Source organism: Pseudomonas asuensis, assembly GCF_014646755.1.
Lineage (GTDB): Bacteria > Pseudomonadota > Gammaproteobacteria > Pseudomonadales > Pseudomonadaceae > Chryseomonas > Chryseomonas asuensis.
In genome coordinates this window covers 56,317-171,659 of the sequence record NZ_BMNW01000001.1, presented here as the reverse complement: position 1 = coordinate 171,659, position 115,343 = coordinate 56,317, and the positions used below count along the sequence as shown (strand labels likewise).

General features: G+C 55.0%; 100 protein-coding genes, 1 tRNA gene, 4 pseudogenes and 1 riboswitch (2 of these 106 only partly in view). Of the genes and pseudogenes, 45 read left to right on the top strand and 60 right to left on the bottom strand.

The features are described 5' to 3' along the window. Positions 1–1,146, bottom strand: the 5' portion of a protein-coding gene (locus IEX86_RS00800; protein ID WP_188864174.1) for a histidine kinase famiy protein. It extends 471 nt beyond the left edge of the window; the window shows 1,146 of its 1,617 coding nt (coding positions 1–1,146); its start codon is at positions 1,144–1,146; the stop codon falls past the left edge of the window. Positions 1,147–1,431: 285 nt separating this feature from the next. On the opposite strand from IEX86_RS00800, the gene IEX86_RS00795 reads away from it, so the two are divergent. The 5 genes from IEX86_RS00795 to IEX86_RS00775 all read left to right on the top strand — a co-directional run bounded on the left by IEX86_RS00795 (position 1,432) and on the right by IEX86_RS00775 (position 5,433). Next, positions 1,432–2,028: a GNAT family N-acetyltransferase gene (locus tag IEX86_RS00795; protein WP_188864173.1), complete on the top strand. Its 597-nt coding sequence runs from the start codon at positions 1,432–1,434 to the stop codon at positions 2,026–2,028. Next, positions 2,018–3,652, top strand: a complete 1,635-nt coding sequence (locus IEX86_RS00790) for a SagB/ThcOx family dehydrogenase (RefSeq protein ID WP_229685224.1) — start codon at positions 2,018–2,020, stop codon at positions 3,650–3,652. The genes IEX86_RS00795 and IEX86_RS00790 overlap by 11 nt, the downstream gene beginning before the upstream one ends. 116 nt (positions 3,653–3,768) lie before the next feature. Beyond that, entirely contained in the window at positions 3,769–4,629 is an 861-nt protein-coding gene (gene tesB, locus IEX86_RS00785) for an acyl-CoA thioesterase II (protein ID WP_188864172.1), read from the top strand. A 160-nt stretch (positions 4,630–4,789) separates the two neighbouring features. Further along, on the top strand, positions 4,790–4,984 hold the full coding sequence (locus tag IEX86_RS00780; RefSeq protein ID WP_188864171.1) for a hypothetical protein: 195 nt from the start codon (positions 4,790–4,792) through the stop codon (positions 4,982–4,984). Then, positions 4,981–5,433, top strand: a complete 453-nt coding sequence (locus tag IEX86_RS00775; protein ID WP_188864170.1) for an NUDIX hydrolase — start codon at positions 4,981–4,983, stop codon at positions 5,431–5,433. The genes IEX86_RS00780 and IEX86_RS00775 overlap by 4 nt, the downstream gene beginning before the upstream one ends. A 47-nt stretch (positions 5,434–5,480) precedes the next feature. Here the strand turns inward: IEX86_RS00775 and IEX86_RS25550 are convergent, their stop codons facing one another. Both IEX86_RS25550 and IEX86_RS25545 read right to left on the bottom strand, forming a co-directional pair. Then, positions 5,481–6,251, bottom strand: coding sequence for a methyl-accepting chemotaxis protein (locus tag IEX86_RS25550; protein WP_373290389.1), 771 nt, complete (start codon positions 6,249–6,251; stop codon positions 5,481–5,483). Between the two features lie 84 nt (positions 6,252–6,335). Continuing rightward, positions 6,336–7,286: pseudogene (locus tag IEX86_RS25545) on the bottom strand (HAMP domain-containing protein); the annotation flags it as partial. A gap of 368 nt (positions 7,287–7,654) precedes the next feature. Here IEX86_RS25545 and IEX86_RS25540 point away from each other — a divergent pair. Together IEX86_RS25540 and IEX86_RS00760 are read left to right on the top strand one after the other, a co-directional pair. Then, positions 7,655–7,762: pseudogene (locus IEX86_RS25540) on the top strand (hypothetical protein); the annotation flags it as partial. 88 nt (positions 7,763–7,850) lie between these two features. Continuing rightward, positions 7,851–8,240, top strand: coding sequence for a hypothetical protein (locus tag IEX86_RS00760; RefSeq protein WP_188864168.1), 390 nt, complete (start codon positions 7,851–7,853; stop codon positions 8,238–8,240). Between the two features lie 655 nt (positions 8,241–8,895). On the opposite strand, the gene IEX86_RS00755 is transcribed toward IEX86_RS00760, so the two are convergent. The 11 genes and pseudogenes from IEX86_RS00755 to IEX86_RS25530 form a co-directional block, all read right to left on the bottom strand. Further along, positions 8,896–9,768: a DMT family transporter gene (locus IEX86_RS00755; protein ID WP_188864167.1), complete on the bottom strand. Its 873-nt coding sequence runs from the start codon at positions 9,766–9,768 to the stop codon at positions 8,896–8,898. A 106-nt stretch (positions 9,769–9,874) separates the two neighbouring features. Next, positions 9,875–10,003, bottom strand: coding sequence for a hypothetical protein (locus IEX86_RS25375; protein ID WP_268239846.1), 129 nt, complete (start codon positions 10,001–10,003; stop codon positions 9,875–9,877). A 72-nt stretch (positions 10,004–10,075) separates the two neighbouring features. Beyond that, positions 10,076–12,010, bottom strand: a complete 1,935-nt coding sequence (locus IEX86_RS00750) for an ATP-binding protein (RefSeq protein ID WP_229685223.1) — start codon at positions 12,008–12,010, stop codon at positions 10,076–10,078. Positions 12,011–12,294: 284 nt separating this feature from the next. Continuing rightward, positions 12,295–15,495: a PAS domain S-box protein gene (locus IEX86_RS00745; RefSeq protein WP_188864166.1), complete on the bottom strand. Its 3,201-nt coding sequence runs from the start codon at positions 15,493–15,495 to the stop codon at positions 12,295–12,297. Between the two features lie 304 nt (positions 15,496–15,799). Beyond that, entirely contained in the window at positions 15,800–16,459 is a 660-nt protein-coding gene (locus IEX86_RS00740; RefSeq protein WP_188864165.1) for a potassium channel family protein, read from the bottom strand. Positions 16,460–16,548: 89 nt separating this feature from the next. Continuing rightward, entirely contained in the window at positions 16,549–17,472 is a 924-nt protein-coding gene (locus IEX86_RS00735) for an SdiA-regulated domain-containing protein (protein ID WP_188864164.1), read from the bottom strand. 113 nt (positions 17,473–17,585) lie between these two features. Continuing rightward, positions 17,586–18,464 (bottom strand): lipid kinase, encoded by an 879-nt coding sequence (locus tag IEX86_RS00730; RefSeq protein ID WP_188864163.1) that lies wholly within the window; start codon positions 18,462–18,464, stop codon positions 17,586–17,588. 258 nt (positions 18,465–18,722) lie between these two features. Next, positions 18,723–19,142 carry a hypothetical protein gene (locus IEX86_RS00725; RefSeq protein ID WP_188864162.1) on the bottom strand — a complete coding sequence of 140 codons (420 nt, stop codon included), beginning with the start codon at positions 19,140–19,142 and terminating at the stop codon, positions 18,723–18,725. Positions 19,143–19,217: 75 nt separating this feature from the next. Next, a complete protein-coding gene (locus tag IEX86_RS00720; RefSeq protein WP_188864161.1) occupies positions 19,218–20,222 on the bottom strand; it encodes an alpha/beta fold hydrolase in 1,005 nt (334 codons plus the stop codon). Positions 20,223–20,360: 138 nt separating this feature from the next. Further along, entirely contained in the window at positions 20,361–21,071 is a 711-nt protein-coding gene (locus IEX86_RS25535; protein WP_373290388.1) for a methyl-accepting chemotaxis protein, read from the bottom strand. 171 nt (positions 21,072–21,242) lie between these two features. After that, a pseudogene (locus IEX86_RS25530) lies at positions 21,243–21,407 on the bottom strand (HAMP domain-containing protein); the annotation flags it as partial. 764 nt (positions 21,408–22,171) lie between these two features. Here IEX86_RS25530 and IEX86_RS00710 point away from each other — a divergent pair. After that, a complete protein-coding gene (locus IEX86_RS00710; protein ID WP_188864159.1) occupies positions 22,172–22,354 on the top strand; it encodes a hypothetical protein in 183 nt (60 codons plus the stop codon). A 55-nt stretch (positions 22,355–22,409) separates the two neighbouring features. Here the strand turns inward: IEX86_RS00710 and IEX86_RS00705 are convergent, their stop codons facing one another. From IEX86_RS00705 to IEX86_RS00660, 10 genes are all read right to left on the bottom strand, one after another. Next, positions 22,410–23,117 (bottom strand): DUF3053 family protein, encoded by a 708-nt coding sequence (locus IEX86_RS00705; protein ID WP_188864158.1) that lies wholly within the window; start codon positions 23,115–23,117, stop codon positions 22,410–22,412. 156 nt (positions 23,118–23,273) lie between these two features. Continuing rightward, the gene (locus IEX86_RS00700) at positions 23,274–24,029 is read right to left on the bottom strand and encodes a hypothetical protein (RefSeq protein WP_188864157.1); all 756 of its coding nucleotides are present in this window, start codon (positions 24,027–24,029) and stop codon (positions 23,274–23,276) included. Positions 24,030–24,227: 198 nt separating this feature from the next. After that, entirely contained in the window at positions 24,228–25,469 is a 1,242-nt protein-coding gene (gene fucP / locus IEX86_RS00695; RefSeq protein WP_188864156.1) for an L-fucose:H+ symporter permease, read from the bottom strand. 40 nt (positions 25,470–25,509) lie between these two features. Then, positions 25,510–26,823, bottom strand: coding sequence for an MFS transporter (locus IEX86_RS00690; protein ID WP_188864155.1), 1,314 nt, complete (start codon positions 26,821–26,823; stop codon positions 25,510–25,512). A 56-nt stretch (positions 26,824–26,879) separates the two neighbouring features. After that, positions 26,880–27,233 carry an L-rhamnose mutarotase gene (locus tag IEX86_RS00685; RefSeq protein WP_188864154.1) on the bottom strand — a complete coding sequence of 118 codons (354 nt, stop codon included), beginning with the start codon at positions 27,231–27,233 and terminating at the stop codon, positions 26,880–26,882. Continuing rightward, complete coding sequence (locus IEX86_RS00680) at positions 27,230–28,006, bottom strand: L-fucose dehydrogenase (protein WP_188864153.1); 777 nt, start codon at positions 28,004–28,006, stop codon at positions 27,230–27,232. Before IEX86_RS00680 ends, IEX86_RS00685 begins: the two co-directional genes overlap by 4 nt. Continuing rightward, positions 28,003–28,878: an amidohydrolase family protein gene (locus IEX86_RS00675; protein ID WP_188864152.1), complete on the bottom strand. Its 876-nt coding sequence runs from the start codon at positions 28,876–28,878 to the stop codon at positions 28,003–28,005. Before IEX86_RS00675 ends, IEX86_RS00680 begins: the two co-directional genes overlap by 4 nt. A 57-nt stretch (positions 28,879–28,935) precedes the next feature. Beyond that, positions 28,936–30,228 carry an L-fuconate dehydratase gene (locus IEX86_RS00670; protein ID WP_188864151.1) on the bottom strand — a complete coding sequence of 431 codons (1,293 nt, stop codon included), beginning with the start codon at positions 30,226–30,228 and terminating at the stop codon, positions 28,936–28,938. A 150-nt stretch (positions 30,229–30,378) separates the two neighbouring features. Continuing rightward, on the bottom strand, positions 30,379–31,227 hold the full coding sequence (locus IEX86_RS00665; RefSeq protein ID WP_188864150.1) for an ureidoglycolate lyase: 849 nt from the start codon (positions 31,225–31,227) through the stop codon (positions 30,379–30,381). Positions 31,228–31,266: 39 nt separating this feature from the next. After that, positions 31,267–32,007 (bottom strand): SDR family oxidoreductase, encoded by a 741-nt coding sequence (locus IEX86_RS00660; protein ID WP_188864149.1) that lies wholly within the window; start codon positions 32,005–32,007, stop codon positions 31,267–31,269. A gap of 179 nt (positions 32,008–32,186) precedes the next feature. Here IEX86_RS00660 and IEX86_RS00655 point away from each other — a divergent pair, with 179 nt between their 5' ends. After that, positions 32,187–32,954, top strand: coding sequence for a FadR/GntR family transcriptional regulator (locus IEX86_RS00655; RefSeq protein ID WP_188864748.1), 768 nt, complete (start codon positions 32,187–32,189; stop codon positions 32,952–32,954). A 6-nt stretch (positions 32,955–32,960) separates the two neighbouring features. Here IEX86_RS00655 and IEX86_RS00650 read toward each other — a convergent pair whose 3' ends face one another. Next, positions 32,961–33,701 (bottom strand): SDR family oxidoreductase, encoded by a 741-nt coding sequence (locus tag IEX86_RS00650; protein ID WP_188864148.1) that lies wholly within the window; start codon positions 33,699–33,701, stop codon positions 32,961–32,963. A 306-nt stretch (positions 33,702–34,007) separates the two neighbouring features. On the opposite strand from IEX86_RS00650, the gene recC reads away from it, so the two are divergent. The 4 genes from recC to shdA all read left to right on the top strand — a co-directional run bounded on the left by recC (position 34,008) and on the right by shdA (position 45,156). Beyond that, positions 34,008–37,499 carry an exodeoxyribonuclease V subunit gamma gene (gene recC, locus IEX86_RS00645; RefSeq protein ID WP_188864147.1) on the top strand — a complete coding sequence of 1,164 codons (3,492 nt, stop codon included), beginning with the start codon at positions 34,008–34,010 and terminating at the stop codon, positions 37,497–37,499. Continuing rightward, positions 37,499–41,197: an exodeoxyribonuclease V subunit beta gene (gene recB, locus IEX86_RS00640; RefSeq protein ID WP_373290387.1), complete on the top strand. Its 3,699-nt coding sequence runs from the start codon at positions 37,499–37,501 to the stop codon at positions 41,195–41,197. The genes recC and recB overlap by 1 nt, the downstream gene beginning before the upstream one ends. 131 nt (positions 41,198–41,328) lie before the next feature. After that, a complete protein-coding gene (gene recD, locus IEX86_RS00635; RefSeq protein ID WP_229685237.1) occupies positions 41,329–43,323 on the top strand; it encodes an exodeoxyribonuclease V subunit alpha in 1,995 nt (664 codons plus the stop codon). A gap of 246 nt (positions 43,324–43,569) precedes the next feature. Next, the gene (gene shdA / locus IEX86_RS00630) at positions 43,570–45,156 is read left to right on the top strand and encodes a DNA recombination protein RmuC (RefSeq protein ID WP_188864144.1); all 1,587 of its coding nucleotides are present in this window, start codon (positions 43,570–43,572) and stop codon (positions 45,154–45,156) included. Between the two features lie 42 nt (positions 45,157–45,198). Here the strand turns inward: shdA and IEX86_RS00625 are convergent, their stop codons facing one another. After that, complete coding sequence (locus IEX86_RS00625; protein ID WP_229685222.1) at positions 45,199–46,512, bottom strand: MFS transporter; 1,314 nt, start codon at positions 46,510–46,512, stop codon at positions 45,199–45,201. Between the two features lie 622 nt (positions 46,513–47,134). After that, positions 47,135–49,054 (bottom strand): AAA family ATPase, encoded by a 1,920-nt coding sequence (locus IEX86_RS00620; RefSeq protein ID WP_188864143.1) that lies wholly within the window; start codon positions 49,052–49,054, stop codon positions 47,135–47,137. A 459-nt stretch (positions 49,055–49,513) separates the two neighbouring features. Between IEX86_RS00620 and IEX86_RS00615 the strand changes: the two genes are divergently transcribed. The 5 genes from IEX86_RS00615 to IEX86_RS00595 all read left to right on the top strand — a co-directional run bounded on the left by IEX86_RS00615 (position 49,514) and on the right by IEX86_RS00595 (position 52,865). Beyond that, entirely contained in the window at positions 49,514–50,269 is a 756-nt protein-coding gene (locus IEX86_RS00615; RefSeq protein WP_373290386.1) for an SIR2 family NAD-dependent protein deacylase, read from the top strand. Positions 50,270–50,538: 269 nt separating this feature from the next. After that, positions 50,539–51,168, top strand: a complete 630-nt coding sequence (locus IEX86_RS00610) for a helix-turn-helix transcriptional regulator (RefSeq protein WP_188864746.1) — start codon at positions 50,539–50,541, stop codon at positions 51,166–51,168. 4 nt (positions 51,169–51,172) lie between these two features. Next, on the top strand, positions 51,173–51,565 hold the full coding sequence (gene csgE / locus IEX86_RS00605) for a curli production assembly/transport protein CsgE (protein WP_188864141.1): 393 nt from the start codon (positions 51,173–51,175) through the stop codon (positions 51,563–51,565). Beyond that, on the top strand, positions 51,562–51,984 hold the full coding sequence (locus tag IEX86_RS00600) for a curli assembly protein CsgF (RefSeq protein WP_188864140.1): 423 nt from the start codon (positions 51,562–51,564) through the stop codon (positions 51,982–51,984). Before csgE ends, IEX86_RS00600 begins: the two co-directional genes overlap by 4 nt. Before the next feature lie 29 nt (positions 51,985–52,013). Beyond that, positions 52,014–52,865 (top strand): CsgG/HfaB family protein, encoded by an 852-nt coding sequence (locus IEX86_RS00595; protein ID WP_188864139.1) that lies wholly within the window; start codon positions 52,014–52,016, stop codon positions 52,863–52,865. Between the two features lie 35 nt (positions 52,866–52,900). Here the strand turns inward: IEX86_RS00595 and IEX86_RS00590 are convergent, their stop codons facing one another. From IEX86_RS00590 to pobA, 4 genes are all read right to left on the bottom strand, one after another. Continuing rightward, positions 52,901–53,974, bottom strand: coding sequence for a glycoside hydrolase family 5 protein (locus tag IEX86_RS00590; protein WP_188864138.1), 1,074 nt, complete (start codon positions 53,972–53,974; stop codon positions 52,901–52,903). 493 nt (positions 53,975–54,467) lie between these two features. Then, a complete protein-coding gene (locus tag IEX86_RS00585; protein WP_188864137.1) occupies positions 54,468–55,265 on the bottom strand; it encodes a hypothetical protein in 798 nt (265 codons plus the stop codon). A gap of 67 nt (positions 55,266–55,332) precedes the next feature. Next, on the bottom strand, positions 55,333–56,181 hold the full coding sequence (gene nadC, locus IEX86_RS00580) for a carboxylating nicotinate-nucleotide diphosphorylase (RefSeq protein WP_188864136.1): 849 nt from the start codon (positions 56,179–56,181) through the stop codon (positions 55,333–55,335). A gap of 98 nt (positions 56,182–56,279) precedes the next feature. Then, positions 56,280–57,464 (bottom strand): 4-hydroxybenzoate 3-monooxygenase, encoded by a 1,185-nt coding sequence (gene pobA, locus IEX86_RS00575; protein WP_188864135.1) that lies wholly within the window; start codon positions 57,462–57,464, stop codon positions 56,280–56,282. Positions 57,465–57,634: 170 nt separating this feature from the next. Here pobA and IEX86_RS00570 point away from each other — a divergent pair, with 170 nt between their 5' ends. Both IEX86_RS00570 and IEX86_RS00565 read left to right on the top strand, forming a co-directional pair. Further along, entirely contained in the window at positions 57,635–58,531 is an 897-nt protein-coding gene (locus IEX86_RS00570) for a helix-turn-helix domain-containing protein (RefSeq protein WP_188864134.1), read from the top strand. A gap of 46 nt (positions 58,532–58,577) precedes the next feature. Further along, positions 58,578–59,435, top strand: a complete 858-nt coding sequence (locus tag IEX86_RS00565; RefSeq protein WP_188864133.1) for a LysR family transcriptional regulator — start codon at positions 58,578–58,580, stop codon at positions 59,433–59,435. Between the two features lie 38 nt (positions 59,436–59,473). Here IEX86_RS00565 and IEX86_RS00560 read toward each other — a convergent pair whose 3' ends face one another. Further along, positions 59,474–60,652, bottom strand: coding sequence for an HPP family protein (locus IEX86_RS00560; protein WP_188864132.1), 1,179 nt, complete (start codon positions 60,650–60,652; stop codon positions 59,474–59,476). Positions 60,653–60,795: 143 nt separating this feature from the next. After that, positions 60,796–61,977: an NO-inducible flavohemoprotein gene (hmpA, locus tag IEX86_RS00555; RefSeq protein WP_188864131.1), complete on the bottom strand. Its 1,182-nt coding sequence runs from the start codon at positions 61,975–61,977 to the stop codon at positions 60,796–60,798. Positions 61,978–62,119: 142 nt separating this feature from the next. On the opposite strand from hmpA, the gene norR reads away from it, so the two are divergent. Both norR and IEX86_RS00545 read left to right on the top strand, forming a co-directional pair. Further along, positions 62,120–63,670 (top strand): nitric oxide reductase transcriptional regulator NorR, encoded by a 1,551-nt coding sequence (norR, locus tag IEX86_RS00550; protein WP_188864130.1) that lies wholly within the window; start codon positions 62,120–62,122, stop codon positions 63,668–63,670. Positions 63,671–63,756: 86 nt separating this feature from the next. Beyond that, on the top strand, positions 63,757–64,152 hold the full coding sequence (locus IEX86_RS00545) for a hypothetical protein (RefSeq protein ID WP_188864129.1): 396 nt from the start codon (positions 63,757–63,759) through the stop codon (positions 64,150–64,152). 53 nt (positions 64,153–64,205) lie between these two features. Here the strand turns inward: IEX86_RS00545 and IEX86_RS00540 are convergent, their stop codons facing one another. The 7 genes from IEX86_RS00540 to IEX86_RS00510 form a co-directional block, all read right to left on the bottom strand. Continuing rightward, entirely contained in the window at positions 64,206–65,321 is a 1,116-nt protein-coding gene (locus IEX86_RS00540; RefSeq protein ID WP_188864128.1) for a hybrid sensor histidine kinase/response regulator, read from the bottom strand. Continuing rightward, entirely contained in the window at positions 65,314–67,074 is a 1,761-nt protein-coding gene (locus IEX86_RS00535; RefSeq protein WP_188864127.1) for an ATP-binding protein, read from the bottom strand. The genes IEX86_RS00540 and IEX86_RS00535 overlap by 8 nt, the downstream gene beginning before the upstream one ends. Continuing rightward, positions 67,067–68,053, bottom strand: coding sequence for a SpoIIE family protein phosphatase (locus tag IEX86_RS00530; RefSeq protein ID WP_188864126.1), 987 nt, complete (start codon positions 68,051–68,053; stop codon positions 67,067–67,069). The genes IEX86_RS00535 and IEX86_RS00530 overlap by 8 nt, the downstream gene beginning before the upstream one ends. Next, positions 68,044–68,442 carry an anti-sigma regulatory factor gene (locus IEX86_RS00525; RefSeq protein WP_188864125.1) on the bottom strand — a complete coding sequence of 133 codons (399 nt, stop codon included), beginning with the start codon at positions 68,440–68,442 and terminating at the stop codon, positions 68,044–68,046. The genes IEX86_RS00530 and IEX86_RS00525 overlap by 10 nt, the downstream gene beginning before the upstream one ends. Then, entirely contained in the window at positions 68,402–68,824 is a 423-nt protein-coding gene (locus IEX86_RS00520) for an STAS domain-containing protein (RefSeq protein ID WP_188864124.1), read from the bottom strand. Before IEX86_RS00520 ends, IEX86_RS00525 begins: the two co-directional genes overlap by 41 nt. Before the next feature lie 12 nt (positions 68,825–68,836). Next, positions 68,837–69,676 carry an STAS domain-containing protein gene (locus tag IEX86_RS00515; RefSeq protein WP_188864123.1) on the bottom strand — a complete coding sequence of 280 codons (840 nt, stop codon included), beginning with the start codon at positions 69,674–69,676 and terminating at the stop codon, positions 68,837–68,839. A 275-nt stretch (positions 69,677–69,951) separates the two neighbouring features. Beyond that, complete coding sequence (locus IEX86_RS00510) at positions 69,952–71,241, bottom strand: MFS transporter (RefSeq protein WP_188864122.1); 1,290 nt, start codon at positions 71,239–71,241, stop codon at positions 69,952–69,954. Between the two features lie 607 nt (positions 71,242–71,848). On the opposite strand from IEX86_RS00510, the gene IEX86_RS00505 reads away from it, so the two are divergent. Continuing rightward, a complete protein-coding gene (locus tag IEX86_RS00505) occupies positions 71,849–73,210 on the top strand; it encodes an OprD family porin (RefSeq protein ID WP_188864121.1) in 1,362 nt (453 codons plus the stop codon). 37 nt (positions 73,211–73,247) lie between these two features. On the opposite strand, the gene IEX86_RS00500 is transcribed toward IEX86_RS00505, so the two are convergent. Next, positions 73,248–73,970: an SOS response-associated peptidase family protein gene (locus IEX86_RS00500; RefSeq protein WP_188864120.1), complete on the bottom strand. Its 723-nt coding sequence runs from the start codon at positions 73,968–73,970 to the stop codon at positions 73,248–73,250. A 202-nt stretch (positions 73,971–74,172) separates the two neighbouring features. On the opposite strand from IEX86_RS00500, the gene IEX86_RS00495 reads away from it, so the two are divergent. Next, positions 74,173–76,398 carry an ATP-binding protein gene (locus IEX86_RS00495; protein WP_188864119.1) on the top strand — a complete coding sequence of 742 codons (2,226 nt, stop codon included), beginning with the start codon at positions 74,173–74,175 and terminating at the stop codon, positions 76,396–76,398. Between the two features lie 249 nt (positions 76,399–76,647). Here IEX86_RS00495 and IEX86_RS00490 read toward each other — a convergent pair whose 3' ends face one another. The 6 genes from IEX86_RS00490 to IEX86_RS00465 all read right to left on the bottom strand — a co-directional run bounded on the left by IEX86_RS00490 (position 76,648) and on the right by IEX86_RS00465 (position 80,512). After that, entirely contained in the window at positions 76,648–76,944 is a 297-nt protein-coding gene (locus IEX86_RS00490) for a cyd operon YbgE family protein (protein ID WP_188864118.1), read from the bottom strand. Further along, the gene (cydX, locus tag IEX86_RS00485) at positions 76,941–77,051 is read right to left on the bottom strand and encodes a cytochrome bd-I oxidase subunit CydX (RefSeq protein WP_188864117.1); all 111 of its coding nucleotides are present in this window, start codon (positions 77,049–77,051) and stop codon (positions 76,941–76,943) included. The genes IEX86_RS00490 and cydX overlap by 4 nt, the downstream gene beginning before the upstream one ends. 92 nt (positions 77,052–77,143) lie before the next feature. Beyond that, entirely contained in the window at positions 77,144–78,286 is a 1,143-nt protein-coding gene (gene cydB / locus IEX86_RS00480) for a cytochrome d ubiquinol oxidase subunit II (protein ID WP_188864116.1), read from the bottom strand. A 10-nt stretch (positions 78,287–78,296) separates the two neighbouring features. Then, on the bottom strand, positions 78,297–79,901 hold the full coding sequence (locus IEX86_RS00475; protein WP_188864115.1) for a cytochrome ubiquinol oxidase subunit I: 1,605 nt from the start codon (positions 79,899–79,901) through the stop codon (positions 78,297–78,299). Next, the gene (cydP, locus tag IEX86_RS00470; RefSeq protein ID WP_188864114.1) at positions 79,898–80,101 is read right to left on the bottom strand and encodes a cytochrome oxidase putative small subunit CydP; all 204 of its coding nucleotides are present in this window, start codon (positions 80,099–80,101) and stop codon (positions 79,898–79,900) included. Before cydP ends, IEX86_RS00475 begins: the two co-directional genes overlap by 4 nt. A 117-nt stretch (positions 80,102–80,218) precedes the next feature. After that, positions 80,219–80,512, bottom strand: coding sequence for a metal-sensing transcriptional repressor (locus tag IEX86_RS00465; RefSeq protein WP_188864113.1), 294 nt, complete (start codon positions 80,510–80,512; stop codon positions 80,219–80,221). 1,022 nt (positions 80,513–81,534) lie between these two features. On the opposite strand from IEX86_RS00465, the gene IEX86_RS00460 reads away from it, so the two are divergent. After that, positions 81,535–82,764, top strand: a complete 1,230-nt coding sequence (locus IEX86_RS00460; RefSeq protein WP_373290385.1) for a GGDEF domain-containing protein — start codon at positions 81,535–81,537, stop codon at positions 82,762–82,764. On the opposite strand, the gene IEX86_RS00455 is transcribed toward IEX86_RS00460, so the two are convergent. Further along, the gene (locus tag IEX86_RS00455) at positions 82,751–83,368 is read right to left on the bottom strand and encodes a TetR/AcrR family transcriptional regulator (RefSeq protein ID WP_188864111.1); all 618 of its coding nucleotides are present in this window, start codon (positions 83,366–83,368) and stop codon (positions 82,751–82,753) included. The two genes, IEX86_RS00460 and IEX86_RS00455, sit on opposite strands and share 14 nt — an antisense overlap. A 242-nt stretch (positions 83,369–83,610) precedes the next feature. Between IEX86_RS00455 and IEX86_RS00450 the strand changes: the two genes are divergently transcribed. The 11 genes and pseudogenes from IEX86_RS00450 (at position 83,611) to IEX86_RS00400 (ending at position 94,313) form a co-directional block, all read left to right on the top strand. Next, entirely contained in the window at positions 83,611–85,836 is a 2,226-nt protein-coding gene (locus tag IEX86_RS00450) for a beta-glucosidase family protein (protein WP_188864110.1), read from the top strand. Positions 85,837–85,960: 124 nt separating this feature from the next. Then, complete coding sequence (locus tag IEX86_RS00445) at positions 85,961–86,461, top strand: UPF0158 family protein (protein ID WP_188864109.1); 501 nt, start codon at positions 85,961–85,963, stop codon at positions 86,459–86,461. Positions 86,462–86,717: 256 nt separating this feature from the next. Then, positions 86,718–86,993 (top strand): hypothetical protein, encoded by a 276-nt coding sequence (locus IEX86_RS00440; protein WP_188864108.1) that lies wholly within the window; start codon positions 86,718–86,720, stop codon positions 86,991–86,993. 104 nt (positions 86,994–87,097) lie between these two features. Beyond that, entirely contained in the window at positions 87,098–87,463 is a 366-nt protein-coding gene (locus tag IEX86_RS00435; RefSeq protein ID WP_188864107.1) for a DUF1475 family protein, read from the top strand. A 328-nt stretch (positions 87,464–87,791) separates the two neighbouring features. After that, a complete protein-coding gene (locus tag IEX86_RS00430; protein WP_188864106.1) occupies positions 87,792–87,989 on the top strand; it encodes a hypothetical protein in 198 nt (65 codons plus the stop codon). A 29-nt stretch (positions 87,990–88,018) separates the two neighbouring features. Beyond that, positions 88,019–88,228, top strand: a complete 210-nt coding sequence (locus tag IEX86_RS00425; protein ID WP_188864105.1) for a hypothetical protein — start codon at positions 88,019–88,021, stop codon at positions 88,226–88,228. Continuing rightward, entirely contained in the window at positions 88,228–88,605 is a 378-nt protein-coding gene (locus IEX86_RS00420) for a hypothetical protein (protein WP_188864104.1), read from the top strand. Before IEX86_RS00425 ends, IEX86_RS00420 begins: the two co-directional genes overlap by 1 nt. A gap of 971 nt (positions 88,606–89,576) precedes the next feature. Next, positions 89,577–91,649, top strand: a complete 2,073-nt coding sequence (locus IEX86_RS00415; protein WP_229685235.1) for a DUF8426 domain-containing protein — start codon at positions 89,577–89,579, stop codon at positions 91,647–91,649. Then, entirely contained in the window at positions 91,646–92,959 is a 1,314-nt protein-coding gene (locus tag IEX86_RS00410) for an McrC family protein (RefSeq protein ID WP_188864103.1), read from the top strand. The genes IEX86_RS00415 and IEX86_RS00410 overlap by 4 nt, the downstream gene beginning before the upstream one ends. After that, a pseudogene (locus tag IEX86_RS00405) lies at positions 92,956–93,108 on the top strand (Fic family protein); the annotation flags it as partial. The gene IEX86_RS00410 and the pseudogene IEX86_RS00405, both read left to right, overlap by 4 nt. A gap of 251 nt (positions 93,109–93,359) precedes the next feature. Then, entirely contained in the window at positions 93,360–94,313 is a 954-nt protein-coding gene (locus IEX86_RS00400; RefSeq protein WP_188864102.1) for a hypothetical protein, read from the top strand. 132 nt (positions 94,314–94,445) lie between these two features. Here IEX86_RS00400 and IEX86_RS00395 read toward each other — a convergent pair. Next, a tRNA-Gly gene (locus IEX86_RS00395) sits at positions 94,446–94,519 on the bottom strand. 174 nt (positions 94,520–94,693) lie between these two features. On the opposite strand from IEX86_RS00395, the gene IEX86_RS00390 reads away from it, so the two are divergent. Together IEX86_RS00390 and IEX86_RS00385 are read left to right on the top strand one after the other, a co-directional pair. Further along, positions 94,694–95,752, top strand: a complete 1,059-nt coding sequence (locus tag IEX86_RS00390; RefSeq protein WP_188864744.1) for a M4 family metallopeptidase — start codon at positions 94,694–94,696, stop codon at positions 95,750–95,752. 10 nt (positions 95,753–95,762) lie between these two features. Then, a complete protein-coding gene (locus IEX86_RS00385) occupies positions 95,763–96,086 on the top strand; it encodes a protealysin inhibitor emfourin (RefSeq protein ID WP_188864101.1) in 324 nt (107 codons plus the stop codon). 10 nt (positions 96,087–96,096) lie between these two features. Here the strand turns inward: IEX86_RS00385 and IEX86_RS00380 are convergent, their stop codons facing one another. From IEX86_RS00380 to IEX86_RS00370, 3 genes are all read right to left on the bottom strand, one after another. Beyond that, a complete protein-coding gene (locus IEX86_RS00380) occupies positions 96,097–97,083 on the bottom strand; it encodes an aldo/keto reductase (protein WP_188864100.1) in 987 nt (328 codons plus the stop codon). 79 nt (positions 97,084–97,162) lie between these two features. Beyond that, entirely contained in the window at positions 97,163–97,864 is a 702-nt protein-coding gene (locus IEX86_RS00375; RefSeq protein ID WP_188864099.1) for a pseudouridine synthase, read from the bottom strand. Next, positions 97,864–98,076, bottom strand: a complete 213-nt coding sequence (locus IEX86_RS00370; RefSeq protein WP_188864743.1) for a cysteine-rich CWC family protein — start codon at positions 98,074–98,076, stop codon at positions 97,864–97,866. The genes IEX86_RS00375 and IEX86_RS00370 overlap by 1 nt, the downstream gene beginning before the upstream one ends. 246 nt (positions 98,077–98,322) lie before the next feature. Here IEX86_RS00370 and IEX86_RS00365 point away from each other — a divergent pair, with 246 nt between their 5' ends. The 3 genes from IEX86_RS00365 (at position 98,323) to ung (ending at position 101,696) form a co-directional block, all read left to right on the top strand. After that, entirely contained in the window at positions 98,323–99,462 is a 1,140-nt protein-coding gene (locus tag IEX86_RS00365; protein ID WP_188864098.1) for a glycerophosphodiester phosphodiesterase, read from the top strand. A gap of 179 nt (positions 99,463–99,641) precedes the next feature. Then, entirely contained in the window at positions 99,642–100,052 is a 411-nt protein-coding gene (locus IEX86_RS00360; protein ID WP_188864097.1) for an NUDIX hydrolase, read from the top strand. A 580-nt stretch (positions 100,053–100,632) separates the two neighbouring features. Continuing rightward, positions 100,633–100,732: riboswitch (guanidine-I (ykkC/yxkD leader) on the bottom strand. Positions 100,733–101,006: 274 nt separating this feature from the next. Beyond that, the gene (gene ung, locus IEX86_RS00355) at positions 101,007–101,696 is read left to right on the top strand and encodes a uracil-DNA glycosylase (RefSeq protein ID WP_188864096.1); all 690 of its coding nucleotides are present in this window, start codon (positions 101,007–101,009) and stop codon (positions 101,694–101,696) included. Between the two features lie 41 nt (positions 101,697–101,737). On the opposite strand, the gene IEX86_RS00350 is transcribed toward ung, so the two are convergent. The 4 genes from IEX86_RS00350 to IEX86_RS00335 are packed head-to-tail and all read right to left on the bottom strand — an operon-like array spanning position 101,738 to position 105,767. After that, positions 101,738–102,415: a DUF4197 domain-containing protein gene (locus tag IEX86_RS00350; protein ID WP_188864095.1), complete on the bottom strand. Its 678-nt coding sequence runs from the start codon at positions 102,413–102,415 to the stop codon at positions 101,738–101,740. 14 nt (positions 102,416–102,429) lie between these two features. Beyond that, the gene (locus tag IEX86_RS00345) at positions 102,430–102,915 is read right to left on the bottom strand and encodes a YbaY family lipoprotein (protein WP_188864094.1); all 486 of its coding nucleotides are present in this window, start codon (positions 102,913–102,915) and stop codon (positions 102,430–102,432) included. 25 nt (positions 102,916–102,940) lie between these two features. Further along, the gene (gene plsB, locus IEX86_RS00340; protein ID WP_188864093.1) at positions 102,941–105,442 is read right to left on the bottom strand and encodes a glycerol-3-phosphate 1-O-acyltransferase PlsB; all 2,502 of its coding nucleotides are present in this window, start codon (positions 105,440–105,442) and stop codon (positions 102,941–102,943) included. A 16-nt stretch (positions 105,443–105,458) separates the two neighbouring features. After that, entirely contained in the window at positions 105,459–105,767 is a 309-nt protein-coding gene (locus tag IEX86_RS00335; protein WP_188864092.1) for a hypothetical protein, read from the bottom strand. A gap of 74 nt (positions 105,768–105,841) precedes the next feature. Here IEX86_RS00335 and IEX86_RS00330 point away from each other — a divergent pair, with 74 nt between their 5' ends. Further along, positions 105,842–106,051, top strand: a complete 210-nt coding sequence (locus tag IEX86_RS00330) for a cold-shock protein (protein WP_188864091.1) — start codon at positions 105,842–105,844, stop codon at positions 106,049–106,051. A gap of 51 nt (positions 106,052–106,102) precedes the next feature. Here the strand turns inward: IEX86_RS00330 and IEX86_RS00325 are convergent, their stop codons facing one another. The 3 genes from IEX86_RS00325 to dapE are packed head-to-tail and all read right to left on the bottom strand — an operon-like array spanning position 106,103 to position 108,443. After that, positions 106,103–106,483 carry a hypothetical protein gene (locus IEX86_RS00325; protein WP_188864090.1) on the bottom strand — a complete coding sequence of 127 codons (381 nt, stop codon included), beginning with the start codon at positions 106,481–106,483 and terminating at the stop codon, positions 106,103–106,105. A gap of 20 nt (positions 106,484–106,503) precedes the next feature. Beyond that, positions 106,504–107,307 carry a putative RNA methyltransferase gene (locus IEX86_RS00320; protein ID WP_188864742.1) on the bottom strand — a complete coding sequence of 268 codons (804 nt, stop codon included), beginning with the start codon at positions 107,305–107,307 and terminating at the stop codon, positions 106,504–106,506. Next, the gene (gene dapE, locus IEX86_RS00315) at positions 107,307–108,443 is read right to left on the bottom strand and encodes a succinyl-diaminopimelate desuccinylase (protein WP_188864089.1); all 1,137 of its coding nucleotides are present in this window, start codon (positions 108,441–108,443) and stop codon (positions 107,307–107,309) included. The genes IEX86_RS00320 and dapE overlap by 1 nt, the downstream gene beginning before the upstream one ends. 135 nt (positions 108,444–108,578) lie before the next feature. Between dapE and tcdA the strand changes: the two genes are divergently transcribed. Further along, positions 108,579–109,376 (top strand): tRNA cyclic N6-threonylcarbamoyladenosine(37) synthase TcdA, encoded by a 798-nt coding sequence (tcdA, locus tag IEX86_RS00310; RefSeq protein WP_188864088.1) that lies wholly within the window; start codon positions 108,579–108,581, stop codon positions 109,374–109,376. Between the two features lie 9 nt (positions 109,377–109,385). Here the strand turns inward: tcdA and mltF are convergent, their stop codons facing one another. After that, the gene (gene mltF, locus IEX86_RS00305; protein WP_188864741.1) at positions 109,386–110,858 is read right to left on the bottom strand and encodes a membrane-bound lytic murein transglycosylase MltF; all 1,473 of its coding nucleotides are present in this window, start codon (positions 110,856–110,858) and stop codon (positions 109,386–109,388) included. 335 nt (positions 110,859–111,193) lie between these two features. Between mltF and purL the strand changes: the two genes are divergently transcribed. Together purL and IEX86_RS00295 are read left to right on the top strand one after the other, a co-directional pair. Further along, positions 111,194–115,093, top strand: a complete 3,900-nt coding sequence (gene purL, locus IEX86_RS00300) for a phosphoribosylformylglycinamidine synthase (RefSeq protein ID WP_188864087.1) — start codon at positions 111,194–111,196, stop codon at positions 115,091–115,093. A gap of 64 nt (positions 115,094–115,157) precedes the next feature. Continuing rightward, positions 115,158–115,343 carry the 5' portion of a YqfO family protein gene (locus IEX86_RS00295; protein WP_188864086.1) on the top strand. Its footprint extends 126 nt past the window's final position, so the window shows 186 of its 312 coding nt (coding positions 1–186); it begins with the start codon at positions 115,158–115,160; the stop codon falls past the right edge of the window.

Sequence of the window (115,343 nt, the reverse complement as noted above, 5' to 3'; positions counted from 1 at the left end):
AGAGTAAAGGCGAACCATTCCACCAGACTGCTTCATGAAGCCGTACACCATGGACAGGCCAAGCCCGGTCCCTTTGCCTTCTTCCTTTGTAGTGAAGAAGGGGTCGAGTACCCGCCCAAGCACTTCAGCTGGAATACCTTCACCGGTATCGGTAATACAGATGTTGGCGTAGCGGCCAGGGGTAAGACCACCGTAGGACAGATCCTCCGGCGTTACTTCAATATTACGCGTCTCGATGGTAACGCGACCTTCACCGCGTGCTTCCATGGCGTCACGCGCATTGGCCAGGATATTGATAAGCGCCATCTCGGCCTGGGTTGGGTCGATCTTGCAGTTCCACAAGTCTGGAGCCAGCCGCGTGGTGAGCTGATATGGGTCACCTAGCGTTCTGGACAAAAGATCAAGCCGGTCTTCGATCAGATCGTTGATGTTCAGGGTACGGCCGGTCAACCGTTGCTTGCGGGCAAACGCCAACAGCTGCTGCGTCAGCGTAGCCGCACGATTAACCGCTTCACGAGTGTTATCGACATGACGCTTGGCCTTTTCCCGGTCCATTTCCGGGCGATCCAGATTGATTCGCAGGATGTCCAGATAACCCACCATGACCTGAAGAAGATTATTGAAGTCATGGGCAATACCGCCGGTAAGCTGGCCAAGCGCTTCCATCTTCTGGGACTGCCGTAGGGCTTCTTCAGCATCGTGGCGACGGCTGACGTCCAATTGCGAAGCGAAGAAATACACCAGCTCACCCGCTTGGTTATAGACGGGAGAAATATACAGAGCATTCCAGAAGGTTGAGCCGTCCTTTCGATAGTTCAGCAGCTCGGTGCTGCACTCATGACGGGCTTCAATGCTTTCACGAAGTTGCCGGACGGTTTCCTGATCCGTTTCCGGGCCCTGTAAAAAACGACAGTTGCGGCCAAGAACTTCATGCTCTTCATAGCCGGTCGTTTTTAGGAAGGCGTCGTTGACAAAAATGATGGGATTATCATGTTGCCGCGGGTCGGTTACGACCATAGGCATACGAGTCATTTTCACCGCAGCGAAAAAAATATCGCCATGTTGGCTACGGACTTCATCTGGCATCCCCTTTACCACCTTATTATGCTCAGGGACGGTGAAATTATCCGAATTCTTGGAAGTCATGTGTGCAGCAGCCTGAAAAGAACGCATTAATGTCCTAGGACCATTCGCCGGCCATATTGCTCAGTGAAGGTCGATACATTGGTCTAATTTAGAGACGCAGTCGGTAGGAAGCAGCTAAATGCCGGTTTGAGAGGATACAGGCGATGCTGCCGACTGGGCGCTCATAATGACGATTCCTGCCAATCTCGCCAAGCGGTCGTCATTATCAAAAAACCGAACCGGCGCTATGGAATGCTCTGGTCTCATGACAGTCCGAATATCAAAGGACCTTAGAAGAGGGCGGAGATGAGCCAGGCCTATCCCAAGGTATTGCATACCGAACGTTTGATTTTGCGACCGTGGCGCAAGGAAGACTATGCACCTTTCGCCGCGCAAAGTGCCGATCCCAAGGTAATGGAATTTTTCCCCAAGTGCCTGGACGAGGCCGAAACCCAGGTGCTGACCGAGCGCATTCAAGCGCATTTCCATGATTATGGCTATGGCTGGTGGGCCGTAGAAGTCAAGAACGGTCCGCCTTTCATTGGCTATGTCGGGCTTGAGAACTCGAATTTCGATGCACCTTTCACCCCAGCTGTAGAAATTGGCTGGCGGCTTGGGGCTGATTATTGGGATGAAGGGTATGCTCACGAGGCCGCAGAGGCAGCACTGGCTTTTGGTTTCGAGCAGGTAGGCCTTGAGGAAATCGTAGCGTTTACCGTGCCTGAAAACGAGCGCTCCCGGGGCCTTATGACGCGGCTAGGCATGCAATACGATCCAGCGGATGATTTTGAACACCCTGGTCTGCCAGAGGGGCATCCTTTGCGCCACCATGTGCTGTATCGACTCAGCCGACATCAATGGATCAGTAAGCTGGAAACAGGTGACAACGTGAATGCCTGTTAATGACAAAGAGGACTGCATGACGCCAGAAGACATCGTCAGAGCTTATCATTCGCTCAGTATGCACCGCCGCGACGGTTACGCGCGTGGGCCTGATTCACTCGATTGGGCCAACCAGCCTGCACCCTTCCGTCGCTATAGGGGATGCGAGGTTATTCCGTTGCTGCATCGCGTGCTGGAAGATTCGCCTCTGTATGATGAAGTCTTTGCTGGCCCTATAGGTGAGCCGTCTCCGCTTGATCCTGCCAATATCTCCCGGTTGTTTTACGACAGCCTGGCTATTTCCGCCTGGAAAGAGTCAGGCAGTAGCCGCTGGGCCCTACGGGTAAATCCGTCCTCCGGTAATCTGCATCCAACCGAAGCTTATGCCTTGCTGCCACCTGGCGTATTGAGCAGCCGTGCCTTGTTGACACACTACACGTCGGATTTGCATGCGCTAGAGGTACGGGCTGAACTGCCTGAAGTGTTGGATGAAGACATCATCGGTGCCTTACCACCGGGAAGCTTTCTGGTGGCCCTGTCCAGTATTCACTGGCGTGAAGCCTGGAAGTACGGCGAGCGCGCCTGGCGTTATTGCCAGCATGATCTGGGGCATGCCATGGCGGCCATTACCATCGCTGCCGCCGCACAGGGTTGGGAGACCCGGCTGATCCACGACGTAGCGGATGAAACGCTCGATGCTGCTTTTGGAGTAAATCGCGAGGGCTTTGACGAGCGCGAGCAAATGGATGCGCTGCTCTGGGTTGGTCCGCCCCAGTCGGCCGAGCCTTCTTTGCCTGAGAGCCTTTTCGAGCTGCTCAGTCAGTTAGCACTCACCGGTACGCCAAACCGTCTCTCGCGTGAGTATGTGGACTGGCCTGAGCTCGAACGGATTGCCAACGCGTGCCGGGCACCCAAGCGCCTGCCCTATGATATGCCTATCTCCCGCGGTGTAATAACCCATGAAAACGAACAGTTACTGCTGCGTCCGCTGCTTCATCAACGGCGCAGTGCCCAATCCATGGATGGCCGGACCGGCATTCTGGCTGATCTGTTCTTTGCCTGGTTAAGGCGCACACTACCAGAGCATGCACCTGTACCCTTTGCAACGTTAGGCAAGCCTGCTCAGGTTGACTTGCTGATTTTTGTAAATCGCGTCGTAGGCCTTGAGCCAGGGTTGTACTGGCTGGCGCGTGGTGAAGGGGAGCTTAATATCGCAGCACGGGCAGATTTACTCTGGGAGCGGGTGGAAGAAGCAGAGGACCTTCGTTTATTCCGTCTGCTTAAAGGGGATGCCAGCGAGTTGGCTAGCCTGCTGTCTTGCGGTCAGGATATTGCCGCCGATGGCTGTATCAGTGTCAGCATGATGGCCCGTTTTGATGAGGCACTGGCCCAAGGTGCATGGCAATACTCTCAACTGTTCTGGGAGACGGGGCAGATTGGGCAAGTCCTTTACCTGGAGGCTGAGGCGGCAGGGCTCTCGGGTACCGGCATTGGTTGTTATTTCGATCCGCTAGTACACGACTTGCTAGGGCTTGAGGATACACGCTGGCAGAGCCTTTACCACTTCACCATGGGGCGGGCGACCGTAGATATGCGGCTTACCTCGCTACCCGCTTACCCCGCACCTGAAAACGATTTTGCCTGATAGGTGTGCCGGGCTCGGAGCTCATCCCCGCGAGTGGTTTCCATCCTGCAGGGCTACGGCTTCACGATTGACTTGCGTATGATTTGGCTATTATCAAAACGACCACGGAAAACGTGATGAGCACAGTGCTGGATGATCTTGTTGCCTTGTTAAGCCTTGAGTCCATCGAGGAAAACCTCTATCGCGGTCGCAGTCAGGACCTAGGCTTTCCACAGCTGTTTGGTGGCCATGTGCTTGGTCAGGCCCTGTCGGCGGCCAGCCAGACTGTAGACGCGTCGCGTCAGGTTCATTCGCTGCACGGTTATTTCCTGCGCCCTGGCGACGTTACGATTCCAGTGGTGTATGAGGTGGATCGCGTTCGGGATGGCGGTAGTTTCACAACGCGTCGCGTTACAGCCATCCAGAAGGGCAAGCCGATCTTTTTCTGCAGTGCTTCATTCCAGGGCCTTGAGACTGGTTTCGAACACCAGAGCGATATGCCGGACGTGCCCGATCCGGATTCGCTGGCTTCCGAGCTGGACTACATTCAGCAGTTTGCCCAGTTTATCCCTGAGCCCACCCGGGAAAAGCTACTGGCACCAAAGCCCATCGAGATTCGTCCGGTCAAAGTGACTCATCCCTTTAACCCTGATCCCACAGCACCGGCACGCCAGGTCTGGTTCCGGGCCAATGGCGAGCTGCCGGATAATCCTGCATTACATCGGTATCTGCTGGCCTATGCCTCGGATTTTAACCTGCTCCCAACATCGCTATTGCCTCACGGCATCAGCTATTGGAACAAGGACATGCAGGTCGCCAGCCTTGACCATGCGATCTGGTTCCATCAGCCGCTACGGGTGGACGAGTGGCTGCTGTATTCCATGGACAGCCCGTGGGCTGGCGGTGCGCGTGGACTGTGCCGTGGCAGCATTTACAACCGTGCCGGCCAACTTGTCGCCTCGGTTGCTCAAGAAGGCTTAATCCGCAAGCGCGACTAAAATGGGTACACCTTGAAGGGCGGATGAGATTCCGCCCTTTTTTATGACATATCAATGAATTTTTCCGAATAGACTACCTTTTGACGCCAAAGTAGTTGTCAATTTGCGCTCCGCTGACTACTGTATAAATAAACAGTAATTACAAGAGGAGGGCGTACCGATGTCTCCAGCAGACGATCTTTTCCAAATCCCTGATATAAAAGAACCAGAAACCTTGGTCCAGCATTATCGAGCACTTGAGCTTGAGCATCGCTATCACCTGACGGTCATCAAGGATCTGCGCTATCACATCACAGCGTTGAAGAGGGAAAACGATCGGCTGAGGCATCAGCTGGGTCAGGTTGATGTGCGATGATCAAGCAATCCTTACTGAGCAGTGATGCCCTTGTAGGTCCGCATAAGGCCTGTCCGGTCGTATTGCGCCGTAAGGGTGAGCTGCAAATCCTGGCGTTCGAGCATCCTCTGGCAGGGCTTCAGTTGATCAAAGGAGCTATCGAGCCGGGCGAACTGCCTGCTGAGGCTGCGTTGCGGGAGCTATGGGAGGAGTCGGGTATCCAGGCGCCCGAATGGCCAGTGGATCTGGGAACATGGGTGTCCGGCTATCAGGAGCAGGTCTGGTCGATGCACCTATGCCAGAGCGCATACGAGTTGCCTGAAGGTTGGATACATCGCACCACAGACGGAGGTGGGCTGGAGTTTCGCTTTTTCTGGTATCCGCTCGGCCGGCTGGCGTCCTCTCAATGGCATTGGGTATTTCGAGAAGCCTTGAAGGTCATTCACGAACGTGTTCGACGGATGAGTTGAGAAGAGGGTCCACTCCCTGATTAAGGGGAGTGGACAGCAAGGCAGGGTTACAGAATAAAGCGGGAGACGCGCTCGTTCAGGTCACTGGCATGGCTCTGAAGTGAACGGGATTGATGCTCTGCCTGTACTGAGCCTTCAGCCAGGGTGTCACCTAGAGATTTGATAGTCACTACATTGCGTGTGATCTCTTCCGTGACGGACGTTTGCTCTTCAGCCGCCGCCGCGATCTGCATCGACATGTCGGAGATGAGAGAAGCGGCCTGGGTTATCTGTTCTAGCGCCACATAGGCCTGGTCTGCATCTGCCACGCTGCGTTCAGCCAGATGGCGGCTGTTGTCCATTCGGCTGACAGCATCCTGAGTAACACGCAGCAGATTGCCAATAGTTGTCTGGATTTCCTGGGTAGACGCCTGGGTGCGCTGCGAAAGTGTTCGTACCTCGTCAGCTACTACGGCAAAACCCCGTCCTTGTTCGCCAGCCCGGGCTGCTTCGATAGCCGCGTTCAAGGCCAGGAGATTGGTCTGCTCGGCAATGCTCTGAATGCTGGTCAGCACGCTGGAAATGGACTGGGAGTGCTGACTAAGCTCAGTGATAACCTGCGTCGTTGCAGCCACCTCTTGAGCCAGATCGGTAATGGAGGTCTGGGTCTTTCGAACCAGATCCAGACCCTGCTGGCTGCTTTCGGTCGACTGCTGCGCTGATTGCGCAGTGCGCTCTGCATTCCCTGCGATTTCCTGAGTGGCTGAGGCCATTTCGGTCACGGCCGTGGCTACTAAGGTCAGCTCCTGCTGAAGACGCCCCAGATCCTCCACTGACATCGTGCTGTTGTTTAGAACAGTCGTGGACTCCTGACCAATCTCTACCGCCTGATGACGGATGTGTGTCACCAGTTCATGCAGGCTAGCTACGAATTGATTGAAGTGCAGGGCCAGATCGCCCACTTCATCCTGGCTTTGCTGAGGAATGCGCTTGGTCAGGTCACCATTACCCTGGGCAATCACCTGGAGCCCTTGGGAGACTACGCCAAGAGGGCGCAGCAGCCAGACGCATAGCATATTGATCGCGATCAACGAAAGCACCAGGATGACACCAAATGCACCCAGGCTGATCCAGAGTTGCTGGTAGAGCGGGGCTGTCAGAACTGCATCGTCCAGGGTCATGATAAGGATTTCGCCATCATGATCAATCGGGACGGCATACAGTCGTTCGCCATTATGGTCCAGCAGGTATTCGGTACCTTTGCTCGCAGCGAGCGATGCCAGGGTGGTGGGGGTAAGCTCTTTCACCAAGTCGTTGACCTTTTTGTCGAGCTGGCTCTTATCGGTATGGCCCAGGATGGTGCCATCCTTGTCTACAAAGAAGGCCGAACCATTACCCGGCAGCCTGATCTGCTTCAACTGCTCAAGTATCTCAGTCATGCTGACATCGGCGCCCAGAACGCCGAGCGTATGTCCGCCTTGCTGCAAGGCACGGCCCAGTGACAACACATGACTGCCGGTAGCGGCTGCAATCGTAGGCGTTGAAATATAAACCTTGTTTGGTGCAATCAGCGCCTGCTGATACCACTTCCACTTGCGCGGATCGTTGTTGTCTGGTGGAAGGTTTACGCCATTGGCATTCGTCTGACTGCCATCAGCCTGCGCGAAAAATACGTTATCGAAGCCGCCGGAAATCTTGGCTTGGTTAAGGACCGATAGCATGTCGGCAGGGTTGTCGCTGGCGCTGACCGCCTGAAGAGCCACCTCCTTGCTTTGCAACCAGTAACGCACATTGGCGCTAAATGTCGTACTGGCATTGCTGACCTGTTCTGCAATATGAGTTTCCAGGCTTTTGTGGCTATTCCAGAAATTCATACCGGTCAGGCTGGCGCCTACCAGCAGTACCGCAGTGCTGGAGGACAGAGCAATCTTTTTACGCAAAGACCATTTCATAAAGGCATCAAACCGATAGAGGCAAAATACGATACGGCAAGCAGTTGCCGTAAACTGATAGGACGCTATCGGACTGGAATGATAAATCTGGAGCGTTATGCTCGTTTGAACAGAAGATTCCGATGATCGGCTGAACATCTTGTAGCGTAGAGAGATTTGTCTCTGGACAAGATGCATTGGCACTCTGAGTTAGAGGAAGCGATTGGCTCATCCTCCTGGCTCAACAACGCATTAGATCTACTTGAGGGAGCGTCTTTGTCAGACGCTTATATGACAGGGGAGCTGTCGCTCAAGTTGTCTGGAGCAGGCGTGGAGGTTTGCTGATTCACCCTGGCATCAAGGATATAGACATCGGGTACTTCGACGCTTCGGCCGACGAAGAGAATCAAGTGCAGTGACAGCTTATCTGCCAGATTCAGTCTGTTTGAAGCGGCCAGCTATGCTTTAACGGTAACGAGTACAGTACCGTTCTGATGGAGTGACAGCATGGCGCTAGAAAATGACCACGATCCGTTTGACCAACGCCAGCAGTTAACGCTGGCAGCTGAAGCCCTCGGCTGGAAAGTTATTGACTGGGCGCAGGACATCCCAATCGTCAAGGACGAAAGCGGCGAAAGCTTTCAGTGGCTTCCCCATATTGATGATGGTGAATCACGCAGGCTCCAGATAAGGCTTGGCATTCACCTGTCCTACAATCCTCACGAAAAGACCATGTGCGTCAGTTGTCCGCTCTGGGATGTGGAGGACTTAACCTTGGATTGCGAGGAGGCAGACGCTCTCGAAATGGCGCGTTATATGGTCGTGCTGTTTGCAGCGCTCTCCACTGGCGTGGAAATAAGCAGTCTGGATGCAGCTCAAGGGTTATTGAGCGATTAGTAAGGACATTCATTCGTAAGGCGTTAAAGATGCTTATCTAGACGCCTTATTCAAACAGGCATCTCCTGGCGTGAGCAGCACAGAAGCCAGTCGTATGTGCTAAGGCTGGCCATAGGGTTCCAGTCCATACGCAAGGAGAACTGTTTAAGCATCGCTGCCTCCCTATGTAAAAAATCCCGCTCTGACTAACCAGAGGAGCTGGGTATACCTGCATGCGGTGTGAAGGGTAGCTAAACGACTGCAGAGAGCAGCTTGCCCTTGCATTAGCGCAATGGCTTGGCCGTTTGGCTGCATGAGAGGGTGAAGCCGTTGACGGGCTGCTCTATATTTCCAGCTTAAGAGACGTGAGCTCATAACCTAGCTGTCCGGCCGTTTCAAAACAACGCTCGGATATCCTCATAAAAGACCCCGCTCCAAGGCTTTGTTTGCCGTAATTTATACCCTGTTGAGTATTTTGCTGATTGTCACAATCACCCAGTGCAATTGACGTGAACAGCCCTGCCGTCATCACAGAGGTCTGATAGGGATTCCTTATGCCTGTCAGGCCATTTCCGGGCGCAGGACTAAAACGACTTGTCAGCACTGATCGGCCACTGCAACCCAACGGTTGAGCTAGCGCCAGAAAAGCAATGAAAGCCTTTCTGGCGCTGCTGTATCAGTTAATACACGATTTCTTCTGACGGAACACTAATACCAGCCCTATTAAAATTGCACCCATTCCCAGCCCACTCTGAGCCTCAAGCCGGTGACCCAGAATCAGGTAATCCAGAAGAGTCGTCACTAGGGGTACCAGATAGAACAGGCTGGTGACATTCACCAGATTGCCGGTTCGTACCAGTTGATAAAACAGCAATTGGGCAAGGACAGAGATCACAATGGCCATCCATAAAACGGATGTCACAACCTCGGGCGACAACTCAAGTGCCGTGGACTGAAAGGGCGCAAAAAGCAGGCAGAGCAGCAGGCTGACACCTATTTGCAGTGGCAAGACATCTGCGGGTGCCTGATTCAGGCTTTTTTGCAGAATGGCGCCAAGCGACATGCAGAGTAGTGCAGCCAGTGCGTACAGGATGCCGCTGACTGAAAAATGTGCCATCGCCAGGCTACGGTAGACGAGCAGAGCCAAGCCACCCAAGGCCAATAGCAAGCCCACCAGCCGGCGAGGCGATAACTGCCGCTCGATCAGCACCAGTGTAAGGATAGGCTGTATTCCCAGGATGGTAGCCAGAACCCCAGGCGTCACACCTTTATCCAGCGCCAGAAGATAGCAGATGCTATAGCCGCCAATGAGCAACGCTCCCGTTAGCGCAACGTTGATTCGAGAGCCTGGCGCCGGTAGCCAGCGTCGTCGCCAGGCACCTATCAAGAGGAGTACTGCAAAGGCGATGATGAAGCGTAATAGCAGAAAAGCAAAGGCAGGAGCGTGGGTAACACCCAGATGAGCAAATAACGCGCCGCTGCTCCAGAGCAGCACAAACAATCCCGTGGCAGCATTGGCTGCAAGCAGGGCTCTTAGTGAACCTAACATTGTCATTTCACCTGTCAGTGTGAAAAACAGACTCCAGTCGCTAAGCCCGTAGGACAGCTCTGTTCAAGACTGGAGAAAGAAGACGGCTGTGGTCAGCCGAGCGTTATCAGGCAGTGGCTACTGCCAGAACAACAGGAGGTGATACGACAGGTGGGGCGAGGGAGGCGTCAGCATGCAGGCACACCACATCCGGAGCGGACGAGGAGTAGAGCAGACCTGTATGCAGAGAATTCATGATAGCGTCAGCCTAGGCATGACAAAGGGTTTGAAAACAGTAGCGCCTCAGAGGATGAGGCGCAAGTCAAATTCAGTCTTCCTGAATGATTTCCTTGATTCGGCTGGCCAGGAGTTCCATTGGGAATGGCTTGGTCATGACGTGCATACCTGCCTCAAGAGTGCCGTTGCCTAGCGCAGCATTTTCCGCATAGCCAGTGATAAACAATATCTTGAGATCCGGCCGTGCCTGGCGGGCTGCATCAGCCATTTGCCGACCATTCATGCCGCCCGGTAGGCCAACATCTGAAATCAACAGATCCAGGTGTGTATCGGACATCAATATCTTGAGGCCCGAGGCGCCATCGGCCGCTTCGACGGCAGCATAGCCCAATTCCTCCAGCACTTCGGTGATAAGCAGGCGCACCATGGGCTCGTCGTCGACAACCAGAACGGTTTCGCCGGTACTGGCGCGTGGCGCCTTTAGAAGTTCGGTTTGCTGAGGCTCTGGCTTGCTTTCTTCCAGGTGGCGAGGCAGGTAAATCCAGACTGTAGTGCCTTTGCCCGCTTCCGAGTAGATGCGCGCCTGACCTCCGGACTGCTTGGCAAATCCGTAAATCATGGACAGGCCAAGCCCGGTACCCATGCCGATAGGCTTAGTCGTGAAGAATGGATCGAATGCCCGCGCCACAATGTCGGGCGTCATACCGATTCCGCTGTCCATGACCGCAATAGCCACATATTGGCCGGACAGCATGTCCTGTTCGTAGGCATCGCGCTCATCTACCCAGATATTGGCGGTCCGAATAGTCAGCTGGCCACCTTCAGGCATGGCATCCCGTGCATTAATGCACAGGTTAAGCAGGGCGCTCTCCAGCTGGTTCGGGTCACACAGTGTTGACCATAGATCAGAGGACAGGTTGGTCGTTACGGTGATCTCGGGACCCACGGTCCGGTCGATCAGGTCCTGCATGCTTTCGATCAGGGTATTTGCCTGGGTGGGCTTGGGATCAAGCGTCTGGCGACGAGAGAATGCCAATAGGCGATGGGTCAAGGATGCCGCACGGTTGGCTGCTGTCTGGGCGGCTGTAATGTAACGGTCGATATCGGCGGCGCGACCCTGGGCCACGCGCATTTGGATCATTTCCAGACTGCCGGAAATACCCGTCAGCAGGTTATTGAAGTCGTGAGCAATGCCGCCGGTGAGCTGGCCTACCGCTTCCATCTTCTGGCTATGGCGCAACAGCTCTTCGGCGCGGTTAAGCGCCTCGCTTTGCTCTTTTTCAGCCGAAACGTCACGAACCGTCGCATAGATCTGATCGTCACGGGCAACGGTATTCCAGGACAACCAGTGATAGGTTCCATTCTTGTGCCGGTAGCGGTTCTCGAAACGAAATACCGAATCGCCCCGCTGCAACATTTGCAGGGCCTGGGATGTACGCTCCACATCGTCTGGGTGGACGAACTCGCTGAAGGGCTTGGAGTGCATCTCTTGCTCCGACCAGCCAAGCGTTTTGGTCCATGCAGGGTTGAGGCTTACGAAGTAACCGTCAGCGTTCGCAGTGCATACAAGGTCGGGCGTCGTTTCCCAGATCTGATCGCGTTCACGGGTTCGTTCTTCTACGCGGCGCTCCAGTGTTTCCATCAGATCATTAAGGCGGATCAGGTTGTTTCGAAGCGCGGCACATACCGCCACAATGCCGAAGTTGACCAAAATGAAGAGGGCATTAGCAGCCCACTGAAGCAGATTGAGATCAAACGTGAAAGGTGTTGAAACAAAGAGATAAGCGGCTGCAAGCGCTGCAACGACAGTGGCGAACAGGCCGGGCCCTAACCCTAACGTAAAGCCGATAATCATCAGAAGGGGTATGAACAACAGGTATGGCAAGCCCAGCACGGGCAAAGAGAGGCGGATGCCTGCACTTACGATAACAGCCGCTCCCGCAACAGCGTAGCGTAAAGGGGCAGGCCACTGATGGCGTAGTACCCGTTGCTGTAAGCGATCAAAAAGCGTCTCTTTCTTTTGCAAGATGCGGTACCTGATGACTGTTTTAAGCTCACGTGTATAAGCCTGGGCTTAAACGCTAAGGCTATAGAGCTGACTTTATGAGGCCTTGGGCGTATGCATAACAGTCCATAGCCACTCGGCTCTTGGACACGCTGCTCGCGATAAGGTCTCGAATCGTTCAGTTTTGTACCGTAGCCTATCCTTGGCAAGTAACGGAACGCCATAGCCTACACTGCAAAACAATTAAGCATCAGGGATATAGCGTTAGAGCCTCATATTCTTGAGGGCCTTTGATTAGTGTTGTTCTAAATAAACTCCTTCGACGTGTTGAGGATGGCTTCCAGGCGGGTCGCCAGCAGATCCATGGAAAAGGGCTTAGCCATAAGGTACATGCCTTCTTCCAGGTTGCCGTTGCCGACTACTGCATTTTCAGCATAGCCGGTAATGAAAAGCACTTTTAGGTCAGGACGTCTCTGACGGGCTGCATCCGCCATCTGCCGGCCGTTCATGCCACCGGGAAGCCCTACATCCGAAATCAGCAAGTCGATATGGGCAGAGGAGGAGAGGATCGCCAGTCCGGAAGCACCATCAGCTGCTTCGATCGCTCTGTAGCCTAGTTCTTCAAGCACCTCCGCGATCAGCATGCGTACAGTGGGCTCATCGTCGACGATAAGGACGGTCTCGCCTTTCTCCGTGCGTGGCGCCTGTAGCTGTTCAGCCTGTTCCCTGTCAGCCTCGACTACTCCCACATAGCGGGGTAGATAGACTTTCATAGTGGTGCCCTTGCCGACTTCGGATAAAACACGCACCTGTCCACCTGACTGTTTGGCAAATCCATAGATCATAGAGAGGCCAAGTCCGGTGCCCATCCCAATGGGTTTGGTCGTGAAAAACGGATCAAAGATGCGGCTTATGATTTCTGGCGGCATTCCTGTTCCTGTATCAGACACTTCTGTCACGATGTACTGACCGGGCGACATGTCCCGATCAGCCGCATCGGTTTCATCCAGATACCGATTCGTGGTTCGAATGATCAGCCTTCCGCCACCGGGCATGGCATCACGAGCATTGATACACAGGTTCAGTAAGGCATTTTCAAGCTGGTGAGGATCGCACAGGGTTAGCCACAGTACGGCTGAAAGATCCGTCTCGATACTAACAGCCGGGCCGACGGTACGGGTGATCAGCTCGTGCATGCCTTCGATCAACTGGTTTGCCTGAGTCGGCTTGGGATCAAGCGTTTGACGGCGGGAAAAGGCCAACAACCGGTGCGTCAGCGCAGCGGCCCGGCCAGCAGAGGTCTGGGCAGCCTCAATGTACTTGCTGACATCGGCCAGGCGGCCTTGCGCTAGACGCGTCTTGAGCAGGTCCAAGCTACCTGAAATGCCGGTCAACAGGTTGTTGAAGTCATGAGCCAGGCCACCGGTCAGCTGACCCACAGCCTCCATCTTTTGGCTATGGCGCAGCCGTTCTTCTGTCTGATGCAGGGCTTCAGCTTGCGCTTTTACCGTAGTGATATCTCGTGCAATGCTGTGAAACAGCCCGTCACGCCGCTGGGAATTCCAGGACAGCCAGCGGTAGCTGCCATCCTTGTGTCTATAGCGGTTCTCAAAGTTGGATAGGGCGCTGCCGTTAGCCAGTCCCAGCTTGCTTTGCACGGTACGCTCTAAATCCTCTGGATGAAGGAAATTCTTGTAAGGCTGCGTCTTGAGTTCCTCCTCCGACCATCCCAGGGTCTCGCTCCAGGCGGGGTTGAGGTTTAAAAAGTAACCATCAGGGCTCGCCGTGCAGACCAGATCTGGAGTAGTCCGCCAGATCTGGTCACGCTCACGAGTACGTTCTTCAACGCGTTGTTCAAGAGTTTCATTGAGTTCCCGTAACTGGCTCTCACTGGCCTTGAGGCGATCTTCGGCAGCTTTGCGAGCCGAAAGGTCGACGGTAACGGCAATAACCGAGTGAGCGTGGCCTTTGTCATCGTCAAGGCGCGTCAGGCTGCTGTTGGCCCACACAGCGCTGCCGTCAGGTCTGAGGTAGCGCTTGTCGAGTCGGGTTGGCTGCTTGGTGGACACGACATGCTGAAAGGCTTCCAGCGTGTCAGGCCGATCCTCTGGTTGCGTGGCCTCGGCAACTGAAAGGCCCAGGATCTCCTGGCGAGGACGGTTTAGCAGGCGACACAGCTCATCATTCACACGCAGGAAGCGGCCGTCTAGGCTGATTTCGGACAGGCCTACTGAGGCTTCGTCAAAAATGGATGCCAGTCGGGTTTCACTTTCCTTCAGCGCAAGCGCGGCACAGGTACGCTCGGTAATATCCCGGCCGATGGAAAGCAGGTTTTCAGGCTTGCCTTCAGCGCTTGGAATGCAGGAAATGGCGATGTCCCACCACTTGGGTTTGCCTGTATGAGTAGGGCAGTACCCTTGAAAACGTCCTGTTCCGCCAGCACGAGCACTGTTGATGGCCTTACGCGCAGCGTCCAGATCGGCGCCTTCCCACGCTTCAAGCCAGGGTTTGCCTAGCGTAGAGGAAAGGTCTGAGATCTCCATGGACTTGATGCCGCCAGGACTTACAAACCGCGTATGGCCTTCAAGATCCATGATCACGATGCAGTCCTGGCTGGAGCTGAGGATCAGGCTGTTCATTTGTCGGGAGATACGCAGTGCATTTTCGACGGAATGGGTGGCTGTAATATCCCGTGAAATAGAAAGCAATTTTTCAGGCTCGCCATCAGCACCCATGATGGGGGTAACTTGTACGTCCCACCACTTGGGCGTCCCTTCTACGGTGTCGGCCTGGCTGATAAAGCGACCTACTCGGCCGGCACGTGCCTGCCGTATAGCGTCAAGTGCCTGGTGGTTTCCGTTCCCCTTCCAGAAGGCAGGCCAAGGGCATCCCTGAATAGCATTGAAGTCACTGACTTCCATGGCCTTCTTGCCGTTATCGCTCATAAAAAGCAGTTTGCCTTCAAGGTCAAGTACCTTGATGCAGTCATCGGAGGACGCCAGGACACTGCGCAGGAATTCCATGTCAGCTTGCTGGGCCTTGAGCACTTTCTGCTGCCGGGTCTGGTCCTGCAGAATTTTGAGAAAGCCCAAATGAGCGCCGTCTGCTGCTCGTAGCGGCATCATCTCGCCGTTAGCCCAGAAGAGAGCACCGTCTTTTTTCTGGTGCCAACGCTCATCACTGGCACGGCCTCTTTCCAGCGCACGTTGCATCTCGCATTCGGCCCGATGCTGGAGCTGGTCTTCGACTGTAAAGAGACGGTTTATGGAGGCCCCTAAAATACTGTCGGTGGACCAGCCAAAAATCCGTTCTGCTCCAGAGCTCCAATCCGCAATACGGCCGCAACGGTCGGTTGTAATGATCGCGAAATCAACAGCACTGTCTAGAATTTCCTGATGATGCTGGTTCTTTTGGTGAGCCGTTTCGACAGTGGCCTTGAGCGCTATATTCTCGGCTTCAAGTTCAGCAATACGCAGGCGTAGGTGTTCGGTTTCGATGGTAGTCATGCCAACAGGTAGGGAGAACGCGGTACGCTAAGTACCTATGTGTAAGGATTAGTGCTTTGTCATGAGCCTGACGGTGCACAGGCACAGCTTTACTCATGACCAGGTCATGAGTGAAAAGACAGGGGAGGTAGAGATAGCGAAGGACGCAGTCTATTCAGCACCTGAAGAACTGTCTATTACGCCAGCTATCCAATCGTCAGTCAGTCCGAGCAGACAGGCTTGTGAGGCGGATACTATTGAAGAGCTATTAATGTGTCAGGTGCCAGAAGCCGGGCTGTCGTTTCCAAGGCTCGACTGGTCGGTTCTAACGCCTGATAACGGTCAGGCTGATCAGGCGGGCTACTACCAGGGTGATGTACATGACGCCCGCAAATTCTTCGAGCATTACCAGCCCACGGGCCAGTGGGGTAATGGGCAGAATATCGCCTAGTCCAACACCGGAAAGTGTGGTGAAACTCAGAAACAGCAATTCCATCCAGGTACGTGGCTGATCGGGGTTTAGCATGGCAGTGAAACTACCCGGCAGGAGCAACTGGCAAACGGTAAAGGTATAGGCAAAGGCCCAGGCCAGCAGAGTAAAGGTTGCGCCTACGGCAAATAGTTCATCGGTTGATGCTCGCTGATCTTCCATCATGTAAGCGATGAGGCTGGCAGCTGCATAAAAATAAAAGGCTCCTTCCAGCGTAGCGGACAGGATATTAATAATCGGGTTGGGTGAGATCTCGCTGAGGATAGCCAGGCACAGAATGAGCGCCGCCAGAATGAAGGCAGTCGAGTGGAGCAGCGGACTGCGACGAACCATGCGCAGGGCCGCTACCAGCACGATAACCCCAAACGCGCCGAAGACGGCTCGTCCGCCCGGCATGTCTTCCATAAATGGATAAAGCACGATGCCTAGTAGCTGGATAAGCAGCAGGCTGGCAGACGGATGGCGGGCAAGGTACGTGACGAAGGTAACTTTCATTCAAGGCACGGGCAGGGTGGAAGAGTCGTACAGCGTAACTCGGCTGTTTCAGGCTCACCAGAGCTCCAGTGACAAAGGCTCGACAAGGCTTAGGACTTCTTCTTGAAGGCGTAAAACAGGTTGGGTTCACTGATCACATAAAGGGTGCCATGATCATCCATGGTGATGCCTTCTGCCTGGGGAATATCCTCTGTAAGTCCCTGATTACCACCTCGCAGGCTGAACGAGCTGACTGGCGTGCCGTTGGCATCCATTTCCACGATCATTTTGGATTCATCGGACAAGGCCAGCAGGTGACCGGTGCTCGTGTCATAGTGAAGGCTGGACAGGTCTGTGATAAACAGCTCCCGGTCCCGCTTTGCATTTACATGCACGTCAATATTGATGGGCCGGTCGGACGAGGCTGTCAGAAAGCCGCTAATTTCAAAGATTCGGACCGGGTCCTTTTCCTTGGCGACAAAAAGACGTTGTTCGCGCGGGTCATAAGCCAGGCCTTCAAAGCCTTTGTTATTGTTATCCGCAGCGCTGAGCGAAAACTGTCTGGCATTGGCGGGGTCGGCAATGTCGATTACCTGGGTCTGATCGTCAAAATGCACTTCGATCAGGCGATGATTACGCTCTTCTGTAATCAAGAGAACACCGGGACGAATGTATTCGACTGCCTCTGGATCACCGAAACCCCGCAATGGAATGCGCCGCAGCACATCGCCTGAGAGCGAAAGCTCAATGAGGTGTGAGTCCTTGTTCGTGACGGTAAAAAGCGTTCGGCGGCTGGCATCAAAGGTCAGGGCCGACATGTCATGATCGTTACCCAGCGGCTTGGCGTCGATGGTGACATGGTAATCCGGCAGCCAGAGGGCCTGCCTTTGAGTCTCTTCGGAGCTGAAGCGTTGCTCCAGGCGAAACCAGACCTGCTCGAACAGACGCAAGTGGGCACCTGTTGTTATTGCGGCAGCCGTTAGCAAGCCGGCCAGGGCCATTGCCATCACTTTAGGTGAAAGAGCGTTCTGCATGTCTAGGGTCAGATTCAAAATTCAGGGCATCTAGCGTACGGGCGCTGTGCTTAACTAAAGCTGAATAAGGAATCTGTAATGATTTCCAATTCGTTCATTGACCATCAGGCATTTTACGGACGAAAGACTTGCAGCGCCTTGGGCTTGATGGAAAAGACAGCAGGCGTGTAGGTAGTCAGTTCGCCATCTGTATTGATGGGCATAGGCTTGCGGGTATTCAACCGGATAGCAGTTGTCTGAAAGGCTCTGACTTTGTCTGCCTTGCCGTGGGTGCCTTTGCGCAGGCTCGGCAGAAGCGCGATCAGCTCCCACCAATGTTTGACCTCGAGACTATAAAAGTCCAGACGGCCATCGTCAGCGGTCGCGGACGCCTCTACTGTCATGCCACCGCCGTAATGGCGGCCATTCCCTACTGAAGCCTGGACCGTACGGACCGTCTCGACCTGCCCATCATGTTCGATATAAAGGGTAAACCGGCGGAAGCGACGCAGTAGCCGGAAGGCCGTCAAACCGTAGCCAAGGCTCCCCCATTTTTTCTTGATGTCAGCCGTTAGCTGATTGGCAAGATCAGCACTAAAACCAATGCTGGCCACATTGAGAAAGACGTGATCGTTAACAACACCAATATCGATTGCCCGCAGTCGGCCTTGCACAATAACACTCGCTGCCTCAAGCGGATCCTGCGGGATATCCAACGTTTTGGCCAAGTCATTAGCAGTGCCTAGCGGAAGGATACCCACCGGCAGCCCCGCCTTGATCAGGGCTGGAGTCGCGGCATTTAGGGTGCCATCGCCGCCGCCGATAATGATCAAATCGCATCCTTTGGCTTGCTCGATCTTCTCATTAATAGACAGGTTCTCTGGTCCAGTAGGCTCTATAACCGTTATGCCTCCCTGGCTGAGCTTTTCAACAATAGACACATAGGATTCGCTGCCACGGCGAGCACGTTTATTGATTAGTAAAAGGGCACGGCGAATAGGGGTAGCGGTCATTGCGTCTGTGATCTCAGTCTGACTGACTCATCTTTGACACCGCGATCATGCGTCTGTCTGCTAGATGAAATGCGAAAATAGCAGTGTCTGACAGCCGCTTGCGAGAGAGGAATGGTTTCAAAAGATCAGGGAAAGCGTTGCTTTAAGTAATAAGCCGCTTATCTGAAGGCAGTATCGCGTTAAAGACCTACAAGACAGACACCGAAGACTATCGGTAATGCGTTTTTACGAGGTACCCATTGCTAAATATTAGCCGGTTCAAGTGTGGGTGCCGCTGCCGCGGGCTGTTTTGAGTAAGCGATAATCCTGCCATAACACCAGGGTGGCGGTGGCGGCATAGGCCAGACAGGGCGTCCAGTAAGCGGAGTTACCCAAGGCCTCGTTCAGGCACATGACGGCACCGATGGAAGTAAATAGCCAGGATGGAACCCGCAGCACACAGGCCATGGCACTGGCCCAGAAGCGATTCTTAAGAAAACCCAGCGGAACGCAGGCTGCGATCTGCATGACCACCAGTACAAAGGTTGCGAGGGCAACGGCCAGCACCACCTGATTATCCGCTGTTTGGGCATCGCGAATAGGAATGAGCAAGGTGCCCAGGCGGGTATGACTCAGAGTGTAATAGGCCAGGAGTAGTAGGGCGCTGGAAAAAGTGAGGCGAGCCGGGATCGAGTTCATTGAGCGTAGCGTTGCAGAAAAGGCGCCTATATTACCTGACCCGGACGCCTGTTTATGAATGCTGTTTTGATAGATTCAACCCGACGGACTTTGTTCGGCCAGGGTATGAATAGCGTCAAGTACGGCCTGCGGTGCCAGATGATGGAGCATATGCCCGGCACCCTCAATGACGCGGAAATCCATCTCCGGCAACTCGGTATGCAGCCTGCCCGAATGCACATGGGTATGAACCAGCCGATCCTCGCGTCCCGCCATGATGACCGCAGGCACTGCTAAGGTCTTGTAGCGCTCCCGTAGTTGGAGTGTTGCTGGAATGAGCAGCGCGATTTCAGCCGCGCTGGCATGCAGCTGTACAGGACGAAAGGCCATCCAGGCTGGAAACTGTTTAAAACGTGCTGGCACTCTGGCAGGTGCAAACATCCGCTTCATTATGACAGGCCACAGGCTGCGATACAGCAGCGGCGAAATAGAGTGGCACATCAGGTCGCCCAGGCCAGGAATCGCAGGCAGCGCCGCTACAGGAATATCGGGGCGATCGGTCGGATAGTAATAACCTGACAGCAAAACAAGGCCCTGCACGGATTGCGGAAACTCGAGTCCGAGGGCCATGGCCACTAATGCGCCCCAGGAGTGCCCTAATACGATAGGACGCTCGACACCCATCAATGCAAGTGCCTGATTGAACAGATGGGCCTGCTCGATCGGACCCCAGGCGATATGAGCCGGACGATCACTATAGCCGTATCCTGGACGGTCAAAGATGATGACTCGGTAGCTTTGTGCTGCCTGCTCGACAAGCTCACTTAGTTCAAAGTCTGTACCCATGGTCGTGTTGCCATGGAGGAGCACAAGGGGTTGCCCTTCGCCATACTCGACATAATGAAGGCGAATGCCCTCTACATCGACAAAGCGGCCAGCCGGTGGATGTTTGCTTTCCGCCTGCCGACTGTAATAGCGAACCAACACGGCGGAAGCCGCTATGGCGAGGGAGCCCCAAACAAGCGGGCCAGGACGAGAAGCTGAGTGAGTTGCCTTATTGAACGCCGGGGCTGGATTGTCGATGTGCCGGAGGTTTTTCATGCCAGGACTCCCGCTAAAGACATTTAGAGTGATCAGTGCGAGAGGCCGTTCGCTGAAGAGACGAATGGCCTGTTTACAGTTATCTGCCTAAACAGCTGTCCGCCCCTTTGCAAGGCGGACAGCGGTAATTACTCAAGCTTAGCCTAAGCGCTTGGTCAGCTCTGCCAGTCCTTGAGACAGCGTTTGCAAATGCAAGGCAGCATCCTGTGTTTTCTCAACCTGTGCCTGGTTAGTGCTGGCAATGGTTGTAATTTCGGTAAGGTTACGCGCAATGTCTTCGCTGACGGAGGTCTGTTCCTCGGCCGCCGCTGCAATCTGAATGTTCTTGGCGCGCATGGCGTCGACTGAGACCGAGATGGTATCCAGAATCGCACCCGCTTCTTTTACCTGAGTCACGCTGCGCTCGCTGATGCTTTGGCCATTCTGAATGGCCTTGGCAGCATTGGAGGTACCGCTCTGGACGTTGGCAATGATCTGGTTGATCTCATTAGTCGAGTCGGCTGTACGACGCGCAAGATTACGCACTTCGTCGGCCACAACCGCAAACCCACGACCGGCTTCGCCTGCGCGAGCGGCTTCAATGGCTGCGTTGAGGGCTAGAAGGTTGGTTTGCTCGGCAATTCCGTGGATGACCTCCATTACCTTGCCGATGCGCACGCTGTCTTCTTCCAGCTGGTTGATGACGGACGCCGTACCGGCAATTTCACCGCTCATGTCAACAATCGTCTTAATGGTATTTTGCATGACCAGGCTGCCACGCTGAACAGCTTGATCGGTTTCAGTGGCGGCTATGGAAGCCTCGCTGGCATGACGCGCTACTTCCTGAGCTGTAGCGGACATTTCATGCATGGCAGTGGCCACTTGATCAGTGCGGGAGAACTGCTCATTGCTGCCGTGGGCCATCTGGTTGGCGATAGCATTCAGGTCGCGGTTGGCAGAATCCAGGTCATGGGTGCTCTGCTTGAGGCGCGTGAGCGTATCGGACAGGAAGTTACGCAGGATACTGGCAGCGCCTGCCAAACGACCCAGTTCATCTTGCCGGGTGGATTGGATGTTTACGCTGAAGTTGCCATGGCTGAGCTGGTTGATGTGGCCAATGAGTTCGCCAATGGGGGTTATCAAGCGGCGATTGACCAGCCATAGGCTTAGCAACAGGATGGCGATACCACCACCGATCAAGGCCATCAGACCTGCCAGAAAAGTAGTGTCGGCACGTGCGCTGATCTGTGTTGACAACTCATTACTGCGCTTATGCAGGGACGCCACCAAACTGGCCATTTGGGCCGTAGTATCGCGGTCGATACCTGCGACGGCTTGATCTCCTGCTGCGGGATCGAAGTCAGCAGCTTTAAAGCGATCAAACCCTGTGCGATAGGCTATACCTAGACTTTTATGTTCTTTTGCGAGCGCCTCTATGGCTTGGCCTATTGAGCTCTCGGTAAAGGTCTGACTATTCAGTCGGCTCAGTAGCTCTTGGACTTTCTGTTCCTGCTCCTGGAAGCCTTGCCAATGTTTTTCGCGCCTTGCCTCATCCTTGCCGCGCAACAGTACGTTCTTCCATTCCTGAACCTGCGCCTTGAAAGTCAGATTGGTTTCATCGATCAAGAGAACATTACGGATATCAGTGTCCAGCAGGCTGCGGTAGTCATGGACGCTACCGGAAAGCACCTTGAACGAAATAATAGAGATAGCCATGAGTAACAGTAGGCTACTGCAGAGTAACGCAAGAACTTGGCCTCGCAGGGAACGGGTCAACATGAGAGTTTCTCGAAGAAGAGGGGATTACCGGTCACTGTGTCGCTAGAGCCCGCCAAAACTTGATAGAAGAAAAGCGCTATCGTCCCGATATAAATATGAATTTTTAATGACGGCTGTTTGGGCGAACATTTGCAGCGAACGGCTTTCCAATAGAGAGACTGTCACTGATAGAAAAGAACGGGAGGTGCACCATGACTGATGAACTGCTGGCACCCATTCATGCAATGGATCCGAGTCCTATTAACCCAGGCGGTGGCCAGGAGTCTCCCTGGCCTGATGAGCCGGTAGGGCCGGATGGGATCATTGATCATCCCGATGACGTTACAGACAACCCAGACGTGATTGACCCTGGTACACCACTCGTACCGAGTTGATTCATGAAAAACTGGGCAGGCTATGGCCTGTCCAGCTTTCACCGCCCCTGACGGCCTACCCCCGGCCGTAAATGATTGCTACCATCTTGCGCTGCGCCTGCATGGTCGCCTGCGCTTTAGCGTTCAGTGCCTGAAGCCGTGTATTGAGTTCTTTCTGAATAGCAGGGTCGGATACCTCAATCATGGCACCGTTAACCTTGATCACGTTCTGATGAGCATGGATGTAGTCCAGGGCTTCAAGCGTTGCTGTTAGCGTCTCGCTGGCAACGGGCATCATGCTTTTCATGGCTTCGGCTGGCTGAGTGACCACTCGATCGTAGGCTTTTGTGTAGACAGCCTTCAGGTCTTCAGGCTGCTGGAATGATTTCCGCACATCATCAGCCTTCGCTTGTTCTTCGCTGATCAGGGCGGGTAACTCATTCAGTGCTTTCTGAGCAGATTGAATGTCTTCGCGGCGCTGCATAGCCTGACCCATCGAGCTGATGTTCATCTGCTTCATTGCAGTATTGAGCGATTCTTCGGTGCGCTTGTTTAAAGACTCGTGAAAGTTTTGCATCACTGCATACTGAGCACTGTAATCACCAAAGACTTTCTTGTCCTCGTCCTTGAGAACAGGAACATGCACGCCGGGTTTATCGATAATGCGAGTTTGCAGAAATTCCATGAAGGCCTTGCGCTGAGCTTCTTCGTTGGAGCAGGCACTCAGCAAACAGGCACACACGAGAGTGAAAAACACGGCAACGGCAGGGTTACGCTTGAGCATGAGATCTCCCTATGAGCTCAAATGAAATAGGGCCGACCTACAACCGAGGTCAGCTGGCGCACCGTATATAGTGGATTGAGAGGCGTAGCGAGCGTGATTAAATGAATTGGTGAACAGGTTCTGGTAATGAGGCCAACTTCAAGCATCAGCCATACGTCATCCCACAGGGTTAAACTTGCTTTGTGCTGAGCAATACCGTTCTTCCATCCAATTGCTCTTGCTTTGCTTATCCTTGGCATACCGGGCGCGCCAGTCCTGGCACTTCTGTTTGAAGTATTCCTTGGCGCCCTTGCGACATTCGCTATAGCTGGCCGAACCCTTACGGTAGTTGCCGCAAACGCTTGTAGCATCGATGCGGTTGTTAACGATTTCCCAGGCGGCCAGATAGCTTTCGCTGCTGCCCCAGCTTACAACCCAATGCTGTTCACTCTCCCGTATGGGATCAGCAGGGTAAATGAGCGCTCGCGGCAGGTGATCATGATGTGCACGGTAGGCCCTGGGCACTACGCCCTGGCCTGAGCTGCTGATGTCTTGGTGTACAGACTTGCCTAGATGACAGCGAATAATTGCGTCATCGGGCGTATTGTCGCTCCGCATGCAGGTCAGGTCGGCGGGGGATGAGGCAACCTCGGTTTGGTCCACGGAAAGATCGAAAGGCCTCTGGACCGAAGGGTCTACGCTTATCTCTTCCCCCGATTCTATCAGCGTGACCGGTGCCTGCAGCTGCTCAATATCTTCAAGTGCATTCCAGGCGAGAAGGCTTGCAAACAGCAATACGGCAAGCCAGAGGAGTTGGGCGAGGGTTAATGTTCGGCGGCGCCTGGGGCGCTGTCGTGTAATAGAGGGATGCTCATGCGCAAGGGCGGGCTTCTGCCCATTGCCTTGCTGCCGATTGTAGTCGTGTGTGCCCATAATGCTTCCTTGCAGGACTCGAAACGACGGTACTGACTGTGGAGATGCGTGATAAATCTTACGTTATGTAAGGGTATCCAGACCCACTGGATAAATCCAGAGGGCCGGCGGGGCTTGAGCCGTTAAACCGGTTGAGTAGAGATAAATGGCACTGACGAGGCGATGAAGCGGACCAGGTATACCTGGTCCGCGTGGCGATCAAGCGCTGCGCTGCTGCGAAGCACCGTACCAGACCACCAGAACAAAGCAGAGCATTGGCAGCGAGTAGGCGTATGCCGTGCTGCTCATGTCCGCAATCAGGCCCATGAGGTAGGGCATGATCGCGCCGCCCACAATTGCCATGATCATGAAGGAGCTGGCACGCTTGGTGTGCGGACCAAGGTTTTTCACGCCCAATGCAAAGATGGTGGGGAACATGATCGACATGAAGAAAAACATGGCGATCAAACCTACTACGGCAACGCTATCAAAACCGGCAACAACCAGGCCACACAGGACAAAATTGATTACGCCATAGATCATCATCAGGCGGGCTGGCGCGATAAAGCCCATCAACCAGGTGCTGAAGAAGCGGCCTAACATGAAGCACAGCATCGCGATAGACAGCATGAAGGAGGCCGACTGACTGGAAGTGTCTCCCCAATGCTCGGTCACGTAGTTGATAAAGAAGGCACCCACGCCTACCTGGGCCGCCACATAGAAGAACTGAGTGACCACACCGCCTACAAAATGTTTATGCTGCCAGAGCGTGCGGTTGTCCTGTCGGGCCACGGCCTCTTCCTGGCTGCGAAGGTCAGGGAGAGTGGTCTTGGCAAAGAGCACGGCAATCATCAGAACCAGTGCTGCAATACCCACATAGATCATGCTGACCGAGCCGAGGCTTTCGGACGAGGCGGTGCCTGCACTATTGGTGGCAGAGAAGAACAGGGTGCCGCCCAGGATTGGACCAGTAAACTGGCCGAGTCCGTTAAAGGATTGAGCAAAGTTGAGTCGTCGCTCAGCCCCGTTTGGATCACCCAGAACGGTGGCGTAGGGGTTGGCTGCTGTTTCCAGGCAGCCCAGGCCACAGGCGATTACAAAGAGGGCAAAGAGAAACATGGCGAAGCTAGCTGAAGACGCTGCTGGAACAAACAGCAGGGCGCCCAGGGCATACAGGCACAGCCCGACCAGAATACCCGCTTTATAACCACGCTTGCCCATGAAGATACCGGCGGGCAGGGCAACAATGAAGTAGGCGCCAAAGTAAGCTGCCTGAAGCAGGCCGGATTGCGCCTTGGTGACATGCAACGTTTCCTGGAAGTGTTTGTTGAGTACGTCCAACAGCCCATATGACAGGCCCCACATGAAGAACAGACTGGTGACAAGGATGAATGCCCATTGGTAGCCCGAGCGTTCCTGGCTGGCAACGGGCGCGGCCGTTCTGGTTTGGTTGACTAACATGACAGCTCTCCGTGGTTCTTATCGTTGTGCAGCGTTGAGGTCATTTGGTGGGTACAGCAAAACCGGCGTCCTGACGTTGGGTGGTGGTTTGTCCAAAAGCGAGCAGGCCTGCTCCGAGCAGGGCAAATGTTGCCAGGGTGTACATGCCGGCATGGGGATTGGCGAACGTTTGCTCCATGTAGGTTTTCAGAGTGGGCGCCAGAAAGCCGCCCAGATTGCCCAGCGCTCCAATCAAGGCAATGGCGCTGGCAGCAGCAACGCCGCTCAGGTAGCGGGTGGGTAATGTCCAGAAGAGGGGCTGAACCGTGATAAAGCCAGCAGCTGCGAGGCAGAAGGCAAACAGCACGGGCACGATGCTCTCGATAACGGTTGAACCTGCAATTCCAACAGCAGCAAGCAGTAGCATGGCAACGGCCAATTGGCGGTGTTTGCCGGTGCGGTCCGCATAGCGAGTCACCACGAACAGTGCGCCTAAGGTGAATAGCCACGGGATGGCGGTCAGCATTCCGACTTCAAAGCCGATCTTGGTGCCAAGCAGTTGAGCGATGCGTGCTGGAAGGTAAAACAATACGCCGTACACGCTTACCTGAATGGTGAAATAGATCAGTACGAAGTACATGACCTTTGGGTTGACGAGGGCCGCCTTCCAGGAAGCGGGGCTATGTTCCCTCTTGTCGGTTTCCTCCTGCTCAATGGCCTTGTGTAGCGCTGTTTTCTCGTCCCGGGTCAGCCACCGAGCGTCCCGCGGACGGTTGGGCAGGTAGAAGAAGGCAATCACGCCGATAATAGACGCGAGCAATCCCTCTACCACAAACATCCACTGCCAGTTGCGCAGGCCGAATACACCATGCATGTCCAGCAGCCAGCCGGATACCGGGCCGCCCAGTAGCAGCGAAGCCGGTACGCCAAAGTAATACAGCCCATACGCAGCACCACGGTGTCGATGAGGGAACCAGTAAGTGAGATACAGCACGACCCCTGGCGACAGGCCCGCCTCGGCCACGCCCAGCAGAAAGCGAAGGATGTAGAAGGACATTTCACTTTGGACAAACATCATGGCCGCCGAGACGAGGCCCCAGGTCACCATTATTCGGCTTAACCAGATCCGTGCACCGATACGGTGAAGGATCAGGTTGCTGGGAACTTCGAAAAGCGCGTAGCCGATAAAGAAGATTCCCGCGCCAAGAGCAAAGGCCGCATCGCCGATCCCGGTGTCGGCCTGCAATGCGAGCTTGGCATACCCAACGTTGGAACGGTCGATAATGGCCATGGCAAACATCAAGGCCACGAATGGAATAATGCGGCGGCGGCTCTTGGTCAAGGCACTGTCGAGCGGGGCAGTAAGCGTAGACATGAATGACTCCAGTTATTGTTGTTTTCTAGAGCGTTCACACATCAAGCAGGACGTGGCTAATCCGGAGCTGGCTGCTCACCCAGCGAGAAGATTCTTTGCATCGGAATCCATTTGCTGCCTTCTGGCGTCCAGGGTGTTGGTGTCTGGTATCGCCACATCAGCGCCTCCCACTCCCGCACCTTGGGGTTGGCGGTTGCAGCAGCCTCGAAGGCTTCGAAGCTGAATTCGGAGAGGACGTCCATGAGCATGAATAACCGTGTGCCGAGACGGTAGATCTGCATGTCCTGTACGCCAGCGCTGCGAAGGTGTGCAGAAACTTCAGGCCAGATGCGCTCGTGCAACCGCTCGTATTCGGCAATGAGCGCAGGGTCATCCTTGAGATCAAGCGCCATGCAGTAGCAGGTGTTCATGTGAGCGCCCTGTCGAGATGCGTGTAGCCGCCATCGACCGTAAGCCATTGCCCGGTGGTATGGGCAGCGCGAGGTGATAGAAGGAATACGACCGTGTCCGCAATCTCCTCGGGAGTGGTCATGCGCTTGCCTAGCGGAATCTTGCTGACAATCTTATCCAGTTTGCTTTTAGGGTCGTCAAAGGTGTTCAGCCAGTTTTCGTACAGCGGCGTCATGACCTCGGCTGGGATGACTGCATTCACACGGACGCCATCAGCCAGCAGAGAGGCGGCCCACTCTCGGGTGAGGGAGAGTTGTGCACCTTTGGCGGCGGTGTAGCCACTGGTGTTGCCCTGGCCGGTGAGCGCGGTCTTGGAGCTGATATTGACGATGCTGCCCTGGCTGTCCCGAAGGGCATCGAGGCAGAGATGCGTCATGACATAGTAATGAATGAGGTTCTTTTCCAGCGATTGGATAAACGCCTCGCGCCCGGCCTCAAGGCTGACCCCATCGTTGACCCCGGCATTGTTGACCAGCCCGTCCAGACGACCGAATTGGGTCAAGGTTTGCTCGACGGCTGCGCGGCAGGAGATTTCATCGCACAGTTCAGTCTGGATAAAGAGCGCTTGAGGTTGAAGCGCGTCCAGCTTGGCGGCGAAGTCATCCTCCAACGGTGTGCGGCTTACGATGACTGGAATAGCGCCTTCTTCGGCAAGGCATAGGGAGATCGCGCCTCCAATACCCGAGCCGCCACCGGTCACGATAAAAATCTTTCCATCCAGATGCAGATTCATGCCGCATGCTCCTGGGCCTTGACCGTGAGGCCATACAGGCGAGTCGCATTACCACCCATGATGGCGGCTTGCTCGCTTGCAGAGAATGGTGCCAGAGCCAGTTCAGCCAGTGCGTATACGTGGTCGTACTCGCCCGCCAACCGACACACGGGCCAGTCCGAGCCGAACAGCACCCGTTCCGGACCGAATAATTCCAACGCCTGATTCATATAGGCGACCAGATAGTCTGGTCGCCAGGTTGTCCAGCCAGCCTCCGTAATCAGTCCGGACAACTTGCAGTGCACATGGGGGAGGGCGGCCAACGGCGCCAGCTGCTCAGCCCAGCTCTGCAGATTGCCATGTGTGATATCAGGTTTGCCCAAGTGATCAAGCACCAGGGGTTGCCGGTCATGTCGTCGGACGAATGCGTAGGCCGCGGGGAGTGAGGATGACTTGATAAGGATCTCATAGAGGTATCCACGCGCCTGCAGGATGGCCACACCCTTGTTAAACGCGGTATCGGCCAGGAAGGCATCCGGGTCGGCTTCATCTTGTATCTGATGGCGAAAGCCACGCAGGCGCTGCTGGTCTTGCCAGCGATCGAGTGTTGCGAGCAGGCTGGCATCCTGTAGATCAGCCCAGCCGACGACACCCTTAATCCACGGGTGCTCAGTGGCCAACGCGAGCAGGGCATCGGTTTCCTGCTCACATTGTCGAGCCTGAACGGCAATGCACCCGTCAAGCCGATGCGCCTTGAGGAGCGGTTCGAGATCGCTGGGCAGGTAGTCGCGCTTGAGTACCGACATGCTGTTGTCGATCCAGCGGTACTGGTCCGGCTCGTAATGCCAGAAGTGCTGGTGTGCATCGATTCGCGGTATTTCAGGGCGTGTCATTGTTATTGTCTCCTGAAAGCATTCGAGAGGAATGTCGGGGCGAGCCCTCTATTCGACCTACGATGAAGCGTTACGGGGAAACCGATACTGTTGGCGCGAGGCCGGTTTCATGGTGATTGAAAAACCTGGCGCCTGGGGCGGCATGTAGGCCGGGCCTTTCATGACGCAAGGGTCTTCAAAGTGTTCATGCAGGTGATCGACATATTCCACCACCCGGCCCTTATGTGAGCCCGCTACGCACAGGTAATCAATCATGGAGATATGCTGTACGTATTCGCAGAGCCCAACACCGCCGGCATGGGGGCAGACGGGTAGCTCGTACTTGGCGGCCATCAGCAGTACAGCAAGCACTTCGTTCAAACCGCCGAGGCGGCAGGCGTCGATCTGCACCACGTCGATGGCGCCGCGCATGATGAATTGCTTGAACAGGATGCGGTTCTGGCACATCTCGCCAGTGGCCACCTTGACCGGCGCGATACCCTCCTTGATCTTCCGGTGACCTTCCACGTCGTCCGGGCTGGTGGGTTCCTCAATGAACCAAGGTTTGGCAAAAGAGAGCTTGTTCACCCAGTCGATGGCCTCGCTGACTTCCCAGACCTGGTTGGCGTCGATCATCAAGTGCCGGTCCGGGCCGATCACGTCACGGGCAATGGTCACACGGCGGATATCATCCTCAAGGTCTCGGCCAACTTTGAGTTTTATATGGGAAAACCCTGCATCAATGGCTTCCTGGCAGAGGCGGCGGAGCTTGTCATCTGGATAGCCAAGCCAGCCGGCAGATGTGGTGTAGCAGGGATAACCATACTCCTTGAGCAGATCGGAGCGTTCTTCCTTGCCCTTGGCACGCTCCGTGAGCAGTTGTATGGCTTCATCGGGCGTGATGCAGTCGGTGATGTAGCGAAAGTCGACGCACCGTACGAACTCTTCCGGCGACATGTCGGCGACCAGTTGCCAGACCGGCTTGCCAGCCTGCTTGGCCCATAGGTCCCAGGCTGCATTCACGACGGCGCCTGTAGCCAGATGGATAGCCCCTTTGTCTGGGCCGATCCAGCGCAGTTGGCTGTCGCTGGTCATGTGGCGCCAGAAGCGGCCCATATCCGCCGTGATCCATTCTAGATCAAGCCCTTTAATCTGGCCTTCCAATGCCTGAATGGCAGCGCAGCAGATCTCGTTACCCCGACCGATGGTAAAGGTCATGCCGTGGCCTTCGAGATCAGGCTGGTTTGTTTCAAGGATCACATAGGCCGCGGAGTAGTCGGGATCGGGGTTCATGGCGTCCGACCCGTCTAGTGCCTGGGACGTAGGAAAGCGAATGTCCTCTACGCGAAGACCGGTGATTGTTATTGTCATATCGGTTCTCCGGAAGCCCTTGATACCGGGCTTGTCAACGCTGTGTTAGAGGCCCGCTCTAACGCTCTTCACATGAGAGCATATGGTGAGCGGGCGCTTCTCCGGGCCTGCGACGCGGCTAAGCGTCCCAATCACCCGAAGGGCATGGTTTCAGTCAGCCTGAACCGTGCGCTGCTTCTGCTCGCCCAGGCCCGCGATGCCCAGGCGCATTTCCTGGCCGGGCTTGAGGTAAATGGGCTCTGGCTTGATGCCCAGCCCCACTCCAGGCGGGGTGCCCGTGGAAATGATATCCCCCGGTTGCAGGCTCATGCAGCGGCTCAGGTAGGCAATCAGCTCTGGCACCTTGAACACCATGGTACGGGTGTTACCGTTCTGGTAACGCTTACCGTCTACTTCCAGCCAGAGGTCGAGCGTGTGTGGATCAGCGATTTCGTCCTTGGTTACAAGCCAGGGGCCGAGGGGGCCGAAGGTGTCGAAGCCCTTGCCCTTGTCCCAGGTGCCGCCACGCTCGATCTGCCATTCGCGCTCGGACACATCATTGATGACGCAGTAGCCCGCCACATAATCCATGGCATTGGCTTCGTCGATATAGCGACCGGCCTTGCCGATTACCACGCCCAGCTCGACTTCCCAGTCGGTCTTGGTGGAGCCACGCGGGATTTCCACGTCGTCGTTCGGGCCACAGATGGCGCTGGTCCACTTGTTGAACACGACTGGTTCTTTCGGTACATCCAACCCAGACTCGGCTGCATGGTCGGCATAGTTAAGACCGATACAGATGAACTTGCCGACACGGCCCACGCAGGGGCCAAGGCGAGGGGAACCGTTCACAACGGGCAGGCTGCTCGGATCGATATTCTTGAGCGTGGCGAGTCCTTCAGCAGTGATGGCCTGGCCCGCGATGTCATCAATATGGCCAGAGAGGTCACGAATCTGACCTTGAGCATCCAGCAGGCCCGGTTTTTCCTGACCCTTTTCCCCGTAACGCAGCAATTTCATGAGCGGTTTCCTTGTGCAATAAAGTGGTGTGCGGTGGCCTTAAGCGACCCAGCCGCCATCGATTACGTTGATGGTGCCCGTTGTGAAGCCTGAGGCATCGGAACCCAGATAGAGCGCCAGTGCGGCGATTTCCTCGGGCTTGCCGATCCGGCCCATGGGTTGGCGGGACACAAACGCAGCATAGACCTCGTCTTCGGTTCGACCTTCTTGCTGGGCTTGCGCCGCAATACGCTGGCGTAGGGAGGGTGAGTCGACCGTACCGGGGCAAATAGCGTTGCAGCGAATACCCTTGGCGACGAAATCAGCTGCTACGGATTTAGTCAGACCGATGACAGCAGCCTTGCTGGCACAGTAGGCGAAGCGATTCGGGACGCCTTTCACGCTGGACGCCACCGACGACATGTTGATGATCGAGCCGCCGCCGTTTTCGATCATGGCCGGCAGAAAGGCACGAATCATCCGGTACATGGCAGTGACGTTAAGATCGAAGGAGAATTTCCAGGCATCCTCATCACAATCGAGAATGGTGCCGCTGTGCACGTAGCCGGCGCAGTTGAAGAGGATATCGATGGTGCCCAACTCACTGGCAAGCGCTTGGATAGCGTCGGGCTGAGTGACATCAAGAACATGGGTACGAACGTTGGGAAGCTCAGCGAGGGCGGTAGCGTTGATATCGACCGCAATGACGTCAGCACCCGCTTCGGTAAAGGCCTGGACACTGGCCCGGCCAATTCCCTGAGCAGCGGCGGTGACGAGGACACGTTTTCCAGCAACGGACATGAGAGCCTCCTGTTTTTATTATTCGTATTGATGACCCGCCTGTGTTAACCGCTGTTATGCTGGGGCATATCGAGCGGCTAATGGTCAGGCCATTGGTCCTCTGGTTTAGCAGTGAGTTGGTGGCTGCGCAAGTTTTTTCTGCAAGGCGAACAACACGATGGTTGCTGGTGGGATACGTGATGCCAATACAAACAATTGAAAATCCAAGGCTTTATCGCCAGATTGCCGATCAGCTGCGTAGCCTGATCGACAGCGGTGAGTTTCCCCCTGGCAGTCGCCTTCCTGCTGAGCGAGAGCTGGCCAAGCAAATGGGGGTCAGTCGGGCCTCGGTACGTGAAGCGCTCATTGCACTTGAAGTCATTGGCCTTGTAGATGTGCGGGTTGGCAACGGCGTACTGGTTTGTGCCAGCGATCAACGTCCGGCAGACGATGCATCTGTTATGGAACTCGCCGGGCGTGGGCAGTGGGTAGGGCCTGATCCCGAACTGGATGTTCAGGTGGATTTCAATGCCGAGATTCCACCGTTCTCGCTGCTCCAGGCAAGGCAGCTGATCGAGCCGGAAGCAGCAGCCCTGGCGGCAATCAATGCTAGTGAAGATGAACTGGCAGGGATTCGCGCAGCGTATGAGCGCAATGTGCAGGATAACCGCGAAGGTTCGACCACTCACCCGGGTGATCGCCTGTTTCATATCCGCATCGCCCAAGCCAGCGGCAATCCGGCCTATGCACTGATGATCCAGCATCTGCTGGGGCATCGTTATGGCTCGATGTTTCAGCGCTTGCAGGCGCATTACACCCCGGAGGATATGCCGCATCGCTCCGAAGATGAGCACCTGCGTGTGCTGGAGGCGCTGGAAGCCCGCAATGCAGAGGGTGCTCGCTCCGCCATGCGAGCCCATCTGGATGAGGTGATTCGAATCTTCTCTCGTGGGCAGGAGCTGGAATAAGCGCGTTTATTCCATGGCTGTTGGTCTTAGCAGGATTTCATTGATATCAACAGCCGCTGGCTGGCCAATGGCAAAGGCAATGGCCTGTGCGACCGACAGGGCAGGAATGGCCATCTCATGAACATGCCGTACGCTTTTGGCCACGTCGTCATCGGTTACGCTGTTAGGGAGTTCAGTATCGACCGGGCCGGGTGAAATGATCGTGCTGCGGATGTTATAGGGCGTCATCTCCATGCGCAGCCCTTCAGCGATGGCGCGTACACCAAATTTGGTTGCTGAATACACAGCACTGGTGGGTCGCACCCGATGTCCGGACAGAGAAGAGACGTTAATGACGTGGCCGCTCTTCTGTTGCTGCATGATCGGCAATACCGCGGCAATCCCGTAAAGGGTGCCCTTGAGGTTGATGTCGATCATGCGTTCCCAGTCTTCGACCTTACGCTGATCGAGCCGTGAGTTGGGCATGATGCCCGCATTGTTGATCATGACATCGACTCGGCCAAAGGTCGTAGCGGCTGTCTGGATAAGCGCCTCGACGTCATCCCGCTTGGCCACATCCATTTGCACGACTTCAACATGGCCACCAGCGGCTCGCAGCTCTTCTGCGATGGCATTTAATTTATCCAGCCGCCGCGCGCCCAGAACAACCGTGGCGCCCTCTGTGCTTAAAAGCCGGGCGGTGGCTTCGCCAATGCCGCTGCTGGCGCCGGTAATTACGATGACTTTGCCTTCGATATTCTGGCTCATGGGATCTTCCGTATCAGGTACGTTATGAGAGAGCGTCAGAATGTGTCGAAGGTTGCAAACAGTTAATCGGACGGTACTCAGGCAAGAGTATCGGCCTACAAGGGTGAGCACCTGTGCGAGCTATCGCTCCCCCTGGATGAACAGACAAGCGGTCAATAGCCCACCAAGCCTGCATGGCGCCCGCTCAAGTAGTATCTTGTTGGAACGAAAACCTTATCTATAAAGGCATACGGGTCTGGCTCTAGCGCCTTGATCTCCGTACGCTTCGCCTTTTTTGCAGTTCTAGATTTACCCAGAGGCTTATTCATGCAGGACGCGGCTCATCTGACGCCCGGTTTTATGGTCGTTCACGGCAATCGTCTGGAAGACCTGCGCAATCTGGCCGTTACCTGGATGCGCCATCATCCCCTTGCGCCTTTGGAAAACGAGCAGGTGCTTGTGCAGAGCAACGGCATCGCCCAATGGCTCAAGCTGGCTCTAGCCGAAGACCCTAGAGAGGATGGCGAAGGCGGCTGCGGCATTGCGGCCGCTATTGATGTGCAGCTGCCATCCGCTTTCCTCTGGCGGGTATACCGGCAGGTCTTGGGCCGTGACACCGTTCCGGCGTCTTCACCGCTGGATCGTACGCCGCTGACATGGCGTCTGGTACGGCTGTTGCCTAGTCTGCTTGAGCGACCAAGCTTTGCTTCGCTGCGGCGCTTTCTCGATGAAGACAGCGACATGCGCAAGCGCTACCAGCTGGCGGAGCGTCTGGCTGATCTCTATGACCAGTATCAGGTGTACCGCGCCGACTGGCTGGAAGACTGGGCCAACGGCAAAGATCAACTGAATAAATTGCGTGACGGCGCCATACCGCTGCCGCCGGTCTGTCAGTGGCAGGCAGAACTGTGGCGTGCCCTGCTGGCAGATGTGGGCGATGACGGCATGGCAGAAAGCCGTGCCGGTGTGCATCAGCGCTTTATCAATACCATGAAGACGCTGGAGAAAGCGCCTTTACATCTGCCGCGACGTGTCATTGTCTTTGGTATCTCATCGGTTCCCGCTCAGCTGTTGGAGGCGTTGGCCGCCTTGGCGCGTTTCAGTCAGGTACTGCTGTGCGTTCACAACCCGTGCCGTCACCACTGGGGTGACATCGTGGCGGACAAGGATCTGCTACGCCATGAGTACAAGCGGCAGCTGCGCAAGCCAGGTATGCCTACCGTGCTTGATCCAGACGAACTGCACCAGCACGGCCATCCGCTATTGGCCAGCTGGGGCAAGCAGGGGCGTGACTATATCAACCTGCTGGACAGCTTTGATGAGCCGGACGGTTATCGTCGCCTGTTCCATGATGTAAATGGCGGCCGTATCGATCTGTTTGAGGATATGGAACCCCAGCACATGCTGGCCCAGTTACAGGATGACATTCTTGACCTGCGCCCCTTGAACGAGACACGTGAGCGCTGGCCTGCGGTCGATCCAGCCAAAGATCAATCTATTCGCTTCCACATTGCCCACAGCCCGCAGCGCGAGGTGGAAATTCTCCACGATCAGCTTCTGGCGCGCTTCTCGGAAGATCCCACATTGCGTCCGCGAGATGTCATCGTCATGGTGCCGGACATCGACAGCTATGCGCCGCACATTCGTGCCGTGTTCGGGCAGTTGGATAGCCATGATCCTCGGTTTATCCCGTTTACCCTGGCAGACCAGGGGCAACGCGGACGTGACCCGCTCCTGATTGCGCTTGAGCATCTCTTGCGTTTACCGGAAAGCCGCTTTTCAGTCAGCGAAATCCTGGACCTGCTGGACGTCCCGGCCCTGCGCAAGCGCTTTGGCCTTGATGACAGTGACCTGACAACCCTGCACCGCTGGATTGAAGGCGCAGGTATTCGCTGGGGGCTGGATGCGCGGCAGCGGGCGCGGCTGGACCTGCCGGACGATCTGACACAGAACACGTGGCGCTTTGGTCTACGACGCATGCTGCTGGGCTATGCCGTAGGCCGCGGTGTAGCGCGGGACGAGATCGAGCCGTTCGACGAGATTGGTGGCCTGGATGCTGCTCTGGTCGGCCCGCTGGTCACATTGATGGATGCGTTGGACAAGGCCCATGACGAGCTGGCCGAGCCTGCCGCTCCGGTGGTGTGGGGCGAGCGCCTGCAAATGGTGCTGCGCACGTTCTTCCTGTCTTCCAGCGAGCGTGACGAGTATCTGCTTGGCCAGTTGGAGCAACTTCGCGAGGACTGGCTGGATACCTGCGAGGCAGTCCAGCTGGACGAAACATTGCCGCTCACCGTCGTTCGTGAGGCATGGCTCGCCGGATTGGATGAGGGCAAGCTGTCCCAGCGTTTTCTGGCAGGCGCAGTGAATTTCTGCACCCTCATGCCCATGCGCGCCATTCCGTTCCGGGTGGTGTGCCTCCTGGGTATGAACGATGGCGATTATCCGCGTGCCCAGCCGCCGTTCGACTTTGACCTGATGGGCAAGGACTATCGCCCTGGCGACCGCTCCCGCCGTGAGGATGATCGCTACCTGCTATTGGAAGCACTGCTGTCTGCCCGCGATCAGCTCTATATCAGCTGGATTGGCCGCAGCATCCGCGACAACAGCGAGCGGCCGGCTTCTGTCCTGCTGGGGCAGCTGCGTGATCACCTGGCCGCAGGCTGGGTGTTGATAGATGAGGGTCCTGACAAGGAAAAGGGCAAGGAGGGCGAGCGCTTGCTTGAGGCGCTGACCCAGGAGCATCCGCTACAGCCCTTCAGCATCCGCTATTTTCGGGGCGATCCCGGGTTTTTCAGCTATGCCCGCGAGTGGCTGGCCCTGCACAACAGGCAGCAGACGCGAGGCGAGCAGCCTATGCTTGCGCCCCATGAGCAGGACGAGCCGCTGAGCCTGAACCAATTACAAGATTTTCTGCGCCATCCGGTGCGGCACTTCTTCTCCCAGCGGCTCAAGGTGCATTTCGAAGAAATCGCTATTCCGACCCAGGACAAGGAGCCGTTCGTGCTCGACGGTCTGACCCGGTATGCCTTGAGTGAAAGCCTGCTCGATGCCGCTTTGAAAGAGCCGGAGCACGCTGAGGAGGCGCTACGAGCCCAGGGCCAGCGGTTGCAGCGCAGTGGGTTGCTACCACTGGCAGGCTTTGGTGAGCTGATGCAGCAGGAGCTGATCCAGCCACTGCCCGATTTGCTTGAACGCCATACCGGGCTGCTGGTGGCCTGGCCAGAAGAGGTTACAGGTGCACAGCCGCTCAGCTTCGAGCACGACGGCTTGCGCTTGGAGGGCTGGCTTGAACGTCTACGGCGCCGCTCGGACGGTAGTCTGATCGCGATCACACCTGTTCCGAATGAAATCGGCTCGGCCAAGACACGTAAATGGTATCGGCTGATCCGACCGTGGATCGTGCACCTGACGGCCTCCACCTGTGGCGTGCCGCTTACAACAGCCTTGGTGGCCACTGATGAGACCCTGATGCTTGCTCCGCTGGAAACTGCTCAGGCCGCCGCTGCGCTGCGCGATCTTTTGTTGGCGTGGCAGAACGGCATGCGCTATCCGCTGCCGGTTGCGGTGAAAACCGCCTTCGCCTGGCTTAATGCAGAGCAGGACCCAGCCAAGGCGCAAGCGGCAGCTCGTAAAGCCTATGAAGGCGACGGCGTGAACAGTTTGGGCGAGCGGGCCGAAAGCCCAGCCCTGATGCGCCAATATCCAGACTTTACCGCCTTGACTGCTCGCGAGGAGTTCGAGAGTTGGTGCAATGCCTTGTATCGTCCGATGTTCGAGGCAGGTTGGTGTGAGCAGCCAGCACAAGGAGCTGCCGCATGATTGCACAACAGGACCGGCCGCTCGCGTTGCGCTTCCCCTTGCGCGGTAGCCAGCTGATCGAGGCGAGCGCAGGCACCGGCAAGACCTTTACCATCTCCGCGCTGTATGTGCGCCTGGTTCTCGGGCACGGCGACGAAGAGACCCGCTTTGGTCGCGAACTGCTGCCGCCGCAAATTCTGGTTGTGACCTTTACCGACGCCGCCACGCGTGAGCTGCGCGACCGAATCCGGGCTCGTCTATTCGAGGCTGCCCGCTATTTTCGTGGCGAGATCGATGCACCCGATGCGTTGATCGAAGCGCTACGGGCTGATTTCTCTGAAGCTCAGTGGCCTGGCTGCGCACGTAAGCTGGAGATGGCCGCGCAGTGGATGGACGAATCTGCCGTTTCCACCATCCACAGCTGGTGCCAGCGCATGCTGCGCGAGCATGCCTTTGACAGTGGCAGTTTGTTCAACCAGACCCTGGAAACGGACCACAGCGAACTCCTGGCTGAAGTGGTGCGCGATTACTGGCGGCGCTTCTGCTACACCTTAAACGGCGAGTCGCTGGCCTGGGTACGCGAGCATTGGGTTAGCCCTGATCAGCTGGCGGAATCCTTACGTGAATTAATCGTGGGCGAGACGCAAGGCATTGCGGACAAGGAGCCCGGCACGCTGATCAATGAGTGTCTGACACGCAAGCGAGGACTGCTCCGAGAGCTAAAAGCACCGTGGGCGGTCTGGGCTGAAGAGCTGCGCCTGTTGTGTGATGATGCCTGTGCCCGCAAGGTGGTGGATGGCCGCAAGCTCAAGGCGCAGTGGTATGTACCCTGGTGCGAAAAGATCACGGCTTGGGCGCAGGATGAATCCGCTGAGCTGCTTGATATCGGCAAGGGATTCGAGCGCTTTACGCCAGAGGGATTTGCCGAGGTCTGGACCAAGGCGACTGCCCCGGACCATCCCGCGCTGGCAGAAATGAGCAGGCTCAAGGCCTCGCTGGACAGCCTGCCCAAACCGGACGTTGAACTCCTGCAACATGCAGCCCATTGGATCAAGCAGCGTTTCATCCTGGAGAAGCGCCGTCGCGCGGAGATGGGATTCGATGATCTCCTGGCCCGTCTGGACGTCGCCCTCCAAAGCGATGGCGCAGGAGAGCGTCTGGCTGAGCTAATCCGTGAGCAATTCCCGGTAGCGCTGATCGATGAGTTCCAGGACACCGACCCGGTGCAGTACCGCATCTTCGAGACGATCTATCGTATTGGGGAGAACCGCCAGGATATCGGCCTGTTCCTGATTGGTGATCCCAAACAGGCCATTTACGCGTTCCGTGGTGCGGACATCTACACCTACCTGAAGGCCCGCTATTCCACTGAAGGACGCCTGCATACACTGGATACCAATTACCGCTCCAGCGAGGCCATGGTGGCAGCGGTCAATCAAGTGTTCGAGCAGGCGGAGCAACACGAGGAGGGACGCGGTGCCTTTCTGTTCCGTAAAGACGGTGAAAATCCGCTGCCGTTCCAGCCCGTCAAGGCGCAAGGCCGTAAGGAACGTTTGGTGGCCGAAGGGCAGGGTATCCCGGCGCTAACCCTATGGCATCCCAACGAGGCCGAGCCGATTTCCAAAACCGCTTACCTCGGGCAGCTGGCACAAGTGGCCGCCAGTGAAATCGTGCGCTTGCTCAATCTGGGACAACAGGACAAGGCCGGTTTCGAGCACCCGGAAAAAGGCCTGCGTGGACTGCGTCCGGCAGATATCGCCGTGCTGGTGCGTGACGGCATTGAAGCCCAGGCCATTCGTAGCCAACTGGCGGCTCGTGGTGTGCGTAGTGTTTATCTCTCCGATAAGGACTCGGTTTTCAACTCTCAGGAAGCGCACTGCCTGCTCTCCTGGCTACGCGCGTGCGCCGAGCCGGATGTCGACCGTGTGCTCCGGGCCGGGCTGGCCAGCATTACGTTGGATCTGCCGCTGGCTGAACTGGACCGGCTCAACCACGATGAGCGCGCCTGGGAGTCACGGGTCATGCAGTTTCGTCAGTACCGCACCCTCTGGCGTACACAGGGCGTACTGCCCATGCTGCGCCGCTTCCTGCATGACTTTCATCTGCCGCAGACATTGATGGCGCGGGTTGATGGTGAGCGCGTACTGACCAACCTCCTGCATCTGGCGGAGCTCCTGCAACAGGTGGCGACCGAGCTGGATGGTGAGCAGGCCCTGATTCGTTATCTGGCAGAGCACCTTACCGAAGGCCATACCGCCGAGGAGCAGATACTGCGCCTTGAAAGCGATGAGGCACTGGTCAAGGTTGTCACTATTCACAAGTCCAAGGGCCTGGAGTATCCACTGGTCTTCCTGCCGTTTATTTGCTCATTCCGCCCTGTGGATGGCAGCCATATTCCGGTGCGCTATCACGACCTCGACGGCACGCCCAAGATGACCCTGACCCCAGATGCCGAGGTTATCATGGCGGCAGATGAGGAGCGCTTGGCCGAGGATCTGCGCCTGCTGTATGTCGCCCTGACACGCGCGCAGCATGCCTGCTGGATGGGGGTGGCTGACCTTAAGCGCGGCCAGAGCAAGGAGTCGGCCTTTCACCGTTGCGCGCTGGGGTATCTCACGACTGGCGGGCATGTATTGCCTTCGTCTGGCGTATTGGCGGGTATGCTGGAAGAGATGACGCGCAAACTACCGGCTATTTCGGTAGGGCCTGTACCAGAGATTACTTCGTTACCTTTCATGCCTCGCGAAGAAGTACGGCCCGATCTCAAGGCGCGCACGCCACAGCGTACCGTGGCAGAGCACTGGTGGATCGCCTCCTACAGCGCCTTGCGTATTGGTGAGTTGAGCGAAGATGAGGAAGTTAGCGTTCTGCATACCGACCTGTCACCCGAAAGCCCGGAAGCGCAAAAGCTGTTTGACGATGACCGCCTGGATGGTGACGCTGAGTCAACCATGGCCAGTAGCGGGGTCGACCTGCACCGCTTTCCCCGCGGTCCGGGGCCGGGTACGTTTTTGCATGGCCTGTTGGAGTGGGCGGGTAGCGAAGGTTTCGCAAGCATTGCCGAGCAGCCTGCGCTGATCGAAGACACTGTAGCTCGACGTTGTAACCGTCGTGGGTGGGAGGGGTGGATCGCTACTTTGGGTGATTGGTTAAAAGAGTTACTGACGAGGCGTCTGCCACTGGGCTCCCCGAACTCGTCCGTCGCGCTGACCCAGCTTACGCACTACCAGATTGAAATGGAGTTCTGGTTCGCTACCCATCGGCTAGAGGCGGAGGCACTCGATCAGCGGGTGCGTCGCTACGTCATGCCAGGCAAGCCACGTCCCTCGGTGGAGCGAAGCCTGCTTAACGGCATGTTCAAAGGATTCGTCGACCTGACGTTCGAGCATGAGGGTCGCTATTACGTAGCCGACTACAAGTCCAACTGGCTAGGCGCCGATGATGCCGCCTATACCCAGGAAGCCATGGCGGGCGCTGTGCTGGAGCATCGCTATGACCTCCAGTACGTCATTTACCTGTTGGCGCTGCATCGCCAGCTCAAGGCGCGCCTTCCAGACTACGATTATGACCGTCACATGGGCGGTGCTCTTTATCTTTTCCTGCGGGGCAGTCGTGCTGCCAGCAAGGGCGTATTCTTTACTCGGCCACCGCGTGAGCTGATCGAAGAACTCGACCTGTGCTTTCAGGGAAGTCCTCAACTGACCGGGGAACACGCATGACTCAAGAACAGCTCTCTTTATTCGATATGCCTTTTGCCGACGAGCCTGCGCCAGCCGACACTGCCGCTGCGCCAGTCAAGACAGCTACTGCACCGGCGTCCCATACACCGGACTTCCGGCCGCTTGAGCGCATGGCGGATCTGTTTTTGCTGCTGGACCGCTGGGTTGAGAGAGGGTGGCTTAGGTCGCTGGACCGCGCCTTTGTATCCTTTCTTTATGAGCTCGACGGGGAGAGCCACCCGAGCGTGATGCTGGCAGCGGCATTGACCAGCCATCAGCTGGGCCATGGGCATGTGTGTCTGGATCTGGCGGAAACCCTGGGCAACCCAGACATGGCCCTGTCGCTGCCACCGGAAGGTGATGAAGATCGACAGCCGGTGCTGTTGCCTTCCGAGGTTTTGACTGCTCTCAACGTAACGCATTGGCTGAATGCATTAGAGAGCAGCCCCATCGTGGCCATTGGTCAAGTGGATGACTGTCCACTGGTGCTTGATGGCCAGCGGTTATATCTGCGCCGCTACTGGAGCTATGAGCGCCGTGTCAGCGAATGCCTGCGGCTGCGTTTGTCTGGCCTGGGCCATGTTCCAGACGATCTTTGCACGCGTCTGGCGGGCTTGTTTCCTGAACGTCCGCTGATTGATGGCCAAAGCGTGACTGACTGGCAAAAACTTGCCTGCGCCCTGGCCGCGCGTGGAGCATTCAGCATCATCACAGGCGGTCCTGGCACTGGCAAAACCACGACTGTTGTTCGGCTTCTCGCCCTGCTTCAGGCCCCAGCCGTCGAGAAGGGGACGCCCATGCGTATCCGCCTGGCCGCACCCACAGGTAAGGCCGCCGCACGGCTGACCGAATCCATCGGGCGGCAGGTGCAGTCGCTGGGTGTAAGCGAGACCGTTCGGCCGCATATTCCGGTAGATGTCACCACGGTGCATCGGCTGCTTGGCAGCCGCCCGGATACCCGTCATTTTCGCCATCATGTCAGTAATCCGTTGCCATTGGATGTGCTGGTAGTAGATGAGGCCTCCATGATCGACCTGGAGATGATGGCCTGTCTGCTCGATGCGCTGCCACAGCATGCGCGGCTGATCCTGCTAGGCGATAAGGACCAGTTGGCCTCGGTCGAGGCGGGCGCTGTGCTGGGCGATCTGTGCCGTGATGCCGAGCTGGGTTACTACACACCGGAAACCCGGGCATGGCTGGAGGAAATCTGTGGCGAATGCTTGAGTGAGGAGGCACTGGAGGATGGCCATCATGAACAACATGCTCTGGCACAGCAGGTGGTTATGCTACGCCATTCCCGCCGATTCAATTCCAGCAGTGGTATCGGCCAGCTGGCGCGCCGGGTAAATCTTCAGGAGGCCAGCGGTGCACGTGAGCTGCTGGTCAAAAAGACCTACGATGACCTGTTCTGCCTGCGGCTGCGCGATGCCGAAGACAGGGCGCTGGAAAAGCTGGTGCTAGAAGGTCATTCACCCCAAGGGCCTTATGGCTACCGGCATTACCTACGGGTGATGCAGGCGCTTCGCCCCAGTTACGACCTGCCTATGGATGATCCTGTATGGGAAGCCTGGGCCAAGGCTGTGCTGGATGCGTTCGATGAGTTCCAGCTACTCTGCGCGGTCCGCAAAGGACCCTGGGGAGTAGAGGGCCTTAACCAGCGGATTGCCAAGGCGTTGCTTAATGCAGAGCTTATTAGTCAGGACCAAGGCTGGTACGAGGGCCGCCCGGTACTCGTGACCAAGAATGACTACAGCCTGAACCTCATGAACGGGGATATTGGCATTGCTCTGTGTATGCCTGAACCGGCCAATCGCTCCGGCAAGGCAATTCGTGTGGCTTTTCCGCGTAACGACGGCACCGGTGGCCTGCGCTTTATCCTGCCGAGCCGACTGTCCGCTGTTGAAACCGTGTTTGCCATGACGGTACATAAATCCCAGGGCTCCGAGTTTGCTCACACGGCGCTGATACTGCCGGATACGATCAGTCCGGTGCTGACCAAGGAGCTGATCTACACCGGCATTACCCGGGCTCGGGACTGGTTCAGCTTGATCGAGTCCAAATCCAGCGTTTTTGAAGAGGCCGTGTCCCGGCGCGTCAGACGCCTGAGCGGGTTAATGCTGATGTAAGCCCGACTCGTGCGTGAACCGTGTTGGGCATCGTCGCAGAACCTTCCATCCAACCTACAGGCCTCGTAGGTTGGATAACGCGTAGAAGGTCCAACAGGATCAAATACGTATCTGGCAGCCCTGGCATTCAACCCTAAACCCATTCGTCATTTCACCTTTTCGCGCCAAAAGCGTGCCGTAGCCACTGGACGGGCTTACCCGGCGCACATAAGGTGCGAGCTTTGATGTATCTGTTGTGAGGCTGCTATGAATTCGCTGAACCTGATCTCCCTGGTATTGCCGCTGGCGGCGCTGCTGGGGTGGGGCGTAACGGCAGCGTTGCTGGTTAGACAGCAACAAGGGTTGCAGGCACGACTGCAGGAAACCCAGGAGCTGATTGAAGCGGAACGCAGCGAGGCTCAGCGGTTGGAGGTCGCCAACAGCCGGCAAGCCGTTGAGTTGAATGCTGAACGCGACCGGGCAAAGCAATTGAAAGAGCAGATTGAGCTGCTACGGCAAAGCGAGACGGAGCTTAGAGGGCAGGTTCGTCAGGCGCACCTGGAGGTGTCCGATCACCGTGCCACCGCTGAAGCTGCCCGCGCCCAGCTGGACGGCCTGCAGCAGCAACTGGCCGAGCAGCGTACCCAGCAAGCCCGCGATCAGCAGATGCTCCGAGAGATACAGGCACGTCACGCCCAGCTGGTGGAGGAACATGCCACCTTGCGGACCACGCTTGAGCAAAAGGAACAGCATTTCCTTGAGCAGACCCAGCTTCTGAAGGAAAGCCGCGAGCAACTCAAGGCGGAGTTCGAGCAGCTGGCCAGCCAGATCTTCGAGGCAAAGGGGCAGACCTTTTCTCAGCACAGCCAACAGTCGCTGGATGCATTGCTCAAGCCGTTTCGCGAGCAGATTGATGCCTTCCGCACCAAAGTTGAAGATATTCACCATAAAGATACTCAGCAGCAGGCTGCACTGGCGCAGCAGCTGTTTGACCTGAAAGAGCTCAACCGGCAGATCACCCAGGAAGCCCATGAGCTGGCAACCGCGCTGAAAGGGCAAAAGAAAACCCAAGGCAACTGGGGCGAGCTGATTCTTGAAAACGTGTTGGAGCGTTCTGGCTTGCGGCAGGGCACTGACTTTATGCGTGAGGTCAGCTTTACCACTGAGACAGGCCGTCGCCGGCCGGACGTCCTAGTCTACCTGCCACAGAACAAGCACCTCATCATTGACGCCAAGGTGTCACTCAACGCCTATACCCGTTACATAAACTGTGAAGACGAGGCCGAGCGCCGAATCGCGCTGGCGGAGCATGTGCGCGCGATAGGTGAGCGCATACGTGAGCTGTCGGACCGTGAATATTTCAAGCTGCCGGGCCTTAATGCACCGGAAATGGTCTTTATGTTCGTGCCCATCGAGTCAGCCTTTGTCGAAGCGCTCAAGGCAGACGAGACCCTGTTTCAGCGGGCTATCGAACAGAATGTGCTGGTCGCAACCCCTACTACACTGCTGACCAGCCTGAATATCGTCAGGCAGCTCTGGCGCTTCGAAGACCAGAGCCGGCACACCGCCGAACTGGCCGACCGCGCCAGCCGGGTCTACGACAAGCTGCGGACCTTTCTGGGAAGTATGGACGGTATTGGCAAGAGTCTGGAAAAAGCCCAAGAGGCCTATCACAAAGCCTGCGGACAGCTTGTTAGTGGGCAGGGCAACCTAGTCAAGCAGGTCAACGATTTCCGCGCCTTGGGCGTATCTGTCAAGGCAGAGATTGACGAGCAATGGGCGGAGCGGGCAGACCTTGAGCTGAACCTGATTACCCTGGATGGAGAATCCGCATTTCAGGAGCGGGAGGTATAAAAAAGCGCGGCACAGGCCGCGCTTTTCCATTCAGGAGCAGGCTCAGCTCTTGGCAGGCTCGGCGCCGGTAAGTGACTCGTTCGCATTAACCGGCTGCTTGTCGGTCAGATGGGAGCGGTCGGTTGCCACGTTCCAGACGATTAACGCCGCCACGATGTCGAAAATGGCCAGCACGATAAACAGTGGGCTGTAGCCTACCTTGGTCACCAGCACGCCAAAGACAAACGTGAATGCCGCGGCGCCCAGGTAGCCAAACATCCCACCCATGCCGGTCGCAGTAGCCACTTCATTCTTGCCAAATGCGTCAGCGGTCACCGAGTACAGCGCGCCCGACAGCGTCTGGTGGGCAAAGCCGCCGATACACAGTAGGGCAATCGCGGTATACGGGCTTGCCACAAGGCCAGTACAGGCTGGTGCGATCATGCAGAAGGCACCCAGCATCAGTACGATCTTGCGGGACGTAAACAGCGAGACCTTGAGGTGCTTGTGGAAGAAAGGGCTCATGTAGCCGCCCAATACGCAGCCGATGTCTGCTGCCAGGAAGGGTAGCCAGGCAAACAGGGCCACTTCCTTAATGTTCATGTGACGCTCGGTCATCATGTACAGCGGGATCCAGGCATTAAACGTCTGCCAGGCCGGCTCGGACAGAACGCGTGCCGCTCCGATGGCGAAGAAGTTACGGCTGGTCAGGATCTTCTTCCAATTGGCCTTGGCAGGGGTTTCATCCTTGTGCTGAGCTTCCTGGCCCGACAGGATGTAGTCCCGCTCGGTGTCGGACAGCAGTTGCTGCTGGCGAGGGTGCTTGTAGAATACGAGCCAGAGCGCGCTCCAGACAATACCCAGTACACCCACGATCAGAAACGCCAGTTCCCAGCCACTTTGCAAAATAGCCCAGACCACCAGCGGTGGCGCCAGTAATGCGCCCACAGACGAGCCAATATTGAACCAGCCAATGGCAACCGAACGTTCCTTGGCGGGAAACCACTCGGACGTGGCTTTTACACCTGCCGGAATACCGGCTGCTTCTGTCAGTCCCAGCAGGCCCCGGAAAAACGCAAGCCCTTGCCAGCCGTTGGCCATGGCCGCAGCCGCGCACGCTACCGACCAGGCGATAGCAAAGATCGCAAAGCCCAGCTTGGTGCCGATGGCATCCAGCAGGTAGCCGGCAATGGGCTGCATGAAGGCATAGCAGAGCTGCCAGGCGATGACGATATGGGAGTATTCCTCAGCACCAAAGTTAAGCTCTTTCATCATGGTGGGCGCTGCCACCGAGAGGGTATTGCGAGCCAGATAGTTGACGATCAGACCACCCGTGACAAGGGCGACCATCCACCAACGGATTCCTTTTATTTTCATGACACACCTTTAATTGTTTTTAATGGTTGAGCTGTGCAGCGGGGCAGGGCTAACGCAATGAGAAGCACCAGCGCGTGAGCAAGCGCTGCGCTCGAAATGAAAAGCCTAAGGCGACCAACAAGCCCGCAGCGTTCGGCGGGAGAGCAGGCGTGATAGACGCGTAGACTGCCGGCAGATGAGGTAATGATGTGAAGCAGAAGAGCGGAGCGCAGAGCGCACCATATAGGCGAGACGGATGTATGATGACTTTAGCGTGGCGCTAGATACATGCGTTGTACGTAGTACGCAGGTTGAAACTCTACCGGCCAGCAAGCCGTCAACCACGCTGATAGGCGGGTTTTCTCCCATGCCAGATATGGAGGGAGTTTCACTGTTTCGGGTAGGTGTAATCGCTGCGAAGTTCATAGCGCTACATATCCATTTGTTATGATTGTTTTCGTTATCTGTCATCATACAACTGGAAATATTATGTAACGTTCTCTTGTTACTTTGTCAATTCAGACGATAGAAGAGAGGCGTAACTGATTCTGCTTTTTGTAGAGAGGAGCACTAAACGGTTCCCATAAAAAAAGCCTATGGTTTTCACCATAGGCTTTTAGGCAGGAGAGAGGCGTGGGAGCTGTTAGTCCAGTGTCCACCCGCTCATCGCTGCGTTTTGAGCGCGCTCGGGACCGGCTTTGAGTGCACGGTTGAGTGCCTTGACCGCCTCGCTACCACCATGAGCAGCCAGAGCCTGCATGACATCCTCGCCCGGGATTGTCTCGTGCTCGAGCAGACCTTGAGTAATGCTGTCCAAGGCTGGACGCAGACGTTGCAACAAAGCCATACACTGATCATTCAGACGATGGAGGAGTTCATCCGCATCCGCGATGGAAGTATTCGCATCATATTCGATGCCGGCATCACGTAGCGCCTGGATGCTGATCAGCGAACCTTTCGGACCCATGCCCAGCGAACCTACCATCGACAAGGCCAGTTTGGAGGCTTCCTGCAGGTCCTGAGACGCACCGGAGGATACTTCATGAAAGTAGATTTGCTCGGCGCAGCGACCTGCCAGTAGCATCTGGATACGGGCCTTGAGCTCGGACTCCAGGTGCAGGCGCTTATCTTCAACGGGCGTCACCAGCGTCACACCAAGGGCCTGACCACGGGGCAGGATAGTAACTTTCTCAACGCGACCTGTATTTAGCGCTGCTGCCACCAGAGCATGTCCCGCTTCATGTACGGCGATACGGGTGCGCTCAGCATCACTTAGCGGTGTAAAGGCGGTAGGCTGCTCACCAATACGGCAGGTTTCAATAGCATCCACAAAGTGGCTCATGGTGACCTGTGTGCAGTTTTCGCGAGCCGCCAGCAGCGCAGCATGGTTGGCAATGTACGCGATGGCTGCCGGTGTCAGGCCAACGGTATTACGCGACAGGGCTTCAAGGTCCAGATCGCCTTCTACCTGAATCTTTTTGGCATACAGACGGAACAGCTCAATACGGTCTTCAAGTGTCGGTAGGCCCACTGCAATCGTACGGTCAAAGCGGCCTTCACGAACCAGAGCCGGGTCGAGCGAGTTGGCAAAGTTGGTAGCGCCCAATACAAGCACACCGCTTGAGCCATCAAAGCCATCCATTTCAGTCAGGAACTGGTTGATGATGCGGTTGGCTTCGGCATCGCTGGAGCGGGACTGCTCGGCACGTTTGCCAATGCCGTCGATTTCATCAATGAAGATGATGCATGGCGCTTTCTTGCGAGCGGTGCGGAACAGTGATTTTACCTTTTGAATGCCCACACCAAAGAACATCGATGAAAAGTCACTGCCCGTCACCTGAATAAAATGTGCGTTGCACTCAGTGGCTAGCGCCTTGGCCAACTGTGTCTTGCCTGTGCCTGGCTGGCCTGTCAGCAATACACCTTTGGGCGGGCGGGCGCCCAGTGCTGCGAAGGCTTCAGGGTTGCGCAGGCAGGTGGTGATATCTTCCAGCGCACGTTTGGCCTCATGGGCACCAACGACATCGTCAAAAGATATATTGGTACCTTTACGCTGAACCTTGAACGGGTTTGTTGCACGAAAGGCCAGTGGCACCAGCAACAGCAGAAGCAACAAATAAGTCGGCAGATTAGTCAGTAGGCTGTCCACCACCGGGCTGCGCTCTGCTGATTCAGCAAAGGTAGCTACCGGAAACAACGCTTCGCCACGGTTTGAATAGTCGCGCAATACCAAGTCACCCACGCGGCCAGAAGGGTCGGCTACGGTGTAATGGTTATTGGTGGTAGTAGTGATATACACCGCGCTTTCGCCAATGACAGCACCGGCAATGGCATTGCTGCGCATGTCGTTGACCAGAATGGACAGGTCCTGAGGATGATCTGTCCAGGTCTGTGGAGTGGCACGGACGGTGTCAAGCATCGCCTGGACTGAGCCAGGAGTCGCCTTACTGGCGGTATTGCCTGAACTCAAGCTCCAATATCCAATACTACCTGCCAATAAGGCAGTCAGTGCCAGAGCAGGGATAACAGTAAAGCGATGCTTGCTAAAAAAAGATTTCTTCATGGCGAATCCGGTGGGCGAAACGTCAGCGAGAGAAAAATGCTCTCACTCGAAGGGAACTTTTGGATTATCGGCATGTAGCGCAGCGAGTGAACCCAAACGCGTCAAAATGCGATGAGTGGCGGCACCGCCGGTCGAGTTTGAAAACGATACGGTATTAAAGATTGAGAGAAAAAATGAATTCCAGCCTTTTACCCAATCACTTGGGTTAAGTGCTCTGGAATGCACTTCCTGATAAAGGAGTAGCGGTTACTGCAAAAACTGGTTACGGTCTGAGTGGCAAACTCGTATTAATTGGCTACAACTGGATAAGCATTAATACCTAATTGAAGAACGTTTTATACACCATTAGGACAATTGGTGAAAAAGGCCGCAAAGACCTTTTTATAAAAAGCAGGATTGCCCACTCATGGAAAGATTGGAACAGACGTTATGAGTCAAGCCTCGATACCTTCACATACAGTGATAGACGAAGCGTTGAGTCAACGTATTCGCACGGCTCGACATATTGTGTTCTTTACCGGTGCCGGTGTTTCAGCCGAAAGCGGTATACCTACCTTTCGAGATGCGCAGACAGGACTCTGGGCGCAATTTGATGCCTCTGAGCTGGCAACCCCTGAGGCGTTTCAAGCCGATCCGGCGCTTGTCTGGGGATGGTATGAGTGGCGCCGCATGAAGGTGCTGCAGGCTCAACCCAACCCGGCTCATTTCGCCATAGCCCGTCTGACCCAACGGTTTCCACATGCCACCGTTATTACCCAGAACGTAGATGATCTACATGAGCGTGCAGGTCACTCGAATATCCTGCATTTGCACGGCAGCCTGCACCAGCCGCGCTGTTTTACCTGTGGCGTAGGCTATTCATTCGATAATGAAATACCCGTTGAACCTGATTACGGTCGTCGTGTCGAACCGCCACGCTGTGCCCGGTGTGATGGTTTGATCCGGCCAGGTGTGGTCTGGTTTGGCGAGTCACTTCCCGCACAGACTTTGCAGCAGGCATTTGATGCTGCGGCCCAATGCGATGTTCTTTTTTCCATTGGCACCTCTGGGGTGGTCTATCCGGCAGCTCAAATGCCCCATATTGCACGTGATGCCAATGCCGCCATTGTCCATATCAATCCACAACCCGTCTCTGGAATATATTCCGATGACTGGATGTTGATTGGTGCAGCAGGTGATCTATTACCTAAGTTGGAAAGAGAAGTCTTTTTCTGATGTATCTCGTTACTTGAATGTGACTCTGTTTCATAAAGCGTTCACGTTGACTCTTGAGAATTCCATTGCTTTAACCCGGCCTGCTGAATATTCAATCGTCATCAAGGAGTGATGCCAGAAGAATCTCACTATATCGCTGTGTTTAATTTCTCATTTGTTTGAGGCGAAATGGTTTTAAGGGCTTTTTTGTTTGTGATCGAAAGATCGTTGGATAGCCTACCGACATAAAGAATAATCGAGGCTTAAAGTTGAGTTCAGCAAACGCCATTATGGCAACAGGCCGCCCGCCGCTGACCGTGAAACTGCTCACCAAGAATCAGTTGCTGGGTCAATTGTTCCAGCACTTTTTGAATCAGCAGGCAGAATTCGAGTTATGCGTGGGTGACTTCAATGGATTGGATAAGGCCAAGGCATCTCTCTGGCTGCTTGATGTCGGTAGTGTCGCGTTCGAACAATGCTCGGCTGTACTGGATCAGTTAATCAGTCAGGCACCGGTTGCGTTGGTCAATACATCAGACGAGCAGGCGCAGCAACTTATCGAGAAGCATCCCGAGATCAAGGGAATCTTTTATACTCATACGTCCCGAGAGCTTTTGCTCAGTGGCATACAAGCCTTGCTGATGGGGCGAGACTGGTTGCCACGCGATGTCATGGAGCGTCTGATCGAGCGTTATCGACGTATGCAAACGCTGGAAGAGGAAGCGGTTGACCTGACCGGGCGCGAGCGTGAAATCCTGAGCCTGGTGGGCAAAGGGTACTCCAACGCGGAAATTGCCCGGCAGCTTTGCTTAAGCACCCACACTATCAAAAGTCATATTCATAATTTGCTTCGCAAGATTGGCGCTTCCAATCGTGCGGAGGCAGCGCTGAAGTTCTACGAAAAAAGCAAAGGACATTAAAACAATGAAGCGCTGGGGAGTCGGACTGCTGGGGATGATGATGCTGATATCGGCGCAGGCTGCCGATGATGAGGAAGATATCCAGGGGTTTATTGTCGACAACACTATTTCCCGCTTCGGTCACGACTTTTATCGTTATTTCAGCGATCGGTTGGTCGATACCAGCCAACTGGACTTCAACTTGGTAGTACGCGAGAGACCTTCTGCACGTTGGGGAAGTTTGGTCTGGGTGGAGCATAACCAGCGTGTGGTTTACCGGCAGTTCGTCCAACCCAATGTCTCGGAGCTAAAAGGCACTGCCTATGCGGCTGCGGACATGGTCAAGGACACAGTCGCCAAGGAAAAACTGGAAAATCTTTTATATGACACTTTCGACATGGACAGAGACGAGCTATGAAGAATAAGAACGTACTTTCAGCAACGACGCTAGGGCTGCTATTGCTAGGTTCCGTCTCATCGCTTCAGGCCACCGAGCTGGTCTACACACCCAAGAATCCCGCGTTTGGCGGCAGCCCCTTGAATGGCTCTTACCTGTTGGGCAATGCGCAGGCCCAAAATGATTTTGATGATCCCAATGCCAAATCATCCAGCAGCATGTCGGCCATCCAGCGATTTACCAGTCAGCTGCAATCAAGCCTGCTCTCCCAAGTGTTGACCAATGCCCGCAACGGCAAGGCCGGTAGCGTCACCACAGATGACTTCATCGTCAATATTCTCAACGACGAAACGGGACAACTGGTCATTCATATTACGGACCGGGTAACCGGTGAGATTTCTGAAATCGCCGTCAACGGATTGGCCGGATCGGCTTACTAAGCAGCACGCTAAACCAGGAACTAGCCATTATGAAACGACTCATGATGTCGTCAGCATTCCTATGCGCGATGCTGATGCAGGGATGTTCTGTGCGTGACCCCATGCCCGCCGAACAAGATGCCCAACCCACGTTGACCCCTCGGGCCTCTACTTATTACGATTTACTGAATCTTCCTGCTCCCCGGGGCAAGCTTGTTGCGGCCGTCTATGGTTTCCGCGATCAGACCGGCCAGTACAAGCCCAGCCCGGCCAGCTCGTTCTCTACAGCAGTTACCCAGGGTGGTGCCAGCATGCTGGTCGATGCGCTCCAGGCCAGTGGCTGGTTTGTGGTGCTTGAGCGTGAGGGCCTGCAGAATATTCTGACCGAACGCAAAATTATTCGGGCTACTCAGAGCAAGCCCAACACACCGCAGAATATTCAGCAGCCGCTGCCTTCCCTCCAGGCGGCCAACATCCTGCTGGAAGGTGGCATCGTTGCGTATGACACCAATATTCGCAGCGGTGGAGAAGGGGCTCGCTATCTGGGTATCGGGGCGTCCCAAGAGTATCGGGTAGATCAGGTGACGGTTAATCTGCGCGCCATCGATGTGCGCGGTGGGCAGGTGTTGGCGAACGTAATGACGTCCAAGACCATCTTCTCGATTGGCCGCTCGGCCGATGTTTACAAGTTCGTCGAGTTCAAGAAACTGCTTGAGGCAGAGTCTGGCTATACCACCAATGAGCCGGCTCAGCTTTGCGTGCTATCCGCTATTGAAGCGGCTGTGGCACATCTCATCGCCCAAGGTATCGAGCGTAAGCTGTGGGTAGCGTCTGACATCCATGCGCTTGAGGGCAATGGCGTCTTGAGCAAATACGTAACATCGAAAACAATGCCCAAGTGAGCAAAAAGGGCCTTTAGAGGCCCTCATAGGTCTGATCAGTTGGGGCCTATTTGAGCGCAATGAGCAGGGGTGTCCAGGTATTTTTTGAGCGTCGGCCATTGCGGGCGCTCCTGCCCGTTCACCGGCTCGACGGCCAGGTTGTAATTACCCCAGCCAGGACCCGCTGCCCAGTAGGTCGCCGGAATACAGTTCTGTCTAAGGTACGCCAGCATGTTATCCATCAATATCAGCCAGCGTGGATCATTATCGGGGATACCAAACTCTCCGATATAACCTTTTTTGCCATGTTTCTTCAGCCACTCTACGAAAGGCTTCACACGCGCTACGCCATACATGGGGTCCAGCGTGCTGACATCTACCGCCGCGTAAGTACCGCCCGAGTTGTTATCGAAATAGGTATGTGCTGAGAAAATCAGGTTATCGGAAGGGTCTTTCAGGTTGAGCAGCGAGTCGTTCCAGTGCGCCCAGCGAGTAGCCTCTGCCCAGCCGTTGCCCTCAACGATGATGGGTTTGACCTTGTCCACCGTGCGCACGCCATTGATGCCATGTTGTGCAGCCGTCGGCCAATAGTCGAGCGCACCGTTCGGCTCGTTCATGATGTCATAGGCATAGAGGGCAGGGTGCTTGGCCCAGCGAAAGGCGATGCGGTACATCACGTCATGATACGCCCCATAAGGCACGTTCTTGGTGCCGATCAGCTCACCGCGATAACGCGCATAGTTGTGTAGATCCAGGATCACACGCACGTTGTACTTTTGTGCGTAGTTCATAGTCTGCTGAATCAGCCCAACATAGGCAGGGTCCAGCATGTTGTAGAGCTTTGGTTGTAGACGCTCCCAAATGATGGGGAAGCGGATCAGACGAATACCTTTGGCACTCCATTCCTTGAAATGTGTTTCCGTAGGAAAAATGTAGTTGCGGTTATTCATGCCAGGCAGAACATGGGCCGCAAATCCTGCGCCCGACATGTTCAGGCCCACCAGCCCGACGCTTAGATCGTCGGCTTGGGCATGAGAGGGGAGGATTACCAGAGAGGCGGATAGTAAAAGACCCTGTGCTGCGCCACGAAGAAAGCGTGTAAGTCGGGCAACAGGTTTAAAACAGTTCATGGAAGTCTCCCCAATATTGAGTAAATCAATCACCAGCAGCCGTGATGCGCTGGAAAAGCCGTGACAATCGTTAGGCGCAAGGGTGAATTCCGTTGCACATGCTGTCGTTGTGCTCGGCGTATCGACGGTTAAGCGCTTGGCTTGAGGAGTGGAGTGGGCTTTAAAATGCCCGTAATAGAGCGCCAATTAGCCGCAGTCATAGCTATTTGAGATTAAGTTTTTAGAGCGTCAAAAGTACGGCGAAAGGGCATGTAAGAATAATTGGCGTAGCTAAGTTGTGATAGCTCAACGATTAACGCTGACTATGAACAGGCTTCGGAAGAGGCGTGTAGGCTGGGAAGGATAGGCACGAAGAGGGCAGAGCAGCGATAGATAAGCGGTTTAGAGCCTTTAGAGTGATAGCGGAGAAATGTTCTAAAGTGTGAGCCTGGTCAATTAATTGGTTGCCTTCGCTAACCTACAAAGGCAACCAATCATGGACTGGGGTTTAAGCTCAGTGCACGGACTGGGAGCCTACCTTGCTGAGCACGGCAAGGGTTTGCTTGAGCGCGGCGAAGGCATTGTTGGCCTGCTCATCGGTACTTAATAAGCCATCAAACAGGCTAGCAATCAGTACATTATCCCGCTGAGTAAAGGTTTCAATAATCACACCTGCATTTACCTTGGTAACTGCACTGGTATCCTCTATCTGTTCAACTATCAATGAGGCAAGCAGCGCCACATAACGGGCTGCCAACGGGTATGCCTTGAGAAACACACTATAGGGGGCGCCAATCAGGCTGGGTGAAAAACCCTTGGCCAAGCCGCGCTGGGCCGTAGCCGCCGCCAGGTGGATAGCCGCTTCACGGTGCTGGATGATGCCTGGATTGTCTTGCAGTGCCTTGCTCATATGAGTAATGAGCGTATTGAGGAATACCTTGCGGTTGGCCAGGTACTCATCCTCGATATCCAGCAGATTCTTATGAATATAGGCCAGTTGCCGTGCCTCTTCTTCACCTTCAGCGGTAATGGTGGCGTTAAACGCTCGCGTCAGCGGGGCGGCAAGAATGCTGGGTTTGCGTCCTTCCATCTCAGCCTGAAGAATCGGCCCGCTGGAATCTGAAAAGAAGATTCGGTCCTTGTACTGCTTGAACAGCCCATTCCGGGCCGTTACCCATTGTTCGGGCTGGAAGAGCTGTACAGCGGTGCTGTCGGGAACAATGACGCGGTTCTTGGGACGCGCAGACAGATAAGCCTCCAATTCGGAGCTGGCGAAGGCGCTGCTGTCAATAACGAGGTAGCGATGGCTCACAAAGGTTCCTTGATAAAGCCTGCTGGTCAGTGAGTCTGGCCAGCAGTGAACGACAGGAAGCGTCTGGTCAAAGAGCCAGGCGCATGGAAAGATCCAGTGCCTTGACGTCCTTGGTCAGAGTGCCTATTGAAATATAGTCGACACCGGTTTCGGCGATAGGGCGAATGGTCGTGTCGTTGATACCACCCGAGGCCTCCAGCTTGGTACGGCCTGCAGCGATTGCCACGGCCCGAGTCATGTCTTCAAGCGAAAAATTATCGAGCATGACGATTTCAGCGCCTGTAGCCAGGACCTGCTCAAGCTCGTCGAGGTTTTCTACCTCCACTTCCACCGGTTTGCCAGGGGCAATACGACGGGCCGTCTCGACAGCCTGAGCAATACCTCCGCAGGCTGCGATATGGTTTTCCTTGATGAGAAACGCGTCGTATAGACCAATACGATGATTATGACAGCCGCCACAGGTGACGGCATACTTTTGTGCCAGTCGCAGGCCAGGCAGGGTCTTGCGAGTATCCAGCAGTCGTACCGGAGTACCGCTGACCAGATCAGCATAATAGCTGCAACGGGTCGCAGTGCCTGACAGCAGTTGCAGGAAGTTGAGGGCTGTACGCTCCCCCGTCAATAGCGAGCGGGCTTTTCCTGAAAGGGTAAAGAGCGTCTTGTCGGCCATGATGCGCTCGCCGTCCTGCACATGCCACTTAACCCTTACGTCGGGGTCGATCTGGCGGAATACTTCATTCACCCAGGCCGTTCCACAGAGAGTGGCGTCTTCGCGAGTAATGACAGTGGCGCTGGCGGTACGATCAGCGGGAATAAGCTGGGCGGTAATGTCGCCAGTTCCTACATCTTCAGCCAAAGCGTTGCGAACATTGGCCTGGATTTCCTGGGGTAATTGTTCTAGGTAGGCTGAGGGCATGGGCAGTCCTGGCATGCGGTGTGAAGCGCGGCCTCATGGACGCGCTTCAGCGGGCTGGGTCAAGACCTCCAGATTACCAGAGCTTAACGGCGGCTGCCTTACTCGATAGGCTCGTAGGGCAGGCCAACGTAATTTTCAGCAATGGTCTTTCTACCCGCTTCAGAGCCCAGGAAGTAATCCAGTTCTGTCTGCTGAATGCGGCGGCCAAAGTCATCGGTATCCGGAAAACGATGCAGTAGAGACGTCATCCACCAGGAAAAGCGCTCGGCTTTCCAGACCCGGCGCAAACAGACCTCTGAGTACTTTTGCAAAAGGTCCGTACGGCCTTCGCGATAGACCTTGGTCAGGATGCGGTACAGAGTACAGACATCACTGGCCGCCAGGTTCAGCCCCTTGGCGCCTGTAGGCGGAACGATGTGTGCCGCGTCGCCCACGAGAAAGAGATGACCATACTGCATGGGCTCGACCACAAAGCTGCGCAGTGGCGCGATGCTTTTTTCAATAGAGGGGCCGGTAATCAGATTGGCCGCTGTTTCAGCCGGTAGGCGACGCTTGAGTTCATCCCAAAAGCGCTCGTCGGACCAGTCCTCAACCTTCTCGTCGCTTGAGACCTGCACGTAATAACGGGTACGCGTCTTGGAACGCATGCTGCACAGGGCAAAGCCGCGTTCATGGTTGGCGTAGATCAGCTCTTCGTTTACGGGAGGCGTGTCGGCCAGCACGCCTAGCCAGCCGAAGGGATATACCCGCTCGAACGTCTTGAGTGACTCTGCGGGAATCGACTGGCGGGAAATGCCGTGGTAACCATCACATCCAGCGATGTAATCACAATCTACGCGTACGGTTTCGCCATTCTTTTCAAAGGTTACGTAGGGTTTTTCACCCTTGAGTTCATGGAGCTGTACGTTGTGAGTGTCATAGACAGTAAGCGCACCGCAGGCTTTGCGTGCGTCCATTAAGTCGCGGGTCACTTCAGTCTGGCCGTAGATCATAACCGTCTTGCCACCGGAGAGCGTTTTGAGATTGATGCGCTCCCGGCGGCCGTCGAACGCAAGCTCGACACCCTCGTGTACTAAGCCTTCCCGATCCATGCGCTCACTGACGCCCGCCTCACGCAAGAGATCGACCATGCCTTGCTCAAGTACACCGGCGCGAATGCGACCGAGCACGTAATCGGGGCTTTGGCGTTCGAGAATAATGTTATCGATACCGGCCTTATGCAGCAGCTGGCCCAGGAGAAGGCCGGATGGACCGGCGCCGATGATGGCGACTTGTGTCTTCATTGTTAGAGTCTCTCGCTTATTGTTTCGTGACGTCCGGGGAGGGTTGCAACCGGCGTACGTTCTTATCTGCGTCACCTGTATTTTTGGTTGATCATTGCTGCGCGAGAAGGCACTTTACGTATGAAGTTCTGGACTTTTATAAACTCTATCGCATAACAATGGGGGCCATCATGAAGCCGTCCGCGCCGAGTATTCCTGTATTCATGCTTTATGGTGATCCATTGGAATGGCCCACACCGGATCTGTTGCACTGTGAGTCCATTCCCAAGCGTAGCAGTCTGCATCATTGGGAAATCCAGCTGCATCGCCACGCTGATCTGGTGCAATTGCTCTACGTACGAAAGGGCTGGGCTGAGTTGAATGTGGACGGTCAGCTAACCCGCATCGATGATTCTGCGATTCAGGTAGTGCCAGCTTTCTGTATTCACGGGTTTCGCTTCTCAGAAGACATTGATGGCTTCATTCTTACCTTGGCCATGCCACTGGTCTCGCGCCTACAAGAGCATTTAGGCGGTCAGACCCAGACCTTCAGCCAGCCTGCGCTTTATCGGGTCGGGCGAGAACGGCGCTATATCCATACACTTTTTGCTGCGATCAATAACGAGTACAGCACCTCGGCACCGGCGCGGGATCTATTGCTGCAGTCATTGGTAGGCGTGTTAGCGGTATGGTTGGGACGGCAGGTAATGGTGCGCAATGCCCAGGAACGGCCCGAGCGAGGTCAGTCTTATCTGACCGCATTTTCTCAGCTAGTAGAATCGAATTACTCCAGGCACTGGCCTATCGAGGGGTATGCCAACGAATTGGGAATCACACCGGCTTATCTCAATGGCCTCTGCCGACGGCTGCGCGGGCAGACGGCGTTGGGCGTCATTCATCAGCGACTGTTGCTCGAAGCCAAGCGAAACCTGATTTATACAGGCCTTACGGTAAACCAGATCGCCGACCTGCTTGGCTTTTCCGAGCCGGCGTACTTCACGCGCTTCTTCAAGCGGCTGGTTGGAGTCTCACCTTCGGTTTTCCGTCGGGAATCCCCTTTGCGGGAAGCTGAGCTGCATACAGCGTGAGTTCAGCGGCTACACTGACGTCTCGCTTATCTATAGTCAGACAACCATGGATCTTGAACTGGCACGTACCTTTCTGGAAATTGCACGTACCGGGAGTTTTCTGGCGGCGGCTGAACGGCTGCACGTAACTCAAACCGCCGTCACCGCACGGGTGCAGAGTCTGGAAGCGCAGCTTCAGTGTCGATTATTTGTGCGTAACCGGGCAGGTGCCCGGCTAACGGCGGACGGCCAGGTATTTGCCGGATACGCCAGCCAGCTCGTACAGACATGGGAGGCTGCACGGCGTGATCTGCCACTGCCGGAGGGGTTTCCTAATCTGATTACGGTAGGAGGTGAGGTAAGCCTCAGTAACCCACTTATTCTTAGTTGGGTAAAGCGTCTGCGTGAGGCGCTGCCCGGTTACGCGGTGCGGGCCGAAATTGCTGACAGTAGCCGCCTGCAGCAACAGGTAGAACAGGGTGTACTTGACGCGGCGCTGGTCTATCAGCCGGAATATTGGCCAGGTATGCAGGTTGAGCAGATCCTGGAAGAAAAGCTGATCCAGGTCTGCTCAGTTGCTCAACCTGGCCCCTACATCTATGTCGACTGGGGGGAGGCCTTCCGAAAACAGCACGATGCTGCCATGCCCGAAAAGGCAAAAGCGGCGCTTTCATTCAGTTTAGGGCCGTTGGCGCTGCAGTACCTTGTGCTGAATGGGGGGGCGGGGTATTTCAGAACACGGGTTGTGCAAAGTTATCTGGACACCGGCATTCTGCAACGGGTGGAGCGGGCGCCGGAATTCACTTATCCCACGTATCTGGTGTATTCACGTGACAAGGAAACGTCTGTTCTTCAGAACGCTATCCAGCTATTGAGAGAGGTGATCAACGAGGAGGCCGACTGGTCTCAGCGTTGGGAAGGGTAGAGCCTAAGACGCATGATCCGAGCCATGCGCCTTTGGTATCACGCAGCGTTTTCTTCAGAGGAACGCTGGTTGGCCGCCTCGCGGTGTGCGAGTACGTTCTTTAACCAGCGCTGATAGAGTGCAGCAATCAGGTCTGTCTGACTGATGATACCGACTAGATTGCCAGGCTCGTCCAGGACGGGCAGGTAATGCAGGCCCTTGTCTGACAGTAGCGACACCAGCTCTACGATATGGGTGGTGTCGCGTACGCACTTCACGTGGCGTGTCATGAACTGCCCAAGGGGAATCTCGCCCGGATTGCCGAGTGCTTTCGTCGAGCCCGGTTCGATCGCTTTGAACAAGTCGGCCAGGGTGACGATACCCACCAGATGCCTTGCCTCATCAAGAATCGGCAGTGCCTTCAGGTGGTGGGATTCCAACAAGCTCCAGGCCTGCTGTAACGTTGTATCAGGATGAGCTACCTGCAAATCCCTGGACATGATCTGGGCGGCCGTAATCGCACCCATGCTTCGGCTCAGCGCATGCCGTTCGGTCTGCCGAACCAGCGCTTCGAGGTCGTCTCGAGTGATATCGACAAAGCCACCAAACTCCTTCATGGCCAGTTCCAGATCCGCTGTTGTAAAACCTGCACGCTGAGAAGGCAGCGGGTCGCGTGTGTTATGCGGGTTGGCTGCTGGCGCGGGGGGCTTGGGATAGGGCAGGCGGGTCAGATTGTTGTAGACCAGGGCACCTGCCAGGACAATCAACGAGCAGAGTGCAACTGGCAGCATGACGTGCAACCCCAGCTGCTGGAAAGCTGGCCCCCCCAGGCTGACCGCCACGACAACTGCAATACCCGGCGGATGCAGGCAGCGCAGGCTGAACATGGTGACGATGGTGAGTGCCATCGCCACCGCGGCAGCCACGAGGGTATGGTCAATCCACTGACCGACCAGCGCCCCAATGCCGGCAGCCACTACGTTACCGCCAATGATTGACCAGGGTTGCGCCAGGGGGCTGGACGAGACAGCAAACAGCAGCAGGGCCGATGCGCCGATAGGGGCTGCAATCCGCAGCGCGATCTCGAGTCCGTAAAAATGAGTACACGCCAAAACGCTGGCTACCATGCCCAGGCAGGCGCCAAGTGTGGCACGGACCAGTTCACGGGGCGGGGCTTTGACGGCAATGGGTTTGAAACGCTTGAACCAGGGCAGCAAGGAACGCAGTCTTTTTTTCACAATTATTAGAGGCTTTTATAGGCACGCAGGTAATAGCTTGTCCATCGTACCGAGCCTTTTGGAATCGATCTAATGAATAATAATGAGGTTTTTAATCAACAATAATGTATTAAAAGGCGGATCGCTTGACCCGCCTATTCGGGTTAGGCTTCCAGGGAGGCTGCTGGCCCAAAAAACTCATAATGGCTTTGTGCTTCAGGCACACCTAGCGCCTTGAGTTCGCGCTTGATCATGGCCATAAAGGGCTGCGGCCCAAGGAAATAGGCGTCCAGGTCACGGTCTTCAGGCAGCCACTGTTCCAGCAGCGCTTGTGTTAGCAGACCGGTTGCATCGCCCTGGTCTTCGGGGCGAGGGTTGCTGTAGCAGAAATAACAGCGTAGCTGAGGGTGCTTCGCCATCTGAGCTTCAAGCCACGGGCGAAACGCCTGCACACCAGCGTCCCGAGCACAGTGAATAAATGTAATAGGCCGACGGGTTTCAAGTGCTGCTTCCAGCATGGCAAGTGCCGGAGTAATCCCAACGCCTGCCGTAATGAACGCCAGGGGCTTTTCGGATGGCTTCAAGGTAAAGTCGCCGGCTGGGGGGAACAACTCCAGACGATCACCTTCCTTCACCTGGTCATGCAGATAGTTGGACACGCGACCGTTAGCCTCGCGTTTGACGCTGATGCGGTATTCGTGACCATTGGCGCGAGCAGACAGAGAATAATTCCGGCGTACTTCTTCGCCCTCCAGCATCAGGCGCATGCCGATGTATTGACCGGGCTGGAAACCCAACAGGGCATTACCGTCGTCAGGCACCAGGTAGAAGGAGGTAATCTCGTTACTCTCTATTACCTTGCGGGCCACCCTGAACCAGCGACCGCCACGCCATCCGCCAGGTGCCGCTTCGTGAGTAGCGTAGAGATCCTCTTCTGCCCCAATCAGGATATCCGCCAGCTGGCCGTAAGCGGCAGCCCAGGCATCAATGACTTCATCGGTAGCGATCTCTTCGCCCAATACTTCACGAATAGCCCGCAGTAGGCAGGTTCCTACGATGGGATAATGTTCAGGCAGAATCTGTAAGGCAACATGCTTGTTGACGATTTGACCTACCAGGGGGCCGAGCGCCTCCAATTGGTCAATATGTCGGGCATACATGAGTACACCGTTTGCCAATGCGCGAGGCTGGGCACCACTGGCCTGGTGAGCCTGATTGAATAGCGGGCGAACCTCGGGATACTCGTTGAGCATCATTTTGTAGAAGTGAGTGGTCAGCACTTCACCCCCAGTTTCTAGCAAGGGAACAGTGGCCTTGATGATTGTGCGTTGTTGAGCAGTTAACATAGTTCAGCTCCTGAGTTAGCTTTACTGATGTAATACACAAGGCGTGCCACGATTTAGGGCTAGAAAAATCAATAGGTTATCTAGATAAGAGTCCTTTTGACTGCATCTTGATCTAGTCAAATTGACTCTATGAGAGGTCATAATGACCACAGCTCCTTTGTTGTCTGCATTGATTCCTCTGGTCGCTGACCTGTCTCGCGAGCTGCCTGAGCAGGAACGCTATCGCAAGTTACTGCTGGCACTACGCGAGTTATTGCCATGCGATGCTGTGGCCTTGCTCAGGCTGGATGGTGACCAGCTCATTCCACTGGCAGTGCAGGGGCTTAGCCCTGACACGCTAGGGCGTCGCTTTCGCATCAGCGAGCATCCGCGGCTCAAGGTGTTGATCGAGCACCGAGGGCCGACCCGCTTTGCGGCAGATTGCGACTTGCCGGATCCCTATGACGGCTTGGTTGAGGGACATGAAGCCCTGGAAGTCCATGACTGCTTGGGTTGTCCGCTATATGTGCAGGATCAGGTCTGGGGACTGCTGACACTGGATGCACTTGACGAGGCGCGCTTCGGCACGGTGGATCTGGATATGCTGCAGGCGTTTGCCAGTTTGGCTTCGGCTACTGTGACGGCAGCTGAGCGAATCAATGCTCTAACGCGTCGCGTGGCCGATGAAAGTCAACTGGCCGAGATCTACAAGCAGGCCGCAGGGCGGGCTCGTACCCGTGAGCTGATCGGTCAGAGTGCTGCTCACAAGCAGCTCCTGCAACAAGTCGCCCTGGTGGGGGACAGCGATCTAACGGTACTGATTACCGGTGAGACCGGAGTAGGCAAGGAGCTGGTAGCCGAGGCGATTCACGCCCAGTCTGCACGCGCACGTCGGCCGCTAATTAGCATCAACTGCGCGGCCTTGCCGGAAACACTGGTAGAGAGTGAGTTATTTGGGCATGTACGCGGCGCTTTTTCCGGAGCAGTCAGCGAGCGCAGCGGCAAATTTGATCTGGCCAATGGCGGGACGCTGTTCCTCGATGAGGTCGGCGAGATGCCTTTGTCTGCACAGGCCAAGTTGCTGCGCGTGCTCCAAAGTGGCCAACTGCAACGGGTGGGGTCGGATCGCGAACACCATGTTGATGTCCGGGTGATTGCTGCTACCAACCGAGACCTGGCCGAAGAGGTAAAGGCGGGGCGTTTCAGGGCGGATCTCTACCACCGGCTAAGTGTTTACCCGCTTAAGGTGCCGGCCTTGCGTGAGCGCGGGCGCGATGTGCTGCTTTTGGCCGGGTATTTTCTTGAGGAAAACAGAGCGCGGTTAGGATTACGTAGCCTGCGCCTGAGTCCTGAAGCACAAAATTCGTTACTCACCTATGAGTGGCCCGGGAATGTCCGGGAATTAGAGCACTTGATCAGCCGCGCCGCCCTCAAAGCGTTGTCGAGCCATGCCGAGCGACCACGCATCCTCAGTATTGATAGCAAGGCGCTGGACTTGCCGACGGTAACACCTCTTCCAGAGGTAGCGCCTGATGCGGTGAAAACTGACCTGCCTGCCAATCTTCCTTTGCGGGAAGCAGTAGACGCCTACCAAAAGCAGCTCATTCAGGCCTCGCTTGAGCGGCACCACTATTGTTGGGCGGATGTGGCACGCGAAATGGCTATTGATCGTGCGAATCTGAGCCGCCTGGCCAAACGGTTAGGGCTCAAATGATGACCCAGGTCAGGTTTTGCTCGCAAAAGCCGCTGCACCATGAATATCCGGCGAGGTCCAAGACCCTATTGAGCAGGAGAAAGGATATGACGCAGCGACTCCACTATCTCAGCCGCGAACAGGTGAAAGCTATCGCGGTATTGGCAACCTGTACCCAGCTTACCCATGATGGTTTTGGCACCGGTCTAGGGGGTAGCCTTGGGTTAGGAGGTGAATCTGCCACAGGGTCGCTGATCGGCGAAACACTGGCCGAGCAGCGTTTGCGTGAGGCAATTTCTGGATTAACCCATGAGCAACTCGTTGAGCTGTTGGCTCTTGTCTATGCAGGCCAGGACTGGAGTGCTGCAAGAGCACTTGAGGAATACACCGCGTCCAAACAGTCGCTGCAGGGGCTGTGTGCCGATTTTCTTATTGATAAGTGCATTGAACAAAGCCCCTATCTGCATGAGCAACTCGAACGTGCATTGGATGTGATCGAATAATGTCTGTGGAGCCTGTGTCGATAAGGCTCCTGCAAGACGATACGAGGCGACCGTTACGCAGAGGGCACGGTAAAGGGCAAGTGGACTTCTACAACAACGTGGGCGTCAAGATTCTTGAATTCAGCATGACCGCCAAAACTCTCACACAACGCCTTGACGATAGGAAGGCCCAGCCCCCAGCCGCGATCATCGCTGCGAGTGGAAATAAAGTAAGGCGTTGCCAGGTTGACCAACACCTCATCAGGCATCTGACCTTGGTTACGCACACACACGACGATCCGGTCAGCAGACATTATCTGACTGATTTCAATACGGGTAGCCGGCGAGCCATGCTTGGAAGCATTAATGACCAGATTATCGATGATACGTAGAAAAGCGTGCTTGTCCCAGTAGACAAGCTGTTCGGGCGAGTCGAGGGTTAGCGTTATCTCGTTCGTTACCTGAATACGCAGATTGCTTATCGCCTCGCTAAACAGTGCACCAAGGTTTAGCTTTTCGCCATGCAATTTTACGCCGCCGCCCAGGCTGGTATGCGAAATATCCAGTACGTTCGTGATCATCTGATTCATGCGCTGCAGGTTTTCTTCAAGCAGCTTTAGCATGTCGTCTGTTCGACGAGCCGGTGTGCGACGCATGAGGCTGGCGACCATAGTTGCGGCTGTCAGCGGCGAGCGAAGGTCATGGTTAAGTGAGCGCATAAAGCGCTCGAGCATGATCTTTTCGGTTTCTAGGTTTTCACTGCGGGCAATGGCTACGTTGCGTTGATTTTCGATGCTCGCCAGCCGAGTGCTCGATTTGAGCAGAGATGAAATGGTAGCCAGCACCTCATCCCGGTTGATCGGGTGAGTCAGGTAAGCCTGGGCGCCCTGGTTAAGCCCCATGGCTTTGTCCTTGCCACTGACAAAGGTTGCCGAGATATTGATGATGGCCGGCATCTTGTCTTGGTTCAGCTTGCTTTCAATGGCCTGGATCAGCTCGAACCCGCTCATGTCAGGCAGGTTAATGTCGATGATGACCAGGCTGGTGTATTCATTGATCAGCTCAAGCCCGGTACTGCCACTTGCAGCTTCAAGAATGTCGAAGTCAGGCTGGGACAGAAGTATCTTCCGCAGCACATAACGGTTCGCATCCGTATCATCGATAATGACGATGCGCTTACGGTCATTCATTTCTCAAGCTCCTGGACAAGCTTTGTACCTGATAGAGCAGCTGCTCAAGGTACCCAGGGTGGGATTTCTGCAAAATGGCATGGCAATAAGGTTTGAGGCGTATCAGCTCCTCGTCACTCAGCGCTTTGGCCGTGTTAACCAGGACGCGGCGGTGCATGGACCAGTCCATGCTTTCCAGCAGCTCTTCACCGCTAATGTCCGGCAGATCAAGGTCAAGGAATATGATATCCGGCCGTACGGCATTGAGCTTATCCATACTGGCTTTGGCACTGTCAGCTTCGATCATGATTGGAGCATAGCTTTCCAGGGCACGGGTGACGATGTAGCGATCGGCTTCACTGTCGTCGATCATCAATATTGTCATGCCGGCTAAAGCCTCTCTCTCAAGGGTCGAAGAGGCTTCTTCCAGTGCCGTCGGGATGCGCAGATAAAATTTGCTGCCTACGCCCTCCTGGCTGGTTAGCTCGATCTCGCCTTTGAGTAGCGTTGCGACTTTTTGTGCCAGGGACAAGCCTAGCCCTGTGCCTTCGATGCTCTTGCGGCCCGGTGACTTGATCCGATAGAACTCGTCGAATACTTTTCGCTGGTTTTCTTCGGAAATGCCGATCCCGGTGTCCGCTACCATGAATTCGATTTGCTGGTTTTCCGGGTGAAAGCAGCGAATCGTCACAGTGCCCTTGGGCGTGTATTTGAAGGCATTGGAAATCAGGTTACGCAGGATCTGAAACAGCCGCTCCCGGTCAGTGTTCAGGATCAGGTCTTCCGGCAGGCGATCGAGCCGGTAGCTGACATTCTCATAGCGGAACGAGAGCGCAGCGGCAAACGCTTCGATTCGCTCCAGGAGCTCATTCAGGCTGAACGGCTCAGCCATGATCTTCATGCGACCCGACTGTACTTCAGCCAGATCCAGCAACTCGTTGACTAGAGTCGAGAGCTCGGCCGCCGCATCACTGATGAATTTGACCTGACGGTATTGCTCTCCATTGAGCGGCCCATCCTGGCCGGAGATCAGGAGCTTCGAGATATTCTCGATGATGTTGATGGGCGTGCGGAATTCATGGGTCATGTTGGAGAAGAAGCGACTCTTGGCCTCGCTGGCATCCTGCAGCTCCTGAGCCGTCTTTTCCAGCTCGGAATACAGGGCCACAACGCCTTTATTGGTTTCCTCCAGTTCCTTGTTGGTGTCTTCCAGCTCCTGCTGCTTGGCGCGCAGTTCTGAGGTCGTCACCAGCAGGTCTTCGCTCTGGAGCTGCATTTCCTTGTACGGATCCAGCGCGCTCTTATCTGTGAGCTGGTGGAGCAGTCGGCCCAGCTCTGTCTCGCTAGGAAATGGTTTGGATACAGGCAGGTATTTGGCCGCGCGGATACGGGTGCCCTCCGAAGAGGTTTCGATCTGGAAGTCATCCATCAAGCGCTGCGCGCCACGCAGACCTACGCCCATGCCCGTCTGGGACACATAGCTGCCATTAAGGATATCGTCCAGATTTTGAATGCCTGTACCGTTATCCTGCGCTTCGAAGCGCAGGCCATTCAGGCGCCCCTCGATAGTGCTCATCATGTAAAAGCTGAAGCGGCCCTGCTTGGCATACTGGTAGATATTGCGCGCAAGCTCGGACACTGTAGTAGCAATACGAATCTGATCGAGCCGGGGCAGCCCAAGCCAGTCGGCAAGCTGCTTGGCCCGTTGGCGGCACCAGACGATGTCCTGCTCGGTTTCGATGCGCAGGGTAGAGATCAAGCGGTCGTTATGCATGGCGTATCACCAGAACCGTGGCGTCGTCTGTTGAACGCTTGAAATCACGATGAATCACGGCGGCGGTGACGGCAGGGTGTTTACCGAGCAAGCCGGTATACCCTGCCAGGTTGACCCGGGAGTTGATGCCATCGGAACTCATGACCAAAACGCTAGACTCATCCCACGGGTAGGAAAAGGATTGTACGCGGCCGATTTTATAGCCAACCGTACCGTTGGCTGACACCATGCTGCGTGGCCGATCCGCTATCAAGGTACCGGCGATATTGCCAACACCACAAAAATTGACAGTGCCTTGTTCCGGCAGGATTTCTGTAAACGCCAAGGCTGCCCCGCGTGTACTCATCAGTGCGCGATGTATCCGCTCCATCAACTCGGTGAGCGGAATGCTTGAAGGATGGCTCAGGAATATTTCCCGCGCCTTGGCGCTGGCCTCCCGGGCTTGTACGCCATGTCCCAGTCCATCGCACACCATGATCCGGTTGCCCAGGACGGCCCAGCTGTCTCCGCAGACTTCTTCTCGCGGGTGTGGGGTACACAGCGCGCCTTCCTCAAAAAGCTTGCGGGTAGCAGAGGGCACCAATTGCGTTCGAGAAAAAACAATGGTGCCCTTGCCGGGTTGCGAGTAGATATCGAATCGATCCGACAGGCGCCGGATAGCACCTAGTCCGGCTCCCATCGTGCCTTTGGTGGAGTAGTTGTCGCTCAGGCACTGCGCCACATTGACCATGCCCGGGCCGCTATCAACAGCGACCAGATCCAGTTCATGATTATTGTGGCTCAGATACAGCTCACCTTCGCCGGCATGGTTGACCAGGTTGCGTGCCAGCTCCTGGGCGACAAGCGTCAGCCTGCCCAGCACTTCCTCATCATCGGTCAGTTCGCGTGCATGGCGGATGACCGCACGGCGTGCAGCATCGACATGCGCAACATCGGAAACCGAAAGTGTCTGGCTGCAATACAACGGGGTCAACGCCACTTCCACAACTCCACGCGCGTACCCTTGCCGGGGGCGCTCTCGATTGCAAACTCATCTACCAGCCGCTTGGCACCACTCAAGCCAAGGCCCAGACCATTACCGGAGGTGTAACCGTCTACCATGGCCTTGTTGATGTCCTCGATTCCCTTGCCTTGGTCGGTAATAACCAAGTGGACTGCGCTGCGACCGTTACGTGCCGTATCTTCGATCACGCATTCACCACCGCCCCCGTAAATCAAGGCGTTACGGGCGATCTCACTGGCAGCCGTAACAATCTTGGTCTGTGAGACGAGGCCCAGCTTGGCAACCTCGGCAGATTGACGCACGCGTTGGCGGATGAGAACGATGTCAGTCTCCTGCTTTAGCGGAAGTATCTCTTTCTTCGCCACGCGCTAGCTCCAGGAGTTCATCATCCGCGACCATCTGTTCCAGACGGGCCATCCCTTTTTCTACATTGAGTGCAGTCGCTATGCCGTCAAGTGATAGCCCCAGCTCAACAAGCGTGATCGCAACGGCAGGTTGCATGCCTACGACGATAACCTTGGCATCCAGAATACGAGAGACATTGGCAATATGGGACAGCATGCGACCAATGAACGAATCGACGATCTCTAGGGAAGAGATGTCGATCAGCACACCCTTAGCACGGTGCTTAACGATCTGATTGGTCAAATCTTCCTGCAGGTCCAGGGCCAGCTGATCGTGCATGTCCACCTGGATAGACAGGAGCAGGTATTTGCCCATTTTAAGGATCGGAATCTTATCTACCATGACGGCGACTCCTTAGCGTGCCGTAGCAGAAACAAGACGAACGTTGAGCTCTTTCAGAGCCATCTGGAACGCATCGGCCAGCGAAGCCTTGGTGACGACGTCACCCAGCTCTACACCCAGGTGAACGATGGTGGCGGCGATCTGTGGGCGAATACCACTAATGATGCACTTGGCACCCATCAGCTTGGCAGCTGTGACCGTTTTGAGCAGATGCTGAGCCACCATGGTATCCACCGTAGGAACACCTGTGATATCGATGATAGCGAGGTCGGATTCGGTCTGAACGATCTTTTCCAGCAGGGCTTCCATCACAATCTGCGTGCGGTTGCTGTCGAGCGAACCAATCAAGGGAATGGCCAGGATGCCTTTCCAGAGCTCGACGACAGGTGTCGACAGCTCCAGCATGCTTTCCTGCTGTTCGCGAATGATAGCCTCGCGGCTTCCCATGTAGCTCTCAACGCAGTAAAGGCCAAGCTTATCCAGTAATTTGCTGGCATCCCAAAGCACCTCGACTGGATTGGCACACTGCGCCTGAATCCGGGCGAACAAGGGCTCTTTAAGCGAGAAAACAAAGGTGGCTGTTTCGGAGGAGGTGAATCCCTGCCGACTCTGGCTACGGGACAAACGGTCCAGCATGCCTTTAACGGGTGTCCAGTGAGCACTGTGAAGATCATCCAGGCCCTCGGCAGCTGCAACCGTCAGTAGCTTGAGCAGCTCCTGAGAATTGCTTCTTACGGTTTCTTCGTCAACCAGATCGGTACGAATACCCGCTAACCGCTGCGCAGTGACCCATTCATCCAACAGCTCGCGTTCATGCTGCTGTAAAAGCTCGGCAATAACAGATGCAGGCATTGCTTATCCTCTAAACAAGAGCGAGGTCGCCATGCGCCTCATGAATATCAACTTACAACCAAGGGCTCATCATGCAATGCCGCGTACGCGGGCACAATGGAATCCTGCGTCAGGCCGTTAGCGCTTAAATTCGCCTTTTAATGCGGCCTTCGACAGATGATTCAAGGGTTGGTGCTTAAACTGAAATAAAGAATTTCAACGGCGGGCGGGCAGGCAGGAACAGGAAGAGGGCAGGACACGAACGCAGTGCGCTGGACGTATCCTGCCTGGAGTGGTTAGTTGGCGCTTAGCGCGTGTTGACCTGCGCGCTGCAAATCCTTGCGCCGGAACAATACCAGTGTGGCCGTCAGGCCGAGCACGGCAGCCAGCGTCAGCCAGATGCCAGGGGCCGCACGGTTGTCCAGCGTGTGGATCAACCAGGTGCAGATGGCAGGGGTAAAACCGCCAAAAGTGGCGGTGGCCAGGCTGTAAGCCAGCGAGAAGCCTGTAGTACGCACATCAGCAGGCATAACTTCCGCCAGTGCCACCACCATGGCGCCGTTATAGCTGCCATACAGGAAAGACAGCCACAGCTCGACCAGCAGCAGGCGGGTGAATGAAGGCTCGTTAGTTAGCCAGATCAGCGCAGGGTAGGCTGTGAAGATAGCCAAAACCGTTGCCGAGATCAGCAAGGGACGACGTCCGATTCGATCTGATAGCGAACCCATGACGGGCAGCCAGATGAAGTTCGATACGCCAATACACATGGTGACCAACAAGCTGTCGATGTCGCTCAGGTGCAGCTCGTTTTTACCAAAGGTTGGGGTGTAGGCCGTAATCAGATAGAAGGAGGCTGTGGTCATCGAAACCATAGCCATGCCAGCAATAATCAACCCAAAGTTATTGCCGATGGAACTGACCACTTCGCGCAGGCTCGGGCGATGGTGGCGCGCCTGGAATTCGGGCGTTTCCTCCAGTGAGCGACGAATGACGAACAGGACGGGTACGATCAGGCAGCCGATCAGGAAGGGGATACGCCAGCCCCAGTCACCCATATCCTCAGGGGACAGAAGGCGATTGAGCATAACGCCTAATAGACCAGCAAAAACCACTGCCACCTGTTGGCTAGCCGATTGCCAGCTAACAAAGAAGCCGCGGCGGCCAGGTGTTGCGATCTCGGCCAGATAGACAGATACACCACCCAGCTCGACACCTGCCGAAAACCCCTGCAGCAGGCGCCCCAGCAACACCAGGGCAGGTGCCATAACGCCTAGCGTGGCATAACCAGGCACTAGCGCAATCAACAAGGTTCCGGTAGCCATCAAGGTCAGTGTAATGACCAGGCCCTTACGGCGACCGTGACGGTCGATATAGGCCCCAAGAAAGATCGCACCCAGCGGGCGCATCAGAAAGCCCGCCCCAAATGTTGCCAGGGACAGCATCAGCGAAGCGAGGGGGTTATCACCGGGAAAGAAGGTTTTAGCAATGGCGGTGGCATAAAAGCCATACACCATGAAATCGTACATTTCCAGGAAGTTGCCACTGACAACCCGGAAGATGGCTTTACCTTTGGAATTGTTCGCCATGGGTACACACTCAATGTTGAAATAATTGTTCCTGATGTATTTGGTTACAAATATCAGGCTCTTTTGAGTTTCTAGCTTGTAACCATATGTGTAATAGCGCGCTGCGGCAAGGCTTGCTTGTCTGCTCAATTCAAGTTATGAGCGTCTAGAATCGATGTTTGGAAAAATCAAGTAGGAGTAGGCTCTAGATCAGGCCTTGGGAGCAGATATGTGTCAGTGCGCCATGACGATGTGGTTGTTACAGAAGTGTGAAGTCGATAAATAACTTCTACGAGCACACCGACTGTTTTAAAGAGGGCCCGCTTACTTGTTGTCGGAAGTCAGCCTATTCATTTAACCGTTTCCGCTTTAAACCCCTGCTTAATCTTTGCTAGTACAACGCCTTATAGCCAAGGCACGAATAGGCACAAGGTTAGCTTGCTAAGAAATTTGATGGCAGAATTGCTGCCGCCTCGCCTGTATCGGCCCGCCAGTAAGTTTGCTGGGTCATCAAGGGCGGATGCATATCAATAAAATAAACGACCATGATTTGAATCTCGCCTGCCGGTGAGATTTTGCACCTCTCGATTTTTTACGGTGCATTACTTTTCAAGGAGAGCTACCCCTGATGAAGACCTTCCGACTGAGCACGCTAACCCTCTCGTTAATGGCTTGCAGCAGTGCAATGGCCTTCGCCGGCCAAGCGGATTCCAATGGATTTATAGAAGAAGGCCATCTTCAACTCCTGAATCGCAGCATGTATTTCAATCGTCAGGTAAAAGGCGATGGCCATGGCGAGAATGCGCATAATCAGCGTGATCCCCGTGACTGGTCTTATGGTCTTCTGGCCAACTATGAATCTGGTTTTACTCAGGGTACCGTCGGGTTCGGGGTAGACGCCTTCGGGTACCTTGCTCTCAAGCTCGACGGCGGTAATGGCCACGCTGGAAGCGGTAACGTCCAAGTCAATTCAAGTGGTGAAACGCAGGATGAGTATTCAAAGGCCGGCGGTGCGGTAAAGCTGCGAATTTCCAATACCATTCTGAAGTATGGCGAAATGCAGCCTACTGCCCCGGTGTTCGCGGCAGGTGGTAGCCGCCTGTTGCCGCAGACGGCGCGTGGTCTGAATATCATCAGCAAAGAAGTCGATGGCCTAACCCTGGACCTGGGGCATTTCACGGCGGGTACCGAGCCGACTTCCACCAGCACCGATGGCGGCCTATGGGCAACCTATGCAGGTGTGGAAACGCGTAAGGTTGATTATCTGGGCGGCTCGTATCAAGTTAACGATAATCTCAGCGTCTCACTGTATGGCGCAGAATTCCAAGACCTCTGGCGTCAGTACTATGGCAATGCAAACTATGCGCTGCCGCTGCAGGACGACCAGTCACTGACCTTTGATTTCAATATCTACCGTACCAATGATGAAGGGCGCGCCAAAGCGGGCTCCATCAATAACACGGCCTGGTCCCTGGCAGCGGCTTATAACATTGGTGCGCACACCTTTACGCTGGCGCACCAGCGCATCCACAGCGATACACCCTTTGACTATGTTGGCTTTGGCAATAATGGTGCGGGCGGTGGTGGTGACTCGATCTTCCTGGCCAACTCTATCCAATGGTCTGACTTCAACGCACCGAACGAAAAGTCCTGGCAGGCGCGTTACGATCTGGATCTGACGTCCTACGGCGTTCCGGGGCTAAGCTTTATGGCTCGTTACATCTATGGTTATGACATAGACGGCACCCATGCCGATACACGTGGTGCTTATGTGTCTGTGGACGACAATGGTGCGCTGGCTGGTTATACCTATGGCCATAACGACAAGGAGCGTGAGACCAATCTGGAGGCCAAGTATGTCGTTCAAGGCGGCCCTGCGAAGGATCTCTCCCTGCGCATGCGCCAGGCCTGGCACCGTGGTAATGCATCGACGGGCGGATCGGTTAACGAGTTCCGTCTGATTGCCGATTACCCGATCGACATCTTCTAAGTCTGAGAGCCCGGCAGCGCCGGGCTTTTTATTGGGCTTACACCAGCGGCTTCGGTTCTGGATCAAGCAGGGCGGGGCTGTCATTACGAACGCTGCCCACAGCCTTGCCCACGGGATACCACTCGAAGTGATCGGCAGGAATCGCTCCATCCTGGACGATTTCCTCGGCGCGCTCAGGCGAGAGGTCCGGCTCCATCCACTCCCGAGCGGCCTCAGGTGTTAGCACTAACGGACGACGGTCGTGAATATCGATCATGCCCGCATCAGCCGCTGCTGTAATGACGACAAAGCCATCGTCCTCATGTTCATGTTGGTCGGTGCGATGAAACTGTCCAATGGCTGCGAAGAACATCGGTTCGTCCGACTTCAATTTGATGAAGTAAGGCTGCTTGCGCTTGGGATCGTCAGCATCCTTTTTCCATTCGTACCAGCCATCGGCCGCTACCAGTGATTTGCCATGCTTCCATATGCTACGAAACATCCTGCTGGTGGCAGCCGTTTCAACACGGGCATTGATAACGGGTGGCCGCTTGGGTTTGTGTGACTCAGGATCACGTGCCCAAAAGGGAGCGTACCCCCAGGGAACCGGGTCGAAGCGAATGCCGTTGGCCTCTTCATGCAGTAATTGCACACGGGTACCCGGTGCGACGTTGTAGCGGCCAAGGGGTGTTGGATCGAGCCCGCCTGCAAATTCGACCGATGTTTTGAGCGCCTCGATATATTCAATCGCAGTCCGGTATTGTGCAAATCGTCCACACATAAAATGCAGTGCCTAAACTGACCATACTGTTTAGTCGACAACACTCCCCAACAGAAGAGTTCATTTTGTAAGTGTTGTATGAGTTGGCCTGGGCTGCTTAAACGTCACAAATACCCATAAGACGTCTGGTTGGTGATAGGCAAATCCTTTAAACGAGCCTAAGCTTCCAGTCATGATCACCTTTGAGTAAGGTCGCAGCAGTATGTCGATCCGTAGCAAGCTTATTACGCTAGTAATAGCTATTTTGGCTCCGGCACTGTTGGCCTCTGCATTTGCTATCTATTACGTCTACCAGGATCAAAGGAGCAGAGTAGAGGAAAGTATGCGGGCTACGACCCGGGCGCTCTCTCTGGCCATTGATAGGGACCTGCTCAGGCGTGATGCAATCATCTCCACCTTGGCCATCTCTCCTTCTCTTGAGCGTAACGACCTGGAAGCGTTCTATAACCACGCCCGGCGGATTACGCAGACCAGGGAAAACTCCATCATCCTGTTTGATCTGGATGGGCAGCAGCTCATCAATACCCGCCGGCCTTTTGGTGCGGATCTGCCTCATGGTATTCACACTGAGGTCAGTGCTGCCGATTTCAATAAGCCTCTCATTGTGAGTGACTTGTATGTTGCGCCTGTAGCAAAGGAGTACAGCTTTGCTGTCCGGCGGCCTGTGTTTCGTAATGGAGAGCTTACCTATTTCATTGCGATGGGCTCGTTCGCCTCTCAAATGGATGCAGTGCTCAGCGAGCAGCAGTTGCCTCTTGGCTGGTTGGGCGTCGTAATGGATTCTAGCGCTCAGGTTGTCACTCGAAATATCCGACCGCAGGAGTTTGTGGGCAGGCAGGCGGCAGGGCCACTGTTGGATCAGCTGACGGTGGATAACGAAGGATTTCTCGATTCGGTATCGTTGGAAGGCGTGCCGATGCGCTCCTTTTTCAGCAAGGCACCTTTATCGGGATGGTCGGTAGTGATTGGTCTCCCGCGAGCGGAGATCCAGCGCGCCGCTATCCATGCCTCCATCGCTGTTATTGTTGGGTCGCTTATTCTTTTAGGCTGCGCCATCTTGTTAGCCTTCTGGATGGGGCGCCGGATTGCACAGCCGCTCCGCCTCCTGGAGCAGACGGCCCAGGCCTTAGGCCGTGGTGAAGTGATCAAACCGATTGCGACCGGAATGGTTGAAACTGACAACACTGCCTGTGTGCTGGCAAAGGCGAGTGAAGAAATACAAAGTGCCAATGCCAAGATGGCCCAGCGTGTGGAGGAGGCGGTTGCCCAGGCCGAGCGCTCGCAAAAGGCGTTGTTGCAGGGGCAGAAGCTTGAGTCTCTGGGGCGTCTTACCGGTGGCATTGCCCATGATTTCAATAACCTTTTGCAAACCCTGACTATGGGCTTGGAGCTGGCCGAAATGTCGGCCACGACGCCTCGTGCGAAAAAGGCAATCGAAGCGTGTAGCCGTTCTGTCGAGCGAGGCACCAAGCTGACTCGCCAGCTCATGGCGTTCAGTCGTAGCCGGGTCGATGAGGCCCGTACGGTGGATTTGCGTACTGTCATGACTGGCATCGAGGACTTACTGGACGGTGCCTTGCCCAGCCGTATAACACTTACGCTTGAGATACCTGATCAGTCCTGGTCAGTCTTCATCGACCCTCTCCAGTGCGAGCTGGCTGTATTGAACATGGTCTTCAATTCCCGTGATGCCATGCCTGAAGGTGATGAAATTACCGTCTCGCTGTCGCGTAGGATGATCCAGACTGGGGAAATAGAGGGGCTGGCGCGTGGGGAGTACATTGCGCTCTGCGTGAAGGATAACGGGCATGGCATGAGCGAAGAGGTACAAGCCAAGGCTATGGAGCCATTCTTCACAACAAAGGAGGTAGGGCAAGGCACAGGGCTTGGACTTGCCCAAGTCTATGGCTTCGCCAGGCAGGCACGGGGTACGGTGCTTATCGAAAGCACGGTGGGTGTGGGCACTACTCTTACAATCATGCTGCCTATGGATGAGGCTGCGCTGATCGAGCATCAGGAGACTGCTTCCGACACAGTAGTGCCGGCTGCGTCCGCCCGAGTACTGTTAGTGGATGATGACGAGCAGGTGAGGGAAGTCGTTGGCCCAATGCTGGAAGAGCTGGGGTTCGATGTGATCACCGCCTCTAATGCGGATGAAGCCTTGCAGCGGTACGAGGAGATGCTGTCCGGCTCGACCAGCATCCGGCCCAATATCATTTTTTCCGACATCATCATGCCTGGCCGTCTGGACGGAGTTGGGCTGGCGTTGGCCCTGCGTCAGCGCGATCCAGGCCTGCCGATTGTATTGGCTACCGGTTATACCGAGCATGCGGTGAAGGATTATGGCTTCAAGGTGCTTTCCAAGCCTTACGACTTGAAGACCCTGGCGCAAACCCTGAGAGATGAACTCGACCGCTCTGCCGCTTGAGTGGTGCATTAAGCATTACCCGTCCAGGACGGATGTTGGATATCGCCGGGCTGTATCCAACCTGCTGAGCAGAGTGTAATGGAGAGCAATTAGGGTGGTTGAGCAACGCGATACCCCGCTGGAGTGCAAGAACCGCATCAGTAGGTAGCTAGCAGAGCTGTTGGAGATTGCATCACGGCATCTAGCCGACTCGCTTACGACAACCTGACCACAGGATGCCAGCCATCAATCAGGCTGGCATCTCATACGTCAACCCATTCGGGCCTGTAGCAGCAGGGCGTAGCCCAGCGCCATAAGCGTCCAGGCTAACAACGGGCCAAAGGCCCACTTCCAGACCCTCGCTTGAGGGTCGAACCCTACGCCGTGCACAAAGCCGCCCGCTACGCCCCACATCACCAGCATGAGCATGCTGTGGCTGTAATGGCCCTCGGCATTCAGAAACGCAGTGGGGTAGATGAGCAGCAACAGGCACAGCGGAGAGGCCAGTAACAGGGACAATGCCCTAAACCCCCCGTGCAGCAGCACCGGGCGGGCGTGAGTGATCATGGCTTGATCTCCTCGTCGAGGTTTTCAGTGGCCTCAAGCCATAGCGCATTCATGACGCCAAAGCCGCACGCCAGTGCGATACCGAGAACCCAGGTGAAATACCACATGCTGATGACTCCTGAATAGGTTTGAGGTCTTGCCTGGCCAGGCTGTAGCAAAGTGTCCTATCGCCTGGCCAATACGTTACTAAGCGGCTGAATCAATAAAGGCCATGCGGGTTATCGTTGATGTGGGTAGTGGTCACCTTGCCCCACATCTTCACGTAGCCCCACAGGGTGTAGGTCAGGATGAGCGGTACAAAGATGCAGGCTGCGACCAGCATGATGCCCAGGGTTTTTTGGCTGGATACGGCATCCCACATTGTCAGGCTGGCGGCCGGATCAAAGCTTGATGGCATGATAAAGGGGAAGAGGGCAAAGCCAGCCGTACACAGGGTGCCCACGATGGCGAGACTAGAGCCGAGAAACGCAACCCAGCTACGGCCGGAGGTCGAGGAGAGCAGGGCCATCAGCCCACCCACGATGCCGATGACCGGGGCCAGCTTAGTCATCGGATATTGGACGTAGTTGGCCATCCAGCCGACGTTGGTCTGGGCCACTTCCTTGGTCAGCGGGTTCAGCGCAGCGTTGGCATCAAAGCTGGATAACAGGGCAAAGCCGTTGATGCTGCCCATCCATAGCCATACGCCAGCGCCAATAAAAGTGACCAGAAAGGCCAGGGCCAGCATTTGCGAAGCGCGGCGAGCGCGCTGGCTGATGGCGCCTTCGGTACGCATCATGAGCCAGGTACCGCCATGCAAAGCCAGCATGGAAAAGCTGACAAGGCCAGCCAGTAGGCCGAAGGGATTCAATAATTGCCAGAAGCTACCGTGATAAGAGGCGCGTAGCGTGTTATCCAGCTCCAGCGGTACACCTTGCAGCAGGTTGCCAAATGCCACACCAAAGACTACAGAAGGTACCACAGCACCTGCAAACAGGCCCCAGTCCCAGGCTTTGCGCCATTGGGTATTTTCCAGTTTGCTGCGGTAGTCGAACCCCACAGGACGGACGAAGAGGGCGAACAGGACTGCCAGCATGGCCCAGTAGAAACCAGAGAACGCTGCGGCGTAGACCATTGGCCAGGCGGCAAACATCGCGCCGCCCGCCGTAATCAGCCATACCTGGTTACCGTCCCAGTGAGGCGCAATGGTGTTGATCACCACGCGCCGTTCGTTATCGGTACGGCCTACGATGGGCATCAGGATTGCAGCACCCAGGTCAAAGCCATCGGTCAGGGCAAAGCCGATGAGCAATACCCCCACCAGTACCCACCAGATCAGTTTAAGACTCTCGTAATCGAACATAAGGGTGTTCTCAGGCAGTAATGATTGGAGTCGCGGTGTCTGGTACGACCGGCAGCTCGGTCTTCGTCTCTTTCTCGAAGTGGTAGCGACCGGTGTGCAGGCTGGATGGACCCAGGCGGGCGAAGCGGATCATCAGGTACATCTCGATCACCAGCAGGCCGCTGTAGAAGACGATCAGGGCAATCAACGAACCCCAGACATCACCGGTAGAAATACTGGAGGCAGACAGGTGCGTCGGCAGCATCTCACCAATCGACCAGGGCTGACGTCCGCTCTCAGCTACAATCCAGCCAGTCTGGCCAGCGATCCATGGCAGGGGCAGGCTGAACAGGGCGAACTTGAGTAGCCAAGTCTTGCGGTGCTCGTTGCGACGCGCCACGGCATAAAAGGCGCAGGCGAACAGGATCAGCATGATCACGCCGGAAGCAACCATGATGCGGAAGCTCCAGAAAATGGGCGCCACATGTGGAATGGTGCTCTTGGCAGCTTCCTTGATCTGGACATCGGTCGCCGAAACCACGTCAGGGCTGTACTTCTTCAGCAGCAAGCCGTAGCCCAAGTCTTTCTTCACATCATTAAAGGCTGCAATATTCTCTGGTGTTTTCTCACCGCCGCGCAGCTTTTCCAGCAGGCTGTAGGCCACCATGCCGTTGCGAATACGGCCTTCATGCTGGTCGATCAAGTCATGGATGCCGATCACCTGCTTGTCTAACGAGCGAGTCGCGATGATGCCCATTACAAAGGGAATCTTTACCGCGTAGTCGGTACGCATGGTTTCCTGGTTGGGGAAGCCGAACAGGGTAAAGGACGCTGGCGCTTCTTCGGTGTGCCATTCGGCTTCGATAGCAGCCAGCTTGGCTTTCTGCACATCACCGACCTCGTAGCCGGATTCGTCACCGAGTACGATCACAGACAGCACCGAAGCCAGACCAAAGGCAGAGGCAATGGCAAAGGAGCGACGGGCAAAGCCTACGTCACGCTTCTTCAGCAGGTAATAGCTGGAGATGGCCAGGACGAATACCGATCCGGTGACATAGCCCGCTGCTACAGTGTGCACAAACTTGACCTGAGCGACTGGGTTCAGCAGCAGGGCGCCAAAGTCAGTCAGCTCCATGCGCATGGTTTCGAAGTTGAATTCGGCACCCACAGGGTTTTGCATCCAACCATTGGCAATCAGGATCCACAGCGCAGACATGTTGGAACCCAGGGCTACCAGCCAGGTTACCGCCAGATGCTGTTTTTTGGTCAGACGCTCCCAGCCAAAAAAGAACAAACCAATAAAGGTCGATTCGAGGAAGAACGCCATAAGCCCTTCGATCGCCAGCGGCGCACCGAAGATATCGCCCACGTAATGTGAGTAGTAAGCCCAGTTGGTACCAAACTGGAACTCCATGGTCAGGCCGGTGGTAACGCCCAGGGCAAAGTTGATACCGAAAAGCTTGCCCCAGAATTTAGTCATGTCCTTATAGACCTGCTGGCCGGTCATGACGTAGACCGTTTCCATGATGGCCAGCAGAAAGGCCAAGCCTAGCGTCAGCGGAATGAAAATAAAGTGGTACAACGCAGTCATGGCAAACTGCAGGCGTGACAGGTCGACGACTTCTTCCGAGATCATCTCGGTGTCTCCTCAAGTTTAAGCGAAGCAGGGGTGGCGCCCAGAAGGCGCTGGCTCATTTCCACGGTGCCGTCTTTAGGAACGGTGGGCGCGTCGAACCAGAGGGCCTTGATGCCCATGAGCAGGGTCAGCTTGATCAGGAGAATCAAAGCGATCTCCTTGGCCAGGCGGTGTTTAAGAAAGCTGAAGGGCGAGTTCATAGTCGATACTCCATGGAGTATCGGCATTAGAGACGATGGCAGGGTGCTATCTATTGATCTGGCGCAATGAAATCAGAGGAGATGCCCTACCTGAGCGGTGGCAGTTTGCCGCAGGGGTCAGGTGTAACGGATAAAAACCTCGCGAACCTTGGCCAATGCTTCGGCATTGTTCTGATCCGGATCGGTCAGGGTTTCCTCAATCAGCGCTGTTAACATCAGGCGGTATGCCTTTTCCAACGCACTGCGTGATGCTGAAAACTGTTGGGCAACGGCTTCGAAGCGCTCGCCACGTCGGACCATGGCTTGAAGACCTCGAATCTGGCCTTCGATACGGGCCAGCCGCTTGAGCATGATTTCTTGGGTGGTGGGTTGTTCGAGTACATCGTCATTCGCAGAAGGATTCGATTTCATGAAACGCTCAATAGCAAACGTAACGAGGCCTGCTGTTCAAATGGCTATGCCATAAAGCGAGGCGGCAAAAATTAATCAAGATCATGGCTACTGCTTAAAGGCATGTTTTGCTTATAAATAGAAGAGCGCCAAAGTACTTGGCAGGCAGCAGTGCTCTAGCGTTTGTCCCTAGAAACCTGAGTTCTAGCCGTATAATTGGGACTAGAGCGCACCCCGTAGCCCGTCCTGATGTAGCCTAGCAGGTGACGAGGGGCGGCTTTTCCCAAGCAAGACGCTAACTGGCTCTGGATTGACTCAAATCAATCCAGAGCCAGAATCGAGATGTTTCCTAAAAACATACAATCTGCGTAACGTCAGTTGATTGTGATGGCTACCTGTAGCCAAAGCAGACGGATTGGTTCGTAAGAGTACAGAGCCCTATCGCCACATCGATTACTTCTCTGGGCTGGCGATTACAAGAGCGTCTAGCGCTACTGCCAATCAATATTTTCCTGCTACTGGCCGAACGCTTTGATTGAAAGAAGGAAGCTGCTGGAAGAGAACCCCGTTCAGCTATTTACTCAAAAAAGCCTATACCTTTTATCTGAGTAGTATCAGAAAGAGGCTTTGCTTACGCCTGGACATAACTCCGTCTGTATGCGAGATACCTTACTTTGGAGAGTCATTTCTTTTTATGTAACGGACACTTACGCCGGTTTATTCATGCCGATTCAATTAAGGTCTAAGGTTCTAAGCGAGGCGGCCGTTACAGGGATGACGATTACAGATTATTGGCGTCAAGGTGTATGCTCCGTACGCATGATTGATATTAAATAGCTATCATGTCGCTTGGTAGAGCGGCTATTGGCAGTGCAGGATGCAAACCAGGCCGTGTCCCTGACGTGGCGCGCTGCCAAGATAGAGCAGTACCTATTATCCGATTTGTTTCACTGCCTGACAGTGAACGTAGTTATCAGGATTCTCTTGTGCGGAACCGCTTCTTACAAAGCCCGATTCATTTTGCGCCCTCCCTGCTTCTGGCGATGGTAGGGTGGCTGCTGAGTCTGTACTGGCCGGGCACAGCGTTCATGGCATCGCTGTTTAGTGTGCTGCCTACGCTTCTGGTACTGCTAGGTGGGGCCTTATGTGTGGTCTACCAGCGTCAGAGCCAGCTGTTTTCTCTTGTCACGCTCTACATGGCACACTTTTCATTATCGCTGCAGGTCAGTCATTTCCAGCAGACCCATACGCTCAACCCTGAGACGCCCCTGGTTTTTCACCTTGCCACAATCATGACGCCACTGCTGCTAGGCACGTATTACGTGTGGCAGGTCAAGGCGCACCTCCTGCAAGACAGCATTGCCCGGTTGACACTGATGATCGTGGCTACAGTCGTCCCGCTGGCGTTGGGACGTATTTACCCTGAAGCGATGCTGCATGCCGTTGATACAACCTACTGGCCTATGCTACATGGCGATTGGATGAAGCTGGCGCAGCTGGCGTACTTCACCTTTATAGTGGGCCTTGGACTTGTCATCACGCGTTACGTGCTATTGCCGCGCCCCCAAACGGCAGCGCCTATCGTAGCGATTGGCTGTCTGATGTGGATGTGGTCCAAGATTTTTATCCAACCTCATATCCTTGATGTGATGGTCAGCGTTGTTCAACTGATCATTATCGGATCTGTTATTCATGAAACCTTCTATATGGCCTTTCGTGACGAGCTGACCGGTATTCCAGGGCGCCGTGCGCTCAATGAACGCTTGAGCCGCCTGGGTAGCCGGTACGTCATTGCCATGGCCGACGTGGATCACTTCAAGAAATTCAACGATACCCATGGCCATGATGTGGGCGATCAAGTACTCAAGCTCGTTGCCAGCAAGATGCGCAAGGTGGGTGGCGGTGGCAGCGCCTATCGATATGGCGGTGAAGAATTTACGTTACTGTTTCCAGGCAAGACGCTGGAAGAATGTCTGCCACATCTGGAAGCCGTACGGCGTAGTATCGAGGAATACCCCTTACGTATTCGCGATAAGCAAAGCCGCCCCAAGGACGATGAAACGGGTAGGGGGCGACGTGGTTCGGGAGAAGCCACGACGGCTTTTATCACCGTGAGCATGGGCGTAGCCGAGCGGGGTGTTGTCGCACGTATCCCTGAAGAAGTCATCAAGTGTGCGGATCAGGCACTGTATAAAGCCAAGGGCGCCGGCCGTAACAATGTCATGCCTTATGGGCAGAGTGCGCAGTCTGCATCACGTGTCAGGCGGGCCTGACCTCTGCGCCACGTAAGAAAAGCTGGACGGCATGATCGACAAGCCGGCCCAACTCCTCAGATGTCGGCGAGGGCGCTGCGCCCAGGGCTGCCCTTCGTTGTGGCCCTGGAATGACCATCCCGAACAGCATAGCCGATGCCTCTCTTGCATCCGGGACATTCAGGCGTCCAGCCTGACACTGCTGTTCTATCCACCCAGCTAATAACTCTACAGCTTTATAGGCGCCACGTTCCTCATACAAGCGTGCTATTTCGGGGAACGCTTTGGCCTCGGCCAGTACGAGCCGGAACAAGCCCACCGGGATATCGCCAAGCGATACGTCAGCAATCGCACGCACATAGCGCCTCAGTCCTTCAACCATGTCATCGCCAGGCGTTCCGATATACGCCATCGCCTGTCCCATATAGGCGTCAATTACTGCCTCGAACAGCTCGCCCTTTGAACGCACTACACCATATACAGTTCGCTTAGACATGCCTGCCTGATCAGCAATGGTATCCATGCTGGCGCGATAGCCCTGTTCCAGCCACACCTGTAATGCCGCTTCGATAAGCCGGTCCAGATGCCGGCGGGCTGGCTCGCTCAAGGCTCTACGTTCCGTCATTAATCCTTCCTAGAAAATTAATAAACATAACTGGAAACTAATCAGTTTCCTGTCCACTCTTTAAGCATGCTGGAGATTGGCTTCAGGCAGCCAGTCCAAATCGTTTCGCGATATGGCCGTTTGAAATTGCCTGATCAACCCAACCGGTTTCCCGCATAGAGATGACGATCCAGTCCGTACGCCATCTCCCGAACGGCTTCAAGGCTACTACTTGAACAGGTCAGATCTTAAGGACACGCATAATGACAACAAAAGTTGGACTCAGTGGTTTCTCTCTCTCGGTACTCAGTGCAGCGCTGCTGACGGCAGGTCACTCCTGGGCTGCCGAGGCGGCAAGCCGACACGACTCACCGGACCGCCGTGCAGAGGCGGTTGTGAGCGCCATGACGCTGGACGAAAAAATTGCGCTCGTGCATACCCCGTTCGGCTATCCGATTGGCGATAGCCCCAAGCCGGAAGGTGCCATCGGTTCCGCGGCCTATGCTCCGGGTGTGCCACGTCTAGGTATTCCCGCCCTGCAGGAAAGTGATGCCAGCCTCGGTGTGACCAATCCCTACGACATTCGCCCCGGTGACAACGCGACCGCGCTGCCGTCCAGCATGATGTTGGCCGCTACCTTCGATCCGAAGCTGGCCCGCAAGGGCGGTGAGATGGTAGGCACCGAGGCCCATGCCAAGGGGATCAATGTGATGCTGGCCGGTGGGGTGAACCTGACCCGCGAGCCACGTAATGGACGTAATTTCGAATACCTGGGTGAAGATCCACTGTTAGCAGGCCAGATGGCGGGCAATTCCATTGCCGGTATCCAGAGCAGGCATGTGGTTTCGACGATCAAGCATTATGCCTTGAATGCTCAGGAAACCGGGCGCGTGATGGTCAGCTCTGTCATTAATAGAAGTGCTGCCCGAGAGTCCGACCTACTGGCCTTTGAGCTGGCTATTGAGAAAGGCCAGCCCGGCTCAGTGATGACTGGTTATAACCGCATTAATGGCCAGTATGCTTCACAAAATGCTTTCTTAATCAATCAGGTACTCAAAGGCGATTGGAGGTATAAGGGTTGGGTAATGTCTGACTGGGGCGCAACCCACTCGACAAAAAAAGCCGCTCTAGCCGGTTTGGATCAGCAGTCAGGCGAAAACCTTGATCCTAAAGTCTTCTTTGGCGAGCCGCTGAAGAGGGCCGTACAGAAAGGAAGTGTCCCCCAGGAGCGCCTGGATGACATGGTCAAGCGCATCCTGCGCAGTCTGTTTGCAGTAGGCGCTGTCGATAATCCCGCCAAGGCAGCCAGCATCGACTACGACGCCCACGCCCAGGTCGCCAAGGCAGTAGCCGAGCAGGGGATCGTGCTACTGAAAAACGCCAACAACCAGTTGCCGCTGTCCAGCAAAGCCAAGCGTATCGTAGTGATCGGCAGCCATGCGGATGTCGGGGTGCTCTCGGGTGGCGGCTCCAGTCAGGTAACTCCGCTGGGCAGCGTAAAGGTGCCTTCTCCATACCCGGACAACGCCTTTATCGCCAATATGGTTTATCACCCATCCTCGCCACTCAAGGCCATTCAGGCGGAGGCACCCAAGGCGCAAGTAATATTCGATAGCGGGGAAGACCCTCAACAGGCGGCTAAACTGGCCCAGGGCGCCGATGCCGTCATCGTCTTTGCACAGCAATGGACCGCCGAGTCCGTGGATGTAAAAGATTTGAGTCTGCCTGACAATCAGGACGCGCTCATCGAAGCGGTTGCCAAGGCCAATCCCAAGACTACTGTCGTACTGGAAACGGGCGGTCCGGTCAAAATGCCGTGGCTGGGTAAAGTGTCTGCGGTGGTCGAAGCGTGGTACTCAGGCTCCAAGGGTGGCGAGGCGATTGCCAGCGTGCTGTTCGGTCGTGTGAATCCCTCCGGCCGCCTGCCGATCACCTTCCCGCAGGATGAGACCCAGCTGCCACGCCCCAACATGCGTGATCCGGCGACTACAACGTCCAATCCAGGGGAAAAACGCAAAGGCCTGTTCTCCGAGAACTACAACATCGAAGGGGCCGATGTGGGCTACAAGTGGTATGAGCGCGAAGGCAAGAAGCCGTTGTTCCCGTTCGGCTATGGCTTGTCTTATACAACCTTCAGCTACAGCAACCTGAGCGCCGAGCTGCGTGGCTCCAAGCTGGTTCTTGGCATGGATGTTACCAACCGCGGCCAGCTCAAGGGCATTGATACACCGCAGTTCTATATTGGTAGTTCTTCCAAGCACAACGGCTTCACCAGCCGTCTGGTAGGCTGGGATCGTATCGAACTGAAGCCTGGCAAGACCAAGCGTGTCACTGTGACCGTCGATCCTCGTCTTGTGGCGCGCTTTGATGAGAAAGTGAACGCCTGGCACATAAAGGCGGGTAACTACCGCGTCAGCGCAGGCGCAAATGCCATGGAGCGTCCGCTCAAGGCTCAGGTCCGTCTCAACGAGAAGTACCTCGCCCCGTAAGAGAAAAAAGCCGCAGTACCTGCTGCGGCTTTTTCCCTCCATATTCCTTCCTAATCAGCCGGGCACCCTTCGGACATCCTCGGGTCACAGTTATATCAGTAAGCCACAGTAAGTCAGTGCCGCCATGAGACCGATCACTATCAATTTCGAAGCACTCAAATCTGTTCTTACCAGCGAGAGCAAACACGATCACGTCCTTGATCTGGAAACCGGCAAACTCCTGAATCTGACCGAGAATGACTTTGAAGCGGAAGAGCTGCACGCTATCGAAACCCAGAAGGACCGCTACGTGCCCATCGAACCACTGGGCATAGCCGAGCGCGTGGCCATGCGGGAGGCTTTTCTGTTTGACCTGCATGACCCACATGCACATCCGGTGCTCTCCCGCGCCTTGACCGATCGCAAACCACTGCGCACTTTCGACTACGAGCTCAAGAACTTTCCCAAGGCCCAGAAAGCCTGGGAGGCCTATGAGGCCACTCAAGTCAGCCAGTACGCCCTGATCTGGCTGCATGATCACGACCTCGAGCCTGTAGCAGAGGACTACGCTGCACAGCCAGAGGTAAAAGAAGATATTCCTGAGGGCATCCTGCGTCGTATGAACAAAAGTAACGTACAGGGATAGGTTTCACCCGGCATATAGGTGTCTGAATAAGCGATTTGGCCGTCTGCCAAATTGCAAGACACCTTTGGTCCCATTTCCTGAACCGCTCGCTCCGTTGAAATAAATTTTCGACGCTATCTAGCTAATTGAACTGTCATATGGGATAGATAGGATGGACAGAACATAACAAGAACATTATCTGTACAGCTGGGAGATGGAGAGCATGCGTGGTTTAGTAGTAGCGAGTCTAATCACGTTATTGACAAGCGGTTGCATCATGACTGGACGCAACATCGACGAGAAACAGGTAGGGCAGATCGTCGAGGGCCAGACGACCCGCTCACAGCTCATTGCCATGTTTGGCGAGCCGCAATCCAAAATCCGCAAGTCAGGCTATGAAATGCTGTATTGGTCCTATTTCAATTCAGGCTTCCTGGCCGCCTCGGAGCAATCCAAGGGCTTGCGCGTCCTGATCGATGAAGACGGCACGGTCAAGAAATACCAGGCAATCAACTCGAACACCAAGTCCGCATTGGCACAGAGCGATATCTAAGCACATTCATACCGGTTGCCCGTGCGTTGCTAAGTAACAACGCACGGGCAAACCCATGCCTTCTGCCTACAATTCTTACATATAGGTATTTTGTGAGGAGTGATATGCAGAAGGTAACGGCGCTAACGCTGCTGCTTGGAATAGGATGGCTCGTACTGGTCGCCATTACGCTTCGCGGTACTGTCGAGATGGGGCTTCTGGCAGGGCTTTATACCTTTGCAGGCGACTTTGCTCATCCGTGGCGAGCGCAATTCCACACAGACCTGAGCCTCAACGTCTTTCTGATTGCCCTCTGGCTTCTCTACCGAGCCCGCTCCTGGCAGGTTGGCCTGCTATGGGGCTTGCTGGCGCTTATGGCGGGCGCCTTGTTTACGCTGCCCTACGTGGTGATAGCAATGATCCGGGAGAAGGGGGATTGGCGAAAGGTCCTTTTAGGTAGGCATTTTAAAGCAGCCGAGTCCCGCTATTAATCGGAGCTACTCAGGTACGCTTCCCTACAACTTGTTTCAATGTGTTCTTTGCCGACTATCGGGCTTTACCCTTACCGGCGCCTGGCTATATTGTGATGCACGTCGCGTTCAAGGCAGGCACTGGTAAACAAGGATGGCTTTCAATACGCCCCGTCAAACGCAAGGGCGCCACACTATCTTCTTCCCGCTGCGTTTCGCATGGTTAACGCAAGGCAGCGTTGTGCCTGCTATTTAGCTAAATAAATTAAATTCGTAGTGACTTAATACGCCGTTATCGGCAGAACGGTTTCTCCCGGTTGTCCAGGGCAGCCGGTGGTAGGAGTGGTACATGATTGACCAAGAGGCTTTACGGGCTGCGCTACTGGCCGCCGTGCCTAGTGATGGCGCATCCATTGGTAACCAAGCGCTGTTTGACCATTTAAAAGGCCAGTTTCCCGACTTAACCGATGAAGCTTTTCAACACATACGCGAACAGCTCATTAGTGAAGCAGTGCTCGCTAAAGGTCGTGGCAGAGGGGCGCTGTAAAGCGAGTACTGGCGGGCGAGGGCGCGCAGATGAGTCTGGCGGAAGTTACTTTGAGCAATGCTCGCGAACGCTTGAACCCTTCCGAGCTTGAGGAAGCCTCCGCGACTGACATCATCGAGACGATCAAAAAGCCCAAGGTACAAGCCAGCCTCACGCTTTGCGATTCTCTGTTATCCCATCTAATCTCCAGCCAACTTCACCTACAAGACGCTAAAGCATTAGTTAAGGAAGCCGTTTAATGCACGAGCCTATCGAGCAGCGCGAAGCCCTGTGGACTCGCTTCTTGGAAACCTGGCCCTTGGCATCGCTCGGCTCGATGACGCTGGAGCAGTACAACCAAGCTGGTATAGATAATTCTTTTTGCCGCTGGTTAGAAAAGCATACGGAATCGTTAGGGTCGATCTGGGGAGGGTCGGCCTTAAAGTTTGGCATCTATTCACGAGCCAATACGAGCAAAGAGGCTACCGAGCAGGCTGGCGTAATTACTAATAACGAGTACGCCTGGTATAGCAAGTATGGCGCTAAGGCGGCAGAAGCTTCACCACGGTGCGAACCCTGGTGGTACAAGTTGCTCGTTCCGCACAGGCTGGCCGGCTGGATGATATTGAGAGGGTAGACCTGTGGCCCATCCTCAAATGGAAGGTCGCCTTTTTATATCAAGACCGCGAGCAGCCTTGTGTGCTGCCTATTTTTTTGCGCAAGTATTTGCAGGCTGCGCTTGGCTCTGAGGGTACACAAAAGCATACAGCCCTATACCGCTCGCTTCTGGCTCGGCGGGGCGAGGTTCCCTTATTGGAATACGCAGATAAAGTCTATGACACTGCTCAGGTCGTCTTGCAACGCATAGAGCAAAAAACGCAGGTGCTTGAACACTTTAAGACGATTACTGATTTACGTACCCGCCTTGAAAGCGCCAATGCCGTTCAAGCGTTTTGCGATCTGGCGCAAGCGCTGCACCAACAAGGTATTGATTGGTGGATTACCGACGCCGGCGCTATCCATGCCGGGCGTACGGAAGACTTTCACGTCTGGCAAACCACCATAGTGCTCCGTCTCGATGTTCGTAAGCTACAGCTAACAGTAGCGCTAAAGAGTGCAGGCATGGAAGGCGTTTGGCAGCCCTTGGATGAGGGGGTAGTGGATGAGTTGGTGGAGGCCATTAACCAACATAGCCAGATCCAGCCACTCACTCATCGTAAGCCCTATTGGCCTGATGATTACGACACTATGGACAATCGGCTTGTAATCCCCCTTACGGACGGTGCCATTCGTAACGGCTACCTATCGATACCCAAGCTTCAAAAGCTCTTTCCTGTCGAATGCTGGGCGGAAGAGGACCAACAGGCGCAGCAACGCTTTCAGCTATTGCTACCTAACGGCGAAACCGTCGAAACGCAACTGCTCAAAAAATACAACCGGATGCAAGCGCGGTTAGGGTCCCTCTTTGTAAAGGAAAAGGTTAAACCGGGTGATCGTGCCGTTATTAGCCGGCTGGAAGACTACCGCTATCAACTACGTTTTATGCGCGAGGGCGAAGCCATATCAGCAATGCCTGAAACCACGCTCCAATCTAGCCAGGAGGCCGTAATGCCCACAGCACCTCTTAACCAAATCCTCTTTGGCCCACCTGGTACAGGTAAAACGTATCAAACCATTGATGCTGCCTTAGAAATTCTTGCACCAGAAAGCTTGGCCTTGGCACGTGCAGAGCGTAAAGCGCGGTTTGATGAGTTTGTAGCAAAGGGCGATGTCAGGTTTGTCACGTTTCACCAGAGCTTTAGCTATGAGGATTTTGTAGAAGGCTTGCGTGCCACCACGAACGAGAGTGGAGCGCTGAGCTATGACGTGGTGGACGGTGTATTTAAAGAGCTTTGTTTATCGGCCAGCTCGCGTACGGAGCGTGTGAGTGAGGCGCCAACAAACCTTAAAGGGCGACGCATCTGGAAAATGTCGCTCGGCAACACGCAAAACAGCAATACGCTGATTTACGAACAATGCCTGGAGGAAAACTGCCTGCTATTAGGGTATGGCGAGGATGTGGACTTTACCGGCTGTAAGAATCGTAACGATGTATATGAACGCTTTGTAACTAAAGGCCATGCTATTGCTAACCCTAATACGGATTACGGCATTACAAGCGTGACGGCGTTTGTTACACGCATGAAGCCTGGCGATTTGGTAGTAGTGAGCGACGGTAACTTCCGCTTTCGCGCTATTGGTGAAGTGACTGGGGAATATGCCTATAAGCAGCATGAGCAATACCAGAATGGCTATTGCCAGTATCGCCCTGTGAAGTGGTTGCGTACGTATTCGCCTTCGCGTGAGCTAAATGACCTGATGAAGGTGCAATTCAGCCAGATGACACTCTACGAATTAGGCACTGCGGCTATTGATATGCAGAAGCTAGAGCAGCTGTTAGCGTCTGATGTGCATGAAGCGCGTGCTGGCTTATTTGTAGGGCAACGGTTCAATCAGGGTTATATCGTTAAGCGAATCACCCAAGATATCGTCGAGCTTGAAAAACCACGCGGTGGTGTGTTGCCACTGCCAATGAGCATTATTCAAAAGCTATTGGATTATGCCCATAAAGGGCAGTTAAGCGTTGAGGACATCCGCCAGGGTAAGGTCTTCGAAAAGATAGAAGAGGCTGAGCTCGAAAAATATATTGTTAATGGATATCAGAGCTTATTAGGCGCAGTGGTTTCCGCTTTGCTAACTGCAGAGGCAGCGCCCAAGCAGCAGGCTAAGGTACTTATTATTGATGAAATTAACCGGGGTAATGTTTCGCGTATTTTTGGTGAGCTGATTACGCTCATTGAGGATTCCAAGCGCGCCGGTGCCGAGGAAGCGCTTGAAGTTGTATTGCCTTATTCTAAGAAGGCTTTCAGCGTACCCTCGAACGTCTATTTAATTGGCACCATGAATACGGCAGACCGCTCATTGGCTGGGTTGGACATTGCCCTGCGACGCCGCTTCACATTCAGGGAAATGCCGCCTCAACCTGAGCTGCTCAATGATGTAAATGTTGAGCAAGATGGCATTGCAGTAAATATTGGTCAGCTTCTTCGGGTAATGAATCAGCGCATCGAAGTATTGCTGAATCGTGATCATTGCCTAGGCCATGCCTACTTTATGCCGTTAGAAAAGGAGCCAACGCTAGAATGCTTGGCAGCTATCCTTAAAAATAAAGTGCTGCCTCAATTGCAAGAGTATTTCTTTGAGGATTGGCAGCGCATTCAATGGGTGCTGAATGATCATCGTAAAGCCTTGGCGGAGCGGTTTTTAATCCAGCCGGAAACTAACTTAGAAACATTGTTTGGCTTAGATATACAAATAGGGCAGCAAAACCCGCGTTGGCTTATTAATGATGATGCGTTTGAGTCTATTGAGGCGTTTGCAGGCATTATTGATCATCAGTCCGCACCGGTAAGCACTGCTGTTAAACGGCAGAAAGATTTTAACGGCTGGACAATCAAGCAAATGGAGAACAATTCCGTTGAAGTATGGCAGGACGGTAACCGCTTGCTTAAAGCTAAACCCGTGTTACGCGAAATAGCCTTATCGCTTCAATTGACGCTGCATTACAACAGTGGACATGAGCTGAATACTCGTAGGCTTGGAATCAGGATTCTCGAAAAGCTTGAAGAGACCTTAGCGTGAGTGTGTCGGTCACGGTACGTGAATATGCTCGGCTGACTACAGATAAGGTCGAGTCGCCTAGTTTGGACCGAGCCCATATCTCAGCATCAGCGTTTGACTGGCTATGTACGCTTAATGGGAGTTTCACCCGAAAGGGTGCAGCATTGGTTGAAGTTGAAGATCGACGATGGCTGAAGCTGGATAACTATGTCGGCGTGCTGGAAACACCTTGCGGTACGCGTCTGGAAATTCTGCCCAAGCACTTTGAGCAAGGCGACTGTATCCGGCAAAGCCGTGCCTTGCTGTGCCGTATGATTCAGGCGGCGCTCGATTTACCCACTCGCAACGTAGGCGCTACTGATCTGCAACTGTTCGAAGCGCCGTTGAGCGAGTGGGTGATGCGGCAGTTTCTGGAAGCGCTGGATCACCTCATCAAGCGTGGGATTCGCTTTGACTATCAGCGCATTGAAGAGGAACAGCGTTTTCTGAGAGGGCAGCTGAACGTTGTGCAGCAGATGCGCCAGCCGCCTAGTCGGCAGCATCATTTTCAGATTCGTCATGATGTGTTTTTGCCTGATCGGCCAGAAAACCGGTTGTTAAAGCTCGCGCTGGAGCGGGTCTGCGCCGCTACGCAAGAGCCTGGCAACTGGCGACTGGCCCATGAGTTGCGTGGACTCCTGCAAGAAATTAACGCCAGCCGGGATGTTTCTCTCGACTTTAAGAAGTGGCGTAATGACCGCTTGATGGCGCACTACCAGCCTGTAAAGCCATGGTGCGAACTCATTTTGAATGAGCAAATGCCGATGGCTGTAGCTGGGCAGGCAAGAGGTATTAGCCTGCTTTTCCCAATGGAGAAGTTGTTCGAGCGTTATGTTGCAGCTTGGCTGCGCAAGCAAATAACCGCTGACGCCACTCTGCGTACTCAAGCTGCTAGTCACTACTTGTGCAGTCACGATGGTGGCAGAATGTTCCGTTTGGAGCCTGATCTCTTGATTGAGGGGGGCAAGCAGCGTTGGGTGCTGGATACTAAATGGAAGCGTCTGGACGCCGGCGCTAAGTCAGATAAATACGGTCTTAGCCAAAGCGACTTCTATCAACTGTTCGCCTATGGTCATAAATACTTGGAAGGTGGGCAAGGCGAGCTGACGCTTATCTATCCCCGACGCGCTGTGTTCCAGGAGGCGTTAAAACCATTTGAATTCGCGCCTGGCCTGACGTTAAACGTGATTCCCTTCGATCTTGAGGAATTGATGCTCGTAGTAGGTGCCGAGCAGACAACACTGCCTCTTAAAGCCGCTGCCCTGGTGGGTTTAAAACAGGGGGCTGCATGAAGGCGTACCAGCTACCGCTCACGCTAACGCCCATTATGCTGGGGCTGGTTGCAGAGATCAGTGAGCAGGTAGGGCGCTTAGCCGCATTTAAAGACGGGCCGCTCGCGCCTCAGTTACGACGCGGTAACCTTATCCGTACTATTGCTGCTTGTTAAGCGTATCTTGCGTAAATACAAGTATCCGTTAGATAAGCAGGAAGAAGCTTCTGAAAAGTTGATTAACTGTCTTGAGTCTTTATGGAGACCTAAAGCATTAGTTTGCAAAGCGGTTTAGACGAGAAGGGCGCTTAAGTTTCTATCAAGCGAAGCCTGGAAGCCGGCTGTGTCTTGGTTAGCAGTAAACCGGCTCTAGGAAAAAGCATGCAATCAAACCAATTCTTTTTACCCAATGGGCTAATGGTATGAGCGCAGACATTCAACGCATCGAACGCTATGGAAATGATACCTGCGAATACTTGCTGGCCATCATCACGGATGAAGACCACGCCTCGCAAATAGAGCTTGAAGATGGGCAGATCGCCTGGACGTCAACCCTTCGCTATGACCGTTTGTTTCGCTATCAGGACCGGCATACGGGGCGGATTCGCTACACGTTGGAAAGCATTCCTCCCGAGCAGGGCGGGGAGCATCAGCTCATCAGTTTGATTGCCGAAGGTGGGCGGGGCGCGGAGTTTTCCGAGTTGGTAATGTTTGGCAAGCGGCTTGTCACGTTTGATGATCGTACCGGCCTGCTCTGCGAGATACGCAACCAGAATCAGCTGGTACCCCGGCAGATTTTGATGACAGGTAGCGGTGATGAAAGCTTTAAGGGTTTCAAGAGTGAATGGGCAACCCTCTGGGGTGATCAGCTCATCGTAGGCAGTCATGGTAAGAGTCCTGCCGAGGAGTGGGTCAAACTACTGGACGGCAACTATGGCGTAACGAGCCTTGACTGGCATGACCGCTACCAGCGCATGCGTGAAGCGCTTGGTGTAGGAGAAGCGGGTTACGTGATCCATGAGGCAGCCGAGTGGCATCCGTATCGACGCGAATGGTTGTTTTTCCCACGCAAGGTATCAACCGAGCCCTTTGACGAACCAGTGGATGAGCGTGAGCGAGGTGCTAATACGCTGGTGATTGCCAGTGAGGATTTCAGCACAATTCGTACCCTGAGCGTAGGGGAGCGGCTGCAGGACCGTGGCATTTCTTCGTTCAAGCTGCTGCCAGGGCATCCTAATGAGTGCATTGCCCTAAGAAGCATGGAGATCAGTGGTAAAACACAAAGCTACCTGTTCTGCTTCAACCTGGACGGAGAAGTCTTGCAGGAGGATCTCTTTATTGGTGATTACAAATGCGAGGGTGTAGAGATTCTCTGATAGCAACTGGGCTTGGCTAGACGGCGCTTTGGCCGACACGCTGGAGAAACAGATCGATAAAGCCCATACGGAAACTGGCTTAGGATAAGAGGTTGGGCTGGAATGCCTGAATGGCAAGGGTTAGAGCAGAGATGGAGCGGGCGAAGGGAATCGAACCCTCGTCATGAGCTTGGGAAGCTCAGGTAATGCCATTATACGACGCCCGCTCTGGGAGGCGACCTTTGTACCAGAAGCCGGGCCTAAGGTGAAGCCTCTTGAGAAGGTTTTTATCCAAGGGAGTCTAGGGCGGGTTTTGCGGTCTAACCCTGTGCCACGTAAAGTGGCGTGAGAGGGGTAGTGTTATGCTGCTCCAACGCTGGCTGCTTAGGGAGGGCGTTCGTATGCCTCGCTTGGGTTCTATTCAAGGTTTTATCCCCCCGTACGTTCTCAGTCGTATCGTTGATCATGGTGACGAACGTCAGCGCTCCAGTGCATTGGGCACGCTGAGCCACGTGCGCACACTGCTGCATAACCCAGGCCGCCCTGGGGTACGTCAGGCACCAGTGAGTGAGCTGGAGCGTACCGATGACGAGCGTGCACAGCGCAGCATCTACGATGCAAAAAATGGCAACCAATTGCCGGGAGTACTGGTTCGTAAGGAAGGCCAGCCCGCCGTGAGCGACATTGCCGTGGACGAGGCCTACGACCACCTTGGTGCCACCTTTGATTTTTTCTATCAGGTGCTGGGCCGCAATTCCATTGATAACCGTGGCCTGCCACTTTCAGGCACAGTGCATTACGGGCAGGATTATCAAAACGCCTTTTGGAATGGTGAGCAGATGGTGTTTGGCGATGGAGACGGCGAGATCTTTAATCGCTTTACTATATCGCTAGATGTGGTTGCCCACGAACTGACCCATGGCGTGACGGAGAGCGAAGCGGGACTGGTGTACTACAACCAGTCGGGTGCGCTCAATGAGTCTGTTTCGGATGTATTTGGGGTTCTGGTGAAGCAGTACAGCCTGAAGCAACGCGCCGAGGAAGCCAATTGGCTGATTGGGGAAGGGTTGCTGACCGAGAAGATCAACGGTCGTGGTCTGCGTTCGATGTCTGAGCCGGGCACAGCGTATGATGATCCGATGCTGGGCAAGGACCCGCAGCCTGGCCACATGCGTGACTTTATTGAAACGCGGGACGACAACGGCGGCGTACACCTCAATTCAGGTATTCCGAACCGGGCGTTCTATTTGGCGGCAACGGGTATTGGTGGATATGCCTGGGAGACGGCAGGGCGCGTCTGGTATGACACACTGTGTGACAGCCGTCTGACCAATGATGCGGACTTTCCCGCCTTTGCCCGATTAACCGTATCCAATGCCGGCCGCCGCTTCGGTGCCGAGGCTCGTGAGACACAGGTGATCAGCAAGGCTTGGCAGGACGTAGGAGTGGAGTTGACCTGAGGAGGTCTGGATGAAACAGTTACCAAAGTTGGGACCGGATGCGTTAGTAAGGCTTTCCCGACAGGGCGGCTTTGCCGCTATTCATGCGCTGGCACGTCCACGAGAAATCGATTTTTCCAGCTGTAATGAAGATGAGCGAGGACGTATATGCTCCGTACTTGAGCGTTCCTTGCCTGCTTCAGCGGAGAGCGTTGGCCGTGGTGATCAGCGGTATTACAAGATCGAATTGCGCTTCAAGGATAAGCCTGATGAGATCACGATTACCGTTCCAGAAGATCGTGCGCCCAACGAGCTGGTAAGGCTATGGGATAAAGGGGACGCAAAGGTCCCCTGATCCGTTTATTTCAGTGCCCAGCTATTTCGCCCGGCACTGGTGCATCGGGTGGCAGGACGCCTTGTTCCCGTAGTGTTGTCCAGAGTTCCTGCGGAATCGGCGCTTCCATTAATGAGGCGTTTTCCTTGACCCGCTCGGGCTTGCTAGTGCCTGGAATAGTGGCGGCTACGGCAGGGTGAGCAACGCAGAATTGCAGGGCTGCAGCGCGTACGTCAACCTTGAATTGCTCGCAGACCCATTCAAGGTGCTTGGCTTTCTCTTTGATAGAGGAGTCGGCTTCTGCGTAGTTATAGTGCTTGCCGCCAGCCAAGATACCGGAGTTGTAGGGGCCGCCTACGACGATGCCCACGCCACGCTCCAGGCATTGCGGGAAAAGCGTATCCAGCGCTTCTCGGTGATCCAGCAGGGAATACCGACCCGCCAGCAAGAAGGCGTCCGGGTCGGCTTGTTCGAGGGCAAGACGACAAGGCTCTACCATATTCACTCCCAATCCCCAGCCTTTGATGATCCCTTCTTCGCGCATCTGAGTGAGTGCAACCGCCGCGCCCTTCATGGCTTGGTCAAAATACTCACGCCACTTCGGACCGAACTGATCTTCGGAAACGTCGTGGATCCAGACGATATCGATTCGATCGGTCTTGAGACGTTCAAGGCTATCTTCAATGGAGCGACGGGCACCTTCTGCGCTGTAATCCAGTACACGTCGGTAGGGCAGTTCGTTAATAAAAGGGGGGGCATTTTCAGGGATATCGGCCTTTTGTAGCAGACGGCCGACCTTAGTGCACAGTATGTACTCGTCGCGAGGCTTCTGGCTCAGCACCTCGGCAAAACGGATCTCTGAAAGACCTGCACCGTAGTGAGGCGATGTGTCGTATAGGCGAACACCGGCATCCCAGGCGGCCTCAAGCGTGGCGGAGGCCTGTTCTTCGGTCAGCTCATGGAACATGTTACCTAATGGAGCGCCGCCAAAACCGAGGCGGGGAACGTGAATGCGCATACGGTTCTCCTGGCTGGTGAGTGATCCTTATGCTGACCGGAGTACGCAGCGAATGTTTAATAGGGGCGAAGCAAATTGTCTAGTTCGGTAGACCGCAGGCGATTTCCGCTTCCGTAAGCGCACGGTACTCACCGGGTGCCAATGCCGGGTCGAGCATAATCGGGCCGATACTTTCTCGGTGCAGGTGCATTACTTGATTCCGGAAGTGTCCGAACATTCGCTTGACCTGATGGTAGCGGCCCTCGACGAGGGTAAGCCGAGCGTGGCGTTCTCCAAGGATATCCAGTTGGGCCGGCATCGTGGTGAGATCTTCAAATTCGAAATACAACCCTGCAGCAAAGGTAGTGATGTACTCCGGCTGAATAGGGTCTGCCGTCTCGACGTAATACACCTTGGGCAATTTGTTGCTCGGCAAGGTTAAGCGGCGAGACCAGAGGCCGTCATTGGTGATGAGCATAAGGCCTGATGTATTCAGGTCCAATCGGCCGCTCAGGTGAAGATCGGCCTTGTCCTGCTCATCCAGTAGATCGATTACGGTGGGATGGTCTGGATGCTGCGTTGCGCTCACGTAGCCGACAGGCTTGTGGAGCATGAAATAGCGGGCGGGTTTACCTGCCTGAAGCAGCTCATCAAGCAGTTCCACGCGGTCAAAAAGGCGTACTTCGTAGCGGCCGTCGAGTACAGGTGAGCCATTGACGCGAACATGCCCTTGCGCCAGATGCAAACGAGCATCCAGGCGATTCAGGGCCGGGCGGTTACTAAGAAATCGATCTAGTCGCATCAGGCATTGCTTTCCGTATCTTTTGTACTGGCGCAGCGGGCACACAGGCAGGCGATGTTGCGTGCATCATCCGGCAAAGCGCTCAGTGCCCCGGGGGCTATAGGGGTATGGAAACACCAGCAATCTGCGGGAGGCTGGCTGCATCCCACTTGAGCACAGCCGTTGGGCTGGCCGCAGTGTGGGCAGAGGTGAGGTGGGTAAGCCGTATTCATATCTGTTGCCTCGCGTGTAGGGCGCTGCACGCAGAAGTCGATGGAAGTGTGACGCAAGACCTAATCGTAACGTGGTCCTGGCAGAACGGCTACGGCTCTTGGCTGTATAGGCTACGCTTGCCCACAATCGAGCGTAACGGCATAGCCCTGACAGGGCTTGCCTAGTCGTCACGCTAACGTCGTGTTCATGCCGCAGCATGGGCGTTGTGTATTCAAAGTCTAAAAAAGCCACAACAGGAGAAAACGATGGAAAGAGGTCTATGCAAGGGACTACTAGCCGGAGCGCTGATGTCAGCCGTAGGGCTGATGGGTCAATCGGCCAGCGCGGCGAGCGAGCCGGTAGGTAAAGTGCTGAGCGAGAAGGCAGGCATCCTATATCCGGCCGTCATTGCACACCGAGGCGCGTCTTACGATGCACCGGAATCCACCGCACCAGCGTACCTGCTGGCTCGCGACCTGGGTGCCGATTATCTTGAGCTGGATTTGCAGCGTACCCGCGACGGCGTATTGATTGCCTTGCACGACGATAACCTTAAGCGCACAACCAACGTTGCACAACGCTTTCCAGATCGGGCCGATCAGCCGGTTAGTAGCTTTACATGGGAGGAGCTTAAAAGCCTGGATGCCGGGACCTGGTTCAATACGGCGCACCCAGAGCGTGCGCGTCCCAGCTTTGCTGGCCAGAAAATCCTGACGTTGGATGAAGTGATCGATATTGCCGAAGGCGGTCAGAACAAGCCGGGTCTGTATATCGAAACCAAGCAGCCCAAACTGTTTCCTGGCATCGAAAAAGATTTGAAGGAAAAGCTTCGGGCACGTGGCTGGCTAGGCGAGCCTGCAGCGAAGACTAATGACTCTCAGCATGTGCACGTGGCGTCGATGCCCGGTCGTGTAGTGCTGCAGACGTTTGAAAAGAGCAGTATGGAGCTCTTGCAGCAGGAGATGCCTCAGGTTCCAAAAGTGCTCCTTTTATGGTTGGGCAATGGCAGCATCGAACCCAAGTCGACTGTGCCCTTTGCTGAATCCGGTGAAAAGGACAAGGCCGCTTATTATGCTAAGCAGGAGATCAAGTCCAAGGCAGAATACGAAAGCTGGTTGGATTGGGCAAAAGCTCATGGTGCCCTGGGCGTAGGGCCTTCTTCGGCTCTGACTCATGGCGGTGATCAGAGCTATGCTGATCTGGTAAAGCCCTGGATGAATCAAATGGCCCATGAAAAAGGGTTGATTGTGCATCCGTACACTGTAGACGAGGCGGTGGATTTCAAGAAGATCAGCGATGCGGGGGTGGACGGCTTCTTTACCAACCGCACAGCAGAGCTATTGAAGTTTTATGACCGTCCGGCAAAAGACAGCATTGACGCGATACTGAAACGTCACGGCTATTGATGAAGGTCCTGGATATCGCGTTGTTTCATGCTTCTTACAATAGGCTGGACTGAGCATAGCGATACCCGCCATGAGTCCTTGCCAATGCAATCGGTTGAGCGCTCACCCTCAACCGGTTGCATTTATGGGCCAGCAGGGCTGGTCTAAAGAGGAATGTCCTGGCGATAAGGAGCTGGGTAATGGATGATTTTACCGGTGCCAAATTGGCCCTGTTATGCGGTGATCAACTTCTGGCCTACAAACGAGACGAGAAGGATTCGATACCCTTTCCTGGATGTTGGGACTTTGCTGGGGGTGGCCGTGAGGGCGAGGAAAGTCCAATCGAGTGTGCACTGCGCGAGTTGGAGGAGGAATTTTCCTTGCGGCTGGATGAAAGCCGGATTATTTGGGGTAGGCGATACACAAGTTATACCCGCAAAACGCTTGATGCCTATTTCTTTGTCGGTACGTTAAGTACAGAAGAGGTTGAAGCAATCTGCTTTGGTGATGAAGGACAGTACTGGCGAATGATGCCAATAGCGGAGTTCCTGACATTGCCTGATGCCGTGCCATATCTTCAAACGCGGCTACGTGATTATCTAGAGCAGTAACCGTAACTGGAAATATGTGGTTACATTGCTTAATGCGAGCTGAATACGTGGTAATTACAAAAGACAAGATTTAACAGGGCGGTAATATGCCACTACGCACTGTATTTCTAGGGCGTGGAGGATACTGTTTTGCAGCGTCTATTTCTGGCGTTAGCGTTTGCTCTACCATTAAGCGGCTGTGTGGTTTACAGCGACAATCCGTATCGTCAAACGACCACTACTTACTACCGCTCTTATACTCCCGCTTATGTGGAGCCTGTTGTCCCTAGTGGACCTCCGCCTTCTGTAATTATTTACGAACGACCCGTTACTCGCTGGCGTTCGAATTTCTATTATGGTCCACCCCCGCCTCCGCCCCGATTTCGCCCTGGCTGGGGTCCCGGCCCTGGCTATTGGCGCCACGGGCCAAGACACTATTGGGGCCCGCCACCAAGACGCTGGTAAGCTCCATTAAACCAAGCGATAGAAATTGACCAATCTCTATCGCTTGCTGGCCAATATAGGCACACCAACCGCCAAATCTAGACCTTCCAGCCATAGGGCTCGCAGCAGGCAGGAGCAGAACAGCGCAATGCGCGTCTTCTCCCGGGCTTTTGTCCCGCCGTGTAACCTCATCGGAGGTCGATGACTCTCGGACCAGTCACTCACCTGCGTGAGCCGGAACCCTAGTCATCTATTTGTTCGCTAAATTGTGGTGCTGCGGTTCCGGCATACCGGCTGCTCCTGCACGATGTTCCTATTGCTATCGCCGTGCCAACCTTTATAAGTCTCGATATCACAAGGGGTATGTTGCAAATCGGTGCATCCGGGACGGAAATTTATGCGCAACGTTGAGGCGTTGCCCTTCGCTTTGCACGCTTCTGGGGCAAAGACGTGCTGACATAAAACGGCATGAATGGTTGACAGGGCCAGGCACCTTTCCTACGGTGCGCTCGACTGATATGAGGACATAACGTGGACGACGATCGCATTAAACTGGAGCCACAGTGGAAAGCCGCACTGCGTGATGAGTTCGATGCTCCGTATATGAAGCAGTTAGGCGAATTCTTGCGTAGCGAAAAGGCTGCCGGCAAGGTGATCTATCCGCCAGGACCCTTGATTTTCAATGCCTTGAATAGTACTCCGCTAGATCAGGTAAAAGTAGTTATCTTGGGACAGGATCCCTATCACGGCCCTGGGCAAGCTCATGGCTTGTGCTTTTCGGTACAGCCTGGGGTGCCTGCGCCGCCATCCCTACAAAATATCTATAAGGAGCTTAAGCGCGATCTGAATCTGCCTATCCCCAATCACGGCTATCTACAGCATTGGGCAGAGCAGGGCGTATTGCTACTCAACACTTCGCTTACCGTCGAGCAGGCCAAAGCGGGCTCTCATGCCAATGCTGGATGGCAGCGTTTTACCGATCGCGTGATTCAAGTTGTCAGCGAGCAACGTAACCATCTGGTCTTTTTGCTATGGGGCGCTCATGCTCAGAGCAAGGAAAAGTTGATCGACACGCAGAAGCACTTGATCCTGCGCTCACCGCACCCGTCACCACTTTCTGCCCATAGAGGCTTCATCGGTAACGGTCACTTCAGTCGTACGAACAAGTTTCTGGAGCAGTCGGGACTGACGCCTATCGATTGGGCGTTGCCCTCGGTATAAAGCATCGGGCCGTGTATCAAATCACCCGGCCCGGTTACCTTTTAAAGTGTGCTGAACACCTTTTTGGCGATACTAGTGGCTGCAGCGGCTGGGTTTTCCCGAAGTGCGCGTTCTTGGTCAGCGATCACGGTGAACAACCCATTCAGCGCCTGGTCCGTAACGTAACTTTCAACGTTTGCACTCTTGGCATCCATCGCACCAAAAGCAGAAGCCTTGCTAGCTAGGGCGTTGTACTGTTGAGCCAAGCCTACCTTGTCCGTTGCCTGCTTGATGATGGGCATCAACTGAGCACGAAGCTGGTCTCGGCTGGAATGGTCAAGATACTGCGTGGCGGCGTTATCTCCACCGGCCAAAATTCCCTTGGCATCCTGAACCGTCATGCGCTTTACCGCATCGATCAGCAGCGCTTGTGCCTTTGGTACTGCAGCTTCGGCAGCCTGATTCATGCTGGTTTCCAACTGCTCTACCTGTGCCCCCATGCCAAATTGCTTGAGTAGCGCAGACGCCTTGCCTAGTTTTCCAGGCAGCTCAATACGAACCTCCGGGTTTTGGGTAAAGCCACCCGGTTTGCCTAATTGCTGAACGGCAATTTGAGCGCCCTGAGTTAGCGCGTCTTTCATAGCGCTGGTTGAGTCCTGCTGAGAAAAGTCGGACAAGCTCAGTGCAAATGCATTGGCAGAAAGTGCTAGGGCTGCGAGTGTAAGAGCGAAACGTTTCATGGATATCCTTTGTATCAACGGACGGGCGTCAGCTTGATTTCAACCGGCTGGTCGTTAGAGCCGTTGAGCTGTACCGGTATGGCTTTTGGCGTCAGGAATAAGGGGCGACCACCTAGCAACACGCGGGCGCTGATTGCATAGCGTTGACCCGTTTTAACCTTGGAAGGATCGTAGTCCAAACGGAAAGGGATAGGTGTTTCCTGTTTCACGAATACAGTGCGCTGCGCGATGCGTCCTGAAGGTGTATCACCTGTGGCAGCATTGTGCAGGCTTACCGTTAATTTCGCAGTAGGTGGCAACGGCTCGGACTGTTCGAAATAGGCGCCACCTTCCAGACTGCGTTTGGCTGGTGATGGAGTGCCAGGCTGGGGCACGATGACTGGAGGCTTGCTCGTGTTTGGCGTCGTAGGCGCTGGGCCAGGCTCTGAAACGGGACGTAGCCCACCGCTACAGGCCGTAAGCAATAGGCTGGTCAGACTTAATAGAACAATCTTGCGCATGACGTAAGGTCTCTTTATGAAAGGGCTAATCTGGTGTCGGAGCCGAGGGCTGAATACTGGGCTCGTCTGGTCGTTCCAACGCCACATGTCGAATCGATAATCTAATTTCGGCTGGTAGCATTCGCTTACCAGCCTCTTCGGCTAACTCGCCGAGCAGTTCATGATGGCCAAGTTTGCCTTCGCTGTTCTTATGCAGCACGCCTTCTTCTAGTAACGTCTGAATGAAATGTCGGAACAAGCTTTTGTCGAAGAATTCCGGCGCATTTAACCCATGCAGAATGGAAAGGCGCCGCGCCATAACTGTACACAGCTCTTCCAGCTCACTGGCGGTCAGTCGACTTTGGCCCTGGTTAAGCAGAAGGGCGATAGTCATGTAGTAACGCTGAAGCGTCTGCTGAATGCTGCGCGCCAGGAGTGTCAGGCGCACGAACTGCCGTGAACTGGGGGCTGGACGCTTGAACATCTCGTCTTCTTGTTGAAGCAGTTCATACTCAACCAGCGCTGCCAACCATTGATCAATCATGGCAGGCAACTCGTCACGGTCCCAACGAATGAATAATTCGGCTTGCAAATAGGGATATAGCGCCAGGGTAAACCGGTGAATGTGCTCTCGGCTCATGCGGGCCGTATTCTGAAAGAAACCCGCCAGCAATGCGGGTAGGGCAAAGATGTGCAGGATATTATTGCGGTAGTACGTCATCAGGATGGAGTTTTGCTCATCCAGATAAAGGATACGACCCAGCGCATCCTGCTGTTCGGCCAGCAGATTCAGACTTTTCACATAGTCTACTTGAGCCTGTCCGTTACCCTCGGGCAGAGTCGCAGAGGGCGAGTAAGGCACCTTTCTCAGCAGGCCCAGGTAGAGGTCGAGCACACCCGCTAAGGCGGCCTCATCCATTGCCTGCCGATGTGTAGAGAGCATGACCAGCGCTACCAGATTCACAGGGTTGACTGCGGCAGCATCGTTGATCCTGCGTGCCACTACCTCGCTCAGGCAGTGAGTGAGCGTACTGAACCACTCGGGTCGAGTCTCATGATCCCGGGCCAGATTGCGCCAGTCTTCCTGGCGCTGATCCAGAAACTGAGGCAGGCTCAGAGGCTCGCCAAAATTGACCCAGACTTGGCCGAAGCGCTTACGTAAGGCGCCCGCTGCCTTAAATACATCGAAAACAGACTCTTTTTTCTTGGCCGCTCCCCGCAGCTCGCCCAGGTAGGTGCGGCCTTCAAAGACCCGCTCGTAACCGATGTACACCGGTACGAAAACCAGCGGGCGACGGGAGTCCCTTAAAAAGCTGCGTAGGGTAATGGCCAACATGCCGGTGCGAGGCTGCAGCATGCGCCCTGTTCGCGATCGACCGCCTTCGACAAAGTATTCGGTCGAGAAGCCCCGCGAAAACAAGGTATGCATATATTCATTGAATACGGCGGTATACAGCGCATTGCCCTTGAAGCTGCGACGCATGAAGAACGCGCCACCGCGGCGCAGAATGTTGCCCACGATCGGCATATTCAAGTTGATGCCCGCTGCGATATGCGGAGGGGTCAGCCCATTATGAAACAGCAGGTAGGACAGGAGCAGGTAGTCCATATGGCTGCGATGGCAAGGTACATAAACGATCTCGTTTCCTTGCGCCACGTTCTGGACACGCTCGATATGATTGACGCGAATACCTTCGTAAAGCTTGTTCCAAAACCAGGTCAATATGACCTCAAGGCAGCGCACCACGGGGTAGGAGAAATCCGAAGCTATTTCCTGGGCATATTCCAAGGCTTGCTGCTCGGCCTGCGCCTGAGAGGTCTTGCCATGCTTCGCTTCGTGCTGGATCGCTTCGCGTACCTGGGGAGTCTGGATCAGGCTTTTTACCAGGTTTCGCCGGTGGGAAATATCAGGGCCGATCACTGCTGTTTTCAGGTTGCGAAAGTGCACCCTCAGAATGCGCAGCACCATGCGCTGCGTACGCGCCTGTCCTTTGTTCTGGGCAACGAGGCGACTTAGATGAATGGGGTCAGAAAACAACACTCGCGTCATGCGGCCTAGGAATAGGATACGTGCCAGTTTGCGTAGTCGGCCTGCGATGACCCAGTTATCTGTCCAAAGCAACTTCCAAAGGCTTGTTTCTCGATCAGGCGATTGCCCCCAGAAAACACTGGCAGGCACGATCTGAGCGTCATCGACTGTACTTTGGCCAACAGCTTCAAGCAGTTGGGTAAGGCAAGGCGGAACGTTACGCTTGGTTGGACGACCCAGCCAGTCAGGCGATGGCGTCGTATAAATGTAAGCATTGGGTTCAATCACATCGCCAATCGTTACCGGTGTCACCGGACGTGGCAGGCCATTCTTGATGCATTCAGCATCCAGAACAGCTAAATCACTGAGGGAGTGCTCTTGCAGGACATAGATCACCGGCTTGCTGCGATCAAGCTTGAGGGCCATTGCTGACTGGTTAATGGTCTGCGAACGAACCCAGGTGTATAGCAGGCGCTTGAAAGCAGCAAAAAGCATGCGGCGAAAAGGAGAGCGATTCATGACATCTACCTGAAATTCAAGTGCGTAGTGTGCCGTAACGGCCTGATGGCGCACAGCCTATGGTCATCAGATTGAAACGCTCCTGAGCAACACTATAGTAGCCAAGATAACGCTTGGTTGACGCTCTTTTTTTGACATTCCAATCATGCAAACTGTTGTTATAAAGCACGAATTTTGTGCTTTTGACCATGATTTGTACGTAACTGGCACCAAAAAAGAGCAGAAAAAATTTTAGTGATAAAACCTGTTGCAATTGCTGGGAAACTTTTGCTTTATACGCCGGTACGGCGGAAACGAGTATCAATCGCTTGGCCTGGATGGCCATCTGGATGACTCGGGTCGGCTGGGGAGCTGTCCTGCAAGGGCACAGATAATAATTGCGAAGCTTGGAGAGTGGTAATGGCTGAACGTGAGACCGGAACCGTCAAGTGGTTCAATGACGCCAAGGGTTATGGATTCATTCAACGTGAGAGTGGACCGGATGTATTTGTCCACTACCGCGCCATCCGTGGTGAGGGACACCGTTCGCTGGTCGAGGGCCAGCAGGTGGAGTTCTCTGTGACTCAGGGTCAGAAGGGTCTGCAGGCCGAAGACGTCTCCAAGCTTTGAGTCCTGGTAAAAAGCCCGTCATAGACGGGCTTTTTCAGTATAGGCACACCGTCAGGTTCGCCAGATGATTTCTTCTATACCGATCGATGTCACCTTTATCCAGCGATCGGCATCCTCCTCGCCTTGTTCCTCTTCCCAGCTTCCAGGGGCGCATCGCACTTGAATATCCAATGCCGCTGCGGCCGCTTTGGCACAGGCCAGATCGTCCTCCCAGGGGGTTGCGTCGCTTTCCAGCAAAAGGCTGTTCCATTTACCAACGGCCTTCGGCAGCCAGGTTACTGGAACCACAGTACCCTTGTAGTCAACTGTGCATTTATAAGTTTGCCCTTGCTGGCGCCACTCGCTACAGGCACCCAGCGCCTGGCCCAGCCAGTCGCTAATAGCCGCCTGATCGGCATCCTTGAGGTAAATTTCAATGTCTGGCTGGCGCATGATTAATCTCGATAAGGCTGTCAGGTCCGGGTAATCCAATCGTAGCGTACGGCAACAGTGACTTCGAAGGGTTCAGCCAGTACACGTTCGCGCCGCTCGGCATTAACTCGCCATCCATGGGGGGTCATGGATAAGAGGTCAGCGCGGGCTTCACGGGTTTCCAGGCTAAGGCGAAAGCTAAGAGCTTCAGTGCTAGCCAATGTCAGCTCGGCGGGTAAGCCTTGTAAATGCTTGGCTTCGTCGTAGTCACGCACGTCATCGTATAAACGTTGGCGTAACTCAATCAGATGGTCACGAGCCGGGCCCAGACGCAGCACGCCGCCGCCTGGAGCCAGTAGACGGGAGGCTTCGGCCCAGTCAATCGGGCTAAACACGCTAGCCAGGAGCTGGCAGCTCGTTTTAGGCAAAGGGATACGTGTCATGCTGGCAACCAACCAGGTTACCTCTGCTGTACGGCGACTCGCCCTGCGTACGGCTTCACGAGAGATGTCCAGCGCGTAACCATCCGCGTGTGGCAACGCTTCAGCCAGACGCGCCGTATAAAAACCTTCGCCGCAGCCAATATCAACCCAGCGAGCCGGCGCTTTTGCCTGTGCCAGGTCTGCCAGACGCTGTGCCAGGGGAGCATAGTGGCCTGCGTCGAGAAAGCGGCGGCGCGCTTCTACCATCTCGGCATTGTCGCCAGGATCGCGGCTTTTCTTATGCTGCACAGGCAAAAGATTCAAATAACCTTGGCGCGCGCGGTCAAAGCGGTGGCCCTGCTCGCAAACAACACCCTGTTGCGCATCGGTCAGCGAGGTCGAGCAAAGGGGGCAGATCAACATCATGCGAGTAGCCTTACCAACGTCTGGTAGTACACCTCGGTCAGCAGATCCAGGTCACTAGCCAGTACCCGCTCGTTTACTTGGTGAATCGTAGCGTTGACGGGACCAACCTCAACCACCTGTGTGCCAAGCGTGGCAATAAAGCGACCATCAGAGGTACCGCCACTGGTAGAGGCTTCTGTTGTACGGCCGGTTACGGCCTGAATGCTGGATGCAATAGCGTCCAGCAGCTCGCCAGGCTCTGTAATGAAGGGCAGGCCAGACAAGGACCAATCAATATGCCAGTCCAGGCCATGCTTGTTCAGAATAGCCTCAACGCGCGCCTTGAGACCTTCCTCAGTCGATTCCGTTGAGAAGCGGAAGTTAAACAGGGCGCTCAGCTCGCCGGGGATGACGTTGTTTGCGCCAGTGCCCGAATTCAGATTGGAAATTTGAAACGTGGTTGGCGGGAAGAAATCATTGCCGGCATCCCACTGTTCCGCTGCCAGTTCTGCCAATGCGGCGGCTGCCAGGTGAATGGGGTTACGGGCAAGGTGCGGATAAGCCACATGGCCTTGCTTGCCGCGAATAGTCAGTTTGCCGTTCAAAGAACCCCGGCGACCGTTCTTTACCACGTCACCCAAAAGTGTCGTGCTAGAAGGCTCACCTACAATGCACCAGTCCAGACGCTCATTGCGCGCGCGCAGGCGCTCGACTACAGCACGTGTTCCATACAGCGCAGGACCTTCCTCGTCACTTGTGATCAGGAAAGCAATAGCGCCTTTGTGGTTAGGGTGATCGACCACGAAGCGCTCTACCGCAATAATCATGCTGGCCAGGCTACCTTTCATATCCGCTGCGCCACGTCCCAGGAGCATGCCGTCTTTAACCTGTGCATCGAAGGGGCCATTTTGCCAAGCCTCAACCGGCCCGGTGGGTACAACATCAGTATGCCCGGCAAAGCATAGAACCGGACCTTCGCTACCGCGGCGTGCCCAGAAGTTATCGACATTTTCGATACGCATCGGCTCAAGTGCAAAGCCTGCTGCTTCAAGCCGTTTCATCATCAAGGCTTGGCAGCCTTCGTCGACCGGAGTAACGGAAGGGCGGCGGATGAGCTCGCAGGCAAGCTCGAGCGTCGGAGTAAGGATGGTCATGGATGAATCCTGAAGCAGCAAAGGCATGAAAAGGTGTCCATGGTAAAGCAAAACGCCATAAGGAACCTCGCTCTTCGGTAATCAACAACACTGCCGCATGTCTTTATACTATTAGCTCGTTGAGTGAGAGCCGTTATGAATATTGATCAACAACGCTTTGGTGGCATTACCCGCTTGTATGGTAAGGATGCGCTTGAGCGTCTGGCTGCCAGTCATGTGGCGATAGTCGGTATTGGTGGAGTAGGCTCCTGGGCTGCCGAGGCCCTGGCCCGGAGTGGTGTCGGTCGTATCAGTCTGTTCGACCTGGACGATGTCTGCATCAGCAATACCAACCGGCAGATCCATGCGCTGGAAGGGCAGGTCGGACGGGCAAAGGTCGATGTAATGGCTGAGCGCATCCGTGCAATCAACCCGGCGTGCGCCGTACATGCGGTGGCAGATTTCGTTACGCGAGAGACCATGGCTGATTACATTACGCCGGACATGGATCTGGTGCTTGATTGTATCGACAGCGTCGCGTCCAAGGCGGCACTGATCTCATGGTGCAAACGTCGCAAGATCAACATCATCACGACTGGCGGCGCCGGCGGCCAGATCGATCCGACGCAGATTCAGGTTGTCGATTTAAACCGAACGTATAATGACCCGCTGGCTTCCCGCGTGCGCTCGCTGCTGCGCCGAGACTACGGATTTTCACGCAATCCCAGTCGGCATTACAGCGTGCCGTGCGTCTTCTCGACTGAGCAGCTGCGTTATCCCAAACCCGACGGCAGCGTGTGCCAGCAGAAGGGTTTTGTGGGGGAGGGGGTGCGTCTGGATTGCTCGGGTGGTTTTGGCGCAGTCATGATGGTAACCGCGTCCTTTGGCATGGTGGCAGCGGCTAAGGCTGTAGACAAACTGATCGCCAAGCCGCCCAAGTCCAAAACAGCTTGAACTAAGCAGTCACATTTCCTGCTCGGGTTCCTTTTCAGCAATGCCGGGCAGGTGCATGCCGCTCTTGGCCAGTTGTGAGCCTTCCATCTGCGGCTGGGTTACCCAGGTCAGAATGTCATAGTACCGGCGAATGTTCTGTACGAAGTGCACCGTCTCGCCGCCGCGGGCATAGCCATAGCGGGTCTTGCTGTACCACTGTTTCTGGCTAAGGCGGGGCAGCATGCGTTTGACGTCTAACCAGCGATTAGGGTCCAGCCCTTCGTCCTGTGCCATTTTTCGTGCATCTATAATATGGGCGCTGCCTATATTGTAGGTTGCCAGGGCAAACCATGTCCGATCCGGCTCCTTGATTGATTCAGGAAGTTCATTACGGATCTGATTGAAGTACCGAGCGCCGCCTTCGATACTTTGGAAGGGATCAAGCCGGTTGGCCACGCCCATTGCCTGGGCGGTGTTGTTGGTCAACATCATCAAACCACGTACACCGGTTTTGGAGGTCGCGTCGGCCTGCCATAGCGACTCCTGGTAACCGATAGCAGCCAAAAGGCGCCAATCGACTTCTCGTTGCTGTGCAGCCTTGCGGAAATGCTTTTCGTAAATGGGTAAACGTTGCTGCAGATGCTGGGCGAATGTGTAGGCACCTACATAGCCCAGGACATCCACATGGCCGTAATAGCGTTCTTTGAGGTGTTGAAGGGTTTTATCCTGTTTGGCTTTATCAATAAACGTATTGATAACCTTCATCAGGGTGCCGTCTTCATGTTCGGCCGTTACCCAGGCCAGGCTTTGTCCATCTCCCAGGTCAAACGCTACGCGAACATTAGGGTAGTAAACCTGATTCATGGCCAACTCATTTGAGTCTACCAGGGTCAAGTCGATCTGGCCTTCATCAACCATTTTTAGCAGGTCGGCTACCTCTACCTGATCGGACTCCTCATAGGTAAGGTCTGGCTGCTGGACCTTTAGCGCAGCCAGTTGCTCGGCCTGGCTGCTCCCTTTAAGTACCATAATGCGCTTGCCGACCAGATCGCTTACCTGAGTAGGTCGACGTGAGCCGTTGCGATAGATGACCTGTGGGACAACATCAAGGTAAGGATGCGAAAAATGGAATTTTTCCTGTCGTGCTGGGCTGGGCGTCAAACCGGCCGCTGCCAGAACCGGACCTTCGGTACTACCAAGGCGATTAAAGAGATCTTCGAGATTATCCGCGGTCTCGATCTGCAGTTTAAGCCCCAGCTCGTCGGCAAAGCTCTTTACCAGCTCATATTCAAAGCCGGTATCGCCGTTACGGTCCTGGAAATAGGTCGCGGGGCTGTTACGGGTGATAACGCGTAAAACGCCCTCCTTCTGTATCCGTTCCAGGGTGGTGGGTTGTTTTGGAGGAGCTTCGTCAGGCTCTTCGCACCCTTGGAGCAACAGAAAGATCGCAGTCGCCATGATGCAGGCGATTCGTTTCAGGCAAAGCGCATGGTGTGCAAACATCCGCTCAGTATACGCAAAGCTATTCAAGTGCCATACCAGTGGAGTGTCATAGAATTTTCTATTGCCTGGATTTTACTCGTAACCAATTTTTGCTAAGCGCAGCGAAATTGCTGGGGCATTAACCTATTCGACCGTGATGGTTTCTGGGTTCTAATAAAGGTTCACGTGGCGGCCGAGAAGGCATTACTGTTAGAGCAAAGCGCTTTGTAATACGCATGGATGAGTCGGTTTGACGCAGTATAGGTGAAACCTTTGTCGCCTAAAGGTGTCTCGCCGGGTGCTTTACGATAGAATACCGACCCCTGAAATTCCTCTAGCCCCGAGGCTGTCCTACGATGCTGATCTTGCGCGGCGCTCCCGCTCTTTCTTCATTTCGTCACGGCAAACTGCTCGACCAACTGACCCGCAAAGTGCCGGGTGTTTCCGGACTCTATGCCGAGTTCGCTCACTTTGCCGAAGTGGTCGGCACGCTTACCGCTGAAGAGGAGTGCGTGCTTGAACGCCTGCTCAAATACGGGCCCAGCGTTTCGGTACAAGAACCTGTAGGGCGACTGTTCCTGGTGGTGCCACGCTTCGGCACAATTTCACCATGGTCCAGCAAGGCTACCGACATTGCCCACAACTGCGGTCTGGCCAAGCTCGAGCGCATCGAGCGAGGCGTAGCCTATTATGTCGCCGGCGATCTGTCCGACAGCGATGTTCAAGCTGTGGCTGACGCCTTACACGACCGTATGACCCAGCTTGTGCTGGGTGGGCTGAACGAGGCCGAGGCATTGTTCAGTCATGCAGCGCCCAAGCCGCTGACAGCTATCGATATCCTGAGCGGCGGTCGCGCAGCATTGGAGAAGGCCAATATTGAGTTAGGCTTGGCTCTGGCTGATGATGAGATCGACTATTTGGTCGAGAGCTTCCAAGGGTTGGGTCGTAACCCTCATGACATTGAGCTGATGATGTTCGCCCAAGCGAACTCTGAGCACTGTCGTCATAAGATTTTCAATGCCAGCTGGGACATCGATGGCGAAGGCCAGGAGAAATCCCTGTTCGGCATGATCAAGAACACCTATGAAATGCACCGTGAGGGTGTTCTGTCCGCTTATAAGGACAACGCTGCGGTCATTGAAGGCTTTACCGCGGGGCGCTTCTATCCCGATCCGGAAACTCGCCAGTACGGCGCGAATCAGGAGCCGGTACATATCCTGATGAAGGTGGAAACCCATAACCACCCGACAGCCATTGCGCCGTTCCCAGGTGCCTCTACTGGCTCGGGTGGCGAGATTCGGGATGAGGGCGCGACGGGTCGTGGTGCGAAACCCAAGGCAGGTCTGACTGGCTTTACTGTTTCCAATCTGAATATTCCAGGTTTTGAGCAGCCGTGGGAAAAGCCTTACGGCAAGCCCGAGCGTATCGTGACGCCGCTCGATATCATGATCGAAGGCCCGTTAGGCGGTGCTGCATTCAACAACGAGTTTGGCCGCCCGGCGTTGGCAGGTTACTTCCGTACCTTTGAGCAGGCAGTTGAAACCCCGCGTGGCGAAGAAGTGCGCGGCTATCACAAGCCGATCATGCTGGCGGGCGGTATGGGCAATATCCGCGCCGACCATGTCCAGAAAGGCGATATCTCCGTAGGCGGAAAACTGATTGTCCTGGGTGGTCCGGCCATGCTGATTGGCCTGGGTGGCGGTGCAGCCTCGTCGATGTCTACCGGTGCAAGCTCAGCTGACCTGGACTTCGCCTCCGTACAGCGTGAAAACCCTGAAATGGAGCGCCGTTGCCAAGAGGTTATCGATCGTTGCTGGCAGATGGGCGATAAGAATCCTATTACTTTCATTCATGACGTAGGTGCGGGCGGTTTATCCAATGCCTTCCCTGAACTCGTCAACGATGCGGGGCGTGGTGGCCGTTTCGAACTGCGTAATGTGCCAAACGATGAGCCTGGCATGAGTCCGCTGGAGATTTGGTGTAACGAATCTCAAGAGCGTTATGTGCTCTCCGTAGACGCCGAGAACCTCGAAACCTTCAAGGCTATTTGTGAGCGCGAGCGTTGTCCGTTTGCCGTCGTGGGTGAAGCGACGGAAGAGCGTCGTCTTACCGTGGCAGACAGCCACTTCGAGAACAATGCTGTTGACATGCCGTTGGATGTCCTCCTGGGTAAGGCACCGCGTATGCACCGTTCGGCCACTCGGGAAGAGGCGCTGGGCGATGAGTTCGACGGTATTGGGTTAGACCTCAAGGATGCGGTCGAACATGTTCTGCGTCACCCAGCCGTTGCTAGCAAGAGTTTCCTGATTACCATCGGTGACCGGACTATCACCGGCCTGGTTGCGCGTGATCAGATGGTTGGCCCCTGGCAGGTTCCGGTGGCCGACTGCGCTGTAACGGCTACCAGTTATACCGTTTATACCGGTGAGGCCATGGCCATGGGAGAACGTACACCCTTGGCACTGTTGGATGCAGCTGCTTCGGGGCGTATGGCAGTAGGCGAAACGCTGACCAACCTGGCAGCGGCGCGTATCGAAAAAATGGGGGATATCAAACTTTCTGCCAACTGGATGGCTGCTGCCGGTCATCCTGGAGAGGATGCTCGTCTGTATGACACCGTAAAAGCAGTAGGGATGGAGCTATGCCCGGCACTGGGTATCACCATTCCTGTGGGCAAGGACTCTATGTCCATGAAGACCCGCTGGGAAGAAAACGGTCAAGACAAGAGCGTGACTTCGCCGCTGTCGTTAATTGTGACGGGCTTTGCTCCTGTTCAGGATATTCGTCAGACCCTGACGCCTGAGCTTCGTATGGATAAGGGTGAGACTGACCTGATTCTGGTTGATCTGGGCCGTGGTCAGAATCGTCTGGGTGGCTCCATTCTCGCGCAGGTTCATAATAAGATCGGCCGAAGCGCACCCGATGTAGATGATGCAGAAGATCTCAAGGCATTCTTCGCCGTCATCCAGGGCCTGAATAAGGATGGCCTCATCCTGTCCTATCACGACCGTTCTGATGGCGGCCTGATCACCACGTTGGTTGAAATGGCCTTTGCCGGTCATTGTGGTCTGTCGTTAAAGCTGGATGCACTGGCGGCTAACCCTGATGAGCTGACCCGCGCCCTGTTTGCCGAAGAGCTAGGCGCTGTTATCCAGGTGCCTCAGGACTTTACGTCCGAAGTGTTGGCTCAGTTCACAGCAGCAGGTCTTGAGGACTGCGTGGCCGTTATCGGTCAGCCGGTTAATGGCTACGAAGTTAATATTACGTTCAACGAGCAGAATGTCTTTAAGGCAGAGCGCCGTTCGCTACAGCGTATCTGGAGCGAAACCAGCTACCAGATCCAGCGTCTGCGTGATAATGCCGAGTGTGCTCAGCAGGAATATGACGCGCTGTTAGAAGAAAATAATCCGGGCTTATCCGCCAAGCTGAGCTTCGACCCTAACGAAAATATCTCTGCGCCTTACATCAAAACAGGTGTTCGCCCTCAGGTGGCTGTCCTGCGTGAGCAGGGTGTCAACGGGCAGGTCGAAATGGCAGCAGCATTTGATCGTGCGGGCTTTGCTTCGGTAGACGTGCATATGAGCGACATCCTTGCCGGTCGTGTCGACTTGAATGACTTCAAAGGCGTTGTAGCCTGTGGTGGCTTCTCCTACGGAGACGTTCTAGGAGCAGGTGAAGGCTGGGCCAAGTCGATTCTCTTTAACGCCCGGGCTCGTGATGCATTCCAGCAGTTTTTTGAGCGCACCGATAGCTTCACATTAGGTGTTTGTAATGGCTGCCAGATGGTATCCAACCTGCGCGAACTCGTACCGGGTAGTGAGTTCTGGCCGCGCTTCGTGCGCAACCGCTCCGAGCAGTTTGAAGCACGTATTGCCATGTTGCAGGTACAAGAGTCACCTTCTCTGTTCTTTGCCGATATGGCAGGCTCGCGCATGCCGATTGCCATTGCCCATGGCGAAGGTCATGCCGAGTTCAGGGATGCCGCTGCGCTGCAAGCCGCCGATGCCTCAGGCACTGTATCGCTGCGCTTTGTGGATAACCATGGACGAGTTACCGAAACCTATCCGGCCAACCCCAACGGCTCGCCGCAGGGTATTACCGGTCTGACTAGCCTTGATGGGCGCGTCACCATCATGATGCCGCACCCTGAGCGTGTCTTCCGCGCGGTCCAGAACTCCTGGATTCCACGCGATTGGCAAGGTGAGGACGGTGGCTGGATGCGCATGTTCCGTAACGCGCGCGTCTGGGTAGACTGATAAGTCCGAAAGGGCCGGTCATACTGCTTCAGGTATGACCGGCCTTTTTGCATCTGGAGGATTTATGTTCAAGTTGTGCTTCTATGTTCCAGAGAGTCATCTGGAGTCAGTCAAGGCAGCTGTATTTACCGCAGGAGGCGGTCAGATAGGTAATTATGAGGCTTGCTGCTGGCAGGTCCTAGGGGAAGGGCAGTTTCGGCCTTGTGCTGGAAGCAACCCTTTCTTAGGGCAGGTTGGCGAGCTGGAGCGT

Excerpts from the sequence above, each read along its gene's own strand:
- IEX86_RS00385 (WP_188864101.1), top strand. The coding sequence starts at position 95,763 with ATGAAACAGTTACCAAAGTTGGGACCGGATGCGTTAGTAAGGCTTTCC.
- mltF (WP_188864741.1), bottom strand. The coding sequence starts at position 110,858 with ATGTTTGCACACCATGCGCTTTGCCTGAAACGAATCGCCTGCATCATG.
- IEX86_RS00620 (WP_188864143.1), bottom strand. The coding sequence starts at position 49,054 with ATGAAGAAATCTTTTTTTAGCAAGCATCGCTTTACTGTTATCCCTGCT.
- IEX86_RS00465 (WP_188864113.1), bottom strand. The coding sequence starts at position 80,512 with ATGAAATCGAATCCTTCTGCGAATGACGATGTACTCGAACAACCCACC.
- IEX86_RS00535 (WP_188864127.1), bottom strand. The coding sequence starts at position 67,074 with ATGCATAACGACCGCTTGATCTCTACCCTGCGCATCGAAACCGAGCAG.
- IEX86_RS00545 (WP_188864129.1), top strand. The coding sequence starts at position 63,757 with ATGACGCAGCGACTCCACTATCTCAGCCGCGAACAGGTGAAAGCTATC.
- recD (WP_229685237.1), top strand. The coding sequence starts at position 41,329 with ATGGCGGATCTGTTTTTGCTGCTGGACCGCTGGGTTGAGAGAGGGTGG.
- IEX86_RS00435 (WP_188864107.1), top strand. The coding sequence starts at position 87,098 with ATGCAGAAGGTAACGGCGCTAACGCTGCTGCTTGGAATAGGATGGCTC.
- IEX86_RS00655 (WP_188864748.1), top strand. The coding sequence starts at position 32,187 with ATGCCAATACAAACAATTGAAAATCCAAGGCTTTATCGCCAGATTGCC.
- IEX86_RS00650 (WP_188864148.1), bottom strand. The coding sequence starts at position 33,701 with ATGAGCCAGAATATCGAAGGCAAAGTCATCGTAATTACCGGCGCCAGC.
- IEX86_RS00430 (WP_188864106.1), top strand. The coding sequence starts at position 87,792 with ATGATTGACCAAGAGGCTTTACGGGCTGCGCTACTGGCCGCCGTGCCT.
- IEX86_RS00760 (WP_188864168.1), top strand. The coding sequence starts at position 7,851 with ATGGCGCTAGAAAATGACCACGATCCGTTTGACCAACGCCAGCAGTTA.
- IEX86_RS00740 (WP_188864165.1), bottom strand. The coding sequence starts at position 16,459 with ATGAAAGTTACCTTCGTCACGTACCTTGCCCGCCATCCGTCTGCCAGC.
- IEX86_RS00600 (WP_188864140.1), top strand. The coding sequence starts at position 51,562 with ATGAAGAATAAGAACGTACTTTCAGCAACGACGCTAGGGCTGCTATTG.
- IEX86_RS00495 (WP_188864119.1), top strand. The coding sequence starts at position 74,173 with ATGTCGATCCGTAGCAAGCTTATTACGCTAGTAATAGCTATTTTGGCT.
- dapE (WP_188864089.1), bottom strand. The coding sequence starts at position 108,443 with ATGACCATCCTTACTCCGACGCTCGAGCTTGCCTGCGAGCTCATCCGC.
- IEX86_RS00475 (WP_188864115.1), bottom strand. The coding sequence starts at position 79,901 with ATGATCTCGGAAGAAGTCGTCGACCTGTCACGCCTGCAGTTTGCCATG.
- IEX86_RS00780 (WP_188864171.1), top strand. The coding sequence starts at position 4,790 with ATGTCTCCAGCAGACGATCTTTTCCAAATCCCTGATATAAAAGAACCA.
- norR (WP_188864130.1), top strand. The coding sequence starts at position 62,120 with ATGACCACAGCTCCTTTGTTGTCTGCATTGATTCCTCTGGTCGCTGAC.
- IEX86_RS00390 (WP_188864744.1), top strand. The coding sequence starts at position 94,694 with ATGCCTCGCTTGGGTTCTATTCAAGGTTTTATCCCCCCGTACGTTCTC.
- IEX86_RS25550 (WP_373290389.1), bottom strand. The coding sequence starts at position 6,251 with ATGTCAGTGGAGGATCTGGGGCGTCTTCAGCAGGAGCTGACCTTAGTA.
- tesB (WP_188864172.1), top strand. The coding sequence starts at position 3,769 with ATGAGCACAGTGCTGGATGATCTTGTTGCCTTGTTAAGCCTTGAGTCC.
- purL (WP_188864087.1), top strand. The coding sequence starts at position 111,194 with ATGCTGATCTTGCGCGGCGCTCCCGCTCTTTCTTCATTTCGTCACGGC.
- IEX86_RS00500 (WP_188864120.1), bottom strand. The coding sequence starts at position 73,970 with ATGTGTGGACGATTTGCACAATACCGGACTGCGATTGAATATATCGAG.
- IEX86_RS00610 (WP_188864746.1), top strand. The coding sequence starts at position 50,539 with ATGGCAACAGGCCGCCCGCCGCTGACCGTGAAACTGCTCACCAAGAAT.
- IEX86_RS00320 (WP_188864742.1), bottom strand. The coding sequence starts at position 107,307 with ATGTTGATCTGCCCCCTTTGCTCGACCTCGCTGACCGATGCGCAACAG.
- hmpA (WP_188864131.1), bottom strand. The coding sequence starts at position 61,977 with ATGTTAACTGCTCAACAACGCACAATCATCAAGGCCACTGTTCCCTTG.
- IEX86_RS00795 (WP_188864173.1), top strand. The coding sequence starts at position 1,432 with ATGAGCCAGGCCTATCCCAAGGTATTGCATACCGAACGTTTGATTTTG.
- IEX86_RS00570 (WP_188864134.1), top strand. The coding sequence starts at position 57,635 with ATGAAGCCGTCCGCGCCGAGTATTCCTGTATTCATGCTTTATGGTGAT.
- IEX86_RS00735 (WP_188864164.1), bottom strand. The coding sequence starts at position 17,472 with ATGCAGAACGCTCTTTCACCTAAAGTGATGGCAATGGCCCTGGCCGGC.
- shdA (WP_188864144.1), top strand. The coding sequence starts at position 43,570 with ATGAATTCGCTGAACCTGATCTCCCTGGTATTGCCGCTGGCGGCGCTG.
- IEX86_RS00335 (WP_188864092.1), bottom strand. The coding sequence starts at position 105,767 with ATGGCCATCCAGGCCAAGCGATTGATACTCGTTTCCGCCGTACCGGCG.
- csgE (WP_188864141.1), top strand. The coding sequence starts at position 51,173 with ATGAAGCGCTGGGGAGTCGGACTGCTGGGGATGATGATGCTGATATCG.
- IEX86_RS00745 (WP_188864166.1), bottom strand. The coding sequence starts at position 15,495 with ATGACTACCATCGAAACCGAACACCTACGCCTGCGTATTGCTGAACTT.
- IEX86_RS00420 (WP_188864104.1), top strand. The coding sequence starts at position 88,228 with ATGCACGAGCCTATCGAGCAGCGCGAAGCCCTGTGGACTCGCTTCTTG.
- tcdA (WP_188864088.1), top strand. The coding sequence starts at position 108,579 with ATGAATATTGATCAACAACGCTTTGGTGGCATTACCCGCTTGTATGGT.
- IEX86_RS00685 (WP_188864154.1), bottom strand. The coding sequence starts at position 27,233 with ATGAACACCTGCTACTGCATGGCGCTTGATCTCAAGGATGACCCTGCG.
- IEX86_RS00440 (WP_188864108.1), top strand. The coding sequence starts at position 86,718 with ATGACTGGACGCAACATCGACGAGAAACAGGTAGGGCAGATCGTCGAG.
- IEX86_RS00690 (WP_188864155.1), bottom strand. The coding sequence starts at position 26,823 with ATGTCTACGCTTACTGCCCCGCTCGACAGTGCCTTGACCAAGAGCCGC.
- IEX86_RS00455 (WP_188864111.1), bottom strand. The coding sequence starts at position 83,368 with ATGACGGAACGTAGAGCCTTGAGCGAGCCAGCCCGCCGGCATCTGGAC.
- IEX86_RS00670 (WP_188864151.1), bottom strand. The coding sequence starts at position 30,228 with ATGACAATAACAATCACCGGTCTTCGCGTAGAGGACATTCGCTTTCCT.
- IEX86_RS00665 (WP_188864150.1), bottom strand. The coding sequence starts at position 31,227 with ATGAAATTGCTGCGTTACGGGGAAAAGGGTCAGGAAAAACCGGGCCTG.
- cydX (WP_188864117.1), bottom strand. The coding sequence starts at position 77,051 with ATGTGGTATTTCACCTGGGTTCTCGGTATCGCACTGGCGTGCGGCTTT.
- IEX86_RS00700 (WP_188864157.1), bottom strand. The coding sequence starts at position 24,029 with ATGGGCACACACGACTACAATCGGCAGCAAGGCAATGGGCAGAAGCCC.
- IEX86_RS00370 (WP_188864743.1), bottom strand. The coding sequence starts at position 98,076 with ATGAATACGGCTTACCCACCTCACCTCTGCCCACACTGCGGCCAGCCC.
- IEX86_RS00460 (WP_373290385.1), top strand. The coding sequence starts at position 81,535 with ATGGTAGGGTGGCTGCTGAGTCTGTACTGGCCGGGCACAGCGTTCATG.
- IEX86_RS00415 (WP_229685235.1), top strand. The coding sequence starts at position 89,577 with ATGCCCACAGCACCTCTTAACCAAATCCTCTTTGGCCCACCTGGTACA.
- IEX86_RS00730 (WP_188864163.1), bottom strand. The coding sequence starts at position 18,464 with ATGACCGCTACCCCTATTCGCCGTGCCCTTTTACTAATCAATAAACGT.
- IEX86_RS00710 (WP_188864159.1), top strand. The coding sequence starts at position 22,172 with ATGACTGATGAACTGCTGGCACCCATTCATGCAATGGATCCGAGTCCT.
- IEX86_RS00365 (WP_188864098.1), top strand. The coding sequence starts at position 98,323 with ATGGAAAGAGGTCTATGCAAGGGACTACTAGCCGGAGCGCTGATGTCA.
- IEX86_RS00790 (WP_229685224.1), top strand. The coding sequence starts at position 2,018 with ATGCCTGTTAATGACAAAGAGGACTGCATGACGCCAGAAGACATCGTC.
- IEX86_RS00490 (WP_188864118.1), bottom strand. The coding sequence starts at position 76,944 with ATGATCACTCACGCCCGCCCGGTGCTGCTGCACGGGGGGTTTAGGGCA.
- IEX86_RS00775 (WP_188864170.1), top strand. The coding sequence starts at position 4,981 with ATGATCAAGCAATCCTTACTGAGCAGTGATGCCCTTGTAGGTCCGCAT.
- IEX86_RS00590 (WP_188864138.1), bottom strand. The coding sequence starts at position 53,974 with ATGAACTGTTTTAAACCTGTTGCCCGACTTACACGCTTTCTTCGTGGC.
- IEX86_RS00450 (WP_188864110.1), top strand. The coding sequence starts at position 83,611 with ATGACAACAAAAGTTGGACTCAGTGGTTTCTCTCTCTCGGTACTCAGT.
- nadC (WP_188864136.1), bottom strand. The coding sequence starts at position 56,181 with ATGCCCTCAGCCTACCTAGAACAATTACCCCAGGAAATCCAGGCCAAT.
- cydP (WP_188864114.1), bottom strand. The coding sequence starts at position 80,101 with ATGAACTCGCCCTTCAGCTTTCTTAAACACCGCCTGGCCAAGGAGATC.
- recC (WP_188864147.1), top strand. The coding sequence starts at position 34,008 with ATGCAGGACGCGGCTCATCTGACGCCCGGTTTTATGGTCGTTCACGGC.
- IEX86_RS00660 (WP_188864149.1), bottom strand. The coding sequence starts at position 32,007 with ATGTCCGTTGCTGGAAAACGTGTCCTCGTCACCGCCGCTGCTCAGGGA.
- IEX86_RS00755 (WP_188864167.1), bottom strand. The coding sequence starts at position 9,768 with ATGTTAGGTTCACTAAGAGCCCTGCTTGCAGCCAATGCTGCCACGGGA.
- IEX86_RS00565 (WP_188864133.1), top strand. The coding sequence starts at position 58,578 with ATGGATCTTGAACTGGCACGTACCTTTCTGGAAATTGCACGTACCGGG.
- IEX86_RS00505 (WP_188864121.1), top strand. The coding sequence starts at position 71,849 with ATGAAGACCTTCCGACTGAGCACGCTAACCCTCTCGTTAATGGCTTGC.
- IEX86_RS00675 (WP_188864152.1), bottom strand. The coding sequence starts at position 28,878 with ATGACACGCCCTGAAATACCGCGAATCGATGCACACCAGCACTTCTGG.
- IEX86_RS00445 (WP_188864109.1), top strand. The coding sequence starts at position 85,961 with ATGAGACCGATCACTATCAATTTCGAAGCACTCAAATCTGTTCTTACC.
- IEX86_RS00325 (WP_188864090.1), bottom strand. The coding sequence starts at position 106,483 with ATGCGCCAGCCAGACATTGAAATTTACCTCAAGGATGCCGATCAGGCG.
- IEX86_RS00425 (WP_188864105.1), top strand. The coding sequence starts at position 88,019 with ATGAGTCTGGCGGAAGTTACTTTGAGCAATGCTCGCGAACGCTTGAAC.
- IEX86_RS00515 (WP_188864123.1), bottom strand. The coding sequence starts at position 69,676 with ATGCCTGCATCTGTTATTGCCGAGCTTTTACAGCAGCATGAACGCGAG.
- cydB (WP_188864116.1), bottom strand. The coding sequence starts at position 78,286 with ATGTTCGATTACGAGAGTCTTAAACTGATCTGGTGGGTACTGGTGGGG.
- IEX86_RS00520 (WP_188864124.1), bottom strand. The coding sequence starts at position 68,824 with ATGGTAGATAAGATTCCGATCCTTAAAATGGGCAAATACCTGCTCCTG.
- IEX86_RS25535 (WP_373290388.1), bottom strand. The coding sequence starts at position 21,071 with ATGCATGAAATGTCCGCTACAGCTCAGGAAGTAGCGCGTCATGCCAGC.
- IEX86_RS00330 (WP_188864091.1), top strand. The coding sequence starts at position 105,842 with ATGGCTGAACGTGAGACCGGAACCGTCAAGTGGTTCAATGACGCCAAG.
- IEX86_RS00400 (WP_188864102.1), top strand. The coding sequence starts at position 93,360 with ATGAGCGCAGACATTCAACGCATCGAACGCTATGGAAATGATACCTGC.
- IEX86_RS25375 (WP_268239846.1), bottom strand. The coding sequence starts at position 10,003 with ATGAATTCTCTGCATACAGGTCTGCTCTACTCCTCGTCCGCTCCGGAT.
- IEX86_RS00350 (WP_188864095.1), bottom strand. The coding sequence starts at position 102,415 with ATGAAACGTTTCGCTCTTACACTCGCAGCCCTAGCACTTTCTGCCAAT.
- IEX86_RS00360 (WP_188864097.1), top strand. The coding sequence starts at position 99,642 with ATGGATGATTTTACCGGTGCCAAATTGGCCCTGTTATGCGGTGATCAA.
- IEX86_RS00705 (WP_188864158.1), bottom strand. The coding sequence starts at position 23,117 with ATGCTCAAGCGTAACCCTGCCGTTGCCGTGTTTTTCACTCTCGTGTGT.
- IEX86_RS00720 (WP_188864161.1), bottom strand. The coding sequence starts at position 20,222 with ATGAAAAACCTCCGGCACATCGACAATCCAGCCCCGGCGTTCAATAAG.
- plsB (WP_188864093.1), bottom strand. The coding sequence starts at position 105,442 with ATGAATCGCTCTCCTTTTCGCCGCATGCTTTTTGCTGCTTTCAAGCGC.
- IEX86_RS00375 (WP_188864099.1), bottom strand. The coding sequence starts at position 97,864 with ATGCGACTAGATCGATTTCTTAGTAACCGCCCGGCCCTGAATCGCCTG.
- IEX86_RS00510 (WP_188864122.1), bottom strand. The coding sequence starts at position 71,241 with ATGGCGAACAATTCCAAAGGTAAAGCCATCTTCCGGGTTGTCAGTGGC.
- IEX86_RS00625 (WP_229685222.1), bottom strand. The coding sequence starts at position 46,512 with ATGAAAATAAAAGGAATCCGTTGGTGGATGGTCGCCCTTGTCACGGGT.
- IEX86_RS00595 (WP_188864139.1), top strand. The coding sequence starts at position 52,014 with ATGAAACGACTCATGATGTCGTCAGCATTCCTATGCGCGATGCTGATG.
- IEX86_RS00540 (WP_188864128.1), bottom strand. The coding sequence starts at position 65,321 with ATGAATGACCGTAAGCGCATCGTCATTATCGATGATACGGATGCGAAC.
- pobA (WP_188864135.1), bottom strand. The coding sequence starts at position 57,464 with ATGAAGACACAAGTCGCCATCATCGGCGCCGGTCCATCCGGCCTTCTC.
- IEX86_RS00345 (WP_188864094.1), bottom strand. The coding sequence starts at position 102,915 with ATGCGCAAGATTGTTCTATTAAGTCTGACCAGCCTATTGCTTACGGCC.
- IEX86_RS00725 (WP_188864162.1), bottom strand. The coding sequence starts at position 19,142 with ATGAACTCGATCCCGGCTCGCCTCACTTTTTCCAGCGCCCTACTACTC.
- IEX86_RS00380 (WP_188864100.1), bottom strand. The coding sequence starts at position 97,083 with ATGCGCATTCACGTTCCCCGCCTCGGTTTTGGCGGCGCTCCATTAGGT.
- fucP (WP_188864156.1), bottom strand. The coding sequence starts at position 25,469 with ATGTTAGTCAACCAAACCAGAACGGCCGCGCCCGTTGCCAGCCAGGAA.
- IEX86_RS00680 (WP_188864153.1), bottom strand. The coding sequence starts at position 28,006 with ATGAATCTGCATCTGGATGGAAAGATTTTTATCGTGACCGGTGGCGGC.